Origin of the sequence: Imperialibacter sp. (assembly GCF_040222815.1) — a bacterium.
In the GTDB taxonomy this organism is placed as follows: Bacteria; Bacteroidota; Bacteroidia; order Cytophagales; family Cyclobacteriaceae; genus Imperialibacter.
This window is the reverse complement of sequence record NZ_JAVKCH010000057.1, coordinates 1-115,343: the sequence shown is the minus strand read 5'-3', so window position 1 is coordinate 115,343 and position 115,343 is coordinate 1. Positions and strand designations below refer to the sequence as shown.

The window sequence follows — 115,343 nt, the reverse complement described above, 5'->3', positions numbered from 1 at the left end:
GTTTCAAGGAGCTGGCGTCTGGACTGGAAGAGAGTAGAGAGGCAACCACAGAAACAAAGGATTTAACACTTCCGGCCGCAACTGACCAAATAGGAGGTATTCACCCTTTGACCGCCCTCAGAGCAAGAATCATAGAGATTTTCGAACGAATAGGGTTTTCGGTAGCCGATGGACCTGAGATAGAAACTGATTGGTATAACTTCACTGCACTTAACTTTCCTGAAAACCATCCTGCAAGGGAAATGCAGGATACGTTTTTCATAGAGAAAGATCCTGATGTATTGCTAAGGACTCATACTTCCTCTGTGCAGGTGCGCTTGATGGAGAGCGGCAAGCCACCTTTCAGGGCTATTATGCCGGGAAGAGTTTTTAGGAATGAAGCCATTACCGCACGAGCTCACTGCATTTTTCACCAGGTAGAAGGTCTTTACATTGATGAAGGAGTGAGCTTTGCGGACCTGAAAGACACGCTCTATCATTTCGCCAAGGAAATGTTCCATAAGGACGTCAAAATAAGGTTCCGGCCCTCCTATTTTCCCTTCACGGAGCCCAGTGCAGAGATTGACATCTCCTGTCTTATTTGCAATGGAGAAGGCTGTAACATATGCAAGTATACAGGATGGGTGGAGATAGCTGGCTCTGGAATGGTTGACCCAAATGTACTGGAGAACTGTGGCATTGACTCAGAGAAATATACGGGCTTTGCGTTTGGAATGGGGATAGAGAGAATGGCCTTGTTGAAATATCAGGTGAGAGACCTGCGCCTCTTTACTGAAAATGATGTTCGCTTCTTGAAACAATTTTCCTCCATTCTTTGAGCAGGCTGGCTAGTGTCTTTGGAGTTTTAGCAGTGGCGTTGATTTTTGCTCAATGCAGTGAATCGAACACTGGCCCTAATATCCCTCCAAAAATTGTTAACATCGAAATCAACCTGTCCAATATTCAATATCAATCACTTCGGCAGGTTGGAGGCTTTGTGTACTTATCGGGCGGAAACAAAGGTCTGATTGTTTACCGGCAATCTCAATCAGAGTATAGGGTATGGGATCGAATCTGTACCTACGGGCCAGATAAAGAATGTGAAGTGGTAAATATGAATAGCTCTGGTTTTTACTTGGAAGACCTTTGCTGCAAATCGACCTTCGACCTTGACGGCTATCCTACTGCTGGGCCAGCAAAATATCCCTTGGTGGAATACAGGGCTGTGTCGGATGGCACATTCCTCTACATTTCTAACTAGCTCTAAAGGAGCCGGGTGATAATCTGCTCTTCGGTTATTCCCTCCGATTCTGCTTTGAAGTTACGCACTATTCTGTGTCTGAGGATAGGCTCCGCCACGGATTGGACATCTTCGATGTCTGGAGAATACTTACCGTTCATAAGAGCATTGCATTTGGCGCCAAGCACAAGGAACTGCGATGCCCTGGGGCCTGCCCCCCACTCGAGGTACTGCTTGGCAAGTTCATCTCCACCGTCGTTCGGTCTGGTTTTATGAACCAGCTTCACTGCGTACTCGATCACATTATCTGCCACAGGAACTCTTCTCACTAGCTGCTGATAGTATTTGATCTCATCCGCAGTCATCACTTGATCTACAGACTGTACCCGCTCCGAAGTAGTGTTCTTCACAATCTCAATTTCGGAGGCCAGCGTGGGGTAGTCAAGGTTGATATTGAACATAAACCGATCCAGCTGCGCTTCAGGCAGTGGGTAGGTGCCTTCTTGTTCGATGGGGTTTTGCGTCGCCAAAACGAAGAAAGGCTTTTCAAGAGGGTGGTTTTTACCGCCAATGGTTACTGAGTATTCCTGCATCGCCTCTAACAACGCAGACTGAGTCTTTGGAGGGGTTCTGTTTATCTCGTCGGCCAGAATGATGTTAGCGAAAATGGGGCCGAATATGAATTTGAAGTTTCGTTCCTTATCAAGTGTTTCAGCTCCCAGAATGTCGGAGGGCATTAAGTCAGGAGTAAACTGTATCCTGTTAAACTTCAAATGCAGCGCCGACGCCATTGTGTGAATAAGCAGGGTTTTAGCCAGGCCAGGCACTCCTACCAGAAGAGAATGCCCTTGACAGAAAATAGACGAAATTAATAGCTTAACGACCTTGTCCTGACCAACTATTACTTTCGAAACTTCTTTTGTTAACTGTAGATATGACTGGTGAAAAGCATCAGCGGCCTCTTTGTCGTTTTTAAACTGAACCATTGTTTATCAGTAATTCTCTTTTAAAAGATTGCAGAAGTCGAATTCTGGATCAACGTCAATGTACACATCTCCCTGTGCTTTACGAAACCACTCAGATAGAATCTTATTTTTTTTGGCGCTTAGTGTAGCCTGATAAATCTTCTGGAAATCTTGCTCCAGGTTTGCCTGGTGGGGCGAAACCTTGTCTTTGTAGTAGATCAGTCTCAAAGCCTGAGTCCCGTCATCTAGCCTGTAGTCAATGGGTGCAGTAATGTTGCCAACCTTCATCGTGTCTAAAGTAAAGAAAAGCACTGGGTCGATTTCTTCAACGGAAACTCTCGGAGCTCCGGTACCATCAAGCAGAAAACCGCCGTCGGAAGCTGTCGCCTTGTCATCACTATATTCTTTCGCTGCCTTTTCAAACGTTATTGTCTTTGCCTCAATTTGCGTTTTTAGGCTGTCCAGGTAGTCCCGGGAGGCTTTAATGTCAGCAGGAGAGGGCACAGGAATCATCAGGATGTGCCGACTGTTGTAGGTGTTTCCCCTTCTTTCTACAAGTTGTATGATATGAAACCCAAAGTCGGTTTCAACTGGCATAGAAATCTCTCCCGGCTGCATGCTAAGCGCAGTGGCTTCAAACTCCGGTGCCAAGTCTCCCCGTCTGAAGAATCCGAGCTCACCATTGTTTCTCCTCACACTTGGATCCATAGAATACTGCTGGGCAAGTGTGGCCATGCTTTCGCCGGCAAGGATTTTATTTCTGATCGAAATTAATTGCGTGCGAATCTTTTCTTTTTCCACTTCCCCAGGCTCAGGAATTTTTACGATTTGCCCAATAGTTACTTCGGTTGAGAAGAAAGGCAACGAGTCGACCGGAATGGTTTTGAAGAACTTCTTCACTTCTGCTGGTGTCACGGTCAAATCTTTGGTGATGGTTCCCTGCATTTTTTCCACAACCATCTGCTCCTTTACGCTCTCACGAAGTTCGTCTTTGAACTGATCTATGGTTTTCCCGTAGAATTCTTCGAGCCTTTCCTCTGAGCCAACCTGATTGATGAAGAATTGCAGTCTGCGATCCAAATTACTTTCCACATCTCCATCTTCCACCATCACAGAGTCGATTTCTGCTTTGGCTACAAGCATTTTATTGATAACCAGTGTTTCCAAAGCGTCGCATCTGGTGATACCTGTTATATCGTTTCTCGATAGCATTTCCAGGTAGGATTTTTCCATGTCCGACCTTAATATGATATAGTTATCGACCTTAGCGATGATCTCATCCAATACCATGGTTTGTTGTCCCATTACTTTCAGGGATGCCACCGCAGTCAAAGCCAGTGAAAGTGCGAATATTCTAGTTCCTGTAAATTTCAAATTCATCGTTTTGTTGCGCCTCGTTTATGATCTCTTCTTCCAGTTTCTTAGCGAGCTCAATTTTACGCTTATTAAGAATAATATTAACTATGTCTTCTCTGATAAACTCCAACGGAGAAACCTGATCAGAGATTTTGTATTCAAGCAGTTTTATGAAGTAAATAAATTTGTCATCCGACGACTCGACGAAAGAATTATCCCGCAAAAACTGAACTTTGTTGGGAATGGTGGCAAGCGGCGTGCTTTTCACCACCTCATCAAAGTTGAGCCAGGCGTTGTCCTCAAGTGAGGAGGATATTGCAAACCTGAAGCAATATGACTTGATTTCTTCCATGTCGGAGTCGGGGTAACTTCTTAACAGACCCCGGATTCGTGAAATTCGTGGGGCCTCCTTGGGAATTTTGACAAAGAGGCACTTGATAATATTCTGCTTCAGCAGAAAGTTCTCAAACTTATCATCGTAATAGGTTTGTATTTCCTGCTCAGAAACCTCCTTGCTAAGGCGCCTGCTGATCTCATATTTTTCAAACTCATGCACCATGAGGGCATATTTATAGTCAAGCACTTTGCGTTCGATTTCTGCTTCGTTGAATTCTATCTTCGAAGACGCCTTGGCAATCATGAGTTGTTTTTTTATCCAACCATCAACGTACTTCTCAACAAGCTTGACACTGTCTTCAGGAGATAAATTTTCAGGAGCAATTCCCGTGAGGTCCGCTTTATAGAGGTAAGTGTCAAACACACGTGCTACCGGAATTTCCTGAACATTGGCTTCTTCTCCTGATTTTAGCTTTATGAACTCGCAGCTATGCAGTAGAGAAACGAAGAGAATAAAAGGAAGGTATTTACTTTTCATTAAGTTGTTTTACTACATTTTTCCAAGCCCTGGCGTTCACCTTTACCGGGTACTTTGCCTTCAGCTCATTTAGCCACGTGGTTTCCAGAAATTCCTGGTAATCTGAAACCACCTTGCCTTTGACCTCTACCAGATCTTTTCGGGTAGGCTGCTGTATATTCCTTATATACATTATCCTCGAGAAGGCGCCGTCGTTGACGAAATGAATCCCCGCCTTCCAGTATTCTTTGGGAACCAGATTGTTGTCTTTCTCAAGTAGAGTATTTGAAACCTTCAAAGATAGCGTATCCGGGCCATTGAAATATTTTTCTAACACACTTTTTGATTGGGTGAGCAATTCAATTTGCCAGGAGTTGATTTCATCTTCGATAAAGCCGACTCTTGACACCACATCTGGAAATGCTGTCTTTATTTCCTGAATGGTTTTTTCGTTTGTATAAATATATAGGCCTAGGGAGTCAATCGAATTGAATACCTCTGCAAGGCCTGTCTTTGTCGCTCCCCATTCTGTGGCGGTGCCAACCGTGTATTTTCTTAAAAGAAACAATGTATCGATGGAAGAGTCAATCAGGGTTTCCAGCGCTTTATTTTCACCTTCAATGGCTAACACCTCTGCCCGTTCATTCCATACATAGTCATCCCTGTGCTCTGAGAAAAAGTTGTTCAAGCCCACTGTATCGGTGTTAGCCATCTGCCACACCTTTTCATTCATGACCTCAAACAGCAGAGTGCCATCAAAGTACTCATTGTACAAAAACCTGTAAGCGGAGTTAGTGGCATATAGTTGCTGGAGCTCGATGCCTTCTAGTTTCTCGAGTAAGAAATCATCCCAAAGCTCAGCAGCATATTTTTGAGCCGTTAGGTGGCTGCTCTTCTTTTGGTTTATCTCCACATACCTAAAGAAATCTTCAGTTGTCAATTGGGTGTCGGCAGCGCTAAGCAAAACTTTTTTCAATTCAGAGCCTCCGGCATCGTAAGACCAATTGCCCTCAGTGAGCCTGCCATCCAGCAGTGAGAAGACGGCTTCTTTCGGCTCAACAAAAATCTTCACGTTTAGGCGACTGATCAAACTATCAACAGTTTGATCATTTCTGCTGGAGGCACGGTCGTCGCCCGAAATGCGTGATTCGATCATTGCCCTCACTTCTTCCAAGGGTGGTACTGGCTTTCTCTCCACCAGTTTGATAATATGCCACCCATTTTGTGCCTTGAGAGGCTCGGAAATGTCGCCGGGCTTGTTCAAACCACTTGCCGCCGTATAAAATGATGCTGGTAGCTGCCTGAAGGTTAGCCAGGGTAGTTCTCCACCTTTGCTTTTGTTGGAGGCTTCGTCGCTGTATTGTGCTACCAAGGTGTTCCAGTCTTCACCTTTGTCGAGTTTTGCTTTTACCTCCTTAGCCCTGGTGTACGCCAATGTTGAATCGGCATTTATTTTGAAGAATATATGGGCGAGTTTAATAGAACCCAGGGCTTTTCGCCTTGAATGGACATACACAACGTGGTAACCGAACGATGTTTTGAACGGGTCAGATACTTTTCCGGGTGCTGTTTTAAAGGCCGCATTTTCGAAGGGGTACACCATTTGGAAGGCTCCAAAATAACCCAAATAGCCATTGTTTTGCGTAGCCGACGGATCTTGCGAATATTGTTTGGCCAGGGTGGCAAATGATTCTCCGAGGCTCACCCTCTTTTTGATGTCAAGAAGGCGGTTATAGGCTTTGAGGGTATCTTCAGGTGAGGCATTCGCTGGAATTTCTATGAGGATATGGGAAGCCTCCACCTCCTCCAGGGTGCGGCTGTAAGCTTCTCTGACCAGCTCCTCGTTAATGAGGTTTTCGGTCAGGTAAGGTTTTGCCAATTGTTTTTTATAGCCAGCCATTTCCTGCAAGAAGGCGGGCTTTTGGTTATAGCCCAGTGCTTTAGCCTCCTTTACTTTGAGCCGGAAATTGACATAGAGCTTGAAGTAGTCGTTGAGTTCTTTCTCTGTGAAAGACCCGGAAGTAGCCTGCCGGTTTTTGTTGAAGGCATAAAGAAACTCGTCTGTCGAAAAGGTTTCGTCACCAATCTGAAATAGGTGATCATCTTTCTGGGAGAGTAACGGATTGGATAGACCAAATGAAAAAAGGAAAAAGGCAAAAAGGACTCCCTTGGGCTTCATTATTCTGTTCGAGGTGTTTTGACTATTTGTTAAAATCCTTCGTGAGTCTACAAACATTGTAACCATTGGACTGGTAGAATTCGATTTTATCCATGATCCGGTTAACGAGCATCAGGCCAATCCCTCCTTTTTTCTTGGTTCTGATAATATCTGACAGCGAGGGCTCTTTGTACTGAGCCATGTTGAATGCCTCACCGTGGTCTTTTATTTCGAATACTGTCGTTTTATCTGCTTTGAATTCGACCGAAATTTCAATCGACTCGTTGGCATCGCACCCATGGGAATGAATGATAAGGTTAGCGCACACCTCGTCCACAGCAAGCACAACCTTGTGACTTTCCACATCGGAAAGGCCATGCTGCCTCAGCAAATCGTCAACGAATTGACGAATCTCCTGAAGTTTATCAGTACTGCACGATGCCTTATAATTATATAACATTTAATAAACCCTTAGCGGACTTTTCGTCATCAACAATTTTTAAAAGCTGATCGAGACCCAAAATTTGAAAAACATGGAAAACCTTGTCCTGCAAGCCGAAAATAACCATGTTAATTTCCTTTATTTCCAGTTCTTGTATGTACGACATAAATACTCCCAGTCCTGCAGAAGAAATATAGTTAAGCCCAGAGCAGTCGATCATTATTTTTTTGAAGCCATCAGATACAGCGTTCTGGATGGTTGCATCGAGCTGAATAGATGAACTTGCATCCACTTCGCCTCCAACGCTAATGCACACATACTCTTTGTCTTCTGCTGTAGAGATTTCAATCATTTTTTAGTTTTTACGGATTCAACACTTTTAACGTTTTCATGCCCAGTGAACTTTACGATGAGCATGGTATAATCATCGTCCAACGATCGTTTTCCACAGAAATCGTATAAATCATCAATGATCCCGTCCTTTATTTTGTCGGGCGATAGGTTAGCATGCTTAAGTAGAGAGGTGCGGAGGCGATCGTAGCCAAATTCCTCCTGGTTCTGATTAGTGGCTTCCGTAATACCGTCGGTGTATAACACAAACACATCCTCCGGCTTATAGTAGAACTCATTAACCTGAACATAGTCTTCGAAGGAAGAGTTTCGTAATATCCCCAACCCCAGACCCTTATTCTTGAAGAAGCTGGTCTCCCTTGTACGGCCATCCAGATATAAAGTTGGGCAGTGCCCTGCTCTGGTGAACCTGACGATTTTACTTTTTGTATCAATAATGAAATAGGAAGCAGTAATAAACGAGGTTTTTTCAAGGCACCTGCTTAATGCACTGTTGGCTTGTACCATAAACTCCTTCGGCTCCAGGTCGAGCTGGGCAAGGCTGTGGAAAATCCCCTTCATCTGGCTCATATGGAAGGCGGCTGACGTGCCTTTGCCGGAAACGTCGGCTATGATAAGGGCTACTTTATTGTCGTTGATGCGAAAGGTGTCGTAATAATCGCCCCCTACTTCATCGGCAGCCATAGAAAATGCCGTGATGTTATAGTCGTGGTTTTTATCCAGCGTTTGAGGTAAAAGGCTTTTTTGAACCCGGGAGGCAATTTTCAGCTCTTCCTTGTACCGTTCGTTTTCCAGGGCCTCGTTTAACAGGCGAAAGTTTTCAATCGAAATGCTCGCCTGATTCACATAGGTGTTAATGATGTCGATCATTTCCTTGTTGAAGGAGTCATCGACCTCTTTTAGCAAGGCAAGTGTCCCTATTTGCTCGTTTTTAACAATGATCGGATAAACCAGTATTGACTTGAAGGGCACTTTTTTCAGCGTAGCAGTTAGCTTTTGACTGGTAGGGTTCCGTTCAAGTTCGGAATTGAGGATGCGTTTGAGCGTGCTGTTTTGAGCCGCCTCCTTTATTTTATCAATGAGGTCTGGGTTGAGGTTTCTTACCAGCAACTCCTGCTTGCCAGCTTTGGCATCAGTCACTTCTAGCCAGGCAGCGTCGGCAAACACAGCGCTTACAGCACTATCAAGCAGTATTTCGAAGACTTGCTCTTCCTTTTGTCCGGTTGGGATGGTCTGGCTCAGCCGCTGGAAATTTATCACCTCTTCAAGCTTGCTCTCAAAAACAGATGACGTGGGAAGGTTAAACAGGATGACAAGGACTGAAAAAACTGAATAAATGAAGATGAAGGCGAAGACAGCCAGTACAAAAACATTATTCAGCAGGTCGGTAATGAGCACGGACTCGTTGGAATATCCAACCAAGCTCATGAAGAAGTACCACAGATAAATGATGACCAGCAGCAGAAACAGGATGCTTTTCCACTTTTGCTTGAAATTGAGATAGGCGACCCATTTCAAATTGACAGACAAGATCAGCCCAATGCCAACTAGCAAGAGAATTACAGTGTTAAACGGAACGTCGAATAACTTGTATCCGGAAAACTCAAAGGCTAGACTTAGAAAAAGAAAATATTCAAAGAACTGCCAGGTGCGGAGTAGTTTTTTTGATTTTTGATAAAGGATCAGCCTTTTCCAAACGATAAAGGTGGAAATCAAAAACGCCAGGATTAGTCCCAGGTTGACCAGATAAAAGAAGTTTATCAGCAGGATATTCTTGGTGAGCATAGAGCCTCCAAAAACATAGAAAAAGAACTTGATCGACAGTGAAACGATGGTAGTAAGGAGCCCCGTTACAAATACCCGCCACAACAGATCGATGAAATTGATGCTCTCTGCCTTGCCAATGCTGTAGCGATAATAAACGCCAACAGACAAGATAAAAAGAATGAGAAAAGCGTGCGGTAAAAACTGGGGGATGCCCAATGAGGCGTTGTTCTTCTGATCGAAAAGGATCGACAGGTTGGTCAATAGCAGCAACGTCCAGAATATAATTCCGAAGGCTATGCTAAGTCTGACGATGCTTTTGTTCGACAACATCCAATAGTGTTACACCTGTTTGACAGGGCAATTTAAATAAATCACTAATTACTGTAAAAATATAAAAGCTGCCCAAAGACAGCTTTTATTATGCTATGGTGATAATTATTATCTCGACGAATAATTGGGAGCCTCTCTGGTGACGGCAATATCATGCGGATGACTTTCACGCACACCAGCGGCAGTAATTTTCACAAAATGGGCTTTCTGCAAGTCTTCGATGCCAGCAGCACCACAATAGCCCATGCCCGCTTTCAGGCCGCCAACGAGTTGGTATAGAACTTCCGACACCAGTCCCTTGAAAGGAACCCGGCCTACAATGCCTTCCGGCACCAGTTTCTTCACATCGTCCTCAGCATCCTGGAAGTAACGGTCTTTCGAACCACTTTCCATAGCTTCCACTGAGCCCATGCCCCGGTATGTCTTGAATTTTCTTCCTTCGTAAATAATGATCTCCCCGGGTGCCTCTTCTGTCCCAGCCAGTAGCGACCCGATCATGATGCTGCTGGCACCACCTGCAATGGCCTTCACCAGGTCACCAGAGAAGCGGACGCCACCGTCGGCAATGACTGGCACCCCGCTGCCCTTGATAGCCTCTGCGGACTCAACAACTGCTGATAGCTGAGGTACACCCACGCCAGCTATGATTCTGGTGGTGCAGATACTGCCCGGGCCAACGCCTACCTTCACAGCGTCGGCACCTGCATCAACAAGCGCTTTGGCCGCCTCGCCAGTAGCAATGTTTCCGACGATCATGTCGAGGTCGGGATAGGCCTTCTTCACCCTTTTGGCGGTGTCAATAACTCCTTTGGAGTGACCATGAGCGGTGTCAATACTGATCACGTCTACGCCAGCTTTTATCAGTAAATCGACCCTATCCAAAATGTCTTCGGTAACGCCTACCGCAGCACCCACTCTAAGTCTGCCAAACTCATCCTTACATGCATAAGGCCGATCCTTTTTCTTTAAAATGTCTTTATAGGTGATTAGGCCACTCAGCCTACCAGCTTTATCGACGATGGGAAGCTTCTCAATTTTAAACTCCTGTAAAATATCCTCAGCCTGCGCAAGGTCGATGCCCACATCTGCAGTTATTAACTTACCTGTGGTCATTACGTCCTTTACCGGCACGTTCATTTTTTTCTGGAAACGCAAATCCCGGTTGGTAATGATGCCGACCAGTTTTCGATCTCCGTCAATGACCGGAATACCTCCAATTTTAAACTCCCGCATGATGGCTACTGCGTCGCCTACTGTCGAGTTTACATCAAGTGTGATGGGGTCGAGGATCATACCGCTTTGAGAGCGCTTCACCTTTCGCACCTGCTCGGCCTGGGCCTCTATCGACATGTTTTTGTGAATGAAACCAAGGCCACCTTCTAAAGCCATAGCAATGGCAAGAGAATATTCGGTGACCGTGTCCATGGCAGCAGACACCAGAGGCACATTAAGTCTGATATTTCTGGTAAGTTGCGTCGAAGTATCTGTCTGGCGTGGAAGTACTTCAGAATACGCTGGGAGTAGCAGTACGTCGTCGTAAGTGAGTGCTTCGTACTTGAACTTGGAGTTATTGAGGGCCATTTGCAAATAATAATTTACGTGATATTATTTGCGGGGCAAAATTAAAGATATTAAAGATTATTCGGAACGGTTAGTTCGAAATTAATTTTAACGAAAGAATATTTGGGCATGGAATGGTTTCTGGAAGGATTGAAGAGTGGCGTGCAACAAATGACCTGGTTGGAAGCAATAGCTGTGTTCTTCGGGCTTTTGAGCGTGTGGTACTCCATGAAGAGAGACATTTTGGTTTTCCCTACAGGAATCGTAAGTACAATCATTTTTGTCTACATCTGTTTTCCAGCCAAGCTTTATGCCGACATGGCCATCAACGTTTATTATACCGCCATGAGTGTGTATGGGTGGATTCTCTGGAGCAAAAAGAACCCTGGGGAAGAAGCACTTCCGGTGAGCTACAACAGCCGAAACGAAAATGTAATCACTGCCTTTTTCCTGATTGGGTCATTTGTTTTCTGGTACTACATTCTTACCCAACATACCGATAGCGATGTACCACTTTGGGACTCACTGACCACGGCCATTTTCATTGTGGGCATGTGGCTCATGGCAAAAAAGAAAGTAGAGAACTGGATCGCCTGGATTCTCGGCGACCTAATTTCCGTGCCACTTTACTTCTACAAAGGGCTATTGCTGGCCAGCTTTCAGTTTTTCATTTTCACAATAATTGCCGTGGTGGGACTTGTCGCCTGGATAAATGATGTGAAGCAGCAAAAGAAGGAGGCTGTATGACCAAAAGGATCGCCATCATCGGCCCCGAATCGACTGGCAAGTCAACTTTGAGCCAGCAGCTGGCGACACATTTCCACACACAGTGGGTACCCGAGTTTGCCAGGCAATACCTTATCGACATTAATCGACCGTACGAGGAAAGTGATTTGCTGGCTATTGCAAAAGGTCAGAAAGAGAAAGAGGAGCAGTTGTTTCGAAGCGCCAACAGGTTTTTGTTTTGCGACACAACACTTATCGTTGTGAAAGTGTGGAGTGAACACAGTTATGGCCGATGTGACCCCTGGATTGAAGAGCAGGTTGATCAGATACAATACGATTATTTTCTGCTGACGGACATTGACATGCCCTGGGTGGAGGATCCGCAAAGGGAACATCCGCATATGCGTGAATATTTTTTTGACATTTACCAAACCTACCTCGAGAAAGAAGGACTGCCCTATACGTTAGTCAGTGGGAATGAGGAAGAAAGACTCCAATTAGCCATTGCAAAAGTAACCTCGCTGACAGCTTGAAATTGGCTCCTTTTCCAGGCTGCCGAATCCACCGATTTGATTCCTAACAAAATTCTTCCTTACCTTAGCAGCGTAATTTTACCAGGGGTGCCCTACCCGCCAGCTGGCGGGATAAGTTCGGGCTGAGATTATACCCTTTGAACCTGATCCGGGTAATGCCGGCGCAAGGGAAAGGAGGTGAAACGTTAAGGTGGCAGAAACCCCTTGATGCCACTGATGTTTAACCGAAAAATTTAAAGTACATGTTTAACAAAAAAATGTTGGGCGTCAGCTTATGGCTGGCACTAACGGCTGTGTTCGCCACGGCGAACGCAAGTGCGCAGTCGCTTTCAGGCAAAGTGACAGACGCAGAAACGAATGAGGCCCTGCCCGGGGCTAATGTGGTCATTGTGGGGAGTGGAAAAGGAGTTTCTACCAATAATTTGGGTAACTACTACCTGACAGGGCTGTCTAAAGGGCAGGTGACCATCAAAGTGTCTTTTGTAGGGTATGAAACGGTCGAGAAAGCAATTTCAGTTGGTACAGAGGAAGTCATGAACTTTGGCCTTTCCAAAGACTTGCTGCTTGATGAAGGCATCATTGTGTCCTCAACACGGGCCAATGAGAAAACGCCGATGACATTTTCCACCATTTCCAACAAGGAGATCAAGGCGCAAAACCTCGGACAGGACATGCCTATGTTGGTCAACTGGTCGCCATCGGTGGTGACAACGTCCGATGCAGGAGCTGGAGTTGGTTACACAGGCATTCGGATAAGAGGGAGCGACGCTACCCGGATCAATGTGACTATCAACGGGGTTCCGCTGAACGACTCGGAGTCGCATGGTACCTTCTGGGTCAATACGCCCGATCTGGCGTCATCTACCAACAATATTCAGATCCAGCGGGGCGTGGGTGCTTCCACCAATGGAGCAGGGGCGTTTGGTGCCACCATCAACCTCCAAACTTCCATGCCTTCTACCGAAGGTTTTGGTGAAATCAACAACTCATTTGGATCGTTCGGCACAAGAAAACACAACATTGTGTACAACACCGGCTTGATCAAGGATCACTGGTCGTTTGAAGGCAGGCTGTCAAAAATTGCTTCCGACGGTTATATCGACAGGGCGTCGTCAGATTTACAATCTTACTTTCTTTCCGGAGGGTATTACGGCAAGAAAACCATTGTGAAAGCGCTGGTTTTTGGAGGCAAAGAAGGAACCTACCAGTCGTGGTGGGGTACACCCGAAGCGAGACTCAACAACGACGAAGAAGGTATGCAGGAAGTGATCGCCAACAACGGGTATTCGCAGGCTCAGGCAGACAACTTGCTCAACTCAGGCCGCACTTTTAACTACTATCAGTACGACAATGAGGTTGATAACTACCAGCAAGACCACTACCAGCTTCATCTTACGCATCAGCTTAGTAAAGAGTGGTCGGTTAACGGTGCATTGCATTACACTTATGGCCGGGGCTACTATGAGCAGTACCGGGAGGGCGACGACTTTTCAGACTACGGGCTTAATCCGATTGTGATAGAAAACACCACTATTGAGAGCACAGATTTGATTCGTCGTCGCTGGCTCGACAATGATTTCTACGGCTTTACCTATAGCATCAACTACAGTGGCGAAAAATGGCAGACGACGCTGGGCGGCGGCCTCAACGTCTACGATGGAGATCACTTTGGCGAGATCATATGGGCCCGGTATGCAAGCAATTCCGAAATCAGAGACAGGTATTACGAAAGCAACGCACTGAAGAAAGACTTCAATAGCTACCTGAAAGCCAACTATCAACTTACCGACAGGCTTAATGCCTACGGTGATCTGCAAATCCGCACGATTGGCTACACTACTGAAGGGGTTGACAGCGACCAGGCGGCTATTGATGTGGACGAGAATTTTTTCTTTTTTAATCCAAAGGCGGGTCTTACTTATGCTCTTGAAGGGACTTCCCAGCTTTACGCCTCCTACAGTGTGGCGCACAGAGAGCCTATTCGAAGCGACTTCATCGATGCTCCTGGCGGAAACGTGCCGTCGCCTGAAATGCTGGGCAACTGGGAAGCCGGTTACAAAACGGCCGGTAAGCGCTACTCGGCAGGCGCTAACTTTTACCTGATGGACTATAAGAATCAACTAGTGCTGACTGGTGAAGTAAATGATGTTGGCTCGTCAGTGCGTACCAACGTGGCGGACAGCTACAGGGCAGGTATCGAACTACAGGGCTCTTTACAGCTAACCAACCAGCTAACCTGGAATGCCAATCTGACGCTAAGTAGAAACAAGATCAAGGAGTTCACAGAAGTGCTTTACGACTACGGGACCAACTTTGACGAATACAACGAGATCAGAAATGTTTATAAAGACACTGACATCTCTTTCTCTCCCAATGTCGTTGCCGGCTCTCAGCTTTTCTACCGTCCGATCACGGCGTTTGAAGCAGGGCTGCTTACCAAGTATGTTGGCCGCCAATACATGGACAACACACAGATGGAGTCCCGGTCTATCGATCCTTACTTTGTGAATGACCTTCGCTTTACCTATGAGTGGAAACCGGCCTGGGTAGACAGGATAGGCGTCAGCTTGCTGGTGAACAATGTATTCAGCACGCTGTACTCTTCCAATGGATATACCTTCGGGTACTTCGGGGGTTCTTATGAAGTGAGGGAAAATTACTATTACCCCCAGGCCACCCGGAACTTTCTGGCGGCTTTATCTGTGAGGTTTTAATGGAGTTCATTCCATTTGCTGGAGCCAAAAAACTTGACCATCAGCTGGTGATTGGAGTAGACTGCTTCCTTCCAAATAGGCTCAATTTGAGCCACTGGAGGGGAGCAGGCCCTCCTGCTGAACTGGCCGAGGACACCAGTGCTGCCATTGCTATCAATGCTGTGGTAAAAGGCGCCGTCCCAGTTGAAGCGAGGTTTGTCACCAATAACCACTTTGATGTCGATGGGTTTATTGGCATTTGGTCGCTGCTGAACCCGAAACTGGCGCTAATGCACCAGCAGTTGTTAAAGGCAATGGCTTTACTGGGTGATTTTAGGGAATTGCCCGAAAATGCGGAGCTTGCTGATCAGGCGCTGAAACTTGTGGCATGGCTGAATAGCGTAGAAAAGAGAAAGTTTTATGCCCCTTTCGGAAAAGCTTATCTGGAAGAGGAGGCATGTGTTGAAAAGTACATCTTCTTTTTGTCAGCGTTTGAAAAGGTTTTGAATGACCCGGAGGTGTTTCGAGCCGACTGGGAAGAGGAATATCAGCAGGCAAGCCAACACTTATCGCTATTGGCCAGCCAGGGCAGTGTGGAGTTCTATGAAGACATACGGCTTCTTGTAGTTCATGCTCCAAAGACCCTTCATTATTACGCTCTTTTTGGGCAGTCGGTGCAGGCAGATATGGTACTCACCATTTACCCGGGAAACCAGTATGAGTTGGAGTATAAATACACCACATGGGTAGACGCTTACCGCCGACACCCTTACCCCAGGATTAACTTTCAGCTGCTTATAGAAAAGCTGAATGGTTTGGAAACTTCCGGTGAAAAGTGGACAGGTGTGGATGTGACAGACACCGGGCCTATTCTTCGCCTTGGCTCTTCGATCAAAGACAAAGAAAGACGTTTTGATCACCCTTTTAACAGGCGGTTCTACTCATCATCCATTGCTCCGGAGTTGCTGGAAAACACTATCGTTTCTTTTTACCGCCACGCTTACCAGTCAACAGAGCCAAAGGAAATATGGGCCTGGCAGGAGGTACGACAAGTGAATGACAACCTTATGAAAACGTGGAAGAAATAGTCATCTTCGTGTTTTTGTAACTCACTGTTAATGTCTTCACACCATATCGTACGGGATGAACAAGAGCCGGCTTTGTTGACGCTGAATGCCGCATGGCTTCGTGACGAAACGCTGGCGAGTCTGCTGGAGTGGAGTCCCACGATTGTGGTAGCAGCTGGCGAGGTGGATGTGTTGGACTCTTTGGGAATCAAGCCCGATGTAGTGGTGGCGACCCATGAAGAGAAAACTCGACATAGCGCCGAATGGGAAGCTTTCGCCCCTCTGACCATTTTGGAAAGAACAAGCGAACAGAGTGCTGTGGTTGCGGCCCTTCATTACCTTCTGGCAAATAGATACAAGGCGGTCAATATTTTTGCCTCACCTTTCGACTTATTGCTTTCGGAGTTTGCGCTCTTTTTCGCCAATATGGACATTGTGTTCTATACAGAGACAAGCCGATGGTTGTGGCTGCGAAGTGGGCAATACAACAAGTGGTTGCCAGCAGGCACCAGGCTCACCGTTCAGTCACTCAATGAGCCGCAGGAGTTTACGTGGAGCGGGTTTATAGCAAAGCCACCTCAGAACCCATTAAACAAGGTGGCTCTTGACGTTAAAAAGGATGAAATGGTCTCTATTTCTTCGAATTTGCCCTTTCTCCTTGAGGAACAGCTTTAGCCGACCCGTCCTCTGATCATTCTGTCTTTGCCATTGATGTCCTGTCGCAGTTCGATATTTGAGTAGCTCAATGAATCAAGCAGGTCTTTCATTTCCTTTCCAAAGGCTTCATTGATTTCGAAATAAAGCCAGCCTCCGTTTTTCAGGCCAGTGCGTGCCAGCCCGGCAATTTTTCTGTAAAATATGAGCGGGTCGTCATCGCCGACAAACAGGGCCAGGCCGGGATCAAATGCCAACACGTTTTTGCTCATTAAAGGCTTTTCTGAATCTCTCACGTAAGGAGGGTTGCTGACGATGATATCAAAAGCCCCTTTATCGATCATTGCCTCTAGAACATTGACTTGTTTAAAATGTACCTCAGCTCCCAGCTTGGTAGCATTCTCGCTGGCGGTTTTCAAAGCGGCCTCCGAAATATCCCAGCCCTCGCATTGAATGTTGGGCGCCTCCAGGCTGATTGTAATAGGAATGCAGCCACTGCCAGTGCCTATGTCCAGAAGCTTTGCTCTGTCAGGTTTTTCATGAGAATTGACGATCCAGTGTACAAGTTCCTCTGTTTCAGGGCGGGGAATCAACACCTCTTTATTCACCTGAAATTTTCTGCCATAGAACCAGCCGTAACCTACCACATGTTGAACCGGCTCTTCATTTTTGAGCCTTTTAACTGCTTCTTCAAGCACGTCGAGATCGAAGTCCGACAACTCCAGTGGTTTCTTAGCCAGTCTTTCTTTGGCAGTAACTGCCAAAGTTCCTTCCAGCAGGTAATCCGTGATGCTTTGTGCTTCATTGGCGCCATAAATCAGGATCAATTGATTGGCCACTTCGGTGAATAGTTTGTCGGCAGAAGTAATAGCGGGGATAGGCAAGGCAATAAATTTTTTTGTCTCACAATTTATGGCAAATTTATGAGGCAAATGGCAAATGATTTGGAACAACACCAGGTATTCATGCGACGGGCCATTGAACTGGCGCAGTTAGGTTTGGGCAGTGCAAGTCCCAATCCATTGGTTGGCTGCGTGATAGTGAAAGACGGCCTTGTCATTGGAGAAGGTTGGCACCGAAAATATGGAGAGGCACATGCCGAAGTAAACGCTGTGAATGCGGTAAAAGACCCTGAGCAGCTTAAAGGCGCTATTGTGTATGTTACACTTGAGCCCTGCTCCCACTTCGGCAAAACACCCCCCTGCGCCGATCTGCTTATCAGCAAGCAGGTGGCGGAAGTGATTGTGGCCGTTGAGGATCCCAATCCACAAGTGGCCGGCAGAGGAATAGAGAAGCTAAAACAAGCAGGGATCACAGTGCAATTGGGGTTGCTGGCGGAGGAGGCTACGTGGGTGAACCGACGGTTTTTAACGGCCATGAAGGATCACAGGCCCTACATCATCTTGAAATGGGCGCAAACCATGGATGGTTTTGTTGCACGGGAAAACCATGACTCGAAATGGATCAGTAATGCCTATTCGAGAAAGCTGGTGCATAAATGGCGCACGGAGGAAGATGCCATTTTGGTGGGGAGCAATACTGTGGCATATGACAACCCTCAGCTGACGGCAAGGGATTGGCCAGGCAATAATCCTGTGCGGGTAGTGCTGGATCCTGGCGATGAGTTGGATGGTAACTACCATGTACTTGACGGAAGTGTTTCCACGATCATTTATACAACGATACAAGAATCGATAGACGCCAACCTTGAGCTTGTGAAGGTCGATGCACATCATTATTTACCCGAGGTGTTAGCCGATCTTCGAAGAAGAAACATCCGATCGGTGATTATTGAGGGAGGTGCCAAAACGCTCGAATCGTTCATAGAAATGAACCTTTGGGACGAGGCCAGGGTTTTTTATGCACCCACGACATTTACGACAGGTATAAAGGCTCCAGTTTGCGGAGGGACTATTTTAAGCAAAGAAGACATTTTAGGCGATACATTCATTACTTACACAAGAAACTAATGGCAGAAACGCTGTTTATTCCCAAAGAAGCTACCAAACAAGACAAATACGAAGCACTTGTACCGCAGATTGAAGCACTCATCGGGGGAGAGCCTGATCTCACGGCCAACCTGGCCAATATTTCCGCCGCATTAAAATATGGGATGGGTTTCTTTTGGGTTGGTTTCTATATGGTCAAAGAAGACCAGCTAGTACTAGGGCCGTTTCAGGGGCCAATCGCTTGTACCAGAATCAACCTGGGTAAAGGCGTTTGTGGCTCTTCGTGGAAAGAGGCCAGGACTTTTATTGTGCCGGATGTTGATCAGTTTCCCGGTCACATTGCCTGTAGCGGCGATTCAAAATCGGAAATTGTGCTGCCCATTGTCAGGGCGGATAAAGTGCTTGGCGTGCTCGATGTGGACAGCGACAAGCTCAATGAGTTTGACGAGGTAGACCAGCGCTACCTCGAACAAATCATTGATATGCTTCAAATTACTTCTTGACTACCAGCGTGCTGGCAATCATGTCGTGAAGCGCTTGTTTCTTTTCTGTGAAGCCCGCCATGATATAACCAATGCCGAGGATCATCGAAGAAACAATCTTACCAAGGTTCCGGAGCAGGGCTTTGCCAAAATCGAGTTTGTTACCGTCTGCATCCGTAACTTTCAGGCCGAGTGCGATTTTACCGACAGTGGCTTGGCTTTTGCTCGATTCCATCAAGGAGAAATAGAGCACTTGAATAACAAACGTGATGAAAATGGTGACGCTCATTACGCTAGCAAAAGCAGCTATCATACCCACGGCCTCTTCTGTGCTCATCGAGTCATCAAATAAGCCGGGTGTGGTGGCAAAGCCAAAGCCCAACGCTGCAAAAATTGGTAGTAAAACGAAAGATTGAGCTACATAAACAATTATATAGTCGATAATGTAGGCTACAAATCGCAGCCAAAATCCAGCATAATTAGTAGATGACATAGTGTGTAAGGGTTGGTTTTTATGAAAAGATATAAATTTCTTTTCACTAAACCACCTTTGTGGAAGCGAATGCTCTAGGCCAGCCTGGCAATCACCGTTTTGCCGCCAGTTGTTTTGTCGTTGATGTTGACTTCAATTTTGGCATCAAGCGGTAAAAAAACATCAACTCTCGAACCGAATTTAATAAAGCCAAATTCCTCCCCCTGGGCCAGTTCATCGCCTTCTTTTACATACCACTTGATGCGCCGGGCCACTGCGCCGGCTATCTGGCGGAAAAGCACTTTCACGCCTTTGTCGTTTTCCATCACCACCGTCGTTCTTTCGTTTTCGGTGCTTGACTTGGGGTGCCAGGCAACAAGGTATTTCCCCGGGTGGTATTTAAAAAAGCTTACTTTTCCTTTGATGGGTGCCCTATTGACATGTACGTTAAGAGGCGACATAAAAATAGAAATCTGTATGCGCTCGTCTTTCAGATACTCATCTTCGGTGGTTTTTTCAATCACCACCACTTTCCCTTCGGCTGGTGCGTAAACGGCTTTAGGGTCTTCTGGAGTCACGCATTTTGGAAGCCTGAAAAACTGAAGAAAAAGAAGATAGATCACTATGCTGGCAGCAAGCACCAGGCTCTGAACAAGCGACATTGACACATAGTTGAAAACTACGTAGTTCAAACCGATGAAAATAATCGCCATCACCAGCAAAAATGTTCTACCTTCTTTGTGTATGGTCATTTTACTAGAATCTACCTCTGAATTTATATGTTTTGGCTACTTTGTCAATGGCCACAATATAAGCGGCAATCCTTAAAGAAACATTATACTCCTGCGACGTTTTGAACACGTTGTTGAACGCATCCTTCATGATCCGGTCAGACCGGCGGCTTACCCTGTCCGCAGTCCACTTATAGCCGAGGCGGTTTTGCACCCACTCAAAGTACGACACAGTTACCCCACCAGCATTGGCCAGGATATCCGGCACAGCCATGATGCCCTTGTCATTCAACAACGCATCGGCTTTGGCTGAAGTTGGCCCATTGGCACCTTCCACAATCAGCTTTGCTTTTACCTGGTCTGCGTTGTGCACAGTAATTACGTCTTCTTTTGCTGCTGGTACCAGGACGTCCAGATCGAGGGTGAGCAGGTCATCGCCAGCTATTTTTTCAGCACCGTTAAAGCCCTCAAGTGAGCCGTTGTTTGCATTGCGATACTCTATGGCTTTGTTAATGTCAATTCCGCTGTCGTTGTAGTAGGCTCCTGAAATATCACTAACGGCAACCACTGAGGCACCTCGTTCTTCCAAAAGTGTGGCGGCCCATGATCCTACGTTGCCAAACCCCTGCACGGCTACTTTCGCATGGTAGGGATTGATTTTCAATTTCTCCATTGCTGCCAGCGCAGTAATCATTACCCCACGACCGGTAGCTTCAGTGCGGCCCAAAGAACCACCTAAGACGAGCGGCTTACCCGTAACAACCGCATTCACAGTCATACCCTGAGCACGGGAGTATTCGTCCATCAACCAGGCCATTTCACGAGGACCGGTACCCATGTCGGGGGCGGGAATGTCTCTGTCAGGCCCGAATATTTCGACAAGCGCACCCGTATAGGCCCTGGTCAACCTTTCGATTTCACCAGGAGACATATTGCGTGGATTGCAGATGATGCCACCTTTGGCACCACCATAGGGAATGTCCACCACGGCGCATTTCCACGTCATCCAGGCGGCCAATGCTTTTACTTCATCCAGGTGAACGTCCATGTCGTAGCGGATGCCACCTTTGGACGGGCCCAGAATGTTGGAGTGAATTACCCGATAGCCTTCAAACACTTGTACGCTGCCATCATCCATGGTAATAGGAAGGTTCACTATTACCTGCTTAACGGGTGACTTCAGCACGTTGTACACCTCATCATCCAGTCCAAGACATTTTGCTGCAATGTCAAACCTGGACATCATCGATTCGAAAGGATTTTCTTTATCCTTTATCGGTGCCGGTTCTATGTAAGCCATAAAAATATAATAGGGTTAATGTGTTGTATTCGGTGGCAAAGCTACTAAAAGCAATAGAAAGTTTGCTCAAAAAAGCTGAAATGTACATTTTTTAGCAAAGGCATCAACTATCTGTAGAATGCTGGCGTAGCACGCTGGTAAAATCAAAGAAGCCTTAGGAAAACGATAATAAAAGGGACAGAAAGCAGCAAACCATCAAATCGATCCAAAAACCCTCCATGACCTGGAATGCTTTTCCCCGAATCTTTGATTTCCATGCTTCTTTTGAAAAGAGACTCCACCAGGTCGCCATAGGTTCCGGCGACGATGATGATGACTGAAACGGACAGCCACTCCCAAAGCGGGAGTACGGTAAAGTACATGGAAAGCCCATAGGCCATTGCAAGGGAGGTCAGAGCACCTCCCACACTTCCTTCCCAGGACTTTTTTGGAGACACTCTTTCGAAGAGCTTGGTCTTGCCAAAGTTGACACCTGCAAAGTAGGCACCGGTGTCGCTTGCCCAAAGTATCAGTAGCAAGCCAACTATTATCTCCCAATGATACTCCCCTCTTGAGAAGGCAATAAAGTTGAGGAGAGCAAAAGGAACCGCCACGTAGATAATTCCGAGAAAGGTAAAACCAATATTAGTAAATGGGTTCTTTTCGTTCTTTTTATAGAGCTTGATAAAAAAGATGGTTGCCAGCAAAGGAAAAATAAGAAAGGCGTATTTACCGTCAATCTCTCCAGTTTCAACAAAGAAGGTGAGACAAAATATAATCGCTCCAATAAAGCACCCCAGGAAGCGCAACGGCAAAATGCCATGAAGCCGCACGAGGTTGTAAAACTCCATTTGGGTGAGAAGAGTCAGGATAAAAAAAATGGCAAAATAGGTGTAGGGACTGTAAATAATCAGGAAGAGCAAGATAGGGGCCCCTATGACTGCTGCGATAATTCTTTGGGTTAGGTTGTTGAACCTATTCAAAATGGATGTCATCGTTGATCATTTTCACAGCACTGAGGACATTCTCAGATGAAACATATACCTGATAATTGCCCAGCTGAAGGGTGTCTTTTTTATTAAGTACCACCGCAGGAATATCATTTTCTTCAAGCACAGCCTTCACAATTTCCGCCTTATGTTGTTGGGTATTTGTAAATACCTTTTGCCAGTTATCCATCAGCGTTTTCCAGTTTCCTGTGAAACTTAATAAAGAGGTAAGTGAGGGCAGCACCAATAATAAAGAAAAACCCTACTGTTTCCAAAGGCACCGTCTCCGTATCGTCGATGTTGAACCCGACCAGGTCATTTTTGTACAGGTAAAGCATCACCAGGCTGAACCCGTTGTTGAAGAAGTGTGCCAGCATGGCCAGCACCAGGCTGCCCGACCAGTAGAAAATGTAGCCAAAAAGCGCACCCAGGAGCATTCGGGGAACAAAGCCATAGAACTGAAAATGAAATGCACTAAAGAAAATAGCTGCTACCCAAATGGCGATATGCGGATTGCGTGTAAGCTGCTGAAGCCGGGTTTGGATAAGGCCTCTGAAGAGAAGCTCTTCACCAATGCCGGGTATAATGGCGACTACAAACAAAGCAACCAGTAGTTCGCCAAAGCCAGAGAAGTCGGTCAGGTATTCGGTAATCACTTTAAGTTGTTCCTCTTTTGCCTGCGCCCATTGCTCAAAGCCACTCATAAACTCCGGAAACTTCAGGTTGAGGTTCCATTCTATGAAAAGACTGTTGACAACCATGAAACAGAAAGTGATCAGGATGACATAAATCAATGGTTGCCAATAGCGGGTGTCAACGGAAAAATAGGTGCTTACTTTTGTGCCTTGATAGAGTTTGATGTAGAACAGGGGCACCAGAATAAATGCTCCGAGCGATCCCACAGCCTGGGTGGTGTACAGCGCCACTTTGGATCTTGGGTCACCCATGTCAGTCAGGAGCCTCATCGTTTCTTCAAACCCCGTATTAAAAAGCAGCATCAACGGCAGCACAGAAATTATCTGAAACACGATCATTCCACCAAAGCAAAATAAAACCAGCTGAAGCAGGCCAAGCCCCGGCCCCTTCAAATCTCTGATTTCAAGGAAACTATTGTACTTTTGCATCTTGTTAGATTAGCTGATGTAACACAACTGGTCACATTCGGCCCTAAAGGTAGACATACGGTGGTAAAAATAGGTAACATACAACTGGGAGAATTCCCGCTTTTGCTGGCACCCATGGAGGATGTAAGTGATCCTCCGTTCCGTGCAGTATGCAAGGACAATGGCGCCGACCTGATGTATACCGAGTTTATCAGTAGCGAGGGGCTCATCCGTGACGCCATAAAAAGCAGGAAGAAGCTCGACATTTTTCCTTACGAAAAACCTATTGGCATCCAGATTTTTGGTGGCGACGAGGAGGCCATGGCTATGTCGGCCCGAATAGTGGATGCCACTCAGCCCGATATTTTGGATATCAACTATGGCTGCCCGGTGAAAAAAGTGGTTTGCAAAGGGGCGGGTGCTGGGGTACTTCGGGATATCCCGTTAATGGTTCGGCTGACCCAGGCGGTGGTGAAATCTACAAGCCTGCCGGTAACAGTGAAAACCAGGCTTGGCTGGGATGACAGTAGTATCAACATAGAAGAGGTTGCCGAGCGGCTACAGGATGTTGGCATCAAAGCACTGAGTATTCATGGACGCACCAGGGCTCAGCTCTACAAGGGCGAGGCCGACTGGACGTTGATCAGAAAAGTGAAAGAGAATCCGAGGATACAGATACCGATTTTTGGCAATGGAGATATTGACACACCTGAAAAGGCACTTGAGTACAAGAATCGCTATGGGGTTGATGGTATTATGGTCGGCAGAGCAGCAATAGGCTATCCATGGATTTTTAATGAGATCAAACACTTCATGAAGACCGGAGAAAAGCTGACGGCACCGAGCATGAAGCAAAGAATAGAGGTGGCCAGAAAGCATCTTAAGTTCTCTGTTGAATGGAAAGGTGAGAAGACAGGCATCCTGGAAATGCGCAGGCATTACACTAGTTATTTTAGAAATATCCCCAACATAAAGCCCTACAGGCAACAACTGGTGGAGTTCGACACCTATGAACAGGTAGATCAACTGCTTTGTGAAATGGAGCAGGAATTCATGAACGCTTTCGTGGAGGCATAGACAATATGAGCAAACCAGCCAGCCAGATGAGTGACAAAGCGCTCGCATGGCTTTTATTGATCACACTTTCCTTCATTTGGGGCAGCAGCTTTATTCTTATCAAAAGAGGACTCATAATTTATTCTCCATTGGAACTTGGTGCGCTGAGAATAGTAACAGCAGGTTTGTTTCTTCTGCCCATTGCTGTCAGCCGTATTGGTAAACTTTCGAAGCGTAACTGGCAGATTCTTCTTCTTGCTGGTTTTGTAGGAAGCTTCGGACCGGCTTTTTTGTTTGCCCTTGCTCAAACACATCTCGATAGCGGGCTGGCAGGGTCGCTCAACGCACTTACGCCGCTTTTCACCATTTTGATAGGCAGCTGGTTTTTTAGTTCCACTTTCACTGCAAGGAATGCCGTTGGCATTGCCATTGGCTTTGTGGGTACGGTACTTTTGATATTTGCAGGAAGTGGCGGAGGCATTTCTGGTTTCAATTTTTATGCGCTGTTCGTAGTGCTTGCTACTATCTTGTACGCTACCAACCTGAATATCATCAAGGCCTATCTGGCAGACCTGAAGCCGTTGACAATTACCAGTGTTTCGTTGCTTATGGTACTACCTCTTGCCTTAGTTATTCTGGCCAGTGCCACCGACTTCAGCACGAAAATCATCTATACAAAGGGAGCCTGGGAGGCCCTTGGCTATATCAGCATTCTGGGTGTTGTCGGGACTGCTATTGCGTTGATCATATTCAATAAAACAGTGCAGATTTCAACACCCCTGTTCACCAGTTCTGTTACTTATATTATACCACTCATTGCCGTGATATGGGGTCTTCTGGACGGCGAAAAATTACTTGTCACCCACTATATAAGCATGGCGCTTATTCTTGTGGGTGTTTTTATTGCGAACAGAAGGTAGTCCGCCTAAAACGGGTTAACTGATAAGTCGATACCGAGCACCAGCTCCATCAAAAAATAAACTGAAAGCGTTATCAGCACCGTGCTGGCAAGGTTCAGCGCAAAGCCTTTGCGAATCATATCTTTCATTTCCACATGACCAAAACTAAATACGATGGCATTTGGCGGAGTGGCAATAGGTAGCATAAAGGCGCAGGAGGCAGCGAGCGTAGCGGCGATCATCAACCCAAAGGGATGCACTCCAATTGACTGCGAAAGAGCTGCTAAAATCGGCAGCATAATGGAAGCCGTGGCAACGTTGGACGTTACCTCAGTTAGGAAGTTGAGTAAAAGGGCGACTATAAAAATAAGAAGTAGAAGGTTAACGCCTTCGAGCAACGACATTTGCTGGCCGATCCATTCCGCCAGGCCAGACTCCTGAAAGCCAGCTGCCAAAGCCAGCCCACCACCGAACAGAACAATTATCCCCCAGGGGAGCTTCACCGCCGACTCCCAGTCCATGACCATTTTGTTGGCTTCGCTTTTAGCAGGAACCAGAAACAAAGCCAATGCGCCACTCATGGCAATGATCGTGTCGTCGATCCCAGGTAAGATTTCCTTGAGAAGGAATGAACTGGTCATCCAGGAAAATGCAGTCAGGATAAAAACGGCGAAAGCAGCTTTTTCTTCCCAGCTCATTTTGCCCAGTTCTTTCAGGTCGTCCTCAATTTGTTTCCGGCCTCCGGCCAGAGGCTTTTTTGGCAATGGGTAAGCCACCCTGACCATATACCACCAGAGGATTGCCAACAAAACAATGACAAGAGGCATAGCAAAAGCCATCCAGAGAGCAAAAGATATTTCGACATCGAAAAGCTGCTGAGCAATGGCAGAGAAAACGACATTGGTAGGTGTACCTATCAGTGTTCCCATGCCTCCGATAGAAGCCGCATAGGCAATGCTGAGCATCAGCGCCTTCCCCAAATTTGCCTTGAGCTTCACTTTGTCAGGCATGTCGCTCTTGTCGATAATGCCTCCAAGCTGACTGATCAACGCAATGCCAATAGTCACCATCATGAGCGAAGTGGCGGTGTTCGAAATCCACATGGAAAGGAACGCCGTAGCGATGATGAAGCCTAGCACAATGCCTCTGCTGTTAGTGCCTACCCATGAAATAATAGTGAGAGCGATCCTTTTGTGCAGGTTCCACTTCTCCATGGCAATGGCGATAATAAAGCCTCCCATGTAGAGGAATAAAATTTTATTGCCATAAGCAGCTGTTACTGTGTCAATTTTGGCGCCGCCAGTTAATGGCAGTATCACAATGGGCAATAATGAAGTAGCAGCCATAGGAATGGCTTCTGTTGTCCACCAGGTGGCTACCCAAAGGGTACAGGCTAAGACCGAGCGGCCGGATTCGCTCATCCCTTCGGGCTGCACGATAAACTGGAAGATGATGAAAAGGACTGGCCCCAGCACGAGTCCAATTTTAGAAGCCAGCGATTTGCTTTCCATTCAGTGGATATATTTAGGTAGGTGCCTGAAATTAGAAAATCGCACAGAAAAGCCCAATCCTTTGATCAAAAGTGTGAACAATCAATAGCGACTGGCAAACTTTTCCCCGGCCAATATTGCCACCTTCAACTTGTTTTGAGGTGGAGGAAGCGGGCAGGTGGCGAAGGGCGTATACACGCAGGGTGGATTGTATCCTTTGTTGAAGTCCATCACCACTTCCCCGCTGCTGTTTGGTTTAGTAGTATACATATAGCGGCCACCTCCGTACGTTTCTTCTCCCGTTGTTTCATCAGCATAAGTCACAAAAAACTCGTCACCTTCTTCTGTCACATCGAGCGCATACTCATCGCCATCTTTTTCAAACACAAGCCTTCCCGGGCTTGGCTGCTCATAAGTGATCCCAAGGATATTTTGGATTGTGAGCACTTTAGGTGGGTCGTATGGCTCAAACTCAGCGGTGACCACCCAATTTACATCCACAGGATAGGAATCGATCGATTGGAGTGAGTCTAATTTTGGGCTTTCAAAGTCCCGAAGGCGCACTGCCAGCTCATCACCTCTTTTAATGACAAACCAGGTAAGCGACTCATGGCTCATTTGCAGACTCATACGCATAGAGTCGTCATAAACCAACTGCAAGGCAGGGGCTTCCCAGGTGGAGTCTTTTCCTGCTTCCTTCATCATTACCACAGGCTCAGAGGGGGCCTCATACAGTACAGATTTGGTATTAGTTACTCGCAGCTTACCAAGAAAGGCGGGGGCTTTTTCAGGAAATACAATCTTATTAGACGAATCCGATCCGAAGGCAGAGAGGCCTTTGTTGAGGATGTAAAGGCCTGCAAGGTTGACATAGCCGTTGGGGGCCTTCAGTTTTTCGATTCGTTCCTGTTGCCATTTTTGATGAGCTACTTTGTAGGCTGCTACTTCTTCCGCCGACATTTTGTGGTCGCAAGAGGTCAAAAGAAATGAGCTGATAAGCGATAAAAAGCAAAGACGGATAATTATCGTTGAAACTTTCATGGCTGGATTGGTCGGTAGACTATGCTTTTCCTTTTTACGAGATAGTAATATCTGACGAATTATCGAAGCGAGATGCTGTGGGTGGTAGTCTTTGCTTGAAAGGTAACTGACGCTTCTTCGAAATCAGGAGGGCCAAATACCCCCATGGAATCATTTCCAAAACCATAAGGTTCTTTTGGTATGCCGAACAGGCCAGTGTCAAGCTTGCCGTTTTCATTCTCGTCGTGAAACACACTAATGGCATAAGAGCCAAAGGGAAGATTTGTGAATTGCACCCGGGTCGACTCTCCGCTTACCTTTTCTACCTTGCCTTTGTAAAGCCGATCCGTAAGAAAATTCTCTTTTAAATCGTAAAGGGCCACACGAATGTCGCCCTTTACATTTTTTATCCCTTTGATCTCCACAGTAAGTGTGCCTGATGAATCACTTTGGAGCCAATTCAAAAGAAGGCTTAGAACTGCGACTATCACTTTTCCACTACACGGTCAAAGTCAAACTCGTCCATGAATTTCTGTGCCTCTTTAAGGTTTTGGAACTCGAAGGATTTAGATTCACCGTCTTTGGCATGAATCTCCACCTTGATAAGAATTACCTTTTTACCACCCAAAGGATCATCAACAAACGTGGCGTTCTCCGGCACAATAAACTGGCCATCTTTTCTAACCAGCCCCAGTTTCTTGTCTTTGTGTTTAATGCGGTTGCAGTATGAGCATTTGAAATGCTGTACAATTTTACCTTCCGCTGTTTCCGTGGCCTCGCTGATAATTTCCTCGCTTTCGAGCTTCAGCGTTTGGAAGCCACACCTGTCGCACTCAATCGCAATGAGGTTGCCCGGATACTTTTCAATCTTAGTTTCGCCTGTTTCCTGATCTATCCAAACGTCGTAGTCAACACTGAAGATATTCTCTTCCGCCTGCATCCCCTCGTCAAGGTAAACATCCTCTTCTTCTTCACTAAGCAGCTTCATTTTGTTGCCAGTTTTAGGATTGACCCGGGGAGTATATCTGAACTTTTTCAGCCTTTTGGACTGGGCTGTAGGGTAATAGAATTTAAGGATAAGAAATGCAACATAACCGTACAAAGTACCTATGGCAATGGTGATAAACAGCCTGACGAAGAACCACACAAAGTTTAGCTCGACTGTCTCGTCTTTATAAGTGTTGGCATACGCTGTAATGGCCAGCGCAATGCACAAATGCATCACCCAAAGGAGCTTTGATTCATACTTACTAGTAAAATCATACTTCTGCTTGAGCTCTTTAAAACTGGAAATGCGAAGCTTAGTAATGATGTATATGACCACTGCGAGAGCAATCAATACATAGGCTCCATTTTCCATGAAGTTGTGCCAAGCAAGAAGAAATCCCGACGCCTGTTCTTCCATAATTTTCGTTTTAATTAAGGTTCTAATTCAATATTACATAAATTTCATTTACCAAGTAAAATCAAGTTACCAGAACTCTAATAACACATCAAAATAATTATACCCCATGGCCTGGAAAAATATGTCGACCATTGCCCCCAGATACGCTGAGGCCGATAATGTTGTGGCTGGTCTTAAGCCATCCCTTCCTTTATCGACCCGTATTACTGTGGCTGGTGCGGGTGCTTTTGGCGGGTGGACTGCACTGAATTTGCTTAGGCTTGGCTACAAAGTAACGCTGTTTGATCCATGGGGTGCGGGCAATTCCTTGTCAAGTTCCGGAGGCGAGACCAGATTAATGAGAAGCGTATATGGCAGCAACACCTTTTACACAAAGCTCGCCAATGAGTCGTACGATATGTGGAAGGAGGCAGAGGCTTGGGAAGGCAGCAAGCTGTTGCATACTACGGGCAATCTGTGGATGGTGGGTGAAAATGACAACGAGATGGAGAGCGCCGTCGTTCAGATGGATGGTTTGAAGCTTCCTTACCAGCTTTACAAAGCCACTGAAGTGCCGGATCGGTTTTCGTATGTGAATTGTTCCGATCTTTCATACCTGATTCTGGAAGAAAAGGCAGGCGTGCTTAAAGCCAGGGAAAGCTGTCAGGCTGTGCTGAAAAAATTTGTCTCTGAGGGAGGTCAATATGTTGCAGGGGCGCTGACGCCAGGTTCAGTTAGAAATGGTAAAATGGGTGGCTGTAAAACTTCATCAGGAGGCAGGCATGAAATGGACATCTACCTGTTCGCCGGTGGCCCGTGGCTCAAGTCGTTGTTTCCGGAGGTGCTCGGACAGCACCTGGCCGTAACCCGCCAGGAAGTGCATTACTTTGGTTTGCCTGCTGCAAAAGCTGGGTTTTTTGAAGCAAATTTGCCTAGCTGGATTGATATGGCCAATGATGGGGGCTTTTACGGCATTCCCGGGGGCTTTCAAAGGGGCTTTAAGGTAGCGTCCGACAAGCGGGGTCGTGAAATTGACCCAACAACGCAGAGCCGGATACCAGAAGAGTCGGAAGTGGAGAGAGCAAGAGATTATGCGCATCATCGGTTTCCGGGCCTAGGAAGTCTGCCACTGGTTGAGTCCAGGGTGTGTCAATACACAAATACGCCTGATGGGAGCTTTATTCTGGACACACATCCCGAAGCTTCGAACGTTTGGTTGCTGGGTGGAGGATCGGGACATGGTTTCAAGCATGGGCCGGGCCTGGGCAAGCTGGCAGCAAGTATTATCGCCGGTCAGCAGGGGCTCCCTACTTTGCTCTCACTCAGCAGGTTAAAAAGTAGTGGTTTGATAGTATAACTATTGTTATAAATTGGCGTTCAAATGAAAATATTGATGTATTTAGCTAAAGATTTGTCTAATACTATTCTAATAAAAGAGAATTAATGAATACCTATCGCTGGGGGATTGTTGGACTGGGGAGAATTGCCCACAAATTTGCGGAAGCGTTAAAAGTGATTCCCACTGCCCAGTTGGTAGCGGTGGCCTCAAGAGACAGAAAAAATGCAGAAGCTTTTGCTGAACGTTTTGAAGCGAAGACGTTTTACGACAATTACGAGGATCTCATCCTTGACAAAGAGGTCGACATAGTTTACATAGCTACGACACATCCGTCCCACGCATCGCTGGCAAAAGCCTGTCTGCGTTTTGGCAAGCCAGTTCTTTGCGAGAAGCCCTTCGCCATGAATTACCAGCAGGCCAAAGAGGTATATGAGGTGGCCCGTGAGTCAGGTGTGTTTATCATGGAGGCTTTGTGGACAAGGTTTCTTCCTTCTATGAAGCGAGTGATAGAGATTGTAAAGAAAGAGGAGATAGGCCATGTTGTTTCTATTCAGGCTGATTTTGGTTTCAAAGCTCCTTATGACCCGGGGGCTCGACTGTTTAACAAAGAATTGGGTGGCGGGGCATTGCTGGACGTGGGTATCTATCCGGTATTTCTCACTACTGCTCTTTTGGGCGAGCCTGCAAAAATACAGGCCAGCGGAGTGATTGGTCCAACTGGCGTAGACGAGCAGTGTGCCATGCTGCTGGAATACGACAATGGTGCCATTGCCAGCCTTTCGTGCTCGATTATTTCAAATAATACCCAGGTGGCCAGCATCAACGGATCGAAGAGTCGCATTCAAATTGACCAGCCTTTTTGGGGACAAACCAACATCAACATTTTTACTGACTGGAAACCCAGGGGCCTGGTCAAGTTTGACTACCCGAGCAATGGGCTTAACTATCAGGTGGCAGAAGTGCACAAATGTCTTGATGAAGGTAAGACGGAAAGTGATTTGTGGAGCTATGGCGATAGCCTTCTTGTATTAAAGACCCTCGATAGGATCAGAGAAAAGATTGGGTTGAAGTATGAGGCGGATGTTTAATCCTCTATGTCAATTTCGAAAGGTCCAGTTGGAAGCCAGGTAGCACGTTTTCGCCGTCCAGGAAAAAATCAAATGAGTCAACCTCTTTGACAGGCTGAGAAGGCTTGTAGATAAACGCTTTTTTCAGTTCTGGGTCGATCAGCCAGCCTAATCGCACTCCGTTGGCTATCCATTCTTCCATCTTTTTCTTTAATGTAGTAAAGGAATCAGAAGGAGACTTAAGTTCGATGATAAAATCGGGAGTAATTGGTGCAAACTTGTTTTTCTGTTCGTCGCTGATTTGACTCCATTTTTCTAACGACACCCAGGTTGCGTGAGCAGCTTTCATGGAGCCATCGGGCAAAATAAATCCGCCATTGGAAAAGGCTATTCCAAGGCTGAAATTTTTCTCTGCCCAGTTGCCCAGCTGTGCTAGAATTTTTAAGCCGAAGCGGCTTGTACGGCATCCCGCCAGGGAATCAATGATAAGATTCCCCTGCACGTCTCTTTCTATACGTAGTTCTTTGTTAGCCAAGCAGATTTCCAGCAATTCGTCATCCGAAAATCGGATTCTTTCAGGAAATTTTAAGAAAGTGGCTGCCATTCAGATAAACTGAAGTCTAATCAAACAAATCCTCTTCCCGCTCCAGCATCAAAATAGCCGACTGCGGCACAATGAAGTACTTTTCGCCTTTGTAGTGCACCTCAAAAGCTGCCTTTTGCAGGAAAATGGCCATGTCACCTTCTTTGGCTTGTAGGGGCACGTATTTTACCTTATCCTCCTCGGCTTTCCACGGCTCGTCATCATCGGCCTGCATAGGGATAGGGTAGCCAGGCCCCGCTTTCACGATGTATCCGCTTTGTATTTTTTCCTTCTCCTGCACTCCCGGAGGCAGGTAAAGCCCACTTTCAGTTTTCTCTGATTCCTTTTTTGGCTTGACCAATACCCTGTCGCCCACTATCACCAGCTTTTTCAGCTTGTTGTCTGCTGTCAATTCCATTCTTTTTCCCTTCATCAGGTTTCAAAGTTACTCTTAAACCAAAAAATGCACAAAACAGTTTAGTCCATTGATCTGTCGATGAGCCTCTGGTCAAGTTGCTTGGTGGTTTTTGCTCCCAGCTCTCTCAACCGCTCGGTTTTGCGCACAAGGTTGTCCTTGCCGTCTACCAGCTTGTTCATTGCCGCATCGTAATTTTCCTTGGTTTGCTTAAGGCTGTTGCCCACCTTCACCAAGTCGGCCACGAAACCGTCGAATTTGTCGTAAAGCGCACCTGCTTGCCTGGCAATCTCCTCAGCATTTTTATTCTGCATGTCCTGCTTCCATATGTACGAAATAGTGCGCAGGGTGGCAAGGAGCGTGGTGGTGGACACCAGTACGATATTTTTATCGAGCCCTTTTTCATAGAGCGCATGATCCTCTTTGTAAGCAACCGTCAGTGCGGGTTCGTTCGCAACAAACATCATGACGTAGTCGGGCTGGCTGATTTCGTACAGGTTTTGGTAGTTGCGCTCGCCGAGCAACTTGATATGACTGTAAATGCTATCAATATGCATCTTCAGGAATTTCGCTTGTTCCAGGTTGTTTTCAGCATTGAAAAAGTTAGTATAGGCAGTTAGCGATACTTTTGAATCAAGGACCAGATACTTTTCATCCGGAAGTTTGATGATGTAGTCGGGGCGCTGATTGGAGCCGTCCTCATTCTTGAAGTTCTTCTCTTTGAAGTAGTGGATGTCTTTTTGGAGCCCGGCTTTTTCGAGGATCGCCTCCAGCTGCATTTCACCCCAGCTTCCCTGTGATTTGCTGTCGCCTTTCAAGGCTCGGGTGAGGTTCTCCGCTTCTTTGGTAATCTGTTGATTCAGCTCACGGAGGTTTTTGATTTGCTCGCTCAGGCTGCTGTTCCACTTCAGGCTTTCTTTGTTCGTGTCTTCCACCTTTTTTTCAAACTCGGCTATTTTCTCCCGTAGCGGATTGAGCACCTCGGCTATATTCGTCTTATTCTGGTCAGTGAATTTTTTACTTTTTTCTTCAAAGATTTCCTGAGCAAGGTGCTTGAACTCTACGGTGAAACGTTGCTGGAGCTCAGCCACTTCCTTTTTGTGCTCGTCCAGCCTCTCCTGTAGATTTTTATAATTGGCCTCCAGCGTGGAATTTCTTGTGCTCAGTTGAATTACCTTTTCTCTTTCTGACTTTATCTCCTGCACATATCCGGCTGCCTCTTTCTCCACATCTTCCAGCTTGCCCTTCAGTAGGGCGTTTTGTGTATTCTGCTCATTGCTTTTTGCTTCGAACTCACGTTGCAAACTTTGTTTGGTGGTCGACTGCCTGGCTAGCAGGACAAGTGCTGTAGCCACCAAGCCAATGGCTAATCCGATAAGGAGTGAAATCAAATCCATGTTTAACGTGTAAGAATTTTAGCACCGAAAATAGTGCCGCTAAGTTAAGACCTTCGTTACCCTTTTATCCCTGATGTGCGACTAATTTTCATTTATTGCCAACTATCGTAGGTCGGTAAATGTATTGTCCTGGAAGATGTTGATGGTTTAAAGATATCTTGCTAAGAGAAGCCCACACAAAGTATAACAGGCCTTTCAAAACTGTTTTACCCTTGATGGCGCCCCGCTTCGGAGCAGTTGAACAGCCTTGAAGGTAAAACCCTGAGCCTGTGTTGAATGAAGTTTAACGTGGCCGGGAACTTCTTTGTCTTTCCCTTTGTCTCAAATGTTGTTATTTTGCAATATGCTGCTTCGGTTCAGGGTCATCGCATTCTTTCTTTTACTCATCATCGCCTTTCCCCCGGGACACGAGACTGTGCGCACGGTCTTCGACCACCACTACGACGAGCTGACCTCGCTGTTATCCGACCCGTCTGGAGAGTTTTTATTTCAAGCCCGGCTTAGCTCGACTCGTCAAAAAACAGAGCTACCTTACCTTGTTCTCTTTTCTGCCCGTCCTGCTGTGTTCTCTGCCGTGCATGTTAACCGCAATGAATTGGTGCAATCGGCGGGGAAGGCCTGCCCGTGGCTGCACCTTTTCCGATCAACACAACTATTCCCCTTTCATTTCTTCAGGTAACATCCTTTCTTTTTAGTCAGCCGGAAGGCGGGTGCTGCTGCAAGGTTTCCCGCCTCCGCAAAAGACTGATACCGAATATCAGGCGGATTGAATCTGCCTTTATACAGTTTTAACTAAAAAAGAAGCTTACATGGATGATCCAAAAAAACAACTCCTGCGAATTGCAGGGGGCTTTCTGCTTGGGTATATATTTCTCGTAGTCATTACCCTCTACCTGGCCCAGATGCAGGAAGATATTTCAATATTGAGTGAAAGCCACATCGAGGAAAACTATGTGGCTCCGCCAGACATCACATTGGCGAGGGGACAGAAAATGTACGTACCCGCTTATTCAAGCATCCCCCTGTCCGACAATTCCCGGCAGAATCTTTCTATCTTGTTGAGTATAAGGAACACCGACCCCACCACGTCAATTAACATCACCCGGGTTGACTACTACGACACCCGGGGCCAGCTGGTCAGGCAATTTACACCTAGAAGAGTAGAGGCGGGGCCAATGGAAACCATCGAATACTTTATTCCGCAGAATGACGAATCGGGTGGATCTGGAGCCAACTTTTTTGTAGAATGGAGTGCCGAAACGGCCGTTTTCCAGCCAGTGGTGGAGGCGCTGATGTATGGAAAAACGGCAGGAAGGGACCATGAGTTTAAAAGCAATGGGCTTGTTGTAAAAAAATAGACAGAAAGCAGATGGTCATAACCAGTCACAACATCCTTTTGGTGGGTTCAATCCTGCTGCTGCTGAGCATTTTTGCCGGCAAAACAACCTATAAGCTGGGCGTGCCTACTCTCATTCTTTTCCTTATCGTTGGCATGCTGGCAGGTTCGGATGGTATTGGTGGCATCTATTTCGATAATCCCGTATCGGCGCAGTTCATTGGCGTGGTTGCCTTGAACATCATCCTGTTTTCAGGCGGGCTCGACACCCGTTGGGACAGTGTGAAACCGGTGCTTGGCCAGGGCATCACTCTGGCCACGGTGGGGGTGTTTCTCACCGCAGGCAGCGTGGGGTTGTTTATTTACTGGATATCAGACTTTACACTTCTTGACGGGCTCCTGCTCGGTTCCATTGTATCTTCAACGGACGCAGCAGCTGTATTTTCTATTCTTCGGTCAAAAGGGATCAACCTGAAAGGAAATATAAGGCCCATTCTTGAGCTTGAAAGTGGGAGCAACGACCCCATGGCCTACTTTCTCACCATCACGCTTGTAGGAATTGAACAGGTGCACGAGCTAGATTTTGTTGCGGCGCTGGGGAGCCTCTTCTTTCAATTTGCTTTGGGAGGAGCCTCTGGCTTCCTCTTCGGAAAGCTAAGCAAGCTGGTGATCAATAAAATCAAGCTGGATTTCGAAGGGCTGTACCCTGTGCTTGCACTCACCTTGTGCTTTATTACGTTCTCCGTCACCGATTTTATTGGGGGCAACGGCTTTCTGGCAGTTTACATCTGTGCAGTGATGTTGGGCAACACCAATCTTATCCACAAAAGCTCTACTATCAAATTCTTTGATGGGGTGGCCTGGTTGATGCAGATCATATTGTTCCTTACGCTGGGGCTATTGGTGTTTCCATCACAAATCATTCCCATCATTTCAATTGGCCTTCCTATAGCCTTGTTTATGATCCTGGTTGCAAGACCTTTGAGTGTGTTTGTGAGTCTGGCGGCCTTCAGGCTTGGGTTTCGCACTAAACTTTTTATATCGTGGGTTGGTTTGCGGGGTGCTGTACCCATCGTTTTCGCCACCTATCCCATGGTGGCAGGTGTGGAAAATGCCGATGTAATTTTTAATATCGTTTTCTTCATCACTTTGCTGTCAGTGACCATTCAGGGGACCACCATTTCCTTTATGGCCAAATTATTGGGAGTGAAAGACGCCGACAAGGTACCTGAGGGGTTGAGCTCCGGTTTCATCGAAAATGTGAAGGGCACGTCTTCAGAAATACTAGTAAGGGCGGGCAGCAGTGTGGTAGGAAAGAAAATTTACCAACTGGGCATACCTCCGTCAGTATTGGTGGTAATGATCAAACGGGACAAAAAGTATTTTGTGCCCGGAGGAGCCACAGAGCTTGTGGAAGGCGACTTCCTGTATATCATTGGAGACGATATCAGCAGCATAGACTCCACCAGAGAACTATTCGCCTAGCGCAAGAGCCTCAGCGCAGGCACTTTTCCCTGACGATGCCTTTACCGCTCTATCGTTTCATATGTATTTACGCTAAGTTCAGCCATGGCAGCAATTGTTGCCGGCTGTGTCTTCATAACCTGCCAGCTAACCTCAAAAGCTATTTATCTCTTTCGCCGTCCGGTTGCCCGACTCAATTGCGCCCTGTATCCACCCATGGTAGGCCGAAGCATGCTCCCCGGCAAAGTGAATGCGGCCCTCGGCTGTGATCAGGTGGGGCAGGTGTAACGTTAAGTCATTGGGTGTGCCAATGGCGTGCGCATACCCGGCCCAGGGGTCTTCACCCCACACTTTAATAAACGCCCCTTCCAACTGCGGCTTGAGGCCGGGAAAAACCGAATCGACATGGTTGGCAGAAAAGGCAAGGCGTTCCTCAGCACTCATTGTCATAAACTTACCAGCGTCTCTGCCTTTCACATAGTGGGCGATAATACCCCTGGCCGCATCTGATTCGTAGTGTGGGTCCCAGATTTCGGAAGGTAGGTCAGTGGCTGCAAAGCCCGTCAGGCCGTCCTTTTTCCAGTAGCGGTCTCTTACCTGCATCGCCGTGCGGCCGAGGTTCCAGCCCCCCATATTGTTGATGGCAGTTTGTTTGGGGTTCGAAAGAGTCTTCACAAAATCCATTTTCTTCAGCACCGGCAAGGGCAAGGTACAAATCACCCTGTCGGCCCTGAGTGTGGAGCGTTCACCTCCTCTATCCACGGTTACGCTTACACCCGTCTCATCCTGATCGACGGCCAGCACTTTGGTGCCGTATTGTATCAATCGCCCAAGGTCTTTGGCCAACGCACGGGGCAGCAGGTCATTGCCTCCCACAATCTTGTTGCGGTTGGCGCCAAACGAGAGGCTTGTCTCCCGAACCATTTCAAGAATCGAGAAGTAAAGGCCTTTTTCTCCTGCTTCTTCCCAGCCCAGCATCAGTGCACCAGCGATATCCGGGCTGTAGCCCTCGCTCACAAGAAATTCCTTGAAGGTGAGCTTGTCGTAGCCTGCAATGGCGGCCGGTGGCCAGCTCAAATCCCTGGCATCTCCCACCTGAGTCATGATGGATTGAAACGGTTGTGTACTAATGCCCGCCCAGTCCATGGCGACTTCTTTGGGGGTGAGCGAAAACGGGTAATCTTTCAATGGAGCTGGTTGGTTGCTGGTGTAGCGGATCTTTTTTCCTTTTACCATGTGAAGCAAACCACCTTCAGCGGGGTTGAAAGGATATAACTCAAGCCCGTATTGCTTCACGTATTTCATGGTCCACTCATGGTCTTCAGGGATTCGGGCGGCGCCCATGTCGGCATAGAGTCCGTCAGCAAACATGTTCCGGGCAGTGAATACCCGACCTCCGGCCCGCATCTGCCCCTCAACGATCTGGACGTCATGACCAAGGTTGCGCAATTCCATACCAGCCGCTAAACCGGACATGCCTGCGCCGATAATGATGACTTTCTGCTTAGTGCCACGTCTCGTTTTCCAGGGGTCGTTGACGGACAGTGCCTGCACAGGTTGCGTGGCCAAAGCAGCTGCAAGAATTGAACTGAGTTTTACAAAGTCTCGGCGGGTAAAGGTAGGGTGCATGGTGTGGTTAGGTTAACGAGTAAAATTACTTGAAAGCAGATGGCATATCCTTCGTTGCTGGCCTTTCGAAGGAACTTCAAAAATGAAAGTACAGAATTTCTGAATAATGCGCTGGGCTTGAGACACGCCCTCCACAGACGAGCGGTTGACTAAATGAAATATTTTTGTTCTATTCTTAAAGTAATCCATGCTGCGTGTGCGTCTTTCTGAAAGGGCGTCCGTCTTAGGTAGAACTATTTGCCCCGATAAATCAGTTACTAATCCGTTAACTTACAACCTAGAAATCAACCATCCCTTTTTTCATGTCCAAACCGAAATCAAAAGTAACCATAGCCCAGGCGTTCAAAGACTTTATCTGGCCACGTCGCAAGATTGTGGCAGTTGGCCTGGTGCTCATCATCATTAGTCGCCTCGCCAGCCTGGTGCTTCCGGGTGCCACCAAATACCTGATCGACGATGTAATTGTCAATCACGATTTACACATGCTTAAGCTGTTGCTCATAGCGGTGGTGGCATCCATTACTTTGCAAGCCGTGACGTCGTTTTCTCTCACCCGCCTGCTTAGCGTAGAGGCCCAGCTACTCATCAGTAAGCTCCGGGCACAGGTACAGCGAAAGATTTTGTCGCTGCCTATTTCGTATTTTGATAACAACAAGTCAGGCGCCTTAGTCAGCCGTGTCATGAGCGATGTAGAAGGCGTGCGAAACCTGGTAGGTACCGGCCTGGTTCAATTGGTTGGGGGAAGTATCACTGCTGTTATTTCGCTGGTGCTGCTGATCCGCATCAGCCCTATGATGACGTTCTATGTGTTGGTGCCGGTAGGTATTTTCGCCTTTATCGCCATGAAGGCCTTTGGGAAAATTCGCCCCATTTTCAGAGAGCGTGGTGTGATTAACGCCGAAGTGACGGGCCGCCTCACGGAAACCCTGAATGGCGTTCGGGTGATCAAGGGCTTCAACGCCGAAGAGCAGGAAAACAATACTTTTGCAGCTGGCGTGGAGCGGCTTTTTCAAAATGTGAAAGCAAGCCTTACCGCCACCGCACTAGTGACCAGCTCCGCTACTTTTCTGCTTGGTTTGGCCTCCACAGGCATCATGGGTATTGGTGGCTACCAGATCATCACCAACGAGATGACCATGGGTGATTTCATCGCTTTCACCCTCTACCTGGGCTTCATGATTGCGCCCATCGTGCAAATGAGCAATATCGGCAGCCAGCTAACCGAAGCCTTTGCAGGACTTGACCGTACCGAGGAGATCATGAACATGGATCCTGAAGACATGCCGGAGGAAAGGCCAATACAGCTGAAAAAGCTGAAAGGAGATTATGCGTTTGAGAATGTCAGCTTCGCTTATGAAGAAGGCAAGGAAGTGATCCACGATATTACTTTCACCGCTCCCTCTGGTTCGGTGACAGCCCTGGTGGGCTCTTCAGGGTCGGGAAAAACAACCATAGCGGGTTTGGCGGCTACCTTCCTCACGCCAAAGGCCGGTCGCATTACCCTCGACGGGGAAGACCTGTCAAAGGTGGGGCTTAGGAGCTTCCGTCAGTACCTGGGCGTGGTGCTACAGGACGACTTTCTTTTTGAAGGGACGATAAGGGAAAACATCTTGTTTCCAAGGCCCAACGCCACCGAAGAGGAGCTGAAAAATGCCGTGACCGCTGCCTACGTGCACGAGTTTACAGACCGCTTCGACGACGGGTTGGATACGGTGATTGGCGAGCGGGGCGTCAAGCTTTCCGGCGGGCAGCGACAACGCATCGCCATTGCCAGGGCCATTCTCGCCAACCCCAAGGTAATCATCCTGGACGAAGCCACCTCCAATCTGGACACCGAAAGTGAGTCGATGATCCAAAAGAGTTTGGCAGAGCTGATGAAAGACCGCACCACGTTTGTCATTGCTCACCGTCTCAGCACCATCCGCCGGGCAGATCAGATCCTGGTGATTGAGCAAGGCAAAATTGCTGAAAGGGGCACGCACGAAGAGTTGATTGAGAAAAAAGGCCGGTACTTTGATTTGTATACTTATCAGGCGAGGATTTAAGGAAGAAGTTGGTGAGTGGTAAATGGTAAGAAGTGAGCAGTAGTGGGTTATATGCTCACTTCTTACAAAATAATGGTGCCTTATTAATCATTGAGTTTAACATTCTACTCAATGAGGTGTATTGGTCAAGCAAATTATCAGCTAATTTCTTATCAATGTATTCGCTGTCCTGGGCTGTTTCAATCCAATGTTGTGTTTCCTGCTGCTCACCGTCGGCGTCTGTCAGCTTACTAATGAAATGTTTCTCATATCTCCGTTTTGCCCATGCCTCAGCTATTTGGGCTCCGACTGACCTGGATGATCTCCTAACTTGATCAGTAAGGGAGTATATCTCTTCTCTTGGAAAGCTTTTTGTAAGCCTAAAAATCTGAAGAGAAAGGTTTCTTGATAGTTTGTATACTTCAAGGTCTCGGTATCCTTCTACAAAGCTCATAAACCATTAGCATTAGTTGAGAAATAATAACCAATCAAAATACTAAATCCCAACTGAAAATTGAACTCCGCCACTTACCTTTTACCACTTACCAGTCACACAAGTACGACATCTAGCCTTACATCGTGAAGTTCTTCAGGAATCGGGCGATCGACTAACGGCAAGAGAGATAAACCTACTTTCGTCACAGAGCGAGGCAGCGAAGAAAGAAATCCATCATAAAACCCTTTGCCATAGCCAATGCGGTTCCCGTGTTTGTCAGCTACCAGAAGCGGTACAAAAATCACGGAACAGAGCGAGGGATCAGCCGGTGTGGCATTTAAGGGCTCAGGAATCCCCCATTCGCTGGTGTTGAAACGAGTTTTGTCATCAAACCAAACGTGAGAAAGCGTGCCTTGCTCGGTGTCGGTGACAGAAGTCATCGTGCGAATCCCTTCATGCCACAACCAGCGAATGATGGGCCAGGTGTCTACTTCTTTGAACTTCTCTATAGGCAAAAAAATGTGAACTGGGCCACCTCCGATCAGCGCTGCAATGCCTTTCACCTGTTCAAACAGGCTGTCACAAGCCGCCTGCCATGCTTGCTGACTTAGCGCCTTTCTCTCCTCCAGGTATTGTTTTCGAAGTGCCTGTTTGTCCATCGTGGCTTATTCTTCCATAAAAATATGGAAGGAAAAGTCGAATGCATCAAATCCTTTGAGGAACTCTTCTAAAATGGCGGGATTGGTGAGGTAAAAGTTAAGGAAGTTGTCGTGACGCTCCTGCAATGAGCCTCCCGGGAAAAGCTTCTCTTTAATACTTTCAATCTGGTTGATCGCCACCGCCTGGTTATTCTCTTCGGCCTTTTGCAGCTTTTTCTCCATGCCTTCAAACTCCTGTAGCAGCCGGGTTTCCTGCTTGCCCATGTAGCCATCCAGCGTTTTATCAATGGCCACTGCTTTGGCCTTCACCTGCTCCATGAGCTTAGCGAAGGCCGCTTTTTCTTCGCCCAGCAGCAGGTCATTTTCGGAGTTTTCCCTCACATACTTTTTCCGGATCTCATGCCCTTCCATAAACAGATCAGCAAGCTTCAATCCCAGTTTCTCAATTTTGCTCGCCTGGCTTTTTTGCACTACCAGTCCAAAATTGCGGGGCATCAGCATGGGGAAAGGTAGCTGATAGTGATCGAAAACAGCTTTGAATTGCAGCCAGTAGGCTACCTCAGCCGGGCCACCTATATAGGCCAGGTTGGGGAGAATGGCCTCCTGGTACACAGGCCTCATGATGACGTTGGGGCTAAATTTCTCCGGGCTTTTTTCCAGCAGTTGCCAGAGCTCTTCCCTTGTGAACGACAGGTCAGTATTGTTGACTTTGTAGATACCATCTTCTTCTATAATCCTGTCCCGGTGGATGCTGTTCAGGTAAAAGAAGTTGATTTCCCGGGCATGTACTTGCGTCTTAAAGCCGGCATCATCAAGTTTTTTGGTCGTTTCTTCTACCAGCCTGTTCGATGCATGCTCTTCAATATCTTGTTTGATGATGGGAGCAAAAATCCTTTTTAAATCCGGATGATCTCCATCCACCATCACCAGGCCTTCGTGGCCAAATAGCTCATTCACATAGTATCGAACAGCGTCAGCCAGGTTGTTGTGATCGAGGTATGCTTTTTCAAAGACGGACGCTCTGTCGGGCATCTCATCGAGCACTTTGCTTAGTGAATGGGGCATAAAGCGGCCAACAGCGCCTTTCTGATCAGTTTCCCAGGTATATTTCTTGCCATACAAGTAGCAATAGCTAATCTCCTCAAAATCGTGGTCCTCGGAAGCAGCCCAGTATACCGGCACAAAGTGGTAGTCGGGGTACTTTGCCTTTAGCTGCTTGCAGGCATCTATTACCGTCACAATTTTGTAGATAAAGTACAGGGGCCCGGTGAAAATATTTAGCTGGTGCCCGGTGGTGACGGTGAATGTGTTTTCTTCGGAAAGTGCGTGAATATTCTCTCTCAGCTTGGGCGACATATCCAATGCACCATACTGCTCGTCGAGTACTGCCTCCAGCCTTAGCCTGTTCTTTTTGGGGAAAGCTTTTTTCAATGCCATCTGCTTCTCAGCATTTTCTACGGAGGGATAGTATTGATAAAAGTCTTTTAGTGACTCATTTTTTGCCAGGTACTCCAAAAAAATAGGAGAGAACTGTCCAGTCTCTCCCAGGGATATTTTTTCTACTCTCATTTCAGGTTACAACAATTCTCCAAACAAATCGAATTCGGCAGCATCATAAATCTTAACTGTGGCGAAGTCGCCAATACGTAAATAGTTTTCTTTTCCATCAATGATGACTTCGTTGTCAACTTCAGGTGAGTCATACTCTGTTCGACCGATGAAATTACCACCTTCTTTGCGATCCACCAACACTTTAAAGGTCTTGCCTATTTTCTGCTGGTTCAGCTCGTAGGAAATGGCTTCCTGAACCTCCATAACGGCATCGGCCCGTTCTTGTTTAACATTTTCAGGAATATTGTCTTCAAAGCTATATGAGTGGGTGTTTTCCTCATGTGAGTAGTTGAACACCCCGAGCCTGTCAAACTTCGACTTTTGTACAAAGTCCATCATCTCTTCGAAATCCTGCTCTGTTTCACCCGGATGGCCGGCAATCAGTGTGGTGCGGATAGCAATGCCAGGTACTTTAGAACGCATGGTGGCCAGCAGGTCTTCGGTTTTCTCCCGGGTGGTGCCCCGCCTCATCATCTTCAGCATGTTGTTGGAAGCATGCTGAAGGGGGATGTCAACGTAGTTACAAATGTTAGAGCGCTCTGCCATTACATCGAGCGCATCCATGGGGAACCCAGCTGGAAATGCGTAGTGCAGGCGGATCCAGTCGATACCGTTTACATCCGAAAGGCGCTGGAGCAACTCAGCAAGGTTTCTTTTCTTGTACAAATCCAGGCCATAATAGGTTGAGTCCTGCGCAATGAGCAAAAGCTCCTTGGTGCCGTTTTTGGCTAAATGAGCCGCTTCTTTCACCAACTCCTCAATAGGCCGGGAAATATGACCGCCACGCATCAGTGGAATTGCACAAAATGAGCACGGCCTGTCGCAACCCTCCGATATTTTCATGTAGGCGTAGTGAGCGGGGTTGGTGAGGATTCTCTCGCCTACCAGCTCGTGCTTATAGTCGGCTTTGAACTCCTTCAAAAGCCTCGACAAATCTCTCGTACCAAAATAGGCATCCACTTCCGGAATCTCCTTTTCCAAGTCGTCCTTATATCTTTGTGAGAGGCAGCCGGTTACATAGATTTTCTCAACCAGCCCTTCCTTTTTCGCATCTACATAACGCAGAATGGTGTCGATGGATTCTTGCTTGGCATTATCGATGAACCCGCAAGTGTTAATAACAACCACATTGGAATCGTCGTCTTCCGATTCGTGCACGGCATCGATTTCGTTGCCCCGCAGTTGGGTAAGCAAAACTTCCGAATCAACAGAGTTTTTGGAACATCCAAGGGTAACGATGTTCACCTTCGTATTTTTTAGTCCTTTAGTTTTCAAATGTCAGATTGGATTTGGCCACTGGTTTCCACGAAATTGTTCTCTATCTGCCAATGGGCTCGCAAGTTAACAATTTCCTGTGGTGTTAGTTCCATGTTGGCGAAACTGTTGTATTTGGTCTGAAGCCCCGACTCATATTTAGAATAAGGTTATGTATCCAACAATAAATTCTATTTTTGCCGTTGGGTTAGTTCATATGATCTTGAAGAAATTTTCCTGGCATCTTTGGTTATTAATTTTTGTGTTGGGCTGGTCTGCCTGTGCACCCGACCCCTCCTGCTCGGATATTTACCTGCCTTATGTAACGGCGAGCTTTTACACGGTTAGCGACGCTGGTGTTGAGACCGTTGAATCTGTTCAACTTGACTCGCTTTGGGCCGATGATGCGGACACTTTGCTTTATGCCGACACCACCCTTTCTATTTATGGATTATACGTCAATCCGGAAGCAGCGAGCACCACTTACCATTTTTGCCTCAATGATACGTGCAACTCAGTGACCTTTGCCTACGACAGAAAGGAATACCTGATTTCGCCAGATTGCGGCCCCCGGTTCAGGTTTCAGAACCTGACGACTGAATTCGAAGGGTTTTACGACTCTGTCATTGTAAACAAGCCAGAACTTACCCTACTTGGAGAAGTCAATGTTAAAATCTACCGCTAGCCAACTTTTATTTTCTCTGCTACTGCTGCCTGCAGTCAGCTGGGCCCAGGATGAAGACTGGCGTCCTTCAGCGGTTAGGGTGGGGGCAGACGCTTTCGGGTTTGCAAAAACAGCCCTGACTGATGGCTACAATCGGCAGGAGATTCAGGCAGACATTGATTTCAACAAATACTTTTTTGTGCTGGACCTGGGAAGAGAAGAGATCGACAATTCGGCAGAAGGGTTTACACACACCACCAATGGCACATTCTACCGGGCCGGGGTCGACGTTAACCTGACTCCTTACAACCCAAACAAAGACGTTGTTTTTTTCGGGCTAAGGTATGCGCACGCCACTTTCGACGAGTCGCTGGCATTCGATTATGCGGTGCCGTACTGGGGCCCTGCCAGTGTGGACGTGACGAATGCGGGGCTCAGTGCCTACTGGATAGAGGCTGTGTTCGGCATGAAAGTGAAGGTGTGGAAGCAATTTTACATGGGCTACACCCTGCGAGGCAAGTTTGGGCAAAAGACAAAGGGAGCAGAAACACTCATTCCGTATACTGTGCCCGGTTATGGGGTAGTGACCGATGGCGGAAATTTTGGTTTCGGCTACCACATCTACTACAAGCTGGCTTTCAGAGACAAAGCCGTTCCCTTGCGGCCGAAGGATTCCAAGAAAAAGCTGAAGTAGCGTCAGGAGGCCTAGTTGCGGGTAAAGAACGACTCCACAAAAGCCATTTTGTTGAAAACCTGCAGCTCCTCCATTTTCTCGCCAACACCAATATACTTCACCGGAATCTTGAACTGATCTGAAATACCAATAACGACACCACCCTTGGCCGTGCCATCCAGCTTAGTGATGGCCAGGGAGGTTACATCTGTCGCTTTTGTAAACTCCTGTGCCTGAATAAAAGCATTCTGGCCAGTGCTGCCATCCAGCACCAGCATTACCTCATGCGGGGCTTCGGGAATGAACTTCTGGATCACTTTCTTGATTTTGGAAAGCTCATTCATCAGGTTCACTTTCGTGTGAAGGCGGCCTGCCGTGTCGATAATGACAAGATCAGCTTTTTCGTCTACACCCTTTTTCACTGCATCAAAAGCCACTGAAGCCGGGTCGGTATTCATGCCATGCTCTACCACGGGCACACCAACACGCTCCCCCCAAAGCTTGATCTGGTCTACAGCTGCTGCCCTGAAAGTGTCGGCAGCGCCCAGTATCACTTTATATCCTTTTTGCTTGAACTGATGTGAAAGCTTGCCAATAGTGGTAGTCTTGCCCACGCCGTTGACACCCACCACCAGGATCACATATGGCTTTTTATCTTTTGGCAATTCAAAATCTTCAACATCCTCAGTGTTGTTTTCGGAAAGGAGCCCTGCAATCTCCTCCCTCAGAATAACGTTCAGCTCGGATGTGCCCAGGTACTTGTCTTTGGCGACTCTTGCCTCAACCCTGTCAATTATTCTAACTGTGGTTTCAATGCCAACATCTGACGATACCAGCACTTCCTCAAGCTCGTCGAGCACATCTATGTCTACCGTCGACTTTCCGGCTACCGCCTTGCCGAGCTTCGAGAAAAAATTCTCCTTCGTTTTTTCCAGTCCTTTGTCCAGCGACTCTTTTTTGTCCTTGGACATGAATCCAAATAAAGCCATATATAATAGGGTTGCTTATCGACTGCGGAGTTGCTCAATGACCATCTCCTTTAGCCAACGGAAAATACAAATTACAAACTTAAACCACCGGAAAATGATTCTGCGTTTGGTTATTATTGAAAAAATAATGACGGTGCCAGGAGCTGGCCTCCATCTCTTGATAACAAAAAAAGTCCCATGAAGGGACTTTCTTGTCAATAAGTACTGTTAACTAGCTTATTTCGCTAGTGTATCTTTTACGAGGTCAGCAGGAACCATTTCCTCACGGAAAGTATATGCACCAGTTTTTTCAGACCTTACAGCCTTGATCACTTTCGCATAGGTTTTGCCACCTTCTTTCTTCAGGGTTGCAACTACTTTCTTTGCCATGATTATTTAATTTCTTTGTGGACAGTATACTTACGAAGTATGGGGTTATACTTCTTCATCTCAAGTCTTTCAGGAGTATTTTTCCTGTTTTTTGTGGTAATGTGACGTGACGTGCCTGGAAGACCAGTCGTCTTGTGCTCTGTGCACTCTAGTATTACCTGAACTCTATTTTTGTTCTTAGCCATGACTATTCTATTCTTCTAGCTTAAAATACTACGTTGCCCTTAGCTCTCGCCTTTTTCAAAACAGCGCTGATACCATTCTTGTTGATGGTTCTTAAAGCAGTTGATGAAACCTTTAATGTAATCCAAAGATTTTCTTCAGGGATAAAAAAACGCTTTGTGTGCAGGTTTGGGTAAAACTTGCGCTTCGTTTTATTGTTTGCATGAGAAACATTGTTTCCCACACGTGTGCTTTTTCCGGTTATCTGACAAACTCTCGCCATTGTCTTATAAGTGTATTTTTGAAATGGGTCTGCAAATATCGGAAAAATTTGATTACCAACAAACGAGGGTGAATAATTATGCATCTTTTCTTTTGTAGTCGTAAGGGCAGTGCCTGCATCCGCTCTTACAACAATAGCCTCTTTTCAGATGGTATTCCTTTGTAAAGACAAGGAACCCCTCTTTGGTGTGGTAGTAGTCTTCGGTCTTTAACCCGTACTCAACCTTCTTTGCTGATTCTTTCTCCATCGCCTTTTTCGGTCTAGGGGCTTTTATTTACCTTTGAAACCCTGCCCAACAGGCAATTGTTCAATCCTAAAGTCAAAGATATGATCAAGACAATGAGTAGCAAAGAAGCGATGGAGCTGGAAAACAAGTATGGAGCTCATAACTACCACCCGTTGCCGGTCGTGCTTTCCAGGGGAGAAGGAGTCTTTGTGTGGGACATTGAAGGAAAGAAGTACTACGATTTTCTTTCAGCTTACTCAGCAGTTAATCAGGGGCACTGCCACCCAAAAATTATCGGCGCTTTAAAAGAACAGGCAGAGACTTTGACACTGACTTCAAGGGCCTTCTATAGCGATGCCCTTGGTGCCTTTCAAAAATATGCCACGGCGTATTTTGGCTTCGAAAAAGTGCTGCCTATGAACACTGGCGCTGAAGGCGTAGAAACTGCGCTTAAAATTTGTCGGAAGTGGGGTTATGAGAAGAAAGGTATTGCTGCCGATCAGGCTAAAATCATAGTTTGTGAACAGAATTTCCATGGCCGTACCACTACGATCGTGTCTTTTTCCAGCGATGAGGGGGCCAGAAGAAACTTTGGGCCGCTTACACCAGGGTTTGTAAAGATCCCTTACAATAATATAGATGCTTTAAAAGAAGCTTTGAAAGACCCCAATGTGGCTGGTTTTCTTGTGGAGCCTATTCAGGGCGAAGCAGGCGTTTACACACCAGCCGACAACTATATAAGAGAAGCCGCCGCTCTGTGCAAAGCCAGCAACGTCCTTTTCATAGCTGACGAAATTCAAACGGGCATCGCCCGGACGGGCAGTTTGCTGGCGGTTTGCGGCAACTGCTCATGTGAGGGCAATTGCGAGCGACAGCCTGCTACCTATACAAAGCCTGATATCCTCATTCTTGGCAAAGCCATGTCGGGTGGTGCCTATCCGGTGTCTGCCGTTCTTGCCGATGATCACATCATGGATGTGCTCACTCCCGGCACCCACGGGTCTACCTTTGGCGGCAACCCACTGGCATGCAAAGTGGCCATGGCGGCGCTCGACGTCGTAAAAGAGGAAAAACTGGCGCAGAATGCCCGCCAACTGGGGGTGATCTTTCGTGAAAGAATGAGCAAATTCATTGAGACAACAAAGCTTGTGAAAATGGTGCGGGGCAAGGGACTGCTCAACGCCATTCTCGTCAACGATACGGAAGACAGCAGCACAGCCTGGGACATTTGCGTGGCTCTTAAGGACAATGGCCTGCTGGCCAAGCCTACCCATGGGAATATCATCCGGTTTGCGCCGCCATTGGTAATGACCGAAGAACAACTCCATGAGTGCTGTGACATCATTGAGAAAACCATCCGGGAGTTCGAGCAAAAAAGCTAATCGGTAAGTAGCACTGCAATTCGTTTTTGCCTGCGAGCAACTGGGTTACCTTATACCCCATATGGGGCATTTGTAATTCCATGTTGCTCTTATACCTTTAGGGGTTTACAGCCAACAGTCAGTATGAGCCTAAGGGTATTATTATTTTTTGTTTTCTCGCTTTTGGGAGGGGCGGCCTTATTTGCGCAAAATGACGAGCTCGACAGTTTGGAGAAAGTCCTGCCACAACAAGCGGGCAGCGATAAAATATCTACCCTCAACGCCATTTCCTGGCATTACCGGCAAGCAAATACTACAAAAGCGATGGAGCTCGCCAAATCCGCCCTCAAATTGTCGACGGAAGTTAATTATCTGGAAGGAGAGGCGCTATCACTTCAGTCGGTCGGTGCCGTTTACGAAGCCACCAGCAACTTTGACAGTGCGCTGCATTTTTTCAACAAGTCCCTGGCCATCAAACAGGCGCTTGGCGACACTACAGACATCGCCGCATCACTCAACAACATTGCCATGGTATATGACCAGCTCGGCAAAGATGAAATGGCGCTGACCAACTACTTTCAGGCCCTAAGGATGTACGAAGCCGTCAATGACCTTTTCTCCGAAGCCATGGTACTTGGCAACATTGGCATCGTGTACAAAAAACAAAAGGACTATGCCAAAGTGCTCACTTACTACGAACGGGCACTCGAAATTTACGAAAACGAACAATCGGTTTTCGGCTCGTCGGTGGTGCAGGGAAACATAGCCTCCATTCTTATTATTCTCGGAAACTACAACCAAGCCATTGAGGTTGCCAAAAAATCGCTCCAGGGCTACGAAAGCCTCGGATACAGTAGGCTCATGGCCTATTCGCTAGGCAATCTGGCCATCGCTTATGACAGTCTGAAGGAGCTTTCGATCGCCCGTGATTATTACAAACGGGCATTAGCGTTGCACAAAAATAACAACAACACAACGGAAGTGGCCTTCACCCTAAAGAACCTCGCAGGCAACGAACTGGCGTCGGGAGAATACACCAGGGCATTGGCTCACGCCACCGAAGCATACCAGCTAGCCTCTGCCACCAAAGCCAACGACGTGCTGATGCAGGCCCTGGTAATTATCACCAGGTGTGAACAGCAGCTCGGCAATTATGAAAAAGCTTTTGGCTACCAGCAACAGTACATCGACTTGCGAGACAAGGCTTTTGAAGAGGAAAAAACCAAAGCTACGCTGGAGCTTGAAGCAAAATACGAAACCGAAAAAAAGGATCGGGAGCTTGAGCTGCAACGTCTTTCTCTTGTCGAAAAAGATCTTGAGATTCAAAAAAGCAGGGTCGCCCAGCTGGCACTTGGAGGCGCCTTACTTTTGCTTTTCGTGCTCGGCCTGCTTGTAAGAGCCAGAACCAGGCTTAGCTACCAGAGAAAGTTGGATGAGGAAAAACTGGCTAAGCAAGAGGAATTGCTAAGGGCCGTGATCAGCTCCGTGGAAGGGGAAAGAAAGCGCTTTTCCGAGGACTTGCACGACAGTTTTGGCCAGCTTATTTCGGTATTGAAAATGAATGTCGATTCACTGTCGGCAGCACCCCCTTCTGCTTCAGCCGACCGACAGCGAATGTTTAACCAATCGGTGTCGGTGCTCAACGACATGTACGGTGAGCTAAAAAACGTATGCTTTAACTTAATGCCAAAGGCGTTGATTCAACACGGATTGCCCGTTGGGGTCAATGAGCTGGTGGCACGAATCAATCACACAGGCAAGCTTAGGGCCGAAAGTCATTTCTTTGATTTGGACGAACGACTAGTCGATATTCAGGAGATATCCTTGTACCGAATCGTGCAAGAGTGGATCAACAACATCCTCAAATATTCCGATGCCAAAAACCTTTTTATTCAAATCACACGTGACGAGGCAGAGATAACGCTTACTATCGAAGACGACGGCATTGGCTTCGACGAAAAAATACTAAAAATGGGCCAGGGAAACGGGTGGAAAAACTTGCAGTCACGCACTAATCTTATGAAAGGCACAATTGATCTGGACACGGCCCCAGGCCGAAAAGGTACGATGCTAACGGTGAACGTTCCGGCTATTCTAAAGGGAGATCAATCGAAAACGGGCGCTAACAAAGTGGAAACATTGCTTACCTATGCGCTGTTTTAGTAAGGGCTGGTACGTAGTGCAAAATCACCTGCCGGGGGGATGTTGAAAAATTGATTGCCTGACTAATTTTCAGACATGAAGCCTTTCAGCAATATTTCCTCTAAATTCATCCAGAAGTTTAGCGGAACTAGAAAAATGAATAGAACAAAGGTGTACCTGGTCGATGACCATGCCATCCTCATGGATGGTGTCAAGTCGTTGCTCAACGCTACCGACGAGTATGAAGTCGCTGGCACTGCTTCTACCGCCGAGGATGCTTTGAAATACCTTCAGAACGAACCGGTTGACATTCTCATTTCGGACTACAGCTTACCTGGGATGGACGGCCTGGGGCTGGTAAAAGTGATGCAACGCATAAAACCAGAGGTGAAAATCCTCATTATGAGTATGCACGATGAAGGGCATCTGGTAAAGGAAATTCTGAAGGAGGGCATTAAGGGTTACTTGCTAAAAAAGGACTCACAGAAGGAGCTTATTGCGGCGCTTGACCAAATAATGGCTGGCAGAACTTATCTGAGTAGTGAGATTAATACGCTGCTAATACAAAGCTTGCAAAACCCCGATGAAGGAAAACTGCTCACCGAACGGGAAAGGGAAATACTGAAGCTGATAGCGAAAGAATATACGAATAAGGACATTGCTGAAGAACTGTTCATCAGTGAACGTACAGTGGAAACTCATCGCAAAAATATCTTTCGAAAAACAAAGACCAACTCTCTTGTTGGCCTGATCAAGTTTGCTTATGCAAACAATCTGGTGTAAAAAGGCCAAATCAAACTGTGACTTTTAGGCTTCTTCCTGATTATACAGGTAAAAAAGCCTAAACACATGAAAATCACCCGAAAACTAAACCAGGAGCCAGTCAATACAGGCTCAATGGCGGACATCGCTTTTCTGCTTCTCATATTTTTTCTTGTCTCCACCACTATCCTTCAGGAGAAGGGGCTCATGATTACGCTGCCGCCTGATAAGGAAAAGCAGGAGGTGATGCCGGTGAATGACAGGAACCTTTTCAAAATAAGCATCAACTCTAAAAATCAGTTTTTGATCCAGGACGAACCAAGAGAAGACCTTGCTGGGCTTAAGGCCGAGGTAAAGATGTTCATTTTGAACCCTGGCGCAGCCAGCGACCTGGCCGAGTCTCCTAAAAAGGCCATTGTATCGCTAAAGTCAAACCGTGGTACAGACTACGCAGCTTTTATTGCGGTGCTGGACGAATTGAAAGGTGCTTACTACGATATATATGGGGAAAGGGTAGGATTATCTGGTGACCAGTACCGACATCTCGACCTGGACAATCCCCGGCAGCTAGCCTTGTACGAAAAGGGAAAAGAAGGGATACCGATGAACATATCCATTGCAGAACCAAACAAGTAACGCCATGAACGCTTTTAGAAGAAAAACCATACTCAACGCCGAGATTTCAACGGCTTCACTTCCTGATATCGTCTTCTTACTGCTGTTCTTTTTTATGGTGACGGCTGTCATCAGAACAGACGAAAAGCTGGTAAAGTACGAAGTGCCCAAGGCGAAGCATATCAACAAGGCTGAAATGAAGACCCTTATCAGGGAGCTTCAGGTGGGCCTGCCAGCAAATGCCCGGCTAGGCACGGAGCCCTTGATTTCCGACGGGAGCCACTATTTGAAAGTCAGCGAATTGGTGCAATGGGTCAACCAGGAAAAAGCCACCCTACCGGAGGCTTACAAAGACCAGATCATCATTGTGCTGAAAGCAGATGAGGCAGTGAAAATGGGGCTGATCGCCGACATACAACAGGAACTGAGAAAGTCGAATGCAAGAAAGGTGTTGTACAGGTCGAAGGAAAATATTTAATATCCTCTGGCCCTCTTCAGCTTCACTATTCTGTCATAAGATTGCTTGATTCTGTCTTTTGAGATTTCGCCATTTTCTACCTTTCCCCGGATGATCTGATGGATTTGGTTCGCTGAATATCTTTCTGTTTGCCCCACATTGTTGCAAATCAGCAGCATATCTACACCTGCGTTGATGGCCAACTCAATCGCCTTGTCCATGCCATAGTGTTTGCTGATAGCATGCATTTGCATATCGTCGGAGAAAACAACCCCGTCGAAACCGATGAAGTCTCTGAGGATGTTTTGAACGATTTTCTTTGACAGCGTGGCCGGCAACGAATCAGGATCGAGGTGCGCATTCACAATATGCGCCGACATCACAGCGTCCAAGCGCCCTTCATCTATAAGAAGCTTAAAAGGTCTGATTTCGCCAAATTGCCAGCTATTGCTCACGTCGGCCATGCTGCTGTGTGTGTCTTTGCTGGAGCTGCCGTGGCCGGGAAAGTGCTTGATGGAAGTGACGATGCTTTCTTCCTGGTGGGCCTTGATGAACGCTGCCGCATGCAGGGCCACGGAGTCAGCGTTACTGCTAAAAGACCTGCCCAGTTTCACAATCACAGGGTTGTCGGGGCTCACTGCTACATCCACCGATGGAGCAAAGTTGAGGTTAAAACCCAATTCACGTAGCTGAACAGCCATACGCTTGGCCTGGGCATAAGTGCTGTCGGGAATGCCTTGCTTGCCCAGTTCCTGCGCCGACTTTGTTGTGACAAATCCGTACTTTGGCTTAAGCCGGTTGACTCTTCCACCCTCCTCATCAATGGCAATCCACAGAGGAATAGCCGACGCATATTTCAACGTGTTGTTGAGCTGCCGGAGATTCTCAGCGGTATTGGTTTTGGTCAGGTTTTTCTCAAAGTAGATCACCCCACCCACTTTGCCATCTTCAATGGCCTGCAGAAGCAAATCTCCCTTTTTAACAGATTGTCTTTCCTCCAGACCAATCATGATCATTTGGCCAATCATGATATCGAGGCTGTCCGGTGCCTGGCCGAAAGCGCTGGAATAGAACACGAAGACGTAGAAAAAGAGAAATGGTAATCTTTTCGTAGAGTGCGTGCCTTTTTGCATTAGCCGATTTTGTCAAGTAAAAGTAGTAGCTGATTCCTAAACATTGACAGGTCATTTTCAACAATATCCCATATGATTTCCAGATCTACTCCGAAGTATTCATGCACAATCTTGTTTCTAAGCCCTGAAATTTCTCTCCAGGGGATGGGCGAAGACTGTTTTAAGTCAGGATGGATACGCTTTGATGCTTCTCCAATTATCTCAAGATTTCTGACAACTGCATCAATTCTAAGCTCATCGTGAAGGAAATCTTCGAAGCTAAGGTTTAGTGTGTATCGCTCGATTTTGCCGATGGAAGAGAGGATGTCTTCTACCAAGAGTTTGGAATCTCTTTCAGACATAGATGAGATCCTTTTCTATAAGCTTCCAATATCGATCATCTATAGCCTTTCTCGAAACCAAATCAACTTTTTTACCTAACACATCTTCCAACTCATCCGCAATAGTTACGAATTTTAGGCCTATCCGTCCATTCAATTCTACCACGATATCCACGTCACTTTCCGCAACAGCTTCTCCACGAGCTGACGAGCCAAAAATAGCCATGCTTTTGATGGGATACTTACCGAACAAAGTACTCTTGGCGAAACTCAGCCTTTGTATGATCTCCTGGGTCGTCATTGAGCTAGTTTTATCGAATTTAAGAATTATTCAGTAGTCGTTTCCACGATAGCACCTATTATTTCCGAAAAGTAAGCGCCGTTATAAGGTCCAAACCAGTTCATAGTGCGGGTCTCGTACTTGTTCAGGTCATACCATTCGTCTTTGGTAATATAACCTATATAACCGCCGTTGAAACTGGTAACCATCAGGTTTTGTCCCTGAGCCCTGGCCAGGCTGTCAAGTGGTGCCATTAGCTCTCCCGAAAAGTCGCAAGGTGTGCCGACCAAAAGGTTGTCTCCAATCTTCAAATAGCTGATGCCCGAGTCATAGTCTCCAAACAACCAGTAAAATACCCATGGCCTGGCGGCAATACTCTCGGAAACCTTGAAACTTGGCTGCCTCAGCTCCAATGGCAAGTATCCACTCGAAATCGACGTAACGTATTCCGGCTGTATTAAAAAGCTAATTTGGGCAAACTGATCGGCAAGGTGCTCGGAAATGTATTCAGCTTTGTCCCATCCGTCAATTCCTTTTGGACTATTGGGCCCTTGACTGCCCACAGCACCAGCACCGTATATAACAAAGTCGGCCAGGGAGTCGGCGACAAAGGTTTTCCGCAATGCAGCCGGGTAGTCGGCCGACAAGGCCAGGAAGCTGGAAGGCAGTGTGGTGGCATGTGCCGCAAATGTGGTAAACAAGGCACTTTTGCCGGAGTCTTTCACCACCTTCATCACCCTGAACCAGGGGTCGACCGTGCCTTTTTCTTTTACAAGACGATTGTAAATAAGCTCCCCGGCATCGAACGTCGCAAAACCGATTTTGGCTTTTTCTCTGTTTCCTTCCGCATCCTTTATGCTTTGTATCACCGCTTCAGCAATAAAATCAGCTACTTCCGGTTGGTAAGTGCCTGCAAACAACGTTCCTGTCAATCCAGGACTCCAGGCCCCAATGCTACAGTGCGAATGTACTGCGGTGAAAAAAGTGTTTTGCATAGAGTAGCCCAATGACGGAAGCAGGTTTTTTAACCGGATAACCACCTCGGGAGGTGTTATAAGGAGATCGAAGCTTACGATTGCTGCCTTTGCTTCTCCGTTGGAAAACAGCATCGTCTTCACACCAACAGAATCATGAACGCCTTCAAAATGGGCTCCTTTTCTTTTTCCATATCCAGCCAATGGAATGGACTCAGGATAAACCAGGGAAGCTTCCGCCCAGCCAACTTGCAGCGTATCGCCAACTGAATTTTGGTAGGCGGCTGCCAGGGAGTCCATCCTGGCATGCATGGCCGCATAGTAGGACATTTCCTGATAGGGAGTCCTGTCAATCGTCGTTAGCAGGCTTAACGCCAGTACTAAAACAGCGCCTGCCACCCACGCCAATACTTTGAGGAGGCGCTTCATACTAGCTAGCCACTATTCTGCGGAAGTAATTGATCTGACCGTAATGGTAGTTAAGGTGACCACTAAGGTGTATGAGGAAGTTTTGCGTCGTCATTGGCTTGCCGAAAACCTCAATAGGGTAGTTGCTGTGCAGTTGCTCTGACGTCATTTTAGCCAGCGTTTCAAGCACAGCCTTTCTTGTCGCTTGTAGTTCACTTGCCAGTTCGCTTTTGGGGAGTCCCTTTTTACCAAACTCCCCCTCTCTGTCTCTTACGAAAGGTGTTTTGCCAATAACTGCGCCAATAAAGTGTTGCAGGTTGCCTGCCAGGTGGAGGAAAAGATTGCCAGGCGAATTATTGATTTGGCCTGCTGTTTTCCACAAAATAGCGTCGGGTGTCAATTCGAGTTCTTTCTGTAGCCTATCTATATCCCTTTCGAAAAGCTCCATCAAATCTTTAACAACAGTTTCCATCGCTTCTTATTTTTGTATTCAAAGACTAAAATTCCCGGCCAGTTCTATGAGTGGTGTTGGGCTTTAGGCTCGAAATTAAGACATTGGAAGAAAATACTACTTCAAAAGAGCGATTTACTTAGAGATATAACCAACCTGAACATGATGAAGAGAAATCTATTGATTCTTCTGGCACTAATTCCCACTATGCTTTTTGCCCAGAAAAAGGGAGCCAAAGAAAAAACGGAGCAAGTGGCGCTGGACGAGAAGCTTTACGCAGGACTTGAGTGGAGAAACATTGGGCCAACAAGAGGAGGCAGGTCCACAGCAGTGGCCGGTGTGCTGGGCGACGACCAAACGTACTATATGGGCACGGTTGGTGGTGGAGTATGGAAAACAACCGATGCCGGCATTACCTGGAAAAACATTACTGACGGGTTTTTCAATACCGGAACCATTGGGGCAATCTCTGTAGCTGCTTCTGACCCAAATGTCATTTACGTGGGTACTGGGGAAGCGCCCATTCGTGGGGTGATGACTTCCAGTGGCGATGGCCTTTACAAATCGACTGACGCCGGAAAAACCTGGAGCCACATCGGGTTGGAGAACTCCATGCACATTTCTAAAATTGCTATTCACCCCACCAATCCAGATTTAATCTACGTGGGTGTTCAGGGGAATCCGTATGGGCCAAGCGATAACAGGGGCGTTTACAAAAGTACCGACGGTGGCAAAAGCTTCAAGGTCGTACATTTTGTAAATCAGTTCACAGGAGTGAGTGACTTGAGCATGGATGAGTCGAACCCCAGAATTCTTTATGCAGCCATGTGGGACCATCAACGCCTGCCATGGTATTCCAGAAGTGGCGGCGCTGGAAGCGGCATATTCAAAAGCGTCAATGGTGGCGAGACCTGGGAAAGACTTTCCGATGGTTTGCCGAAAGTGATGATGGGCAAAATTGGCGTGTCAGTTTCGCCAGCCGACCCCGAAAGAGTGTATGCGATTATCGAATCGGACGAAGGAGGCTTGTACCGTTCGGATGATGCCGGCAAAACCTGGAAAAACATGAATAAAGAGCGGGTGCTGAGAGCTCGCTCGTGGTACTATATGCATATTCAAGCCGACCCGGCAAATGCAGATGTGGTTTACGTGATGAATGCCCCGCTGCTCAGAAGCATTGACGGTGGGAAGTCCTTTGCCAACCTTCCTGTACCCCATGGAGATACTCATTCTATCTGGATCAATCCTGCCAGGCCCGCCAACATGGTGTACGGCGGTGATGGCGGCGCTGCTATTTCCTTTAATACTGGCAAAACCTGGAGTACGATTGAGAACCAACCCACAGCACAGTTTTACAGGATTAATGCCGACAATCGCTTCCCCTACTGGGTGTACGGGGGCCAGCAGGACAACTCATCAGTAGCCATCCCCAGTAGCACCAACGGGCCTGTCATCGAATGGCAAGACTGGATTGCCGGTGTGGGCGGCTGCGAAAGCGCTTATGTGGCATTTGATCCTAACAACCCAATACTGATGTATGCAGGCTGCTATCAGGGGATTATCGATGAGTATAACCTGGCCAGCAAAAAAACGAAGGGAATAAAAGCCTACCCCGAAAGCGGGCTGGGCGAACCGTCCGACGAAGTCAAATACCGGTTCAACTGGAATGCACCGATCATTGTATCTCAGCACAACGCCAACACAATTTATCACGCAGGTAACAAAGTACTCCGGTCCACCAACAGGGGATTGACCTGGGAAGAAATGAGTGGCGACCTAACCAGAGACGACTCCACCAAGCTCGGGCTCATGGGCGGCCCAATTACCAACGAGGCCGCTGGTGGCGAAATCTATCATACTATTTACTACCTGGCCGAGTCACCGCATGATGCTAAAGTGCTTTGGGCAGGAGCAGATGACGGCTTATTGCATATTACCAGAGATGCCGGAAAGACGTGGACGAACATTAGCCCTAAAGAGGCAGGTGAGGGAATGATTAACTCTATCGAAGTATCTCCACACACCCCCGGCACAGCTTATGTAGCCTTTACGAAATATAAATTCGGGGATTTCACTCCCTATTTATACAAAACGACAGACTACGGTCAAAGCTGGCAAATGCTCACAAAAGGTATCGGCGCAAAGGCATTTGTGAGAGTCGTAAGAGAAGACCCGAACCGCAAGGGGTTGCTTTTTGCCGGCACCGAAAGAGGCATTTACATCAGCTTTGACGCCGGGCAACAGTGGAGCCAGTTCAAGCTTAATTTCCCGATGACGCCGGTAACTGACCTCAAGATTCACCATAACGACCTGCTGGCGGCTACTTCAGGAAGAGCATTCTGGATTCTTGATGACATCACTGCTTTGCAGGAACTGACCCCGCAGGTAGCAACTACGGACGCCTACTTGTATAAACCACGGGAAGTGGTAAAAAGTGGTAATGCTTTCGATTTACCTAATGTGACTGTTGGCAAAAGCGTTTATAAAGGAGCCCTTATCCGATATCACCTGAAGGAAATGGGAGAAAAAGACTCCACTTTGTTAAAAATTGAAATGGCTGATGCTGAAGGCAAGGTCTTAAGAACTTTCAATAGTACTTCCAAAAAGAAGGCTGAGCAACTTCCAAAAAAAGCGGGCATGAATGTGCTGAAGTGGGACTTGCGGGGCGAGAATATCGAAACAGCAGACGGCGTATTTGTGCCTAGCTTTGGTGGCGGGGGCATGTCGAGCTACATGGTAGGCCCAGGCACTTACACAATAACCCTGACCTTTGGCGACAAAACAATGCAGCAGGCACTCAACATACTTCCTGACCCTAGGGACGCTGCTACTCTGGCGCAGCATCGGGAAAAGCAGCAAGTGCTGGAAAGAATAGCGCTGGACATTGAGGACATATACCAATCGCTGAAAGACCTTCAGCAAGTGCGCAAGCAACTGAAAGCCATGGATGAAAGACTGGGCGATTCGGACGAATACAAATCGATCAATGACAAAAGCAAGGCCATTATAAAGAAAGTGGGAGCGACTGAAGAAAAACTGATCCAGCCGAAGCAGGAGACATTTCAGGACGTGGTCAACTTCCGCAGCATGCTCGATAGCCAGCTGTACGACCTTTTGCAAACCATTGACGGGAACTCACCCCCGCTTACGGATGGCGAGAAGGAACGCTATAGTGATTTGAAGGAAATCTGGAATACTAGAAAAACGGAGATCATGCAGATTTTGAATGATGATGTTCCGGCCTACAACAAAATGCTGGAAGAGAAAGGTGTGCCCTACGTGGCTCCAAACAACGACAAGAAGGAGGAAAAGCTGGGAAGCTAAATTGAAACCCCTTGCAGTTAACCAAAAAAGCCGGCTTTCACCGGCTTTTTTTAGGATGATATTGTCAGACTATTCCTTTGTCAGGTCAAGCGTATCTACCAGATACTTGCCATTGAACGACTTCAGCAGCATGTAAACCCTGTAGGTTCCGTTGGGGTGCGAAAGTTGACCAATGGTGTAGAGCAAACCTTCCTTCGAATTTCCCTGGTGTATATAGTCAAATGATGAAGGAGGGTTTTCTTTGAAGAAATCCTTCATAATTATTTCAGCCTGTGTTTTACTGTAATTTGACTTTTCGCCGTCTACATTTAGCGACACAGTTTCGTTGAAATAGCGAACAAGCTCTTTGGAAGAGCCCGCTTTAATAGCCGCTTTCACATTGCCTACCACTTCCGTTTGTGTTTGGCCAAAGGCCATGGTAGCAGTAAAAAGAAATAATATTGTAAACCGTTTCATGATTCTGAATTCAACAGTTGTTGATAACAAAAATTGCGCCACTATTGAGCAGTTTGAAAAATAGAAACTACAATTTAACAGAATGAAACTAACATAATCAGGCAGCAGTTACAAAAGAAAAAAGGACAACCGTATATTTGCCTCCATGAATAAGAAAGTAATTCTGATGATTTTAGATGGTTGGGGAATAGCTTCCAACCCGAAAGTGTCTGCTGTAGACGCTGCAAATACGCCATTCGTAGACTCACTCTATAAAAAATACCCGCACAGCAAGCTTCAGGCTTCGGGTCTGTTGGTTGGCTTGCCAGACGGGCAAATGGGCAACAGCGAAGTAGGCCATATGAACCTCGGAGCCGGAAGAGTAGTGTACCAGGATCTGGTAAAGCTCAACAAGGCAGTTGAAGAAAACACACTTGGTGATAACGAAGAGCTGATCAAGGCACTGGATTATGCGAAAAAGAACAATAAGAAGGTGCACTTCATTGGATTGGTTTCCGATGGCGGTGTTCATTCACATATTCTGCATTTAAAGGGGCTATGCTCTCTGGCCCATGAAAAGGGGCTTGAGAAAGTATTTGTGCACGCCTTCACTGACGGCCGTGACTGCGACCCTAAATCGGGGCTTGGCTTTCTGAAAGACCTTCAGTCGCATATGAGCAAAACGGCCGGAGCCATTGCAAGCATCACTGGCCGCTATTTTGCTATGGACAGAGACAAGCGTTGGGAGCGGGTGAAGCTGGCCTACGATGCTATGGTAAAAGGTGAGGGCAAAAAAACTGGCGATGTATTGAAAGAAATGCAGGCCTCATACGATGAAAATGTTACCGACGAATTCATCAAGCCTATCATCCATACGGACGCTGCCGGAAAACCATTGGCTGTGATAGAAGAAGGTGATGTTGTCTTGTGCTTCAATTTCCGTACCGACAGAGGAAGGGAGATTACAGAAGTGCTCACTCAAAAAGACTTTCCAGAGCACGGCATGAAGAAATTGCCACTCTACTATGTGACCATGACCAATTACGACGACACCTTCAAAGACGTGAAAGTGCTGTTCGATAAGGACAACCTTACCAACACAATAGGTGAAGTGCTTGCAGCCCATGGCAAAAAGCAGATCAGAATAGCAGAAACAGAGAAATATCCCCACGTTACTTTCTTTTTCTCAGGAGGAAGGGAGGAACCTTTCGATGGAGAAAAAAGGCTTCTTTGCCCATCGCCAAAGGTGGCCACCTACGATTTGAAGCCCGAAATGAGCGCTGAGGACATTCGTGATGCCATTATCCCGGAGTTAAAGAAGCAGGAGACCGACTTTGTTTGCCTCAACTTCGCCAACCCCGATATGGTGGGCCACACCGGTGTGTTTGAAGCAGCGGTGAAAGCGGTTGAAACGGTTGATCGTTGTGCTGAGGCTGTTGTCAATGTGGCCCTTGAAAATGGCTACAGCACCTTTATCATTGCTGACCACGGCAATTCCGACATGATGATCAATGAAGATGGATCACCCAATACAGCCCACACCACTAACCCTGTGCCATGTATTCTCGTAGACAACGACTATCGTGGCCCGATTAAGGACGGAAAACTCGGAGATTTGGCGCCAACGATTCTTAAGATGATTGGCATTCCAAAGCCAGCAGAAATGACTGGCGAAGAACTTATATGAGGAATATTGTTATTGGCTCATTAATATTGGGCCTGGCGCTGAGTGGCTGTGAAACCAGCTCCTCAGCGAAAAAAATTTCGGCTTACTTTGATGTGGCTGAGCTGTTTCTGTCGCAGGCTAAGCTTATTGAAAACGTTTCGTTTGAAAAATCTGCCTCTATTGATAGCCTCACTGAGACGAAGACGTTGAAGTTTGATAGCCTTGAATGGACTAAGGAATTGTCTATGTTCATTAATATGGACATTAACAAAGCTGTGCTGGTTGGGGCGTTCAGTGAGGAAAAGGCCAATTCATCTAATGGCAGCAGCGTTCTTTACAAAAAGAAGCCAGAGGTTGAATCTGGTGTGCAGTGGATGAAGCTTGAATATGATGATCAGGGGAATGTGGTCGCTTTTTCAGGTAGGTTCGAAGAGGAAAACGCATTGTACCAAAACAGTCGTGAGCTATTTGCCACCTTTGCTGCCCAAAACGGCGTGTCCACTTTGGAAGGCTACAGTATCAAGGGCTTTCAAAAAATATTGATGAAGGACACTGTAAACTATCAAATTGAGTCAAAAGCGCTCAATTAGAGGTTTTTGAAGGCTTGCATGAATCCCATGTTTGCCTTTTTGTCTTTCACTATCATATAGGGTATCTCTTTGTTGACACGCAAGAGCTCAACGGCGACACTTCCCATAAGCATGGCAGCGACCATGGTTCTCCCCTTCGAACCGAGGATGATCATGTCGGCGGCTTGCACTTTGGCCTCCGTAAAAATCACATCAGCCGGCTTGTCATCTTCATCAAGGTTGAAAACTTGTATTACATCCTCCTCGTTGATTTGATATGCACTTAAAAATGTCTTCATCTGCTTTTCGGCATTGTGCTTCATGATTATGGCAAAATCAACATACTGTTTGCCAGTGTAGTGATAACCAACGGGAACTTTGTAAACATTTTGAAGAAGGACTTCCACATTTCCCAATTTTTTTAAGGCCATGGCCTGATCAACTGCCATGGCAGAGTTTTTGGAAAAATCGACAGGTACCAGCACCCTGTCCAGTTTGAAAGAAGCGTTTTCAGGCACAAACAACACTGACGCATGACAGATGGCGGTAATTTTTGCTGCATTGGTGCCAGCACCCTTCAAAGATTTTTTTAGCCCCATCACAATCAGGTCTATTTCCTTAACCTGCGACCATTTCAAAATCTGTTCAGTCTCGTTGCCGTCTTTCACCACTGCCTCATAAGGCGTGTCACATTTATTCGCAAAATACTTGGAGGCCTCGTCATTGATTCCTTTTTCAAGCGCCTCATCTGCCGGCCCGGTGATGTTCGGGAACATTTTCTTAATCTCTTCAGGAATCTCGAGTTTTTTGGAGACGTGAATGAAATAGACTTTTGCTTCTGGAAGCGCTTTGCAAAGATGAGCCGTATACTCCATCAGAGTCTGATCGATGGGTGACAAGTCTAGGCAAACAAGAATTCGCTGAAGTGGGTACATGACGGATTGATTATATTGGCACTTTTTACTTAAAAGGATATTTGGCTCAACAATAGCTTGTCCCCTAAATGGGTAGACGAACTGAACAATATCCAGACATGAATATTTGTCATATTTCTGATAATTACAATGAATTTTATAAGAGTCATTGATGATTTCTGTCAAGCCGCAGAAATTGTCATCTGATTTCTCTCCCGATTCGGGGATTAGGTTCTTAACTTTGCACGGAACAAAACTTTTTGTCAGTACCCAATGTATTGCTTAAGGTTTTTGAATATTGTTTGATATAAGTAGCTGATGGCAAGAAGTAACTCACGGTTCTCCACACTTGAAAAAGAAGAGAAGCGTCCCCTCAATAAAGATAATTTCAAAAAGCTTTTAGGTGTTTTCAGATTTATTTTGCCCTATAAGGCTGGATTCATAGTCGGCTTGGTTCTATTGCTTTTTACAAGTGGCATACTGCTGTCCTTTCCTTATGTGGCCGGCAAACTTATCGATGTTGCCTCCGGCAAGGGATCCTGGTTGCTGAATGACATCACGTCGATAGCCCTGGCACTCATTGGGATTTTGCTGGTGCAAAGCATTGTCTCCTTTTTTCGGGTTTATTTCTTCGCAACCGTGTCTGAGCGCACAGTCGCAGATATAAGAACCCATCTTTATCAAAAGCTTATCAGGCTGCCCATTACCTTTTACGACAGCAAGAGAACAGGAGAGCTGATCAGCAGAATTACTTCGGATGTGACCATGATTCAGGACACGTTCACCGTAACGCTGGCCGAGCTGATTCGTCAAACATCAATCTTGATCATTGGCCTTGGGTTGATTTTTTACACGATGCCGTCGCTGAGTGTTTTTATGCTGGCCACTTTCCCTGTTTTAATTGTGGCAGCAATGTTCTTCGGAAGGTTTATTCGAAAAATGTCAAAGAAAACCCAGGACGCTCTGGCTAATGCCAGCGTAGTGGCTGAGGAGACGCTCCAGTCTGTCCACACGGTAAAGGCCTTTACAAATGAGCAGTATGAGATAAAACGTTACCGAGCCTCAATGTCGGCGGTAGTTAAAGTGGCTTTGAAAACCGCTACCTACCGTGCAGGCTTTATCTCTTTTGTGATTTTTGCCTTGTTCGGAGGCATAGTCGGTGTGATGTGGTATGGCGCCACGCTCGTGCAAAACGGAGAGCTGACGGTTGGCGACCTGCTGTCATTCGTGCTCTACACCACTTTCATTGGTGGGTCAATTGCCGGCCTCGGGGATTTGTTTGGTCAGATACAGAAGGCGATTGGCGCTTCGGAGCGGATTCTGGAAATTCTTGAGGAACCTGAGGAGGTCGAAAGCAAGGAGCAGGAATCGATCATTGTAGAAGGTGAGATTGCTTACGAAAATGTGACCTTTAGTTATCCTACCCGTAAAGAAATGCCAGTGCTCAAGAGCATAAGCTTCCACGTGCCTCATGGTAGTAAAGTGGCGCTGGTAGGTCAAAGTGGCGCTGGTAAGTCAACAATCATTCAGCTGCTGATGAGGTTTTATCAGCCAGATACAGGAAAAATATTGATTGATGGAAAGGACAACCAATCCTATTCTATTTCAGCTTTGCGGAAACACATCGGTGTTGTGCCTCAGGAAGTGATTCTATTCGGCGGAACTATTTTAGAAAATATTCGCTACGGTAAACCCGACGCTACAGAAGACGAAGTAGTGGAAGCGGCTCGTCAGGCCAACGCCCTGGACTTTATTTTGAGCTTTCCCGAGCAATTTGATACCATTGTCGGCGAACGGGGCATAAAGCTAAGCGGAGGGCAGCGGCAGCGGATTGCCATCGCCAGGGCCATATTGAAGAATCCTTCAATACTTATACTTGACGAGGCCACCAGCTCGCTGGATGCGGAGTCAGAACGACTGGTGCAGGATGCACTGGAGAAACTCATGAAAGATCGCACAACGATCATCATTGCCCACCGCCTGGCTACGATTAGAAAGGTAGACCGTATTTATGTGATAGGCGATGGGCAAATTACTGAGCAAGGGACTCACGACGAACTGACCACTGACGAGGAAGGTAAATACAGTCAGCTTGTTAAGCTGCAACTGGAAGTGTCCTAATGATAGTGAAAACCATTTTCAGTCTAGTCAGGAGCTTCGTATATTGTTTAAAAATTACTGTACAACATCCACCCGGTAGCTTACAGGAATGTCAGAAATAGTTTTAAAAGAAACACTAAAAGAACACCGGCTGCGAAACACGCAATGCAGAACGGATATACTTGCTATATTCTATGAGCACGATTTTGCCTTGTCCCACGCCGATATTGAGGACAGGGTAAGCGAACATTACGACCGGGTGACTGTGTACCGAACACTAAAGACCTTTGTGGACAAGGGCTTGATTCATAAAGTGCTTGATGATAATGGAGCTCAGAAATATGCTTTGTGCAATGCCGACTGCTCCGAAGACTTACATAAGCATGAGCATGTTCACTTTAAATGCATCCGGTGTGGGCTCACAACTTGCCTCGACGAATCAGACATTCCAGGAATAAAACTACCGGCAGGGTATGTTTTGATGGATGTAAGCATGCTGGTGACGGGCTACTGTAAGGACTGTCAGCAATAACTCAAACAGGCATTTCTTCCCGCTCTTCTTCGTCAATAAGTACAAGTCTTGGGTTGCCGTCTGGCAGGCAAACGCCAGGGGGAAGATCAATTTCCGGAGGCCCTTTGACAGTGATACCTCCGTCGTCGTCGTCGTCATGCCCGCCGACATCTTTATTTCTCTTCTTCATAAGAGTGACCATCAGATACACGAGTATCAGATAAGCAATCCCAACAAGGATAAGATCTAAAGTATAACCACCTAGCATACAACTCTTTTATACAATGATTTTACAAAAAAACCGTAGTATTATCAAATTAAATGAGTTAATTCAAACAATTTCGTTCGCCTCAAATAGGATTTCTGATAAGGTCAGCTATCCTACTGATATTTATACGTATTTTGTGGGGCCTTTAAATTGTACATTTCCAACACAATCCACTCTTGTGACTCCTGGCATCGTTTTTTATATTGCCTAATTCTTGTTTAATTTGCCGGTCGTTTGAAAAAAACCGCAGCTATTATTTTCTTTACAATGCCCTTTTTGACCTGTGTCCTAACGCCTCTTGTTTATGCTTGATCAACTGCTAGCCAACAGTGAAAACCTCTTGTACGGCATTTTCGGTATTGTAATCACTATTTTTTTAATTCTTGATCTAGGTGTTTTTCACAAAAAACCCGGAAAGATTAGCCAAAAGGATGCGCTTCAGCAATCGCTCTTTTGGGTTGTTGTTTCTATTATTTTCGGTGGGGTCATCTATTTCTACTATGAAAACCCTGTGCCTGGTGTTACGCCCTATGAAAGTATGCTGGAATTCTACTCGGCATATCTCACAGAGAAAGCGCTAAGTATTGACAACATATTTGTTATTCTTCTTATCCTTCGGTACTTCAAAGTGAAGGATGAATACTATCATGGTATTCTTTTTTGGGGGATATTGGGGGCCATCATTTTCCGGGCGATATTCATTTTCGTCGGAGCGCTTTTGATTAGTAAAGCACATTGGATTCTGTACGTCTTCGGGGTGTTTCTTGTCTATTCTGGGCTTAAAATATTCAAGGATGATGAGGATATGGAAATTGAACCGGAGAAGAATCCCCTCATTCAACTTGCCAGAAAGTTCTTTCCCATCTCAAAAGGAGACATGGGCGGCAGATTTGTGATCTTCAAACAAGGTAAACTTATATTTACACCGCTCTTTCTGGTTATCATTCTTATTGAATCTACCGACCTCATTTTTGCTGTCGACTCTATTCCCGCTGCGTTTGCGATCACTCAGAACCCGTTCATCATCTACACATCCAATATCTTTGCCGTGATGGGACTAAGGGCGATGTTCTTCTTGCTGTCTAACGTCCTTGATAAGTTTTATCTGCTTCAGAAGGGCTTGGCGATCATCCTCATATTCATTGGAGCGAAGATGCTGGTGGATATTTTCAGTATTCACGTCCCGGTTATATGGTCATTCAGTATGATTTTGGTGGTGTTGATAGGATCTATCATACTCTCACTTATCTTCCCGAAAAAACCTGAATTGGTAAACAACTAGCAGTTGTAGCTTAGCTATTTTTTGAAACCTATTTGTGCGGACTTCCACCCCTGATTTTCCAGCTTGGTGGCACTTTCTTCGACTGTAGATTTTAGTTTGTCTTTGTAGGCCTGCAAAGCGTCAGCAACCTTTTCATCAAACGTAGAGACAATTTCAGCTGCAAGAATGCCTGCGTTTTTGGCGCCGTCCAGTGCTACAGTAGCTACAGGAATACCACCGGGCATTTGCAGTATGGAAAGGATGGAGTCCCAACCGTCGATAGAGTTCCTGGATTTGACAGGTACTCCAATCACTGGCAGGGTGGTGATGGAAGCGACCATGCCTGGCAGGTGCGCTGCACCGCCCGCACCGGCTATAATTACTTTCAGGCCTCGTTTGCGGGCTTCTTCAGCGTAGGAAATCATTCTGTGTGGGGTGCGATGTGCTGAGACAATGGTTACTTCGCAGGGAACGCCAAGCTCTTCCAGTATTTCTGCAGCCTCCTGCATCACAGTGAGGTCCGACTGGCTACCCATGATCACACCCACTATTGGTTTTTTATCGTCAGCCATTTTATGCTTTTATTTTCAGTTTATCTTTTACCCAATAAGCCAGGGTTTTCAGGTCTTCAGCACTTTCGTTGACTATCGTCACGTGCCCCATTTTTCTAAAAGGCTTTGTTAGCCTTTTGCCATAAAGGTGAGGATGTACTCCCTCTTTTTGCAAAACTTCCTCCAAACCTTCATAAACCGCCTCTCCCTGAAAGCCTTCTTCTCCCAGCAAATTGACCATCGCTGCAGGAGTGTGGGCCCTGGTGCTCCCCAGGGGCCACCCTAAGATGGATCTCAGGTGTTGCTCATATTGTGAGGTAATGTTTGCCTCTATCGTCTGGTGTCCACTATTATGAGGCCGGGGGGCCACTTCATTAACGAGAATCTCGCCGTCTTTGGTAAGAAACATCTCCACGGCGAGCAGCCCAACCATCCCAAGTTTGGTGATCACTTTTTCAGCAAGAGCCCTGGCCTTCTGTTCCACTTCGCTTGAAATCTGGGCTGGAGAAAAAAGAAACTCAACGAGATTCGCCTCGGGATGATAAACCAATTCCACTACCGGGAAAGTTTTGATTTCACCCTGCTCATTTCGGGCAACTATTACAGAAAGCTCTTTTTCAAAATCTATCAGTTTTTCCAAAAGCCCCGGTTGGTCAAATGCTTTGGTCAGGTCTTTTTCCGACCTGATTACCTGCACACCACGCCCATCATAGCCTTCTCTTCCAAGCTTGTTTACTGCCGGCAGGAAATCAGCATGAGTGGCTACATCGGCCGCATTTTCAGTCAGCACAAATTCAGCGGTAGGAATGCCTTCTTTTTGATAGAACTGTTTTTGAAGTCGCTTGTCCTGGATCAGCTCAATAATATGGGGCTGTGGGAAAACCTTCTTACCCTCTTCTTCTAGCTTTCTGAGAGCCTGGGTGTTCACATGTTCAATCTCTATGGTAACAACATCACAGTCTTTACCAAATTTATAGACTGTGTCGAAGTCTTTGAGATTGCCGTTAACAAATCCGTCTACAAGGTCTTTGCAGGGAGCTGAAGGGTCAGGATCGATTACTTTGAAAGGGATGTTAAAATCGATGCCGGACTGTATGAGCATGCGCCCAAGCTGGCCACCACCTAGAATGCCAATTTTTCTGTTTACTGTTGCCATGGTTTGATGCAGCGAAATTAGGGAATTATTTCTATTCCTATATTCTTCATCAGTTGTGAGGCGTTGAAGCTTTTGCAGGGCCCCTCAGTCAGCTTGTAGTCGAACAGCAGCTCATCGCCTTTCACAAGGCTGTTAAAGCTGAAGTTGCTGACAAGAGGGTCGGTATTACCAAGCTCGCTTAAAGTGAGGTCATGAGTAGAAATAAAGCCAGCCGCCTTTTCTCTGAGCAGCTGCCTTACGAGTGCCTTCGTGCCAATATGCCTGTCCTCTGAGTTGGTGCCTTTCAATACTTCGTCCAGCATGTAAAGAACAGGAGCACCAGTTTCCAGTAGATCCAAAAGCTGCCTAAGCCTTTTTAGCTCTGCGTAAAAAGACGACACGCTTTCGGAAAGGTCATCGTGGGTGCGCATGCTGGTAAAGAGCTCCATATAGGAGATTGTCATGCTGCTGGCGCAAACCGGGGCTCCGGCCAAGGCCAGCACAGAGTTCACTCCCACTGTTCGAAGGAACGTGCTCTTTCCTGACATGTTAGACCCTGTAATCAGGATCAACCCCTTGCCATCAAGCACAAAATCATTTACAACTCGTTTCGCCGCTGGAATCAAAGGGTGGCCGAGCTGACTGGCCTTTAGATCAAAATCCCGTTCTGATGTTTCAGGGAAGACATGCGCCGGGTTCGCAAAAGCAAATCCAGCTAAGCTGCTAATGGCCTCCATTTTGCCAAGCGCTTCCATCCATCCACCGACGTGGTCAATATTTTCGTCAAACCATTTCTGCGCCAATGTAACAAGCCAAAAGTCGAGCAGAAGAAACGAGTTGAGTATTTGATAAACCATATTGATTCGGCTGTCGAACCGGTTTACCACGTCATGTAATTTCTTGAAGGCAACGGATGCCGAAGGCCCGGGGTTTATTAAAGCGGATCGATGCTCACCAAGCAAACTGTTCTCAAACTTGCCCGTTTCAATGCAGCTAAATAAATCTACATAGATGGATAGCTGTTTTGAAAGGCCCTGCATTTTTTGATACTCCTCGTTCATTGACTTCATCAGTGCAACAAGAAAGAAGCTATTGAAAATGGCCGCTAGAAACACCCACTGCCAAATCAACACCGAAGAAATGGCTAACCCGTAAATGATAAGGGAAATCGCCATTGAAACGGCCGCCCAGATTTTAAACCCTTGAGAGATGGGGGCGGGTTTTGACAAAAGCTGTTCTAATAGTACTACCGGCTTTGACTTATCCGGGAGGTTCATCCTCCCAAACGCTTCAAACGACTGCCTCCACTCGATTTGGCTTTCAAGCTCACGAACAGCCAGCTGCCTTGGGCTAACAACATCGGCCTTTGCCGGGAAGCTTAACCAGGATGCCAGTGTGGCAGTTCCCGATGGCGTAGACCCCCGGTTAACGAGCTGAAAAATGGAATGCCGCCCGAAAATATCCAGGTCGGCTACATACGGGTGATTTTCACTGAGAAATTCCTTGCCATCCGAAAGGTGCTTTATGTCGAGCTGTTGCCTTCTGACTTCATCTTGATTGACCGCCAGCATCGACTTAAGAAACGAAAGCTTCTTTTTCGTTTTATTATACAAATTTACCAGGGAGCCAAAAATCACAAAAAAGCCAGCCAACGTTAAAAAAATTGGCCATGCCATTCTCGCATTGGCGAAATAAACCACGGCAATTGTTGATACTATAAAAACCCCAATTCTATAGGCAGACCACTCTCTGAGCTTGTTAGCAACTTCTGATGTTTGGCGCTCAAATGTGGTAATACGAGCTTTAAAAAATGCTTCTTTTTCGTCCATTTCTGCGATTTGTTCCTACGACAACAAATTGTATACGGCCAAAGCGGACAAATAGGCCAACGCAGACATATAAATTAATTGAATGGCAGGCCATTTCCAGCCTTTGGTTTCCCTGTACACGATAGCAATGGTGCTCATGCATTGCATGGCGAACGCATAAAACACCAGTAGCGAGAAGGCAACAGCTGGGGTAAACATGGGCCCGCCGGTCTTTGGATTTTTTTCTTTTTCCAGTCTTTGCCTAATGGTTGTATTGTCTTCTCCTGCCGAGCCTACACTATATATGGTGGCAATTGTTCCTACGAACACTTCTCTGGCAGCAAACGAGGTAATAAGGGCAATGCCAATTTTCCAATCATAGCCCAGGGGAGCAATAACCGGTTCTGTTACCTTGCCCAGGTAGCCAGCATAGCTGTGCTCAAGCTTATAGGAGGCAACTCTGTCATTCATCTCCTCTTCCGAGAGATTCAGATGAGTGCTCTCTTTTTGTACGGTTTCTTCGGCATTAGTGAGAGCGTCGCCTGGTCCGTAGGAGGCAAGCACCCATAACACTATGGAAATTGCCAAAATCACTTTTCCCGCTTCGAAGACAAAAGTCTTTACTTTTTCAACGATGGTGATACCCACATTTTTCCATCTCGGCATTCTGTAAATCGGAAGCTCCATAAGAAAGAAGCTGCGTTCTTTCATTTTCATAATGAGCTTCATTACATAGGCGGAGAGCAAAGCAGCGATAAAGCCGAGCAAATACATTCCCATCAGGGCCACTCCCTGAAGACTGAAGAACCCGAGAACAGAGGTAGAAGGTACTACAAGGGCAATCAATATGGTGTAAACTGGCAGCCTTGCCGAGCAGCTCATCAGGGGCGTCACCATGATGGTCACGATCCTGTCTTTCCAGTTGTCGATGTTTCGGGTGGCCATCACTGCGGGAATAGCACAGGCAACTCCGGAAATCAAGGGAACCACACTTTTTCCATTCAGACCAAACTTTCTCATGATCTTATCCATGAGAAAAACTGCTCTCGCCATATAGCCTGATTCTTCAAGGATAGCGATGAAGGCAAACAGGAAGGCAATTTGGGGAATAAAGACAACTATGCCGCCAATGCCGGGTAAGATGCCTTCCGTGATTAGCCGATTGAGAATGCCGTCAGGCAGAACAGACCCTACAAAATCTGACAGCGCAGAAAAAGTCAAGTCTATAAAATCCATCATCGGTTCAGCCCAGGCAAAAATTGACTGAAACATAAGGAAAAGCACCAGAAAGAAGATAAGGTAGCCCCATACCTTGTGTGTCAAGACTCTGTCGAGCTTGTTCGAAAACTGGCGTTGTTCCTGGGTAGGCTTTCTGCTTAGCACCTTGGCAAGAATACCATCAATCATTGAGTAGCGCTCAAGCGTTTCATGAGCCTGAATAACTCTCACCTCAAGGTCGTGCTTCTGAATAATGTGCTTGGCAATCGATTCGCCGTCACCGTTGAGGCTCGGCAAAGTGGGGGAGTTGATCAGGTATTGGTATGCCTTGTAGTTGTGGTCCAGTCCCAGCTGTTTTTTTGTTTCCTCTATTGCTTCGGGGGCCAATGCCAGTACGTCGTAAAGCGGGGGTGTAACCGGGCCAAGAGGAATGGTTAGTGCATTTTTTAGTCTGTCGAGCCCGGCGCCCGTTCTGGCGTTGATTGAAACAACCGGAACCTCAAGCACCCTGCTTAGAGCAGTAGCGTTAATGTCCAGCCCTTTCTGGCTGGCCACGTCCATCATATTGAGGGCGAGAATGACCGGAATGCCGAGGTCGTGAACTTCAGTAAAAAGTAAAAGGTTTCTTTTCAGGTTGGAGGCATCGACAATGACTATGACGACATCAGGGTAGTCGGCCGCATTTTCATTAAGGAGCGTATCGACCACCACCTGCTCATCCATCGAACGAGGATAGATACTATAGGTGCCTGGCAAATCAAGCAAATCAATTACCTGGCCATTGGGCAATTGCGCCTGACCAGTCCTTTTATCTACAGTAACTCCCGGGAAATTGCCAATTTTTTGATTGAGGCCGGTGAGGTAGTTGAACAGAGAAGATTTACCCGCATTGGGATTTCCTACGAGCGCAACTTTAACTTTATGTGAATCGGGCATTCTTTAGAGGAGTGAAATCGTCGATGCCTCGTTCTTTCTCATGGATAGGTTATAGCCAGATACTTCTATGCAAACCGGATCACCAAAGGGGGCAATAATCTTCATAATAACTTCCGTACCAGGCAAAACACCCATCTCTAATAACTTTATGGAAAGCTCCTGATCAGAAAATCCTGTAACAGTTCCCCTTTCTCCCGGACGCATATCAGCTACTGTTCTCATCCTCTATTCTTATTTAGATTAGTTCAAAATTGCTAAATTTGTTTCGGTTTTCAAACCTGATTCTTGTCATTCATTCAAATTCTCATGAAAAAACGAAGAAAAGCGAAATCCGAAGGCCGAAATAAGGAAAATGACAGGCCAAAAGAGCTGACTTCTGTCAGGCCTGATAAAAATCAGGAAGCGGAGGAAGGGAATAAGTTTGGAGGCATTCCTGAACGGAATTTCAAGAAGAATTTTGGCTGTGGCTAGTTCTTAAAAGCTCAGATATTCCCTCTTTACCCGCTCAGACACGGAAGTAAGGATTTCATAGGGGATAGTCTGCGCCCATTCGGCTACCTCCTTTGTAGATGGATTTTCCCCAAATACAATTACCTCGTCGCCCTCCTGCACATCAACACCAGTAACATCCACCATGGTCATGTCCATGCAAACACTGCCAATAGTGGGCAGCAGTTGTCCGTTAATCAGCACCTTCCCCCTGCCATTTCCCAATGCCCTGGAATAACCGTCAGCGTAGCCAATAGCAATGGTAGCAACATCGGTTTCCTTATTGGTTTTGCCAGCCCTGCTGTAGCCAACAGTTTGTCCGGCTGTTAGCCGCCGTACCTGAGACACCACAGTCTTAAGAGTCGCCACCACGGTGAGCTTGCCTTGCTCTTCTTCCGTGGACTCGATGCCATGCAGGCCAATGCCTATTCTTACCATATCAAACTGATACGATTTGAATCGGCTGATACCTGCTGTGTTCACCAGATGGCGGATGGGTTTGTAGCCAAGGTGTTGGGACAACTGTTCGTAGCAATCAAGAAAGGTCCTGGCCTGAACATGAGTGAAGTCGTCAAAGGCGCTACTTTCGGAGCCAGCCAGATGAGAAAAAACAGAGGCTACTTTGATGTTTGGATATCGATTAAGCAGCTTCACAACAGCCTCTATTTCACTGGCAACGAAGCCGAGCCTGTGCATGCCAGTATCCACTTTAATATGAATAGGGGGAACGCTACTCTTGCCCTGTGACCACTCGCCATAGTTTTGCAATTGGGAGAGCGAAAAAATTTCCGGTTCCAGAGCATATGCAGGCAGTTTATCAAAGCTTTCTTCCGGCGCATTCATGACCATCACCGGAAGATGAACGCCCTGTTCACGTAGTAAAACACCTTCGTCGGGGTAAGCGACAGCCACATAGTCGGCCTTCAAGTATTGAAGTGTTCGTCCGATTTCACCGCTTCCGCTTCCGTAGGCGAATGCTTTCAGCATCACCATGGTTTTAACTCCCGGCTCAAGAATACTTTTGTAAAACTGAAAATTGTGCTGCAGCGCTTCCAGATTTACCTCCAGCACAGTTCTGTGGACTTTCGCTTGTAGCTTCTTTACAATCTCTTCAAACCGGAAACTACGTGCTCCTTTAATCAGTACTGTTTGCCCAGCGAATTGTTTTTCTTTTATCTGCTCCAGGAACACTTCTGTGGATACATAAGTCTCACAGGGCATCCTGAAAGCATCCCTATTGGCGGAGATAGTCGGGCCAATGGCAACTAATTTTGATACACCCTTGCTCATGAGCACATCGTTCACCTGCTGGTACAGCTCCTTTTCGTTTTCACCTGCCTGGAGTATATCGGAAAGAATAACAACAATCGGCTTGCCGTGGCTATGGGTAATAGCCAGGTCAAGAGCTGCTTCCAGTCCCTGAAAATCGTTGTTGTATGAGTCATCGACCAGCCGACTGCCAAAAACTCCTTCTTTCAGCGACAGCCGCATAGGGATGGCGGACAGCACTGATACCTGCCGGGCCAGGGGCTTCGGTTTGATTCCCATTTCGAGTGCAGCTACCACGGCATGACAAAGGTTTTCAACCGATTTGTCATCTGTAAAAGGCAGGTCAATCTCAACCTTGCCCATTTCCCACGCTAGCTTCAACTTGCTTCCAACTACACTGACGGTATACTTTGCACCCTTTCCCTGCCCCCAGCCTATTCGGGCTACTCCCGGCAATTCATTGCCCGACAGGAACCTGTCTATAGCGAAATGGTCTGTGCAATAGACTAACTTTTCGCATCCCTCAAACAGCTTCATTTTTTCAGCAAGCTTTTGCTCCCGGGATGTGAAAAGTGCGTCGTGAGCCGGTCCAATGTTGCTGATGATGCCAATGGTAGGCTGGATAATATTTTTAAGGCGAGCCATTTCACCTGGTTGTGAGATACCTGCCTCGAAAATTCCGGTTTCGTGGTGCTCGGCCAGCGGCCATACCGACAACGGCACTCCAACTTGCGAATTCCAGCTTTTTGGGCTTTTGACAACGGAAACACCGCTGGCCAATAGCTGATACAGGTATTCTTTCACAATGGTTTTTCCGTTGCTTCCGGTGATAGCTACTACAGGCAGGCTGAACTGACTTCTGTGGGCCGCCGCCAGCTCCTGCAATGTTTGCAGGGAGTCGCTTGTGAGAAAGAAAGAGGCGTTTTCAAAACGCTCAGTGTCCTTTGGCAGAGACTCCACCACAAACAGTCTCCAGCCTTTTTGATATGCCTCCCGGAGAAAAGAGTGACCGTCGTGGTTTGGCCCTTTAATAGCAAAATAAACGGCCCCCTCACCGGGAAATACTTTGCGTGAGTCGAGTGACAGCGACAGAATTGCTGAGGGGGTATCAGCACCGCTGATTTTGCCTTTACAAAGCTTTGGCAGGTCGGAAAATAGTATGTTTCTCCTCATAGCGTCAACTCCATTTCCCATTGATCTACCTGGTTTTCGAACCCCACGTTCAGCAAAAAACCTGCAATGTCTTTTGCTGCTTCAGGGATGTTAATCGCAGTCAGGTTCTTCTTTCCACTTTGAATATATGCTTCATAAACTAGTCGTGTGCCAATGCCCTTTCTTCTTAAGCTGGCATCAACAGCCATGCGTGTGATCCTTCCGGATTGAGCCTGAAAAATGATGTAACCAACCACCCTGCCGCCACTACGGCACTCCACGAAGGTCTCGGAGGCTGCATTGTATGCCAACTGATCGAACGTGTCGGAAAACGAAGTTTCCACGCTGTCCAGTTGCTGGTACAAATCTTTCCTGCTGAGGGAGCCACAGGCAATCAGAAACTCCTCTTGGTTTAGATTAGAAGGCTCAAGGATCTTGTTAAGCTTGTAGCAATTGTAAAAGCCCACTTTTCGGAAACCGATCTCTTCATAAACTTTGATAGCGACTTCATTGACAGTAATTACCTCGAGCACACATCTTTTTGCCTGCATGGCAGCTTTCTCCCGAAACGCCTGATACAATTGTCGGGTCAGGCGGTTGCCTCTGTGCCCGGGAATCACCCCTGTTCCGCCATTGTAGATACTGGTAATGCCTTTGTATTCGTTCAGGCTGTGAAATATAAAGCCGACCAGCTTCTCGCCTGAAAACGCCCCAAACGAGAGATCAAATCTAATATTGAGCTTGCCAAGCATCCTCTTTTTAAAAAGAGAATAGCTAAGCTGCATAGGGACGGGATATTCAGAGAACGCTTCCAAAAACGACCTGTGCATTTGTCTCAGGTCATTGTGCTGGAGCGGGCGAATTTCGTATTGACTCATTAATGCAACATTGCGCCATTGGGCACTTTTAGTTCGGGAGTGCAAAGTACAATATCACCTGATTCGTTAGCAAACCCGGTAACAAGTACTTCAGACATAAAATTCGCTATTTGCTTGGGAGGGAAGTTGGCAACACACACAATTTGTTTCCCAACCAAATCTTCCGGAGTATAAAGCGCTGTGATTTGAGCACTGGATTGTTTCACACCTAGCTCTGCGCCGAGGTCGATTTTAAGAATATAGGCGGGTTTTCGTGCCTTTGGAAATGGCAACACTTCCACAATGGTTCCAACTCTTATGTCTACCTTTTTAAAGTCACTCCAGTCAATCATGGTTTAGTAAATTATACGAAAGTCAAAAAAAATATGTTAAATCTAATATTAAGGGATGAAAGGTAAATGTTAGATGCACGCATTAGGAATCTTTAACAAAATTTTAGTATCTTGGTTTCCCTTTCAGGTCTAAAGCACATATGATTTATACCAAGAATATTTTCAGATCACTACTACTTGCAGGCTGTATATGCCTGCTTCCTTCTTTGGCGTCAGCATCTATAGAGGATGGGAGCGAAGACAAATCAAAAGACAATAAGGAGCAGTGCGATCAGGAAGATAAGGACAAGAAAGCTGCAGAGGCTGCTGTGGTAAAGGAAAAGCCCAAGGCTGTTAACTATACTGCTTCAAGCCAGAAGAGCCGTGAAATTGTGCCAGGTTTGAGTAACAAAGCTGATTCGTCTTCGGTGCTTTCTTATAACTTCATATTCTATCTGGTGTACAAGTTTAAGTACTCAGAATCGGAAGAAGAGTTTTCTCAGGAATCGAGAACTACAGACTAAAAATATAAAGGGCTTTTCAGCCCTTTTTTTTATCCCCGGAATCGCCTTATTGGATAGTGACATTGAAAGGAGGTGCTGTTTCAACGTCCGTTTCGCCTGCCGCATTGGTAGCATCGCCATCCCTTACACCCGCAGCAGTTTTGTTGGGCTCGTGTCTCAAAATCACAGTCAGCGTCCCTGAACCAGCCACTCCGGCAACAAAAGTATTTTGCAAACCAATAGGATAACCGTCAGCATCCTGATCATCGTATGTTGTTGTTAACGCAAGGCCATCGCCTGTGATAAAAAAGAACTGATGTTCGGTTCCTTCCTCACTCACCTCAGCTGAAATGTTGTCAGCGGGTGTGGTTGACTCATTGAGTAACTCTACCGACACAGCATAGGTTTTCCCAGCCTCCAGCGAGATGTCATCCACTGTTGGCAAGTTGGCTCCGTCTCCATCGGCGTCCTTCCATTCCGCCACGAAAGAGTTGGTGCCCTCAGTAAATGTGAGCCTGACGGTGGTGATAAGCTCTTCTTCATTTTCCTTAACTGGATCGGGGTCGTCGTTACAAGACCCAAAAAGCAACAATGTTGCAAAAAGAAAGCTGGAAGCAAATTGTGTTTTCATCATTGTTAAATTAAAATTTATAGTTAAACCTTATAGTGATCGTTCTTCCCAGTTCGTCGGCATAGTACCTGAACCGGTTTAGGTATTCTCTGTACGAAGTATTGAGTAGGTTAGTGCCCTCAAGATAAATTTCGTAGTCATTGCCAAACAGCTGTGATCCGTAGCCCACGTTGAGGCCAAATAGCTGATATCCCTTCGGCGGATCTACATAATCGACCCCGCTTGGGTAACGGTTTTGTCTGCGCACAAGGCTATGCGAGCCTGAAACAAAAAAAGTTTTCTTAGACTGGAACGGGTAGTTCCAGGTGACGCTGTTTTGGACACGGTCTCCGGGCATAAATATCAAAAAGTCGTCCTTCGAGACGTCCTTCGCACGGATAAGTGAACCCTTGAGGCTGTATTGCCACTGCTTGCTCAATTGAGCCGAAAGAGAAACATCTGTCCCTGCTATAAAGGCATCGGTTTGCACGTAAGAGTATACCGGAAAAGCTCCCCGGATAGTCAGCCGTGGTTCCGGCTGTGGCTGGAGATAGATGTAGTTGTCAATTTTCTGTGCATATATCGACACCTCGGCTGACCAAATGCCTTTGCGAATCAGCAGCTGGTTGACCCACTTCAGGGCCTGCTCAGTGTCAAGTTCCGTGTTGCCCTCCTCGATGGTGGCCGCACCGTGATGAAGCCCCTGGCTGTAGAGTTCGCTTACATTCGGTGGCCGCCAGGCTGTGCCAAGGTTGGAGGTAACCTTCCATCCATCTGCTGGCTTTAGCACCAAGCCTACTGATCCTGAGAAGTTGTTGAAATTGTATTTGGGTCGTATTACTTCGTTGTTCTCGTCAAAGGTAAATACCTGAAAGGCTCTATTGTCAAACCTTAGCCCGGCTTCTACCTCCCAGCGATTCTCCATCCACCTTTCGATTACAAACACGCCTGAGGTGGCACTGTTATAGTTGGGGATCAACGGCTCGATTCCTGTGCCAGGCACGTTCCTGTTTTCCTGGTAAATAAAGCTTCCGCCGATTTGCCCTCTAAGCTTCTGCCAGGCACGTTGTTCCCAAATAAGGTCGGTTGAGTGGGTGAGCAGATCCATGTGCAAGGCAGGCGTTTCTCCTCTTCCTCCACGCCTGATGTCAAATTCCTTGCGAATATTCCTTTGGTAGCCGTACACCAGTTTGATATCACCCAGGCGGCCTTTCTTCCCAAAAGTTGCCTTTGCCAAATCGTGACTTATCTCTTGCCTAGGGTTGTCGATTTTGTAGGAAAAGTCTTCTACAATAAGTGGCCTTTCGCTTTCAAAGGCAGCCTGGAGGTCGGTTAGGTTGCCAATGTGAGCGCTTCGTAAAATACCAAGCTCAGTGGTAAACTTGCTGTAATAGGCCTCCGCCAACCAGTCGTTCTTTTTGTATCCAATGGCTCCTGAAAAATCTGCCTCTTTTAAACCAGTATTGGTGAGCATGTAATCGGGTGCCCTGAAGTCGCCGGCACGACGCCCCGTCGCCTGTAGCCTCCATGCCACCGATTCAGCTTTGCCCAGCCCCCCCTGCAAGGTTGTCGATGCCGACCCCATTCTCCCGTTGTCGGCAGCCATCAGCCTAACGTTACCGTGGAGGTGCTTGTGCTCATAGGGCAAAGCCGGTGGTTCCACCACCACAATACCGCCAATAGCTTCCGGCCCGTAACGAACGGCGGCAGCACCTTTCACCACCGAAATTTGCGTGGCCATCATTGGGTCTATTTCGGGAGCGTGCTCAGTTCCCCATTGTTGACCTTCCTGCCGAAGGCCATTGTTAAGGATGAGGATTCTGTTGCTGTGAAGCCCGTTAATGATTGGCTTGGAAATGGTTGGGCCTGTTTTGAGACTTGAGACTCCGGGGAGCTCCTGCAAGCTTTCTCCAAGGGACTTTCCGCTGGCTCTGGCCAACTGGGTTTCGGATAAAGTTACTTCGGATTGCGTTTTGTCAGGCGAAATGGCTTCACCCTGCACAGTTACCTCGTCTATCAACACGTCATCTTCCTCCATCAACACGAAAAGTTCGTTTTGTAGCGGAAGCGTAATGGTCAGGTGTTTTTCCTTATAGCCCAGGTAATGAATGTCGGCGGTGAAGGTGCCTGCGCAGAGCCCTTTTATATTGAACCGTCCGTTTTCGTCAGTAGTAGTTCCTTTTTCGGGGCCTACTAACCAAATAGCAGCTATGGGCAGCGCCTCTTTAGTTGACATGTCGATGACCGTGCCCTGCAAAGTTAGGGCACAGGGCTGGGCCTGGGCTAAAGTGCCACTCGCCTTTGCCATAAACAACACACATGTAAACGCTAAGATTTTCTTGCTCAAGCCAGTTGAATCAACTTCTGTAAAGAACAAAAGTAGGGCTAGGGAATTCTAAATGCAACAGTGTTGCAAAAAAGAAATTCACTATTCTTTGAATGGTAAAGTTTGGTGATTTTTCAGACACTCTTTACCACCAGGCTTTCAATGTCTTTTAGTGTGATTTTGCCTTCATAGTAGGCTTTCCCGAATATGACACCATAAACACCGATGTCGGCCAGGCGCTTGATGTCATCAACATTGCGAACGCCGCCGCTGGCAAATATGTGGAGGTTGGGAAAGCGGGCTACCAGTTGTTCAAACAGTTCGAAAGACGGGCCCTCAAGCACCCCATCTCTTGAGATATCGGTAGTTTTAAGGTATTTGAGGCCGTTCTGGTAAAAGAAGTCAATATGCTCAAACAGGTCTATACTGGTATCTTTCAGCCAGCCACCTACCCGAATCTGCCCATTGAGCGAGTCGGCTCCAAGCGCAATCTTATTTCTGCCGTAGGACATCAGCCATGACGTGAAAAGCTCCGGCTTATAAACGGCCATGGTGGCTGAAGTAATACTGTCTGCACCGAACTCTATCAGCTTCAAAATATCACCATCGGTGTGAACACCACCTGCGTAATTGATTTTAAGCTTGGTGTGTCCGGCCATCGCCTCCAGCACATGGTAGTTAACGGGACTGCCCTTTTTTGACCCCTCAAGATCCACCAGGTACACCCTTTCGATGCCATGTTGTTCAAACTGCATTGCAACATCCAAAGGAGGCTCATCATAAATGGTCTCACTGGAAAAGTCTCCTTTGGTAAGGCGCACCGACTTTCCCTTCATCACTGTTATGGATGGTACAAGCTGTATCATATAAATAAATTGTTGAGCCCGTGAAAATAGTAAACTTTAGCCGTAGAGACCCTCGCCTGTGATTATATTTTCCAGAATTCGGTTAGGTACCAAAGCCCCGAGAAATGTTTGTCCAGCAAGGCCAAGCTTTAATCTGATAAGAAAATACAAAATCTATTTGAGCTCCACAAGTTTGAACCCCTGGCCGTGCACGGTGAGAATTCTGAGGCGTTCATCTTCTTTCAGGTATTTGCGGAGCTTGGCAATGTATACATCCATGCTTCTGGCGTTAAAGTAGCTGTCATCGTGCCAGATTTTCAAAAGCGCCTCTGCCCTGTCAACGGTTTTGTTGAGGTTTTGGCAGAACAAAAGAAGAAGGGCATTTTCTTTTGATGTGAGCTTTATTTCTTCAGTTGGACTTTTTAGCAAATTAAGGTGAGCATCAAAATAAAGGCTGCCGATTTCGAATTGAAGGGTCGCTTCCCCGCCACTGCCATTGGTTCTTCTAAATATCGCCTTCATTCTTAAAAGGAGCTCTTCCATTGAAAACGGCTTGGTTAAATAATCGTCGGCACCAATTTTCAAGCCTTCAATGGTATCATCTTTCATCGATTTGGCCGTGAGGAAGATGATGGGAATGGTTTTGCTTTTCTCTCGTATTTCTCTGGCAAGGGTGAAGCCATCCTTCTTAGGCATCATCACATCAAGAATGCACATATCGAAGCTATTGCGGGCAAAGGTGGTAAATCCAGCCTCTCCGTCAGTACAGAGAGTTGGTTCGTAGCCTTTTACTTCCAGATATTCCCGTAAGATCTGGCCCAAATTCGGATCATCTTCAACGATTAATAATTTAGGCTTCATTTCCATAGGGTAGATGTATTTCGAATGTACTTCCTTTTTTGAGTTCACTTTTTACTTCGATTGTGCCTCCATGCGCCTCTACCATGGTTTTTACGTAGGCAAGCCCGAGACCAAAGCCTTTAACATCGTGTAGGTTGCCTGTAGGCACCCGGTAAAACCGGTCAAATATCTTCTGAGCAGACTCCTTGCTCATCCCCAGCCCATGGTCTTCCACCGTGATGACAATCCCATTTTTGCTATTAGAAGTTTTAACCAGAATTTCTGGATCTTCGGGCGAATACTTATTGGCGTTGTCGAGCAGGTTGTGTATGATATTAGTTAAGTGCATTTGATCCCCGAGTATTTTGGCCGGATTGGCTCTCATCTCGGTGGTGATTGTTCCATTTCGTTTTTGCACCTGAAGCACCACATTGTCAATGGCCTTTTCGATCAGGTCATTGATGTCTACGCTCTCCAGTTTAAGCTTGAAATCTTTTCGGTCGAGTGCGGCCATTTGGAGCACTTTTTCCACCTGAAGGCCGAGGCGTTTGTTCTCCTCAGAAATAATTTTGAGATAGCGTTTTTGAAAGGTTGGCTGAACGGCCACCTGCTCATCCTGTAGCGCTTCGCAAGCCAGGGCGACCGTAGAGATCGGTGTTTTGAACTCATGGGTCATGTTGTTTATGAAGTCGTTTTTTATCTCCGATATTTTCTTTTGCTTGATGATGGTTTGCACGGCATAGCCAAAGCAAAAGATGATGGTGACCAAAAGCACGGCTGAGGAGGCCATGCTGGTCCAAATCTTCTGAAGCAAAAACGATTTTTGATTGGGGAAGCTTATCAAAAGAGTGCTGCCCTCACCCAGCAAGTCGTTGGGGAACAGACTGGCCCTGAATTCCGTGTGCCGCCTTGTTTTTGGTTGGTAGTTGGTGGAGGCCAAAACAATCTTGCCTGACTCCTCATCGACAATGCTGTAGTCGTACTCTGTGTTAATGCCCTTATTTTCAAGTTCCGATGCCAGCAGAGAATCAAGCTGGTGAGGGTCAATCCTGTTGGAGATGGTGGGCTTCTCAAAAAGCAGCTCGTGCAGCGCCACCTGGATCATTTCAGTTTTTTGTGCCGCCTTTTGTATTGTTTTCTTGTACTGCCCTACGGCAAAATGCGTTGAGTCGCCGATTTCTGAAGTAAATGTGAAACCACTGAATCCGTCGCCGGGTGATGATGGCACCACGAGAACTGACGTGTCCTGAACAACATAGATATTATCGCCTTCATTTGATTCGAATTGGTACTGCACACCATAAGGGAGTTTTTTTATCTTTTGAGAAGCTTCAACCGGTTCTTCTCCACTTTTCACTTCCCATTTTTTATAGGTGCTCTCAATATATCTGACATTGCCCGGGGCCATGGGCGTGACACTTCTGAACTTGATATTGGAATTGAAATTGTCGAAAGCCACGAGCATGGCCTCTTGCCTTTCCAGCTTATCCACGGCGTTGGTCAGGGCTGTTTGTACATCCTTTCGGAAGCGCTCCTGGTTCACCTCAATCACAGCATCAATCCAGTAAAGCTGGAAGGCTACCAGCCCCATAAGGGCTACGCTCATTAGCGCTATGATCCAACGAAGGGTGTTCTTACTCATGCTCCAAATTTACGCTCAAGATACCTAACTGGTTCGCTTTTAACCTTTTTTAACAACAATTAACCATGCTTTAACATCCCCGCTTTGCTCATCGGAGTACATTTGGTTAAACACTACGAACTATGAAAACTATGACATTAACAAAAAGAATAAGGCTTTTGCTCCCGGTCTTCGTATTGTTGGCTGGTGGCGCTTTGGCCCAAAAGCAAACCACTATTGAACGGTCAAAAGACAAAAGGATCCATGTGGAGTTGCGGACTGATGAAGACGGAAGCACCAAAACTTTCAAGAAGGAATATAAGACCAGAGAGGAGATGCTGGCTGACGACGAGCTCAAAGCTTTTCTGGATGAGAATGAGCTGGATGTGCAGTTTTACGGTAATGGAAAAGAGGAAGGCGGTTTGCATACCATCATTCTGGATCAGTCTCCGGGTGTAAAAGAGCGAATACACATTCTCTCGGACTCCGACTCATTAAAGTCTTTCTTTTTCGATGGCTCGGGAACGTTTCAGTTCAATGGGACGGATGGAGCGCAATCATATGTTTTTAGGGCCCCCAAAGACTCTGAAGATGCAGTTTGGATGTTTGGAGGGATGGATAGCCTCTTCAGTACGAAGTTAACCCCATTTGATATCGACTCGTTGAGGGAAGTTTTCGGACAGCGGCTCGAAATGGGTGGTAACAATGGTTACTTCTTCGAATGGAATAGTGAAGACGGCGACAAGCATGGGTCGACAATAGTGCTGCGGAAGAAAATAACGATTTCAAAAATAGAGGACAACGAAGCTTCGCTTGACCAGCTCTCGTCCAAAAAAATGGAGAAGCTCGAACCGCTGGACCTGAACTATTACCCTAATCCGAGTCATGGCCATTTCACATTAAAGATGTCGCTCAGGTCAACTGATCCGTTGCAGGTGTCTATTGTGGATCTAAGCGGGAAAACTATTTACGAAGAGGAAATCAAGACTTTCGATGGCAGGTACTCAAAGGAGTTTAACCTGACTGACCAGCCAGCGGGCATTTATCTGCTTCAGGTAGTGCAGGGAAAAAGCAGGCTTGTTAGAAAAATAATGATCAATTAATAATTGCACGTATGTTTCAGAGAAAGGCAACGGGGCATTGCTTCGGTGTTTTTTATTTGGCGAAGTCCATTTCACTTTACCTGATTTTTTGTGATATTCAGGCATCTGTAAATCGAATAACTGGTTTGAAAAGCTTCGATCAATTGTCACTCAATCAAAAAATCAACAAACTGTATGTTGAGGGAGAATTCCTGTTTGCGATCAGGTACTATGGACACAAAGTGAACCTTTATCAATTGGGTTCTCAGCTTTTCGAGGTTTTCTACAACCACAAGTATGACAGGATCGATAAGATTGAACCCTTTGACGACAAAAGCACCAGAATAAAGTTCTACGCTGACCAGATCAAGCTTCCTTTGCAGCTCTTTTAGCAGCAGTGGTCAGTAGCGTTTCGTGCAGTGCCACTACCTCAGGCACCAAAAGTTCCTGCTCGTTATTGTTGAGTATGTAGTCGGCCAGCTTTTTCTTCTCCTCGTCTTTGAGCTGATTCCCGATGATATCCCTCACCTGCTTTTGACTACGCTGGGGATCCCGTGCCAGTACCCGACTGACTCTGAGTTCTTCCGGTGCGGTGACAAGCACGACACTGTCCAGCGAGTTGTTTGAACCGGTTTCAAACAGCAATGCCGCTTCTTTGATGACGTATGGCTGACTACTTTGAACAGCCACCCAGGAAGCAAAATCCCGCCCGACAGCGGGATGCACCAGGCTATTGAGTGTTTCCAATTTGGAAGGATTTGAGAAGACTTCTTTTGCCAAAAAGTTCCTATTGAGGTTTTTATTGTCAAGGTAGGCCTCTTCTCCGAAAGCTGCCCTTATGCCCTCAACAAGCACGATGTCTTCCACCATCAAAGACTTTGCTCTGTCGTCGGAATTGTAAACGGGCACACCAAGCACTTCGAATATTTTGCAGACGGTGGACTTGCCGGAGCCAATGCCGCCGGTGACGCCAACAAGCATGGGTTTACTGGTTGGCATGGCCGACCTTAAGTTTTTCGGGGAGCAGCTGAAGTTCGAGCACTTCCGTCGGTCTGAACAGGACAACAGGGGTGATGGTGGAGTCTTCGCTGTTGTACATTTTGAAATCGGCAGCAATAGAGAATGCTGAGTCGCTAACCTGGCTGGCAAGATCGCCCTTGATGGTGTAGAAGACGTAGGTGACAGTGTCAGCCAGGTAAGGCACTTTGCCCCGGTATCTGTTTGGGAAGTTAACAGGCTGAATTTCTACCAGCAGGGAGTCTCTTATGAATTCTTCGGCTCTGAACTTAACAGTCACTGACTTGGGAGTCGAGCTCATCAGCCGATTGTCAGTCAGGGGCACGGCCAGCGAACGCTCAAAATCACCAGCGATGTCGCTGCGGTCAAACTCCAGCAGCCAGGTGGACGGAAAGCGGTTCATAAGGCTTGACGGGCCCTCTATCAGCACGCTGTCTGGTTCGTAAGTAATTGGGCTGGTAAGTCTGTAGTTTGTTGCGAGTGGAATGGTCAGGCTATCCACCACGGCCATTACCATTTTCTGAATTTTGGGCTCGACAGAAATAAAAAGTGTGTCTGTCACCACCCTGTTAAGGTCAATGTCAGTCAGCTGGTCTTTTATGATGTCGTAGAGGGAGTTTCTGGTGAGAAACTTTATCTCGGTGGGGTTGTCGAGTTGAATAACCAACGGGTCAACGTTGAACCAAAAAGTTTTACGCAAGAGGTTCCAGCCCCCACTGGCCACGTCAATACGCACTTCATCCGGAAGTGGCTTAACAATTACGACACTATCACGTGGAAAATCGAAGGCAATAGGGTAGCTAAGCCTGGCCTCGTAGTTTTTGTTGAGGGAGTTAAAAAACCAAAAGGTAGTAGCGGCTAAAACTGCCAATACTACTACCTTCCAATTTTCTCCAATCTTAAATGTAAAGACTTTTTTGTTTGCCATTCTAGCAGGCAATATTTGAGGTTTCCTTATGAGGCTGCCGCTGCCGGCGTCGCATATTTTTTGCTGGCATCCAGCGAAATAGCGGCCTTTTCGAATTTGATCTTCAGCCCCTTATCAACCTCAAGAACAATCGTGTCACCTTCAACTGCTGCTATTTTTCCGTGGATTCCCCCGGTGGTCACAACAGTATCACCTTTTTTAATTTCATCAATAAACTTGCGTTGCTCTTTCTGCTTTTTTTGTTGAGGCCTGATGAAAAAAAGCCAAAATATCAGGATCATGCCACCCAGCATAACAAACTGCATGTAGCCCCCACCTGAACTTGCCTGTGCTAAAATCAAATGCATTCTTATGTGATTGTTTAGGTATAATTATTTTTTAACAGGGCCATCTGCGGCGCCAGTTTTTGGAGCAACAACTGCCTTGATATTGAGACGAGACAGCTTAGGTGCGGTATTCGCAGTGATGCTAACAGTTTTGTTCTGCACACCCGGCTTGTTGCTACTGTTGAATTTGACCTGTATTTCGCCTGTTCCACCCACTGGAATAGGCTCTTTAGGCCAAACTGGCACGGTGCAGCCGCAAGAAGCTGAAGCATTTGATATAATCAAAGGTGCTTCACCAGTGTTAGTGAATTTGAACACGTGTTCGGCGATCTCACCTTCTGTGATCGTGCCAAAATCATGGGTCTCTTCGGCCCAGGTAAAAACCGGTGCCGGCCCTGATGGCACTTCTTCTTCAAGCGCAGTTTGCTGAATTGTAGGGCTGGCTGTAGCCGCCGTGGAGGCTGGTCCGCTTCTGGCTTTGCCGGCTTCCAATTCTGCAACACGACCTTCCAATCTGGCCAGACGGCCTTCCATTTCGGCATTTGAGCAGCTAAATCCTACTGCCACTAATGCTCCAAAAACTAATACGTTAACTACTGACTTCTTCATGACTATGGTATTTTGAAGGGTTAGTAAAATTCTGTTAGGAACTTCAAATTTAGTATAAACAATGAATAAAACGGAATGGGCAGGTTAAAGATTCCCTATTACACGAAAGGCGAAAAGCCCTTTGCAGAGGAGAATTTAACCAATCTTTTCCCGGGTCGTACTATTTCTTTCTGATCTGACCGATGAGCTCATCCACATCGTCAAGCAGTCTTTCTGCCTTTTCCTTGGCGTCGTTGATGATCCTTTCTCCTTCGGATTTCGCTTCGCTCTCCACCAGGCCTTTGCTCTCCATCAGCTCATCAATCAACTCCTGAAGTCTACCTTTGTATTTGTCGAGCTGGAAGGAAAGCTTGTCCCTCGTGTTAGTTCCCTTATCGGGAGCATATAAAATACCTAGCACCGCTCCTGTGGCGGCTCCAGCCAAAAATGCTATTAAGGTACCAGTAGTCCTGCTCATAGTATATCTCTATTTGTTATCAATTAATCCTCTTCCACTTTTCTTTATAACGCCTTTCGCTGCCAAATCGTTGGCCAATACATCTAATAATCCGTTGACGAACTGCTTGCTCTTTGGCGTGCTATAGTTTTTTGAAATCTCAATAAACTCATTTATCGTCACTTTTACCGGTATTGAAGGAAAATGAACCATTTCTGCGATGGCCATTTTCAAAATCACCTTATCAATAAGCGCAATTCTATCGATTTCCCAGTTTTTTGATTTTTCGGCAACAATGGCCTCATACTCTTCATTATTGGCAAATGTTATTTTAAACAGGTCACGGAAATAGTCAAGGTCGTCTTCCAGGTTGGCAGAAAGCTCCAGCAGTTGGAAGGGTTCGCCCTGACCCTGATACGCCTTGATCGTTTTCACCGCAAGGCTCTTTACAATGCCGCTGTTTTCTTCCCAGTACAAGTCTTTCTCGTCCATGAAGGTTTGAATGGTTGGATGCTTGAAAAACAGCCTTTTGACAATGTGCAAAACGACTTCTTTGTCTTGCTCCAGCGTTGGATTTGAAAGTAGCTGGTAGGCTTTGTAGGCCTCGTCCGCTTTCAGAATGTCCTTGTACCAGATACTTGTGTCGTCTCTGTAAGCTGACCAGCTAAGCGACCGTTGGCCAAGCTGCTGCTGCAACGGTTCGAAGTCAAGAAGGGCCTGCACAACCTTGTTGTCGGCCAGGTTGTAGTCATTGGCCACAACAATTTTTTCGGACGACAGATTGCCTAGCTGCTTTCTTTTCTCCTTCGATACATGGAGTGCAAACTCCACAGGCAACATCAATGCCAGGTAGTAAGAGTCGTGGATGCTATCCACGTCTTTCAGCATGCGGCTTTGGAAAGCCTCCTTGTCTTTTTTGACCTGATTCCTGAAGTAGGTGACGGCATCTGCCACAGATTTCCTCATCTCATCATCCGCTTCAGCAGGATATTGGATAACGTCATTCTTATGCTGCTCGGCGAAGCAAGTTTGCGCTATCTTTCCTTTCTTCCTGAGAAGTTTGGCGTCCTGAGGCTCCATACTATTCAAATCTGGCTGAAAGTAATCAGTGATTTGCTGATTGGCGATTTCAAAGTCTGAGATGATACTTTGCTCAAGAGCAAAATATGACTGCACGGCTTTGATCCGAAGGGTTCTTCTGTTTAGCATTTCCCAATAAAAAAAGAACGAAAAGTTTTATTTAAATTTCTATTAAACTAGTAAGATAACTTGATCTTACCAATATCATTGATCCTGTTAATGGCTATTTCCATGGCTGATTCCTGAGGCGTAATGCCTTTTTTCTCTGCCAGGTCAAATACCCTGAGAGTTGTTTCAAATATCCTCTCTGTTTGCTGATACACTACGTCCCTGTTATAGTTGCCTATCTGCTCGTAATAAACATTGGTAATGCCGCCGCCATTGATAAGAAAGTCTGGTGCGTACAGGATTCCTTTTTCAATCAGCTTTCTGCCATGCTTCAGCTCTTCTGCCAATTGATTATTGGCGCCACCAGCAATCATGGCACATTTCAACCGACCGATTGTGTCGTCATTTATCGTAGCGCCTAAGGCACAGGGCGAATAGATGTCAACGTCCAGATCGTAAATGTCGTCAACAGGCACCACTGTGGCTCCGAAATTGTCCACTGCATGCTTGAGCTTCTCTTCATGAAAGTCGCAAACAAATATTTTTGCCCCTTCTTTTGCGAGGCGTTCCATGAGGTAAGTAGCTACATGGCCCGCTCCCTGCACGGCCACTTTTTTTCCTTTCAGTGAATCGCTGCCATACACTTTTTTGGCTGTTGCTTTCATGCCCATGAACACACCAAAGGCCGTAACCGGAGAGGGGTCACCACCACCACCCATCGACTCCGGCACGCCGGTTACGTAGGGAGTTTCCATTCTGATATATTCCATGTCACGTGTAGACATGTTCACGTCTTCAGCTGTCCAGTAGCGGCCGCCCAGTCCATGCACAAACTTACCAAAGCGGCGCATCAGGACTTCGTTTTTGATTTTTTTGGCGTCGCCAATAATCACTGCTTTTCCGCCACCAATATTAAGCCCTGCAATAGCTGACTTAAATGTCATTCCCCTCGACAAACGCAGGGCGTCGTTAAGGGCATCCTCTTCAGAGGCGTAATTCCACATACGGGTACCGCCTACAGCAGGCCCCAAAACTGTGTTGTGAATGGCAACAATGGCCTTTAAACCTGTTGCCTTGTCGTGGCAAAATACCACCTGCTCATGCTCCAACTCCGACAGCTGGTTGAAAATACCCATGCCGGTGGTTTTCAATTCTGAAGTTTCGATCATCACGAAGATAAAATAAGGTCACATGTTGTTATTTGGGTTCAAAGCTTTCCCTACTTTTGACAAGAAATGTCGGAATTGCGTTTGTAGCCACAAAGCTACGTTTTTTTTAGGTTGCGAACCAAGGTATTCACCAGCCCAATGAACCATTTACCCAAAGTCTCGTTTTAAGATTCAGTGAAAGATCTAGCAGCAATAAATAAGTATCTCCTCAAATATAAGTACCACCTGATTCTGGGTACTTTGTTCATTATAATTTCCAATGTGTTTGCCATCATTCCGGCCTACCTGGTAAGGCAGGCTTTTGATATTGTGCAGCGGGGAATCAGCCTGCACAGCGCATTTCAGGGCCTTGAGTTACAGTCGGAAACCTACGATTTGTTTACGTCCAGCATCTTCATTTATGGATTTTTTATTCTGCTGATGGCGCTGCTTCGGGGCGTGTTTTTGTTTTTCATGAGGCAGACAATTATTGTGATGTCACGCCTGATAGAGTATGACATGAAGAACGAGATTTACGCTCACTATCAAACCCTTCCGCTGAGCTTTTATCGCCGAAACAATACGGGCGACCTGATGGCAAGAATCTCTGAGGATGTGAGCAAAGTGCGCATGTATATTGGCCCTGCCATCATGTATGGAATCACGCTCTTCACCCTGTTCGTTATGGTGATTCCATTCATGTTCAGCATCAACCCGAAGTTGACCCTTTATTCTCTGCTGCCTTTACCTGTGTTGTCGATCAGCATCTACTTCGTTAACAACATTATCAACAAGCGTTCGGAAGAAATTCAAAGGAGTCTTTCTAATCTTTCAACTTTTGTGCAGGAGGCTTTCTCTGGTATAAGAGTGATTAAGTCGTTTGTGAGGGAGCACGATTTTGATGATAAGTTCAACAAGGAGAGCAATGAGTACAAAGACAAATCGCTACAGCTCACCTTCGTGAATGCGCTGTTCTTTCCTCTGATCATGTTTTTGATCGGACTTAGCACCATCCTCACTGTATATATCGGATCAATTGAAGTGATGGCGGGAGCGATCACCACAGGTATCATCGCTGAGTTTATTATTTATGTAAACATGCTCACCTGGCCTGTGACTTCGCTGGGCTGGATTACCAGTATCATCCAGCGGGCAGCGGCGTCTCAAAAGCGGATCAACGAGTTTCTGGATACAAAGACAGAGATTGTTTCGACACTCAATGTGAAGCAAGAAATCAAGGGAGCAATTAAGTTCGAAGATGTGTCGTTTGTGTATCCCGATTCCGGCATCAAAGCGCTGAGTCACGTTTCATTTACAGTGGATCCCGGGGACTCATTGGCGGTGATTGGCACCACAGGGTCGGGCAAGTCGACCATTGCCAACCTCATTTGCCGCATGTACGATGTGAATCAGGGGCAACTAAAAGTGGATGGACACGACATAAGGGCCTACAATGTTCAGCATTTGCGTGGGCAGATAGGCTATGTGCCGCAGGACGTGTTCCTCTTTTCGGATACGTTGGCCAACAATATTGCTTTTGGTGGCAACGATCACAACCGGGATCAAATAGTAAAGGCTGCTGAAGATGCTGACCTTCTCGAAAACATAAAGGGATTCCCGGCCGGGTTTGAAACGAAGATAGGAGAAAGAGGCATTACGCTGTCAGGTGGGCAGAAGCAGCGGCTGTCTATTGCCCGGGCCATTGTTCGCAACCCGCAGATTCTTATTCTCGATGATTCGCTTTCGGCTGTGGATACAAAAACCGAGAACTCCATTCTTCAGGCGATGAAGCGCATCATGCAAAATCGCACCACCATCATTATTTCCCACAGGGTGTCGTCAGCAAAGCTAGCGAACAAGATCATCGTGCTGGACGACGGTGAGATCAAAGAGTATGGTGTTCACGAGTCACTACTGGCTCAGGGCGGCATTTACAAAGAGCTTTACGAGAAGCAGTTGCAGACGGAGGAGAGCGAGGGGTAGGGCATTTCGTCACCTTGGCTCGATCTATTTTGTCTGGAGTTTTGAGCAATCCCTGACCCAAGTCTTTCCCTGTAGAATATTGTGGTTGCCTTAAGGATTCTCCGGAGTCCTTTTTGCGCATTATTTGCTGACGAACAGCGTCTCAAATTGACAAGAACTTACTTTGAAATGCGTCCTGAAATGAACGGCTTATTCTTATTTCCTGATCGCCCAGCCATACACTATGATTTTCAAATGAGTCTACGTGGTGAATATTGACTAAGGCCGACCTGCTCACCCTAACGAAGTCCTGGCTATTGAGTTTAGTTTCGAAAGTATGTAGACTCATTGTCAATAGATGGATTTTCTCCACTGTAAATACCTTACAGTAACTTCTTTCAGCCTGCACATACAATATGTCCCGAAGAAGGATTTTGATATAATGTTTATTCACTTTGAGAAAAACCGCATCTAAAACCAAATGCTCTGTTGGTGAGGTAGTTATGGTGCTTGCCTGTGGTTGTTTCGAAAAGTTATCAATAGCCAGGTCGATGGCAAAGCCGAGGTCTTTTTCAACAAAAGGCTTCACTAGGTACGCAAACGGGTGTGTCTTTTTAGCCCTTTCAAAGGTAGTGTTGTCGGAGTACGCCGTTAGGTAAATAATGGGGACTAATTGTATTTTGCTAACTAACTCAGCCGCCTGTATGCCATCCATGGGGCCGTCGAGGTTGATGTCCATGATAATGAGATCCGGAGCCAGGTCGTGCACTGCTTCCAGTGCTGCCTTCCCGGTCTTTACCCACTTTACTACTTCATAACCCAGATCACCCAGGCTGAGTACAATGTCACTAGCAACAATGGAGCTGTTTTCGACTACAAGAATTTTCATGCCATGAACTTTTGCCAAAAATTGAAGACTAAAACGCCACAAGCCTAAATGAACTTGTGTTATGGCTCGCCGATTGAAGTAATGATAATTTACGAAAAAATATTGAATTCAGCTTATTCCAGGGAAGAGGGTTGGCTCGATTTTCTGGCAGAATGTAAACTATATTTAAGAATAAAGACCTTTACCGTTGTTCCACGAGCTCTTATAAATTCAACATTTCCATCCAGCTCCTCGACCAGAGATTGAATAAGTCCGATTCCAAAGGATTTAACCTTAGTCGGATGTAAGCCCTCATCGGGAATCCCGATGCCGTTGTCCTTAACCACCAAAAGAAGCTTCCTCCCTTTTTTCTCAAACTTAAGAGAAAGACAATTTTTTCTACTTTTCTTAAAAGCATGTTTAAAACAATTGCTTACCAATTCGTTGACAATCAGCCCTATAGGTAATGCGGTGTCTACGCTAAGGTGCAATTCTTGTAGATTGTAATTTAACTGAATTTCGCTATCGCTGTAGCCATGTGAAGAAATCAGGCCATCGATCAACTTTTTGATGTAACTGTCTATCTGTATGCTGGAAAAACGGTCGTGCTGGTAGAGGCATTGGTGGATTAGCGCCATGGCTTTCACCCTGTCACGCCCCTCAAGTACAGCATTCTGGGCCTTTTTGTCTGTTAGCTGACGTGATTGGAGCTTGAGTAGGCTGCTGATTACCTGGAGGTTATTTTTTACCCGATGGTGAATTTCGCCTAATAGCACGTCCTTTTCCTGGTTCTTAAGCGCCAACTCTATCCTTTGCTGATCGATAAAGTCTCTTTGAGAGCCGAGCTTTCTAACGTACTTCTGACGTTTGTAATAGGCGAAACCAAATAAGAGTACTGCTATAGATACCAGTCCTACCATAAGTTCCCGTTGGAAGAGCTTCGCTTTTTGGGCCGTATTTTGGGCGTTCAATAGTTCTATTTCCTTGTTCTTCTTTTCTGTGTCGTATTGAACCTGTAGTTGAGCTATCTGTAACGAGCTTTCGCCATTAAATAGTCTATCCTTTAAGGCCGTGTGTTCTTTCATATAGAACATTGCTTGCTCATGGTTCCCGATGGCGGAGTAGAGCTCCGAGAGTAGTTCAAAGCTATTGAGAATGGAGACCACGACTTGCTTTTTCTCCGATTCAGTCAGCGATTTATGGGCCAATACGAGGGCCTCGTCAGCTTGACCAAGCTTCATTAAATATCTTGCTTTTAGCGACCAAAGTTTGATACAAAAGGGATTGTAGGCCATCCCTTCTACCATTGCCAGGGATTGATCCAGGTAGGCCAAGCCTTCAGGGTATTTCCCCATAAGAAAATAGAGGCGGGCCAAATTTCCCCGAATAATTGAAACACTATGCCTCGTGCCTATGGAGTCCCAGATGGCCATCGCCTCAAGAAATACCCGCTCTGAGTCCAGGTAGTTGCCGCTTTCCCTTAATGCCTCACCCAGCTCGTGGAGATGCCCGGCGTACTGATTCATTGTACCCGATTTTAGCATTTCCTCTGCCCCTAGCCGCAGGAAGTACACTGCCGAATCGTACTTTTTGTTATTGTAGTAAACGCTCCCGATATTATTAAGGCTCGAACCCAGGTCTCCATTTTTCTTCTTTCTCTCTTCCGTCAATACCTTCTTGTGGTAGGCAAGGGCCTCTCGAAGCGCCCTGTCTCTAAAAATTTCGCCTCCGAAGTTGTAGAAGTTTGTTCTACTCGTAAAACCAGGAATCGTGTTGCGAATTTCGAGGGATTTGGTAGCGTACTTGATTAATTCGGGAAAGTTGGCGAGCTGATGGTGAACAAGGGCTATGTTGTCAATGTTGTGGGCCATCTTTCTTTTGTCGCCTAGTCTTTCATTGATCGCCAAAGCCTTTTGGTGGTAAAACAATGCCGAATCGTAGGCGGTGTGATAGTGGAAACACAACCCCAGATAGGAGAAGTTTTTGGCCAACATGGATGAATCGTTGAGCAATGCGAATAGCCTGATGGATTTGTGGTATTTGCTTTCGGCTTCTGCATAATACCCATTTAGCCAGCGTTCTACTCCGTATAAAAAATTGGCCCTGGCAACTCCCTTTTTGTAATCCAGGGCGCTTGAATATTTAAAAGCAGAATCCACATAAGCTGGCGTCATCCAAATATTCACGTCTTTGATTTCCTCTGCCAGGGTCAGGTACACTTCAGCTTTCTCCAGCCCGCTGATTGGCCTGTCCAACCTGCGCTTTAAACTGTCAAATTTACTTGTAGTCTGAGACCAGGCAGGCATCACAAAGGCCAGATGAAAAATGGTAGCGAACGACCATCTCACGAGGAATTTGTAAACATACCATCTAAAAAACCTCATTTGCAAAGTGATATTAGTTGCTCGGATTTCCACTCGGAAAAGAAAACACTCCACTCGGAAAAGCTTTCCCTCAGCTCGCAAAAATAGTTTGATTTCGATTTATATACGATGCTAATTCCCTTATAATCAACGAGTTTAATTTAGCGATGTTTCTGGTTTAAACCTTTGGGATATGATAAAAATTACGAAAGCTTCACGGCGCTCCATCCCGGTAATGGTAGTTGCAGCGCTGATTTTTTTTAGTGAATCGGCATATTCGCAGTGGGCGCAATCACCTGGGCCGGAGGGGGGTGATATTGTTGACATTAAACTAATTTCAACGGAAATCTGGATTTCCGCTACCCGATACGGCGGCGTTTATAAAACCTCCGACAGTGGCGACAACTGGACACTCGTAGGCGATGACATACTAGGAGTAGAAGCGACTGGCATAGCCACCCTGGGAACGAACATTGTAGTAGCTACAGAGAACGGAGTGTATAGATCGGCGGACACTGGTGATACCTGGGCGTACGCCAACACTGGCTTAACCGACACTGAATTGCTAAGCGTGGCAACAATTGGAAGTGAATTTTGGGTTGGTTATACCGGAGGTATCTCTACCTCAGCCGATGGATCATCATGGTCAGCTTTGGGGACTGGCATAGCCAGTAGTTCAGAGATTAATTCCTTTTCACGGGATGGATCAGACCCTGATCTACTCGCAGCCGCATCCGATGAAGGTCTGTATATGACCACAGATGGAGGTGCGACGTGGGGTACAGTCAATGTAACGGGTGCACCCTCTCAGGATTTTTCTTCTGTCTCCTTCGGCTTCCCTGATGAGCTGGTAGTTACCGACTTCCAGGGTGGCTCGTTTTTCAGCGACGACGCTGGCACCACCTGGAATGCTGTTGGTGGCTTGTCGCCGGAGGGTTTTTACCGTGTATTTCGGGGCCCCAATGGAGTTTATGCCGGAACAACCGACGGCCTCTTGCTTTTTGCCTTTGAGGGCTCCACCTGGGTACAAGCTTTTGAAGCCTTTCCCACCAATATAAATGTCACGAGTTTTTATGCTGCAGACGTGTCCATGATTGGTACCACTGGCGGTGTTTTTAGGAGCGTGGATTTTGGAGATAGTTGGGTGGAAATAAATTCTGGGATAAATGCTCATAAGGTTACTGATTTCAAAGTTTCAGGATCAGACTTATACGCATCTACTTATGGAGGTGGCGTTTTTGTAAGTAGCGATAATGGAACAACCTGGACAGCTAAGAACAATGGGTTGGCTGGACTTGGATTGGCGATTTTGACCTTGCACAGCGAAATCTCGCTTATTCTGGCGGGAACTGCCCATGGTGTTTATAAAAGCACGAATGATGGGGACTCCTGGACGGCGGCAAATACCGGTCTCAGTGGGCTGCCCATCTCAAAAATCATTGCTCACGGCGATGACCACTATGCACTTGAGCTTTTGGGGGGTGTCAAAAAATCGACAGATGATGGAGTAAGTTGGACTGGGGCAAGTGGGACGACGGGTAATGAGATCAGTGGCATACCAGTTACGTTGGCAGAAGATGGCGTCAATTTATATACTGGCAACTTCTTCGGTGACATCGTTTCCAAGTCTTCGGACAGTGGCGACACCTGGACAGCTGCCGATAACGGAATCACCAATACGAGCGGTTTCAATACAGCCACCTACATTTATGCCCTGGGTGGGAGCATATATACATCTACTGCTGAAGGTTTTTTTAAATCTGCCTCGCTCGGAGATTCCTGGAGTGCAGCGGGAACAGGTCTTCCAGGGGCGGTAGCAGGGCATGCTCTCTTAAGCCTGGAAGCGTTGTTTTTTTCTGTGGAAGGAAGCGGCGTATATATGTCAGATGATCTGGGCGACAATTTTACAGCCTACAATACAGGTCTCAATAATTTATCGACAGGCCCTCTGGTTGTAAAAGCATCAACCCTATTTGTGGGCACCAATGGTAGCGGTGTTTGGGGCGATGGGGTCACATTCACACCAAGCAGCGCCCCAGATGCGCCAGTGGCTCCCACATTCGGCACCATTACGAATAGCTCCATTGTAGTTAATTGGGCTGCACCCAACGACAACGGCAGCGCCATCACAAGTTATGTGCTTGAGCAGAAATTGGGAAGTGGCGGAGACTTTGCAGCAATATTTACCGGAGATGCGCTGACTTTTGCATCCACCGGCCTTGCTTCCAATCAGGAGTATTTTTACCGTGTCAAAGCCACAAATGCTATTGGCAGTTCGTCCTATTCTTCAGAAGCTAGTGCAACCACTTTGGCCGGGCCACCGAGCACACCGGCGGCTCCAACCTTTGGTGCCGTCACTTCCGCTTCGATCGTGGTCAACTGGGCGGCACCTGCTGATAATGGCAGTGCTATCACCAGCTATGTGCTTGAGCAAAAGCAAGGGGTTGGAGGAGCATTTTCGGAAGTATTTAATGGTAATGGTCTGACCCACACGGCTACGAGCCTCACCGACAATCAGGAATACTTTTACCGGGTAAAGGCAGTAAATTCCGTTGGATCATCCGATTTTTCAACTGAAGCAAGTCAGGTAACAACAAACAATGTTGCACCAACAGTTGTGTCATTTTCACCAGCCAACAACGCCGTAGCAGTAGAAGTTGAGTCAGCCCTGGTTTTAACATTTAATGAGAGCATTCAGAAGGGAACCGGTAATATCTATATCAAATCGGGAGTCGACGGGGCAGTGGTGGAAACGATTGATGTAACCTCAGACAAGGTCACCATTAGCGGTACTGCGGCGACATTGCAGCCCGGAGCTAACTTGCCTTTTAGTACTTTGCTTTATGTTTTAATCGACAATACTGCGTTTGAAGACCTTGAAGGTGCTCCCTATGCGGGCATCAGCAGCACCAGCGTTTGGCGTTTCACTACCAAGGACGAGTTCGGCCCACCAGGCAAACCGGCAAGCCCGACGTACGACAATATTACTTCTAAATCAGTGAGGGTAAATTTTGTGAAGCCGGAAGATAATTGTGGGGGTTGCGAAATGACTTACACCGTCTTTCGCAGCCTTGGGGGCGTAAATATTAAAAACGAAAACGGAGGAAACTTCAACGCCGACACAGGAACGCTTACTGTTGGTGGCCTTTCACCCGATACCGAATATGCTTTCGCCGTTACAGTGACAACAGAATACGGTTCAGCCTCCTCCGATCCAGCGTCAGTAACAACAAAAAGTAACGGAGTACCGGTTATTGAGGCTCAGTCTTTTACCATTGATGAAAACAGAAGCAACAGTGAGGTTATCGGGCTTATTGCAGCCTCCGATCCAGATGACGATATATTAACGTATTCAATTACTGCTGGAAATACGGGAGATGCCTTTACTCTGAATGGCGTCAATAGCCTTTATGCGCATAACTCAACAGCACTTGATTACGAAACTAATCCGGTGTTTAATTTGACCGTCGAGGTTAGCGATGGCAGGGGAGGAACATCAAGTGCCATCGTCACAGTTAATCTAAATGACCTGGGCCCTGCAATCGGCGATCAGACATTTACCATTGATGAAAATGCCCCAGAAGGGACGACTGTCGGAAACCTTGTTGCCACGACAGGTGATGGTGAATTGACTTTCGCCATTTTGGACGGCAATACCAATGATGCCTTTACGGTATCCAAGCTGGCGCCATTTATTTCTCGCTTAACCGTTAATAACACACTAGCACTTGACTTTGAAGTCACGCCATCATTTAGTCTGACAATGGAAGTCAGTGATGGACAAGGCGGTACGGCTACTGCCATCGTCACAGTCAATCTCAACGATGTGAATGAGGTTGTAGAGCCCGAAAACTCGCCTCCAGTGATTGCAAATCAAAGCTTTTCGGTACCGGAAAATTCGCCAGAAGGGATTGGTTTGGGAACTATTGCTGCTTCTGATCCAGATGATGACCCCCTCACTTACTCGATTAGCTCCGGAAATGTGGGCGATGCTTTTGAAATAAACTCAAGCCACGACCTCATTGTCAAGTCTTCAGCAGCACTTGACTTCGAAACTACCCCTGTTTTCGAGCTGGTGGTGGAGGTGAGTGATGGCGAATTGTCGGCGTCGGCTACCATTACAATAAACCTGATTGATGTCGAGGAGACCGAAACCGGAGTCGAAGATTTTTATGACGGCAGAATTAGTATCTACCCGAATCCAACCAAAGGTATAGTGACTATCACGTCGCAAGGGGTAAAGCTGAGTCACTTCAATTTTAAGGTTGTCAATGCAGCGGGGCAGGAATTCCCAACACTAGTAGAACACCACGAGGCAAAATCTGTGACAGTTAATTTACTTGATAGTCCGGCGGGCATCTATTTTTTAGTGACCGAAATAGAAGGTGCAATTGTGGTCAAGAGGCTATTCAAAAACTAAGACAGGATCTATTGTCGTTGTCCTAAGTCTTAATCCATCGCAACAACAAGCACGGGAACTTTGAGGAGGCCTTCCAAAACGGAAGGCTTCCTTTTTTGCCGTAGCATCATTCATGTCCGAAAAAGAATAGCGTCGTGCCTTGGTAAGAGCAAAGGAAATTTATATTTCAAGGGCACACCATGATGGGTCGGCGGATGCTCAGCTTACCTCCAGCTTATACCCCTTCCCATGCACATTCGTGATTTTCACGTTATGATCGGCTTGCAGTTTTTTGCGGAGCTTTGACACAAACATATCGAGGCTGCGGCCTACAATAACGCCTTCATCTTCCCACACTTCTTTCATGAGTTTGTCCCTCTCCAGCACCATGTTGGGCTGTTTGGCGAAGAGTGTCAGAATCTTTGCCTCTTTTGCCGTAAGGTCGATGATCTCGTCTTTGTGCATCAGCACGCCGTTGCGCAGATCAAAGGCAAACTGCCCAATCGAAAGTGTGGCTGGTTGCTTTTGCTCATTGTTTGCAGCGGGAGCTTTTCTTAGGTAAATGAACCCGGCCAGGACGAGGCATGTGAGGGCCAGGCCACCCAGCTTCCATTTCCCACCAGCAAGGAGAATGGATCGTTCAAAGGTAATTTTGATCGCATAGCAACCCACCGGTTGGTCTCTGCCTTTACAAGGCACCAGGGTATTCTCCTCCGTACCGGCCTTTTGGTAACTGTACACAACCAAATTACCAGTACACTCCATCACGTTCACCACATAGGCGCTGGGTATAATTTTGGCATTAATGCCGGGAGCAAGTGCCTCGTGAATGACCTTTACCAGTGTGTCGGTGGTGAATGTCAGAGGGTTTTCGAACCGGATCAAGTAGATGTTATTATCAACTTTTGTTACCGGAAGTACTCTTGATGATGAATCTCCCGCCGCCAATAGCACTCTATAGCCTACGTTGCGCATGGCTATTTCCGTCTTTTCGCCAGCCAAGGGTGGCGAATCACTGCCGGTAAGAAGGAGAACTGCAGCCAGGAGGCCAATTGCCAAACATGTCCCTGCCAAGATGGTCTTCATAACCTAAAGGTACGGCTTTGCAAGGAGCTATGTTTAGCTTTTACAACTGTTTACACTCTTTTTACATTTGTTTTACTATTGACGGACAGGGTGATGCCTAGGTTTGGGGTAAACAAACAGACAACAAGATGCTGAAATTACTTCTAAGTGTCCTTTTGATGATGCAGGTCGGAGCCGTGCAGGCGCAGGCGGTCAACCCACTATTCTTGCTATCGAAAGAACAGCTAAAAGAAAGGCGGGATCAGATCATACAGGACAATGAGTTTGTGCGCAATGAGGTGGGCAGGCATACCAATATCCATGTGGACTGCTTGCTGCTCAATGGTGTGCCGTTTGATGTGGCGTTGCTTGATACGAAAAGTTGGGGGCTAATGTCGCTTGTGAGGGGAAAGCCGGGGAGCCCCGAGCAGGAACACATTCCATTCAGGGCTTATCTGAGAAGAGAGGACATTATCATTTACAATGCGTTCTTTCAGAACCCCGTGTATGAGGTGTCCGTTTCTAAGGTGCTTTCAGGTGCCAAGCCCGGCGACGTAATAATTGTGGAGCCAGTGAGGGACGAGGACTACAAGGCTAAAAGGGTGCTGAAGCTGATCGATTGAGAGGCTGGGTGTGAAGACACACCCACAAACACTTTGCCGTTCCCGGTAATGTCTTCATGGCGGAAGGCGAGGTTGAAGACACTCCCAAGAACCAAAGGTTCACAAACACGTAGCTGTTACGGTTGTGTCTTCATGCCGGAGGGTGAGCCGTTTAAAACCTGGCACCCACTGCTACGGTGGTGCGCACCACATCCTGCTGGCCAGAGGAGTTGAAGTACTCAACCTGTATGATGTAAACACCCACTCTTACCATTTCACCCATGTCGGTGGAGCCATCCCAGCGGAAGAAGCTGCCATCCGCCACGGTCTGACCCTGTGTAAGCGTTTTGATTTTTCTGCCCGCCATGTCGTAAATATAGACGCCAATACGGGTGTTGGTCAGGGAACTGCCGAAGGTGATTTCGGTGAAACCATTCAGAGCGTCGCCAGGGATAAAGGCCTGCGGCTCGGCGGATACTTTTCCGGTAGCGGGTTGCCCGGCCCTTTGGTTGGCATTGTTGTACCCTGGTGTCGCAAAACCCGTCGTCGATACGCCTGACTCCCAGTTCTCCGGGTCATTTGTTTCGAGCTCCACGGAAACTCTCTCCAGAGCCACTCCTTTAACATCCTCAAGAAAAGGTGAGTGGAGATCTTCATCGTAATTGAACCAGTCGAGTACCTGGCCATCGACATTTCTGATGATCACTCCGCCTTCCGTGTTGGGATAAGTGGGTAAGTCGGCCTCGAAAAACGTTTCCTCTTTTCCCGATGGGTAATCTGCCTTCAGGATCGTGGGCGATTCAGTCAGCACCAGAAAATCACCAGGCGCCAGCAGGTGATTTGATGTGGCAATGGTATTGAAATCATTGGGTTCTCCCGTAGCCGTTGTGATGTTGCCAACCTCCCAGCCTTTGATGTCGAGGTATTTATCAGACCTGTTGTACAGTTCCACAAAATCGACTCCACCGCTTCTGGGGTTGAATAGCACTTCATTGATCACCACATCCAGGCTGTCGGAAGGTGAGGGAAGAATAAAACTAGCCGACAATTGCTCTGTTGTGCTGATGTTTCCCAGGCAGTCAACCAGGCCCGAAAGAGAGACAGTATAGAATGTGCCTGGGCGGATACTTTCCTGATGCTGAATAGTAAAACTGTTGGTAAGGAAGTCCGCCTGAACAGTGAGATTTCCGAGCGAAGGCGTAATGCTTATCTCTAATTTATCAGAATCGATGATCACTTGCTCGCTGAGCCGTGCCAGCAGTGTGGAGTCAGTAACTGGAATAGCCTCCAGCAAGCTGGGCGGCATGCCATCGCCCAGGGTATTGTTCACCGAATTGATTTGACCAGGCGTTCCTCCGCTTTGGTTGGCCGAAGCAATCCAGTTTTCTTCTCCGGCGCAGGGCAGATTTACATCGATGATCTCCAGCGACCAGCCGCCATCCTTTTTGCTGTTGTTGGCAAAAAGGCCATCGTCATAGTGCATGCGATGAAGCAGGTGATCTCCGATAAAAAGGGAAATCTTATCGCCATCGTTTTTCAGCGAGGGTATTGAAGTGATCACAAGTGTGGCGCCGAATTCCTTTAACCGGGGCTGACTTCCTGAGCTACAGAGGATTAGAAAAGAGTTGGGGGCAATAGCGCCTTTGGGAAAAGCAGCTTGCTTCTCTCCTACAATCAGTCTCACTCCGTTGTAGCTGACCCATTCGCTGGTAGGATTAAAGATCTCGATATATTCAGCTTCTGGCAAGCCTTGTGTTGGGTCGGGGTCTGGCATGACTTCCGAAATGATAAGCTCACCAAAAATAGGAGGCCTGCCAACCCCTACTGTCATCTCAGCTACTTCCATTTCGTTGCCACTACAGTCCACAACTCCGGCGACGGTGACCAAGTACTCGGCACCTAAAGTGAGCGGCTGTTTAAGTTCCGCCAAAACGCTGGTTTGATTTTCTTCCAGTACGAAAGAGGAAACTTCCGGCCCTCCTTTAATATCTACTTTTAGCGCTGCCAGGCCGACCTCGCTTATCCATTCTGAGAATCCCAGGCTGAGTCTCGTGGGCTCCACAACGGCAACATCGATGAAAGCAGGCGCAATAGAATCGATTTCAGAAAATGCCAGTGAATTGGCAGAGCCTGGCGTACCGCCCAACTCGCTTTGAGATGCCGCCCAGCGATAATCTTCGCCGCAGGCCGACTCGCCCAAAATCCTTTCAAGTGACCAGCCACCTTCATCCTTTTGGGAGTCTTTGTACCAGGAGGTGGTATAAACTGCCTGGTCGATGACGTCGCCATAGTAATTTATCAGGCTAAGGGAATCCTTAGAGTTGGACAGCGCCGACCAGCCCGTGAGCCCCGCCACAGCGCCGAAGTCAGCAAGCGAGGCGGTGTCATTTGGAGAACACAGCATCAAATAACTCCCTGCTGGCAGCAAGCCCTCTCCCAGCGCAAAAGCCTTGTCGCTGTTGACGAACCCAAATGCAGAGAGCTCGAAATCAATACCGGAGTTGTTGAATAGCTCTACATATTCCACCTCAGGCAATCCGACGGAAGGGCTTGGGTCTGCCATGATTTCGGTGATCAGGACTTCTCCCGTCTTTGGAATGTTTGGCCTGGCGTAGGTAAATGAAAGGGTGTCGGCTTGTATGACATTGCCAGAAATGTCTTCGACGTTTTTCACTACCAATTGATAGGCTGTCTTGTCGACAAACTCATTTTTGAAAGATAGCGAAACCGAAAGTTGATCAGCTCCTGTGAACACTACCTCATTCGGTTGCGCCAGTCCGATGATGGAATAGTGATTTGGGCTAAGGGCTGTTGAACTGGAAACTTTTTCTGAGAACTCAACTATGACTTCCGAGAACAGTCGGGAGAAGGTGTTTGCAACAGTCGGCGGCTGTGCATCGATGGCAAACGAGATGGACTGGTCGGGAATTCTCCTGCTCCAAACATCGTACAGCTCGGAAAAAGTGAGCGTCAGGGTTTCGTTGAACGGAAGGTTCTCGTCAAAATAGATATTCACTTTTTCAGGCTCGTCGGCATCTGGCAAAATGAGTGAGGGGATGATTGCTCCTGGTTCAACAATCATGTTGGTGGCAATCGACAAGCTATCCTTGTTCACAGGCACTGAAAGCAAAAGGTCGGCCAGGGCAGGATGCTTAGAAGTAAGCTGCAAAACGCCGGAATGGTAGGTGAAGCTGATGGATTTTGATAGGCCGAGCGCAATACCGTCTGCGGATGCCAGGCCATTGAATGCGAAGGTGTACAGAGAATCTTCTTCGAATTTACCGGACACTTCCAGTTCTAACAGGTGCGCCTCGTTTCCTTTTTGCAGGGCCGCAATGCCGCTGCCGGCAACATTCGATAAAGTGAGATCACTGCCCAGCGCTTTGTTGAAGGAGACCAGCGCTTTGCTCGCCGAAATGGCCATTGCTTTTCCGGCCTGCAGGTCCTCGTTGTTAACGATGGTACTGATTTTCGTAGCCGTGTTGCCGTAAAAATCCGAGATGCCATCGATAGCTAGTGGAATGCTATTGACATCAGGAAGGGCCTCAACAAAGGTGAGCATAACCACATTTGAGTCTGGAAGTGTTCTTTTAGCTACAGATGGCTGCTCGTTGCCCAGAAGGTAATGGACAAGGGCTGATGCCTCGGCGGTAACTGGTTCGGAAAAGGAAATCTCGAGTGTCTTTGGTGAGGTAACGGTAACTGCATTTACTCGGGGAGGGAGGGTGTCGTAAACAAACGGTTTGGTTATCGCCTTGGTTATTTGATTTCCATAGAGGTCTTTCAAGTTGACCACCGCAAGCTCCTGCTCCATTTCTTGCGGGAAAGGTTCTCCGAACGAAAGCAAGACAGACTTTTTATCCATTTGCAAGGCAACAGAATCAGGATGACCATGTCCCTTCCATTCATAGTTGCCTGTGGCTTCTGCGTAGGGAGCTTGCAGGCGCTCATTCAGGTAGGCCAACAAGTGCTTGGCGTCCACTGCCGCAACAGAGTCTATGGTCGGCGGCTTCGTGTCGTGTCGAAAAGTATAGTCAGGAGTAATAAGTGTTTCTGCCTCCGAAGTCACCATCTTGGAGATTGACAGCACCAAATCTTTGTTCTCGGAAAAGTTGTCTTTGAAGATCAGTCGGGCAATGTTTTTGGCCACTGGAAGTACTTTCAACGGCTTTGCTTCTCCATTTACAGAGTAATTGTCGGCCGATGTCATTGACGTCTTGTCAGGCTCCATATTGAAACTGACGGACAGAAAGTTGGCCCCCTCCACCCATACCGAATCGATATTCTGCTGCACGGAAAAGACCAGGGTAACGGAAGATGTCATCTCATTCTCCAGTGTGTCTTTCAGGTTGCTCACCTCAATTTCATACGAGGCACCGAGAGCAAAAGGCTCTTCAAACTCTAGAAGGACTGACTGAGCGGACTCTGTCAGGAGATTGGCTTTCGTAGGAGCAATATTCAGGTCGACTATTTTGTAGTTCTCCTCTTTCTCAGCGTCTGTTTCTTTCAAAGGCTCATCGAACTGAAGCAGCAGACTACTGAACGAACGAAGCACCACCTGCTCCGGAACCGGTGGCTTCGTGTCGTAATAAAAGCCAATCGAACTACTGGCCATCGGGTTGCCTGCACAGTCGCTTAATCCGGCTAACTCAAGCGCATATTGGGCTTCCGAAACCAAAGGCGTGGTCAGTGTAATAGACAGGGTTTGGTCGTTAAAAAATGAAATGCCAGCGATCTCCTCTCCATCAAGGCTCGCAGTAATACCGGTGAGGTCGGTGTCCATTTTCTCATTGAAATGAATGGCGATGGTTTCTTCGTCTGCAATTTCGACCTCAGCAACAGTGGGCAGTGTGGTGTCAGGAGCATCGTCGAAGACCGAATTTTGTGTCCCTGGCGTGGCTCCTTTTTCGTCAATGGACGTGCGCCAGTTGGCGCTGCTTTCACAGGCTGGCTCGGGATTGATTTTTTCCAGCGACCAGCCGCCGTCCTTTTCGCTGTCGTCGTTCCAGCTGCTGCTAAAAGTCACTTCGTCAATCGTATTTGCAAGCTGGTCTTTCAGCGTAATAACCTCGCCGGTGTTAGTGAGGCTGTTCCAGCTAGTGATTGTTGTAGCATTACCCAAAGCCTCATAGCTGGTTAAATAAGTCGCCGGCACCAGCGCTACGTACGATCCCCCTGAGAGCAAATAGCTGCCGATTGTGCCGCCTGTCAGGTTGAAGCTATTTAGGTTGATAGAGTGGGGACTCGGATTGTAAATTTCCACAAACTCAGCGCCTGAGGCGGTGGGCAGCACTGGCGATTCCGGACTGATGCCTTTGGGGTTCGGGTCGGCGAAAATTTCAGTGATAATGAGTGCGCCAGCAGGAGTAGGTTTCGACACTGGTACCGCTTCGGCCAGGTTTTCGGCCAGGGCATTCGCAGACTGATTAGAGACCCCGTTGATGGTGATCTCATAAGTAAAATTAAAGAAGTCTTCAGAGAAGATGAGCTCAACAACTTTATCGTCTGCCTCAGAAACACTGGCTGTTTGCGGATTGCCAAAACCGTCATTCAGCGAGTAGTTGGAGGCGAGCCCGGCTGTGCCCGGATCAACTGCCTGATTGAAGGTCAGCTGCAAGGTATTTTCGCCAGTTACGCTCACCGCCGTAATCGTCAAAGGCAGGTAAGAAAAGGCAAGCACGCTAGGCTCTGGCGAAAGCCCTGTTGAGGCCAGATCTGTTAGGTTGCTGATGGAGATTTCGTAGCTATCATTGAGAAGACCTGTACCCAGCGTGAGTATCACTTCATTCGGCCCGGTGCCGATAGCTGCCGAGGAGGGCGCCCCGATGCTGTTGTTGATGCTGTAATTTTCAGGTGTTTCAGCAGGCCCAACTGCCACGGCTTTATTGAAGCGGATGATCAATTGGTTTTTTGACGCCACTTCCACCGATTCAGCAATGAGGGGAACGACAAAATCAAATTCGTAGGCTGCTCCCGGATCGATCTGGCTGTTGCCAGAAGCGTTGGGCAGGCCATTGGGCAAGGTCAGCTCGTAAGCTTGCTCGCCTAATTCAGTGCTAAGTGTGAGCAAAACTTCTTTTGTATTCGAAGGATTCAAAACAGCGCCGGTAGGTGTGCCGATGCCTCCGTTAATAGTGTAGTTCGACACGTTTTCGGCGGCCTCTTCATCGAGCTCGTCGTTGAAGATAAGCTTTAGTTCGGTGGAGGAGGGAGTGATGATGTCGGAGAGGGCGAGTTGGGTGTAGGAGAAGGCAATGGGTTCAACGGTTTCTTGAAGGGTTCCAGTTTGTTCTTTTATCAGATTTGACACGGTCAGCAAGTAATCGTCAGTTGTTAGGTCACTGACCGTTAGTTCGACCACAGAACTGTTGCCACCTGAGCGGGTTGCTGAATTTACTGTAACGCCGTTGTCGATTGTGTAGTTAGATGTTTCGCTACCTGTGGCTTCAGTCACTGCTTGATTGAAATGCACCTTGACGGTGTTTTTAGAAATAACTTCGACACTTTCTACGATTAGGTTAGCTGTGACGCTCAGAGAGCCGAAATAGTAGTTATTTTTGTTAGACGAAGTTTGATTTACCACAATTCCAAATTTTGATGCCGACGTAAATGTGTCGTCGAACACTGATGCTTCATCTTGGATAAAATTATTTTCCCCAGTAAGGTCGGCGGCTAATGTCCAGTTTCCAACGTCATCTCTCGTTACACGTATTCTGGCGTTTCCCCCGCTGGCCATTGCCCCATCAAAGGAGTGCATGATTCTAGATGTATTTGTGCCATTTTGCCTGTAAAGATCCACTCCGTCATTTGAACCACTTTCACCAATTCTTATGAAATAGCCATTTAAACCAGTTGTAAGATTCTCCTGATCGGCCACCAAGTAAATCCTCATGTTGTTGGTATTGCTTGGCGACACGGAAAGTTTTACGCTGAACTCCCAGGTTGTCCATTTGATAAACTGATTGGGTGTGCTGATGAAATAAGAGGTTTCAATGTCGGGCCCTTGACTTCGCAGTTTACTTTCACCAGCATTGAAAGTAAAATATTCAGTATTTCCCGACCAGGTTGGATTTGTAGTCAAATCCCCATCCGAAAAGTCATCGATTACCTGACAAAGAGAGGAAAATGAAATACAGGATGTAAGAAGAATGGAGCAACAGATAGCTCTGGTAATCATAATTGAAAAAAGGTAGGTTGGTTATTTAATATAAACAATCTATCATATTTCAATTAAAAATTAGCTGCCAGGGGCTATTTTTTTGATTGTCATTTTGTGTAGTAATGGACTTACTTTGACGGCTATCCCCTAAAGGGTGCAGTTGGACTAGCATTTTTTGAGTAAGCGTGGAAGCAATAGGAGATTTTTTTCTGTCGCTTGAAGCCAGGAAACTATTGGCGTGTTATAGACCAGGGGTAGGTTACGTGTGAAGACGCACAGACAAACAATTCATTTATTCGGTATGCGTTTTAGATGTCTGTACTCCGCCGGGCTCAAGCAAATACCTTTTCGATTAAGGTTTGCGTGAGGGATAGCAGCGGAAAGCCCGCAACCGCCTCTTTGCGGTGAGGACTTGCAGCGAATAGCCCGACCCCCGCCAAACCTTCCATGTTGCGTTCAGACGGGATATTGCTGGCGGGGGGCACGCCCAAACTGTCTCCCCGGTAATCCAGCTTTGCCATCAGCTAATCTATCGATCCATGTCGTTTATCGAAAACGGGGGCTGCCTTCGACCTGGAACCACTAGTTTTGTGGCAGGTTTAATGGTTTTTATTGTTTTCCGAAATGCTTATGAGAAATTTTGTCGTTGTATCCTTTGTTCTTTTGTTTACCATTTTCACCGGTTGCGATCAGGCTACTGACGATCAGGCAACGCCGGCCAGGGATGTGACGGTAGTAAATGACGAGCCGTCGCTGAACAGCAGGATGGTGAACCATCAGGATACCGTGTATACTACGCCGGAAAATGATGGTGGGCGAACGATTAGGCATTTCAGGCTTATTCTAAAGTCTACCCTTACGCCGCCAGTGGTTGACGAAAATACGCTTCAGGCATCGTCGCTTCAGAACCATCAGGGAGGTTATTTGGTGAGCTACAACTATCAGGGCGAAGAATATTATGGAGGCGTCGACTTTGTGGATGCCAACCTTAGGGTGACCAGCGAAATTTTGTACAACGATGCTGACATACATTCCCTTACCTCGCACGACAGGTATGTGTACCTGACGGGAGCTAAAAAAGGCGAAGAGCAGCCGGCTTACATAGAACGTGTGTTGCTTGATGGCGGCAAGTTTTCGATGGAGGACAACACTGTGGTGAGCCTTGGCAGCTATGCGGCCACGAGCGCCGTTCAGCACCAGGGCGATATATTCGTGACTACTGGCAGCGACGAGAGCAACGGAGGCGGGGTGTATAAGCTCGACCGTAATTTGACAATTGAAAGCTATACAGCTTTACATGATGCCCGCTGGATTTTCGGATCGGGCAACGAGGTGTACGTTGCCCAGGGAACGCCCGGAAATGTAACCGTATTTGATTCGAAGTCGATGGGTACAAACAGCAGTTTTTCGTTTGACGGAGCGAATGTGCCGGAGGCTAAAACAACGCTTGAGGTCGACAGCAAAAGGATATTTGTGGCGGCTGGTACTGAGGGGGTAAAGATTTTGGACATAAAGTCGGGTGAATTGCTTCACACGATCACTTTTGATGAAGGCGTTGTCACCAACGCTGTGTCGGCCGAGCATGGCTTTCTGTTTATTTCCAATGGCGAGGATGGGGCCTATGTAGCGGTATATGAAGAAGGTAATAACAAAGATGCACCCGAGGTGCTTGGCAAAATAGACCTTGGAGAAAATCAGTCGGTGAACCATGTACTGTTCCGAAACTACAGGCTTTGGATAGCAGCAGGCCTTGAAGGCGTTCACCAGGTAGACATTGAGATTTGGTAAGCCAACAGTTTTTTGTCTGACGAACCATTTTAGTGCCCACTCGGGCGACCCAGCTAAGAAGTCTCAATTTAAAGCCCCCTAGTGGGGCTTTTTTTGTGTATACCGCAGCCAATGGGGGTGCCGGGAGCAAATGTGCTGATACGAGCCGGGGATAAGATGCCTGTTGAGTGTGAAGACATACTCAGACATATTTGTTCGGCGTCAATTTGGAAATATAGCAGGGGCGATAAGCTACTCATAAGTAGCATATTTGACGAAGTTTGCCGCAGAGGAAATCCTCCTATGCCAAAGGCTTCGGCGGACAAAGACCTCATGCGCCAGAGGTTTCGGCGGGGCAACGGATGAACACAGGGCAAGAGTCCCGTAGGGACGGAACAGCGGTAAACCCTAAGAACCCAGGCCAAACTCCTGCGAGTGCCGTAGGTACGACATATACAATCCGAGCAGATCAGTGGCCGACCCTCAAGGCCTATTAAAGAGGTTACTCTGTCCTGAAGCACAGAGTAACCTCTTTAATCTCCGCAGGGTCAAGGTTCACGCCAATTATTCGCAATATGCAACCAACGTTTCGTTTATTTCGTTTATGTTTACAGCACTGAACCAACTAGCAATATGTCTGACACGCAACTAAATAGTCCCCCTACTCACCAGGAAAGGCAAATAGCGAATGAAGGATTTCAAAAGTTAATTGCGGCCATTGATGAAATCGATCATCCTGAGAATACGCCGGAGATTTCCATTCTGGAAACAGAAGAGCCGATTAAGATCCCATTGAAAGTGCTGAAGATGTTGGCTGAGATTCTAAGGAATTACCGGGATGGGAATGCAGTGTCCATTGTTCCCATGGGGGCTGCCTTTACGACGCAGAAAGCTGCCGAGTTTCTCAACTGCTCAAGGCCCCATGTAACTAAACTAATAGACCAGGGCAAACTGAAGGCAGAAATGGTTGGCCGCCACAGAAGAGTGCAATTTGAAGACCTTATCAAGTTCAAGAAGAATATGATTAAAGAGAGTAAGGAGGCTTTAATCGAGTTGATGAGAGATTCAGAGGAGTTGGGTTTGTATGAAGCTGATTAACAGTGCGCACTTTACGGCTGTGCTCGATGCCAATGTACTGTTTCCAGTAGTTATCCGTGACTATCTGATTTGGCTGTCCCTCTACGACTTATACACGCCAAAATGGAGTGGAAAGCTACTGGAAGAGTTTACTGACATTTTTCAAAAGAGAAATTTGAATTTATCGCCGGAGCAAATTAGTCGGCAGGTCAAACTGATTAATAAAGCCTGCCCTCATGCGCTTGTAGAAAAATACGAAGCCATTATCCCCTCGATAAAACTTCCTGATGAAAACGACCGTCACGTGGTAGCAGCAGCTATCAAATGCAATGCTAATGTGATTGTCACGTACAACGTGAAGGACTTCCCTAACGAATATTTGGAATCGGTGGGACTAGCTGCCGTTGATCCGGATACTTTCATTGCCGATATGATAGACCTATCTCCGGCGAGGTGCTATGAGGCTTTTCGGGAGATGGTGCTTACGAAGAATAAGCCTCCGTACGAGGAGCAGCAATACCTGGATATTTTGCGGCGGAATAGGCTGGTTCAGACAGCAGATGAGTTGGAAAAGCACCTCGCATAAGCTGGCAGAGAATTAGTTCGGTAACTCCTGATAGCCATGTTTCCACGAGTGGCAGAGATTACCGCAGAGAAATCCTCTTCCGCTAAAGGCTTCGGCGGACAAAGACCACCTGCGCCAAAGGCTTCGGCGGACAAAGGAGGGACACAGAGCAAGAGTCCCGTAGGGACGGAACAGCGGTAAGCCCTAAGAACCCAGGCCAAACTCCTGCGAGTGCCGTAGGTACGACATATAAAATCCGGGAAAGCGGGCCTGCCATCCGAAATGCAATTGCGAGCGTGGCCCTTAGTGATGTGCAGCCTGCCGATTGAGACGATTGGTTACCTCCACCCTCACCACACCAACGTCATCCCGGTTGCGATCCCGATAGCTATCGGGAGAGCGAGCCGACGTGGAACCCGACGCCGGAACGGGATCCCCCAGATGGTGGCAGGAAGAATGATAAGCTCGGCTGTAGGTCATGGGGATTTCTCACTTCGCCCCGATAGTCATCGGTGGCTACGTTTCGAAATGACGGCTGTTATGGAGGCTTCAGCAGTTCGGTAGCTTTGCTTAAACAACAATCCGATCACATCCGCCCTCACGACACCAACGTCATCCCGATTGCGAGGGACGAGCGAGGGATCCCCTTGCAGATGGCAGAAGATTTGATAAGCTCGACTGTCGAACGCTGGAAGTAAAGTGCCAGTGGAGAATGGCCCTACGGAACAACTATCAAAAAGCACGGCTAATAATACAAACAAAAGGCTTGTTTTCGCTGGTCTTTTGTGGGTTGCGCAATACCCACCCCCTCGGTTGCGCAACCTCGCCTACCTGGGTTGGGCAACCTGCACTGCCTGTATTGCGCAACCCTGACCCCCGAGGTTGGGCAACCTCACCCCCTGGTATTGCGCAACCCCGGCGCCGCACTTGCGCAATGGTGGCACCGCCCTTGGGCGACCGGCACCCTGAAGTTGCTCAGTACTGGTAGTTGGTATTGGGCGAGAGGGGTGGTGTAGGTTGGGCTGGGTGAACGCTTTTTAATCATTATAGGAGTTGGCTAGCACCAACAGAGGAGTTAAAACGATCCTATTTAATCAGTTCCCAAATCTTTTTTGCAAATTGAATTAAACTGTCCGACTCTCTTCTCTTGAACGCATTAATAAGATTTGATACATTAAATGCTTCCCCGAAGGTTCCTAATCTATGCACTTTGTTAGAATGGTAAACTCCAATCGCAAGATTCGGGAGGTCTATTTCCACAAAAGAAGCGATTATACGACCTTCAGAATCGGCTTTTAATTTAAGCCCTTTTATATCGATAATTGGTGCTGACCCAAGTTGGTTTGCTATTGAAACAATATCGACGACTTTCCGATCAAGTATTCTTGCAAGATTGAAATAAAGTGAGAGATATCTGATAATTCTTCTGAGTTGCATCTCGTCGGGGTCAGACTCTACAATATCGAAAGCCCACATCGTATTTACTGCGCTAAGGTGTAAAGCTTCAAAAAACTTCTGGGGGCTTTTTTCGGATGTCAAATTGTAATGAGAGGAAAAAGCGTATTCCCAAAACATTGCCCAAACATCAGCTTCATAGTCAGCACGCTCCAACACTTTTGGGAATCGGCCTATTCCTTCTGCAGTGTTTTCAGTAAGCTTTTGGAACGAGAAATGAAGAGCTTCATGAAATATAAACATGCGAAGAGCTCGCATTATTTGGTCTGTATCATCACCAAATTTTTTAATCATGGCCCCCAAAAAATAATCAGAAACTATCCATTTTCCATCCTTGTAAAACTGCGTTGAAAGTGCATCATCTTGATCTATAACATCACTTAGTAAGTATGTGCCGGATAAGTTCGGTAAATTTCTCCATGAAGATTCCGAGAAAACTGACTGCTTGAGTTTTGAATCTATCGTCTCATACCACAATAGGTTTTTATTGGCCAAGCTTTTTAGAAATGGTTTTACCTGTTGTTCGAAACACTTATTGAGTTCTATCCTAAGAGTTTTGGCCATTTGCTTCTCTTCGTCTGAAAGAACTAAATTTTCTCTCTTAAGGGATTGAACCACAAAACAAGGTTCATAACTGGATATTCCAGTTCGAAATAGGCCACCCATATCAGTTTATCTATGCCAATCATAACGGTTCAAAACGTGCCATTGGTTCGTTTCTGATTTCGTTTCGATTTAGGCCATTTCACTAGATTTGATCGTTACATATTTCGGTT

General features: G+C 46.8%; 106 protein-coding genes and 1 riboswitch (1 of these 107 running past the window's edge). Of the genes, 40 read left to right on the top strand and 66 right to left on the bottom strand.

Annotated features, from left to right (window positions below; genetic code table 11):
* Positions 1-818, top strand: partial view of a phenylalanine--tRNA ligase subunit alpha gene (gene pheS, locus RIF36_RS26615; protein WP_350127912.1) — the 3' portion only. It extends 205 nt beyond the left edge of the window; the window shows 818 of its 1,023 coding nt (coding positions 206-1,023); its start codon lies off the left edge, out of view; the stop codon is at positions 816-818.
* A complete protein-coding gene (locus tag RIF36_RS26610; protein ID WP_350127909.1) occupies positions 815-1,240 on the top strand; it encodes a hypothetical protein in 426 nt (141 codons plus the stop codon). Before pheS ends, RIF36_RS26610 begins: the two co-directional genes overlap by 4 nt.
* 2 nt (positions 1,241-1,242) lie before the next feature.
* On the opposite strand, the gene RIF36_RS26605 is transcribed toward RIF36_RS26610, so the two are convergent.
* From RIF36_RS26605 to guaB, 8 genes are all read right to left on the bottom strand, one after another.
* The gene (locus RIF36_RS26605; protein WP_350096614.1) at positions 1,243-2,205 is read right to left on the bottom strand and encodes an AAA family ATPase; all 963 of its coding nucleotides are present in this window, start codon (positions 2,203-2,205) and stop codon (positions 1,243-1,245) included.
* Between the two features lie 6 nt (positions 2,206-2,211).
* On the bottom strand, positions 2,212-3,564 hold the full coding sequence (locus RIF36_RS26600) for a peptidylprolyl isomerase (RefSeq protein WP_350072958.1): 1,353 nt from the start codon (positions 3,562-3,564) through the stop codon (positions 2,212-2,214).
* The gene (locus RIF36_RS26595; RefSeq protein ID WP_226940407.1) at positions 3,539-4,414 is read right to left on the bottom strand and encodes a peptidyl-prolyl cis-trans isomerase; all 876 of its coding nucleotides are present in this window, start codon (positions 4,412-4,414) and stop codon (positions 3,539-3,541) included. Before RIF36_RS26595 ends, RIF36_RS26600 begins: the two co-directional genes overlap by 26 nt.
* Positions 4,404-6,572, bottom strand: a complete 2,169-nt coding sequence (locus RIF36_RS26590) for a peptidylprolyl isomerase (RefSeq protein WP_350072960.1) — start codon at positions 6,570-6,572, stop codon at positions 4,404-4,406. Before RIF36_RS26590 ends, RIF36_RS26595 begins: the two co-directional genes overlap by 11 nt.
* Positions 6,573-6,594: 22 nt before the next feature.
* On the bottom strand, positions 6,595-7,011 hold the full coding sequence (locus tag RIF36_RS26585) for an ATP-binding protein (protein WP_151997748.1): 417 nt from the start codon (positions 7,009-7,011) through the stop codon (positions 6,595-6,597).
* A complete protein-coding gene (locus tag RIF36_RS26580; RefSeq protein ID WP_151997747.1) occupies positions 7,001-7,345 on the bottom strand; it encodes an STAS domain-containing protein in 345 nt (114 codons plus the stop codon). The genes RIF36_RS26585 and RIF36_RS26580 overlap by 11 nt, the downstream gene beginning before the upstream one ends.
* Complete coding sequence (locus RIF36_RS26575) at positions 7,342-9,441, bottom strand: GAF domain-containing SpoIIE family protein phosphatase (RefSeq protein WP_350072963.1); 2,100 nt, start codon at positions 9,439-9,441, stop codon at positions 7,342-7,344. The genes RIF36_RS26580 and RIF36_RS26575 overlap by 4 nt, the downstream gene beginning before the upstream one ends.
* Positions 9,442-9,549: 108 nt before the next feature.
* Positions 9,550-11,022, bottom strand: a complete 1,473-nt coding sequence (gene guaB, locus RIF36_RS26570; RefSeq protein ID WP_350072965.1) for an IMP dehydrogenase — start codon at positions 11,020-11,022, stop codon at positions 9,550-9,552.
* A 108-nt stretch (positions 11,023-11,130) separates the two neighbouring features.
* Here guaB and pnuC point away from each other — a divergent pair, with 108 nt between their 5' ends.
* The 5 genes from pnuC to RIF36_RS26545 all read left to right on the top strand — a co-directional run bounded on the left by pnuC (position 11,131) and on the right by RIF36_RS26545 (position 16,695).
* Positions 11,131-11,748 (top strand): nicotinamide riboside transporter PnuC, encoded by a 618-nt coding sequence (gene pnuC, locus RIF36_RS26565; protein WP_350072966.1) that lies wholly within the window; start codon positions 11,131-11,133, stop codon positions 11,746-11,748.
* Complete coding sequence (locus RIF36_RS26560; protein ID WP_350072968.1) at positions 11,745-12,260, top strand: AAA family ATPase; 516 nt, start codon at positions 11,745-11,747, stop codon at positions 12,258-12,260. Before pnuC ends, RIF36_RS26560 begins: the two co-directional genes overlap by 4 nt.
* Before the next feature lie 73 nt (positions 12,261-12,333).
* A riboswitch (TPP riboswitch) is annotated at positions 12,334-12,449 on the top strand.
* Positions 12,450-12,502: 53 nt separating this feature from the next.
* Positions 12,503-14,974, top strand: a complete 2,472-nt coding sequence (locus RIF36_RS26555) for a TonB-dependent receptor (RefSeq protein ID WP_350072969.1) — start codon at positions 12,503-12,505, stop codon at positions 14,972-14,974.
* Entirely contained in the window at positions 14,974-16,041 is a 1,068-nt protein-coding gene (locus RIF36_RS26550; RefSeq protein WP_350127906.1) for a DUF6687 family protein, read from the top strand. The genes RIF36_RS26555 and RIF36_RS26550 overlap by 1 nt, the downstream gene beginning before the upstream one ends.
* Before the next feature lie 30 nt (positions 16,042-16,071).
* The gene (locus RIF36_RS26545) at positions 16,072-16,695 is read left to right on the top strand and encodes a hypothetical protein (RefSeq protein WP_350127903.1); all 624 of its coding nucleotides are present in this window, start codon (positions 16,072-16,074) and stop codon (positions 16,693-16,695) included.
* Here RIF36_RS26545 and prmC read toward each other — a convergent pair.
* A complete protein-coding gene (prmC, locus tag RIF36_RS26540; RefSeq protein ID WP_350127900.1) occupies positions 16,692-17,558 on the bottom strand; it encodes a peptide chain release factor N(5)-glutamine methyltransferase in 867 nt (288 codons plus the stop codon). The genes RIF36_RS26545 and prmC overlap by 4 nt on opposite strands.
* 48 nt (positions 17,559-17,606) lie before the next feature.
* Between prmC and ribD the strand changes: the two genes are divergently transcribed.
* Both ribD and msrC read left to right on the top strand, forming a co-directional pair.
* Positions 17,607-18,644, top strand: a complete 1,038-nt coding sequence (gene ribD / locus RIF36_RS26535) for a bifunctional diaminohydroxyphosphoribosylaminopyrimidine deaminase/5-amino-6-(5-phosphoribosylamino)uracil reductase RibD (RefSeq protein ID WP_350127897.1) — start codon at positions 17,607-17,609, stop codon at positions 18,642-18,644.
* Complete coding sequence (msrC, locus tag RIF36_RS26530) at positions 18,644-19,126, top strand: free L-methionine (R)-S-oxide reductase MsrC (RefSeq protein WP_350127894.1); 483 nt, start codon at positions 18,644-18,646, stop codon at positions 19,124-19,126. Before ribD ends, msrC begins: the two co-directional genes overlap by 1 nt.
* Here msrC and RIF36_RS26525 read toward each other — a convergent pair.
* From RIF36_RS26525 to RIF36_RS26500, 6 genes are all read right to left on the bottom strand, one after another.
* Positions 19,116-19,598 (bottom strand): RDD family protein, encoded by a 483-nt coding sequence (locus RIF36_RS26525; protein ID WP_350072981.1) that lies wholly within the window; start codon positions 19,596-19,598, stop codon positions 19,116-19,118. The two genes, msrC and RIF36_RS26525, sit on opposite strands and share 11 nt — an antisense overlap.
* Before the next feature lie 74 nt (positions 19,599-19,672).
* Positions 19,673-20,329, bottom strand: a complete 657-nt coding sequence (locus tag RIF36_RS26520; protein ID WP_350127891.1) for a phosphatidylserine decarboxylase family protein — start codon at positions 20,327-20,329, stop codon at positions 19,673-19,675.
* 4 nt (positions 20,330-20,333) lie between these two features.
* Positions 20,334-21,608, bottom strand: coding sequence for a Glu/Leu/Phe/Val family dehydrogenase (locus RIF36_RS26515; RefSeq protein ID WP_350072985.1), 1,275 nt, complete (start codon positions 21,606-21,608; stop codon positions 20,334-20,336).
* 143 nt (positions 21,609-21,751) lie between these two features.
* Positions 21,752-22,582: a phosphatidate cytidylyltransferase gene (locus RIF36_RS26510; protein WP_317489210.1), complete on the bottom strand. Its 831-nt coding sequence runs from the start codon at positions 22,580-22,582 to the stop codon at positions 21,752-21,754.
* Positions 22,563-22,766, bottom strand: a complete 204-nt coding sequence (locus RIF36_RS26505) for a putative signal transducing protein (RefSeq protein WP_350127888.1) — start codon at positions 22,764-22,766, stop codon at positions 22,563-22,565. Before RIF36_RS26505 ends, RIF36_RS26510 begins: the two co-directional genes overlap by 20 nt.
* Complete coding sequence (locus RIF36_RS26500) at positions 22,759-23,700, bottom strand: CPBP family intramembrane glutamic endopeptidase (RefSeq protein ID WP_350127885.1); 942 nt, start codon at positions 23,698-23,700, stop codon at positions 22,759-22,761. The genes RIF36_RS26505 and RIF36_RS26500 overlap by 8 nt, the downstream gene beginning before the upstream one ends.
* Before the next feature lie 60 nt (positions 23,701-23,760).
* Between RIF36_RS26500 and dusB the strand changes: the two genes are divergently transcribed.
* On the top strand, positions 23,761-24,756 hold the full coding sequence (gene dusB / locus RIF36_RS26495) for a tRNA dihydrouridine synthase DusB (protein ID WP_350073786.1): 996 nt from the start codon (positions 23,761-23,763) through the stop codon (positions 24,754-24,756).
* 26 nt (positions 24,757-24,782) lie between these two features.
* Positions 24,783-25,655 (top strand): DMT family transporter, encoded by an 873-nt coding sequence (locus RIF36_RS26490; protein ID WP_350127882.1) that lies wholly within the window; start codon positions 24,783-24,785, stop codon positions 25,653-25,655.
* 5 nt (positions 25,656-25,660) lie between these two features.
* Here RIF36_RS26490 and RIF36_RS26485 read toward each other — a convergent pair whose 3' ends face one another.
* The 4 genes from RIF36_RS26485 to RIF36_RS26470 all read right to left on the bottom strand — a co-directional run bounded on the left by RIF36_RS26485 (position 25,661) and on the right by RIF36_RS26470 (position 29,549).
* Positions 25,661-27,145, bottom strand: a complete 1,485-nt coding sequence (locus RIF36_RS26485; RefSeq protein ID WP_350127879.1) for an SLC13 family permease — start codon at positions 27,143-27,145, stop codon at positions 25,661-25,663.
* Between the two features lie 81 nt (positions 27,146-27,226).
* Complete coding sequence (locus tag RIF36_RS26480; protein ID WP_350127876.1) at positions 27,227-28,165, bottom strand: DUF1684 domain-containing protein; 939 nt, start codon at positions 28,163-28,165, stop codon at positions 27,227-27,229.
* A gap of 59 nt (positions 28,166-28,224) precedes the next feature.
* On the bottom strand, positions 28,225-28,608 hold the full coding sequence (locus RIF36_RS26475; RefSeq protein ID WP_350127873.1) for a DUF2141 domain-containing protein: 384 nt from the start codon (positions 28,606-28,608) through the stop codon (positions 28,225-28,227).
* Positions 28,609-28,631: 23 nt separating this feature from the next.
* Positions 28,632-29,549, bottom strand: a complete 918-nt coding sequence (locus tag RIF36_RS26470) for a hypothetical protein (protein ID WP_350092632.1) — start codon at positions 29,547-29,549, stop codon at positions 28,632-28,634.
* A 106-nt stretch (positions 29,550-29,655) separates the two neighbouring features.
* Here RIF36_RS26470 and RIF36_RS26465 point away from each other — a divergent pair, with 106 nt between their 5' ends.
* Both RIF36_RS26465 and RIF36_RS26460 read left to right on the top strand, forming a co-directional pair.
* Positions 29,656-30,885: an FAD-dependent oxidoreductase gene (locus tag RIF36_RS26465; RefSeq protein ID WP_350127870.1), complete on the top strand. Its 1,230-nt coding sequence runs from the start codon at positions 29,656-29,658 to the stop codon at positions 30,883-30,885.
* An 86-nt stretch (positions 30,886-30,971) separates the two neighbouring features.
* The gene (locus RIF36_RS26460; protein WP_350073005.1) at positions 30,972-31,955 is read left to right on the top strand and encodes a Gfo/Idh/MocA family protein; all 984 of its coding nucleotides are present in this window, start codon (positions 30,972-30,974) and stop codon (positions 31,953-31,955) included.
* 4 nt (positions 31,956-31,959) lie between these two features.
* Here the strand turns inward: RIF36_RS26460 and RIF36_RS26455 are convergent, their stop codons facing one another.
* From RIF36_RS26455 to RIF36_RS26445, 3 genes are read right to left on the bottom strand one after another with little or no spacing between them, the layout of a single operon-like run.
* A complete protein-coding gene (locus RIF36_RS26455) occupies positions 31,960-32,538 on the bottom strand; it encodes a Uma2 family endonuclease (protein WP_350073007.1) in 579 nt (192 codons plus the stop codon).
* 16 nt (positions 32,539-32,554) lie between these two features.
* The gene (locus tag RIF36_RS26450) at positions 32,555-32,935 is read right to left on the bottom strand and encodes a co-chaperone GroES (protein WP_151997806.1); all 381 of its coding nucleotides are present in this window, start codon (positions 32,933-32,935) and stop codon (positions 32,555-32,557) included.
* 59 nt (positions 32,936-32,994) lie between these two features.
* Positions 32,995-34,329, bottom strand: a complete 1,335-nt coding sequence (locus RIF36_RS26445) for a DNA recombination protein RmuC (protein WP_350127867.1) — start codon at positions 34,327-34,329, stop codon at positions 32,995-32,997.
* A 325-nt stretch (positions 34,330-34,654) separates the two neighbouring features.
* Between RIF36_RS26445 and RIF36_RS26440 the strand changes: the two genes are divergently transcribed.
* The 3 genes from RIF36_RS26440 to RIF36_RS26430 all read left to right on the top strand — a co-directional run bounded on the left by RIF36_RS26440 (position 34,655) and on the right by RIF36_RS26430 (position 37,150).
* Positions 34,655-35,008 carry a hypothetical protein gene (locus RIF36_RS26440; RefSeq protein WP_350127864.1) on the top strand — a complete coding sequence of 118 codons (354 nt, stop codon included), beginning with the start codon at positions 34,655-34,657 and terminating at the stop codon, positions 35,006-35,008.
* Between the two features lie 130 nt (positions 35,009-35,138).
* Positions 35,139-35,687, top strand: a complete 549-nt coding sequence (locus RIF36_RS26435) for a DUF3124 domain-containing protein (RefSeq protein ID WP_350127861.1) — start codon at positions 35,139-35,141, stop codon at positions 35,685-35,687.
* An 11-nt stretch (positions 35,688-35,698) separates the two neighbouring features.
* Positions 35,699-37,150: a potassium/proton antiporter gene (locus RIF36_RS26430; RefSeq protein WP_350127858.1), complete on the top strand. Its 1,452-nt coding sequence runs from the start codon at positions 35,699-35,701 to the stop codon at positions 37,148-37,150.
* Positions 37,151-37,282: 132 nt separating this feature from the next.
* Here RIF36_RS26430 and RIF36_RS26425 read toward each other — a convergent pair whose 3' ends face one another.
* The gene (locus RIF36_RS26425; protein ID WP_350127855.1) at positions 37,283-38,758 is read right to left on the bottom strand and encodes a flavin monoamine oxidase family protein; all 1,476 of its coding nucleotides are present in this window, start codon (positions 38,756-38,758) and stop codon (positions 37,283-37,285) included.
* Between the two features lie 302 nt (positions 38,759-39,060).
* Here RIF36_RS26425 and RIF36_RS26420 point away from each other — a divergent pair, with 302 nt between their 5' ends.
* A complete protein-coding gene (locus RIF36_RS26420) occupies positions 39,061-40,803 on the top strand; it encodes an ABC transporter ATP-binding protein (RefSeq protein WP_350127852.1) in 1,743 nt (580 codons plus the stop codon).
* Between the two features lie 55 nt (positions 40,804-40,858).
* Here RIF36_RS26420 and RIF36_RS26415 read toward each other — a convergent pair whose 3' ends face one another.
* From RIF36_RS26415 to rimO, 4 genes are all read right to left on the bottom strand, one after another.
* Complete coding sequence (locus tag RIF36_RS26415) at positions 40,859-41,236, bottom strand: four helix bundle protein (protein WP_350127849.1); 378 nt, start codon at positions 41,234-41,236, stop codon at positions 40,859-40,861.
* Positions 41,237-41,331: 95 nt separating this feature from the next.
* A complete protein-coding gene (locus RIF36_RS26410; RefSeq protein ID WP_350127846.1) occupies positions 41,332-41,877 on the bottom strand; it encodes a 5-formyltetrahydrofolate cyclo-ligase in 546 nt (181 codons plus the stop codon).
* 6 nt (positions 41,878-41,883) lie between these two features.
* Positions 41,884-43,446, bottom strand: a complete 1,563-nt coding sequence (bshC, locus tag RIF36_RS26405; RefSeq protein ID WP_350127843.1) for a bacillithiol biosynthesis cysteine-adding enzyme BshC — start codon at positions 43,444-43,446, stop codon at positions 41,884-41,886.
* Positions 43,447-43,452: 6 nt separating this feature from the next.
* Positions 43,453-44,763 (bottom strand): 30S ribosomal protein S12 methylthiotransferase RimO, encoded by a 1,311-nt coding sequence (gene rimO / locus RIF36_RS26400; RefSeq protein ID WP_350127840.1) that lies wholly within the window; start codon positions 44,761-44,763, stop codon positions 43,453-43,455.
* Positions 44,764-44,965: 202 nt separating this feature from the next.
* Between rimO and RIF36_RS26395 the strand changes: the two genes are divergently transcribed.
* Both RIF36_RS26395 and RIF36_RS26390 read left to right on the top strand, forming a co-directional pair.
* Positions 44,966-45,427, top strand: a complete 462-nt coding sequence (locus tag RIF36_RS26395; RefSeq protein ID WP_350127837.1) for a DUF6452 family protein — start codon at positions 44,966-44,968, stop codon at positions 45,425-45,427.
* Complete coding sequence (locus tag RIF36_RS26390; protein WP_350073025.1) at positions 45,408-46,100, top strand: DUF6048 family protein; 693 nt, start codon at positions 45,408-45,410, stop codon at positions 46,098-46,100. Before RIF36_RS26395 ends, RIF36_RS26390 begins: the two co-directional genes overlap by 20 nt.
* A gap of 11 nt (positions 46,101-46,111) precedes the next feature.
* On the opposite strand, the gene ftsY is transcribed toward RIF36_RS26390, so the two are convergent.
* The 5 genes from ftsY to RIF36_RS26365 all read right to left on the bottom strand — a co-directional run bounded on the left by ftsY (position 46,112) and on the right by RIF36_RS26365 (position 48,129).
* Positions 46,112-47,068, bottom strand: coding sequence for a signal recognition particle-docking protein FtsY (gene ftsY / locus RIF36_RS26385; RefSeq protein ID WP_350127834.1), 957 nt, complete (start codon positions 47,066-47,068; stop codon positions 46,112-46,114).
* A gap of 216 nt (positions 47,069-47,284) precedes the next feature.
* Positions 47,285-47,437 (bottom strand): DUF4295 domain-containing protein, encoded by a 153-nt coding sequence (locus RIF36_RS26380; protein WP_151997712.1) that lies wholly within the window; start codon positions 47,435-47,437, stop codon positions 47,285-47,287.
* Between the two features lie 2 nt (positions 47,438-47,439).
* The gene (gene rpmG / locus RIF36_RS26375; protein ID WP_151997711.1) at positions 47,440-47,622 is read right to left on the bottom strand and encodes a 50S ribosomal protein L33; all 183 of its coding nucleotides are present in this window, start codon (positions 47,620-47,622) and stop codon (positions 47,440-47,442) included.
* 20 nt (positions 47,623-47,642) lie between these two features.
* A complete protein-coding gene (gene rpmB, locus RIF36_RS26370; RefSeq protein ID WP_151997710.1) occupies positions 47,643-47,882 on the bottom strand; it encodes a 50S ribosomal protein L28 in 240 nt (79 codons plus the stop codon).
* Positions 47,883-47,958: 76 nt separating this feature from the next.
* Entirely contained in the window at positions 47,959-48,129 is a 171-nt protein-coding gene (locus RIF36_RS26365) for a C1orf53 family protein (RefSeq protein WP_350073028.1), read from the bottom strand.
* Positions 48,130-48,209: 80 nt separating this feature from the next.
* Between RIF36_RS26365 and rocD the strand changes: the two genes are divergently transcribed.
* The 5 genes from rocD to RIF36_RS26340 all read left to right on the top strand — a co-directional run bounded on the left by rocD (position 48,210) and on the right by RIF36_RS26340 (position 53,466).
* Complete coding sequence (gene rocD, locus RIF36_RS26360; RefSeq protein ID WP_350073030.1) at positions 48,210-49,490, top strand: ornithine--oxo-acid transaminase; 1,281 nt, start codon at positions 48,210-48,212, stop codon at positions 49,488-49,490.
* Positions 49,491-49,613: 123 nt separating this feature from the next.
* Positions 49,614-51,632, top strand: a complete 2,019-nt coding sequence (locus RIF36_RS26355; protein ID WP_350127831.1) for an ATP-binding protein — start codon at positions 49,614-49,616, stop codon at positions 51,630-51,632.
* Between the two features lie 135 nt (positions 51,633-51,767).
* Complete coding sequence (locus RIF36_RS26350; RefSeq protein ID WP_350127828.1) at positions 51,768-52,394, top strand: response regulator; 627 nt, start codon at positions 51,768-51,770, stop codon at positions 52,392-52,394.
* Between the two features lie 66 nt (positions 52,395-52,460).
* Positions 52,461-53,009: an ExbD/TolR family protein gene (locus RIF36_RS26345; RefSeq protein ID WP_350127825.1), complete on the top strand. Its 549-nt coding sequence runs from the start codon at positions 52,461-52,463 to the stop codon at positions 53,007-53,009.
* A gap of 4 nt (positions 53,010-53,013) precedes the next feature.
* Positions 53,014-53,466 carry an ExbD/TolR family protein gene (locus RIF36_RS26340; RefSeq protein WP_350127822.1) on the top strand — a complete coding sequence of 151 codons (453 nt, stop codon included), beginning with the start codon at positions 53,014-53,016 and terminating at the stop codon, positions 53,464-53,466.
* Here RIF36_RS26340 and RIF36_RS26335 read toward each other — a convergent pair.
* From RIF36_RS26335 to RIF36_RS26315, 5 genes are read right to left on the bottom strand one after another with little or no spacing between them, the layout of a single operon-like run.
* A complete protein-coding gene (locus tag RIF36_RS26335; RefSeq protein ID WP_350127819.1) occupies positions 53,463-54,578 on the bottom strand; it encodes a glycoside hydrolase family 3 protein in 1,116 nt (371 codons plus the stop codon). The two genes, RIF36_RS26340 and RIF36_RS26335, sit on opposite strands and share 4 nt — an antisense overlap.
* Complete coding sequence (locus RIF36_RS26330) at positions 54,578-54,919, bottom strand: HepT-like ribonuclease domain-containing protein (protein WP_350073042.1); 342 nt, start codon at positions 54,917-54,919, stop codon at positions 54,578-54,580. The genes RIF36_RS26335 and RIF36_RS26330 overlap by 1 nt, the downstream gene beginning before the upstream one ends.
* Positions 54,912-55,199, bottom strand: a complete 288-nt coding sequence (locus RIF36_RS26325) for a nucleotidyltransferase family protein (protein WP_350073044.1) — start codon at positions 55,197-55,199, stop codon at positions 54,912-54,914. Before RIF36_RS26325 ends, RIF36_RS26330 begins: the two co-directional genes overlap by 8 nt.
* 26 nt (positions 55,200-55,225) lie before the next feature.
* Entirely contained in the window at positions 55,226-56,581 is a 1,356-nt protein-coding gene (locus tag RIF36_RS26320; RefSeq protein ID WP_350127816.1) for a neutral/alkaline non-lysosomal ceramidase N-terminal domain-containing protein, read from the bottom strand.
* A gap of 1 nt (position 56,582) precedes the next feature.
* Positions 56,583-57,032 (bottom strand): DinB family protein, encoded by a 450-nt coding sequence (locus tag RIF36_RS26315; protein WP_350073048.1) that lies wholly within the window; start codon positions 57,030-57,032, stop codon positions 56,583-56,585.
* A gap of 141 nt (positions 57,033-57,173) precedes the next feature.
* Between RIF36_RS26315 and RIF36_RS26310 the strand changes: the two genes are divergently transcribed.
* Positions 57,174-60,335, top strand: a complete 3,162-nt coding sequence (locus RIF36_RS26310; protein WP_350127813.1) for a VPS10 domain-containing protein — start codon at positions 57,174-57,176, stop codon at positions 60,333-60,335.
* 69 nt (positions 60,336-60,404) lie between these two features.
* On the opposite strand, the gene RIF36_RS26305 is transcribed toward RIF36_RS26310, so the two are convergent.
* Positions 60,405-60,791 carry a DUF4783 domain-containing protein gene (locus RIF36_RS26305; RefSeq protein WP_151997700.1) on the bottom strand — a complete coding sequence of 129 codons (387 nt, stop codon included), beginning with the start codon at positions 60,789-60,791 and terminating at the stop codon, positions 60,405-60,407.
* Between the two features lie 145 nt (positions 60,792-60,936).
* Here RIF36_RS26305 and gpmI point away from each other — a divergent pair, with 145 nt between their 5' ends.
* Complete coding sequence (gpmI, locus tag RIF36_RS26300) at positions 60,937-62,457, top strand: 2,3-bisphosphoglycerate-independent phosphoglycerate mutase (protein WP_350127810.1); 1,521 nt, start codon at positions 60,937-60,939, stop codon at positions 62,455-62,457.
* A complete protein-coding gene (locus RIF36_RS26295; RefSeq protein WP_350127807.1) occupies positions 62,454-63,026 on the top strand; it encodes a hypothetical protein in 573 nt (190 codons plus the stop codon). The genes gpmI and RIF36_RS26295 overlap by 4 nt, the downstream gene beginning before the upstream one ends.
* On the opposite strand, the gene RIF36_RS26290 is transcribed toward RIF36_RS26295, so the two are convergent.
* Positions 63,023-63,940 carry a universal stress protein gene (locus tag RIF36_RS26290; RefSeq protein WP_350127804.1) on the bottom strand — a complete coding sequence of 306 codons (918 nt, stop codon included), beginning with the start codon at positions 63,938-63,940 and terminating at the stop codon, positions 63,023-63,025. The genes RIF36_RS26295 and RIF36_RS26290 overlap by 4 nt on opposite strands.
* Before the next feature lie 297 nt (positions 63,941-64,237).
* Here RIF36_RS26290 and RIF36_RS26285 point away from each other — a divergent pair, with 297 nt between their 5' ends.
* Both RIF36_RS26285 and RIF36_RS26280 read left to right on the top strand, forming a co-directional pair.
* Positions 64,238-66,040: an ABC transporter ATP-binding protein gene (locus RIF36_RS26285; RefSeq protein WP_350127801.1), complete on the top strand. Its 1,803-nt coding sequence runs from the start codon at positions 64,238-64,240 to the stop codon at positions 66,038-66,040.
* Positions 66,041-66,128: 88 nt separating this feature from the next.
* Entirely contained in the window at positions 66,129-66,551 is a 423-nt protein-coding gene (locus tag RIF36_RS26280; RefSeq protein ID WP_151997694.1) for a Fur family transcriptional regulator, read from the top strand.
* Position 66,552: 1 nt separating this feature from the next.
* Here RIF36_RS26280 and RIF36_RS26275 read toward each other — a convergent pair whose 3' ends face one another.
* Positions 66,553-66,720 (bottom strand): hypothetical protein, encoded by a 168-nt coding sequence (locus RIF36_RS26275; RefSeq protein ID WP_226940402.1) that lies wholly within the window; start codon positions 66,718-66,720, stop codon positions 66,553-66,555.
* A 382-nt stretch (positions 66,721-67,102) separates the two neighbouring features.
* On the opposite strand from RIF36_RS26275, the gene RIF36_RS26270 reads away from it, so the two are divergent.
* Positions 67,103-68,080 carry a TerC family protein gene (locus RIF36_RS26270; protein ID WP_151997692.1) on the top strand — a complete coding sequence of 326 codons (978 nt, stop codon included), beginning with the start codon at positions 67,103-67,105 and terminating at the stop codon, positions 68,078-68,080.
* Positions 68,081-68,094: 14 nt separating this feature from the next.
* On the opposite strand, the gene purE is transcribed toward RIF36_RS26270, so the two are convergent.
* The 5 genes from purE to RIF36_RS26245 are packed head-to-tail and all read right to left on the bottom strand — an operon-like array spanning position 68,095 to position 73,929.
* The gene (gene purE / locus RIF36_RS26265) at positions 68,095-68,631 is read right to left on the bottom strand and encodes a 5-(carboxyamino)imidazole ribonucleotide mutase (RefSeq protein ID WP_350092193.1); all 537 of its coding nucleotides are present in this window, start codon (positions 68,629-68,631) and stop codon (positions 68,095-68,097) included.
* Position 68,632: 1 nt separating this feature from the next.
* Positions 68,633-69,766, bottom strand: coding sequence for a 5-(carboxyamino)imidazole ribonucleotide synthase (locus RIF36_RS26260; RefSeq protein ID WP_350149707.1), 1,134 nt, complete (start codon positions 69,764-69,766; stop codon positions 68,633-68,635).
* Between the two features lie 17 nt (positions 69,767-69,783).
* Complete coding sequence (locus tag RIF36_RS26255) at positions 69,784-71,574, bottom strand: MutS-related protein (RefSeq protein WP_350073070.1); 1,791 nt, start codon at positions 71,572-71,574, stop codon at positions 69,784-69,786.
* Between the two features lie 15 nt (positions 71,575-71,589).
* Positions 71,590-73,707, bottom strand: a complete 2,118-nt coding sequence (feoB, locus tag RIF36_RS26250) for a ferrous iron transport protein B (protein WP_350127798.1) — start codon at positions 73,705-73,707, stop codon at positions 71,590-71,592.
* 3 nt (positions 73,708-73,710) lie between these two features.
* Entirely contained in the window at positions 73,711-73,929 is a 219-nt protein-coding gene (locus RIF36_RS26245) for a FeoA family protein (RefSeq protein ID WP_151997687.1), read from the bottom strand.
* A gap of 84 nt (positions 73,930-74,013) precedes the next feature.
* Between RIF36_RS26245 and RIF36_RS26240 the strand changes: the two genes are divergently transcribed.
* Positions 74,014-74,178: a hypothetical protein gene (locus tag RIF36_RS26240; protein WP_350127795.1), complete on the top strand. Its 165-nt coding sequence runs from the start codon at positions 74,014-74,016 to the stop codon at positions 74,176-74,178.
* Positions 74,179-74,181: 3 nt separating this feature from the next.
* Here the strand turns inward: RIF36_RS26240 and RIF36_RS26235 are convergent, their stop codons facing one another.
* From RIF36_RS26235 to RIF36_RS26225, 3 genes are read right to left on the bottom strand one after another with little or no spacing between them, the layout of a single operon-like run.
* On the bottom strand, positions 74,182-76,659 hold the full coding sequence (locus tag RIF36_RS26235) for a bifunctional UDP-N-acetylmuramoyl-tripeptide:D-alanyl-D-alanine ligase/alanine racemase (protein ID WP_350127792.1): 2,478 nt from the start codon (positions 76,657-76,659) through the stop codon (positions 74,182-74,184).
* Positions 76,635-77,495, bottom strand: coding sequence for a GNAT family N-acetyltransferase (locus tag RIF36_RS26230; RefSeq protein WP_350127789.1), 861 nt, complete (start codon positions 77,493-77,495; stop codon positions 76,635-76,637). The genes RIF36_RS26235 and RIF36_RS26230 overlap by 25 nt, the downstream gene beginning before the upstream one ends.
* Entirely contained in the window at positions 77,495-77,827 is a 333-nt protein-coding gene (locus tag RIF36_RS26225; RefSeq protein WP_350127786.1) for a tRNA-binding protein, read from the bottom strand. The genes RIF36_RS26230 and RIF36_RS26225 overlap by 1 nt, the downstream gene beginning before the upstream one ends.
* A gap of 140 nt (positions 77,828-77,967) precedes the next feature.
* Between RIF36_RS26225 and RIF36_RS26220 the strand changes: the two genes are divergently transcribed.
* A complete protein-coding gene (locus RIF36_RS26220) occupies positions 77,968-78,330 on the top strand; it encodes a hypothetical protein (RefSeq protein WP_350127783.1) in 363 nt (120 codons plus the stop codon).
* A gap of 46 nt (positions 78,331-78,376) precedes the next feature.
* Here RIF36_RS26220 and RIF36_RS26215 read toward each other — a convergent pair whose 3' ends face one another.
* From RIF36_RS26215 to RIF36_RS26195, 5 genes are all read right to left on the bottom strand, one after another.
* Positions 78,377-78,943 (bottom strand): hypothetical protein, encoded by a 567-nt coding sequence (locus RIF36_RS26215; protein WP_350127780.1) that lies wholly within the window; start codon positions 78,941-78,943, stop codon positions 78,377-78,379.
* A 7-nt stretch (positions 78,944-78,950) separates the two neighbouring features.
* Positions 78,951-81,227: a TonB-dependent receptor gene (locus RIF36_RS26210; protein ID WP_350127777.1), complete on the bottom strand. Its 2,277-nt coding sequence runs from the start codon at positions 81,225-81,227 to the stop codon at positions 78,951-78,953.
* A 152-nt stretch (positions 81,228-81,379) separates the two neighbouring features.
* Entirely contained in the window at positions 81,380-82,111 is a 732-nt protein-coding gene (locus tag RIF36_RS26205) for a 1-(5-phosphoribosyl)-5-[(5-phosphoribosylamino)methylideneamino]imidazole-4-carboxamide isomerase (RefSeq protein WP_151997681.1), read from the bottom strand.
* A gap of 153 nt (positions 82,112-82,264) precedes the next feature.
* Positions 82,265-82,957, bottom strand: a complete 693-nt coding sequence (locus RIF36_RS26200) for a response regulator transcription factor (RefSeq protein WP_350073084.1) — start codon at positions 82,955-82,957, stop codon at positions 82,265-82,267.
* On the bottom strand, positions 82,941-84,572 hold the full coding sequence (locus RIF36_RS26195; protein WP_350073086.1) for a sensor histidine kinase: 1,632 nt from the start codon (positions 84,570-84,572) through the stop codon (positions 82,941-82,943). Before RIF36_RS26195 ends, RIF36_RS26200 begins: the two co-directional genes overlap by 17 nt.
* 122 nt (positions 84,573-84,694) lie before the next feature.
* Between RIF36_RS26195 and RIF36_RS26190 the strand changes: the two genes are divergently transcribed.
* Complete coding sequence (locus RIF36_RS26190) at positions 84,695-85,654, top strand: T9SS type A sorting domain-containing protein (RefSeq protein ID WP_350127774.1); 960 nt, start codon at positions 84,695-84,697, stop codon at positions 85,652-85,654.
* An 11-nt stretch (positions 85,655-85,665) separates the two neighbouring features.
* The gene (locus RIF36_RS26185; RefSeq protein ID WP_350127771.1) at positions 85,666-86,025 is read left to right on the top strand and encodes a hypothetical protein; all 360 of its coding nucleotides are present in this window, start codon (positions 85,666-85,668) and stop codon (positions 86,023-86,025) included.
* Here RIF36_RS26185 and coaE read toward each other — a convergent pair.
* The 7 genes from coaE to RIF36_RS26150 form a co-directional block, all read right to left on the bottom strand.
* Entirely contained in the window at positions 86,000-86,632 is a 633-nt protein-coding gene (gene coaE, locus RIF36_RS26180; protein ID WP_350127768.1) for a dephospho-CoA kinase, read from the bottom strand. The genes RIF36_RS26185 and coaE overlap by 26 nt on opposite strands.
* Positions 86,619-87,578, bottom strand: coding sequence for a YbbR-like domain-containing protein (locus RIF36_RS26175; RefSeq protein WP_350073094.1), 960 nt, complete (start codon positions 87,576-87,578; stop codon positions 86,619-86,621). The genes coaE and RIF36_RS26175 overlap by 14 nt, the downstream gene beginning before the upstream one ends.
* Before the next feature lie 26 nt (positions 87,579-87,604).
* Positions 87,605-87,925, bottom strand: a complete 321-nt coding sequence (gene yajC, locus RIF36_RS26170) for a preprotein translocase subunit YajC (protein WP_151997675.1) — start codon at positions 87,923-87,925, stop codon at positions 87,605-87,607.
* Positions 87,926-87,949: 24 nt separating this feature from the next.
* Positions 87,950-88,513 (bottom strand): DUF1573 domain-containing protein, encoded by a 564-nt coding sequence (locus tag RIF36_RS26165; protein ID WP_350127765.1) that lies wholly within the window; start codon positions 88,511-88,513, stop codon positions 87,950-87,952.
* A 160-nt stretch (positions 88,514-88,673) separates the two neighbouring features.
* Positions 88,674-88,970, bottom strand: coding sequence for a YtxH domain-containing protein (locus tag RIF36_RS26160; RefSeq protein WP_151997673.1), 297 nt, complete (start codon positions 88,968-88,970; stop codon positions 88,674-88,676).
* Positions 88,971-88,979: 9 nt separating this feature from the next.
* Positions 88,980-90,158 carry a transcription antitermination factor NusB gene (gene nusB / locus RIF36_RS26155; RefSeq protein WP_350127762.1) on the bottom strand — a complete coding sequence of 393 codons (1,179 nt, stop codon included), beginning with the start codon at positions 90,156-90,158 and terminating at the stop codon, positions 88,980-88,982.
* A gap of 47 nt (positions 90,159-90,205) precedes the next feature.
* Complete coding sequence (locus tag RIF36_RS26150; RefSeq protein ID WP_350127759.1) at positions 90,206-91,306, bottom strand: Glu/Leu/Phe/Val dehydrogenase dimerization domain-containing protein; 1,101 nt, start codon at positions 91,304-91,306, stop codon at positions 90,206-90,208.
* Positions 91,307-91,480: 174 nt separating this feature from the next.
* Here RIF36_RS26150 and RIF36_RS26145 point away from each other — a divergent pair, with 174 nt between their 5' ends.
* The gene (locus RIF36_RS26145) at positions 91,481-93,268 is read left to right on the top strand and encodes an ABC transporter ATP-binding protein (RefSeq protein ID WP_350127756.1); all 1,788 of its coding nucleotides are present in this window, start codon (positions 91,481-91,483) and stop codon (positions 93,266-93,268) included.
* A 142-nt stretch (positions 93,269-93,410) separates the two neighbouring features.
* On the opposite strand, the gene RIF36_RS26140 is transcribed toward RIF36_RS26145, so the two are convergent.
* Positions 93,411-94,136, bottom strand: coding sequence for a response regulator (locus RIF36_RS26140; RefSeq protein WP_350127753.1), 726 nt, complete (start codon positions 94,134-94,136; stop codon positions 93,411-93,413).
* Positions 94,137-94,249: 113 nt separating this feature from the next.
* Entirely contained in the window at positions 94,250-96,499 is a 2,250-nt protein-coding gene (locus RIF36_RS26135) for a tetratricopeptide repeat-containing sensor histidine kinase (protein WP_350127749.1), read from the bottom strand.
* Positions 96,500-96,671: 172 nt separating this feature from the next.
* On the opposite strand from RIF36_RS26135, the gene RIF36_RS26130 reads away from it, so the two are divergent.
* Complete coding sequence (locus RIF36_RS26130) at positions 96,672-100,898, top strand: cadherin domain-containing protein (protein WP_350127746.1); 4,227 nt, start codon at positions 96,672-96,674, stop codon at positions 100,896-100,898.
* Positions 100,899-101,096: 198 nt separating this feature from the next.
* Here RIF36_RS26130 and RIF36_RS26125 read toward each other — a convergent pair whose 3' ends face one another.
* Positions 101,097-101,963: a helix-turn-helix domain-containing protein gene (locus tag RIF36_RS26125; protein WP_350073112.1), complete on the bottom strand. Its 867-nt coding sequence runs from the start codon at positions 101,961-101,963 to the stop codon at positions 101,097-101,099.
* A 128-nt stretch (positions 101,964-102,091) separates the two neighbouring features.
* Here RIF36_RS26125 and RIF36_RS26120 point away from each other — a divergent pair, with 128 nt between their 5' ends.
* On the top strand, positions 102,092-102,565 hold the full coding sequence (locus RIF36_RS26120) for a hypothetical protein (protein ID WP_350127743.1): 474 nt from the start codon (positions 102,092-102,094) through the stop codon (positions 102,563-102,565).
* Between the two features lie 151 nt (positions 102,566-102,716).
* On the opposite strand, the gene RIF36_RS26115 is transcribed toward RIF36_RS26120, so the two are convergent.
* Entirely contained in the window at positions 102,717-109,721 is a 7,005-nt protein-coding gene (locus RIF36_RS26115) for a lamin tail domain-containing protein (protein ID WP_350127740.1), read from the bottom strand.
* A gap of 612 nt (positions 109,722-110,333) precedes the next feature.
* Here RIF36_RS26115 and RIF36_RS26110 point away from each other — a divergent pair.
* The 3 genes from RIF36_RS26110 (at position 110,334) to RIF36_RS26100 (ending at position 113,133) form a co-directional block, all read left to right on the top strand.
* Complete coding sequence (locus tag RIF36_RS26110; RefSeq protein ID WP_350127737.1) at positions 110,334-111,491, top strand: YncE family protein; 1,158 nt, start codon at positions 110,334-110,336, stop codon at positions 111,489-111,491.
* A 612-nt stretch (positions 111,492-112,103) separates the two neighbouring features.
* On the top strand, positions 112,104-112,568 hold the full coding sequence (locus tag RIF36_RS26105; protein WP_350127734.1) for a helix-turn-helix domain-containing protein: 465 nt from the start codon (positions 112,104-112,106) through the stop codon (positions 112,566-112,568).
* The gene (locus tag RIF36_RS26100; RefSeq protein WP_350127731.1) at positions 112,555-113,133 is read left to right on the top strand and encodes a VapC50 family PIN domain-containing toxin; all 579 of its coding nucleotides are present in this window, start codon (positions 112,555-112,557) and stop codon (positions 113,131-113,133) included. Before RIF36_RS26105 ends, RIF36_RS26100 begins: the two co-directional genes overlap by 14 nt.
* 282 nt (positions 113,134-113,415) lie before the next feature.
* Here RIF36_RS26100 and RIF36_RS26095 read toward each other — a convergent pair whose 3' ends face one another.
* Both RIF36_RS26095 and RIF36_RS26090 read right to left on the bottom strand, forming a co-directional pair.
* Positions 113,416-113,592 (bottom strand): hypothetical protein, encoded by a 177-nt coding sequence (locus RIF36_RS26095; protein WP_350127728.1) that lies wholly within the window; start codon positions 113,590-113,592, stop codon positions 113,416-113,418.
* Positions 113,593-114,198: 606 nt separating this feature from the next.
* Positions 114,199-115,233: a hypothetical protein gene (locus RIF36_RS26090; RefSeq protein WP_350127725.1), complete on the bottom strand. Its 1,035-nt coding sequence runs from the start codon at positions 115,231-115,233 to the stop codon at positions 114,199-114,201.
* Positions 115,234-115,343: the final 110 nt, after the last annotated feature.

Coding starts and splice junctions, on each gene's coding strand:
- RIF36_RS26605 (WP_350096614.1), bottom strand. CDS start 2,205: ATGGTTCAGTTTAAAAACGACAAAGAGGCCGCTGATGCTTTTCACCAG.
- RIF36_RS26600 (WP_350072958.1), bottom strand. CDS start 3,564: ATGAATTTGAAATTTACAGGAACTAGAATATTCGCACTTTCACTGGCT.
- RIF36_RS26595 (WP_226940407.1), bottom strand. CDS start 4,414: ATGAAAAGTAAATACCTTCCTTTTATTCTCTTCGTTTCTCTACTGCAT.
- RIF36_RS26590 (WP_350072960.1), bottom strand. CDS start 6,572: ATGAAGCCCAAGGGAGTCCTTTTTGCCTTTTTCCTTTTTTCATTTGGT.
- RIF36_RS26585 (WP_151997748.1), bottom strand. CDS start 7,011: ATGTTATATAATTATAAGGCATCGTGCAGTACTGATAAACTTCAGGAG.
- RIF36_RS26580 (WP_151997747.1), bottom strand. CDS start 7,345: ATGATTGAAATCTCTACAGCAGAAGACAAAGAGTATGTGTGCATTAGC.
- RIF36_RS26575 (WP_350072963.1), bottom strand. CDS start 9,441: ATGTTGTCGAACAAAAGCATCGTCAGACTTAGCATAGCCTTCGGAATT.
- guaB (WP_350072965.1), bottom strand. CDS start 11,022: ATGGCCCTCAATAACTCCAAGTTCAAGTACGAAGCACTCACTTACGAC.
- pnuC (WP_350072966.1), top strand. CDS start 11,131: ATGGAATGGTTTCTGGAAGGATTGAAGAGTGGCGTGCAACAAATGACC.
- RIF36_RS26560 (WP_350072968.1), top strand. CDS start 11,745: ATGACCAAAAGGATCGCCATCATCGGCCCCGAATCGACTGGCAAGTCA.
- RIF36_RS26555 (WP_350072969.1), top strand. CDS start 12,503: ATGTTTAACAAAAAAATGTTGGGCGTCAGCTTATGGCTGGCACTAACG.
- RIF36_RS26550 (WP_350127906.1), top strand. CDS start 14,974: ATGGAGTTCATTCCATTTGCTGGAGCCAAAAAACTTGACCATCAGCTG.
- RIF36_RS26545 (WP_350127903.1), top strand. CDS start 16,072: ATGTCTTCACACCATATCGTACGGGATGAACAAGAGCCGGCTTTGTTG.
- ribD (WP_350127897.1), top strand. CDS start 17,607: ATGGCAAATGATTTGGAACAACACCAGGTATTCATGCGACGGGCCATT.
- msrC (WP_350127894.1), top strand. CDS start 18,644: ATGGCAGAAACGCTGTTTATTCCCAAAGAAGCTACCAAACAAGACAAA.
- RIF36_RS26525 (WP_350072981.1), bottom strand. CDS start 19,598: ATGTCATCTACTAATTATGCTGGATTTTGGCTGCGATTTGTAGCCTAC.
- RIF36_RS26520 (WP_350127891.1), bottom strand. CDS start 20,329: ATGACCATACACAAAGAAGGTAGAACATTTTTGCTGGTGATGGCGATT.
- RIF36_RS26515 (WP_350072985.1), bottom strand. CDS start 21,608: ATGGCTTACATAGAACCGGCACCGATAAAGGATAAAGAAAATCCTTTC.
- RIF36_RS26510 (WP_317489210.1), bottom strand. CDS start 22,582: ATGACATCCATTTTGAATAGGTTCAACAACCTAACCCAAAGAATTATC.
- RIF36_RS26505 (WP_350127888.1), bottom strand. CDS start 22,766: ATGGATAACTGGCAAAAGGTATTTACAAATACCCAACAACATAAGGCG.
- RIF36_RS26500 (WP_350127885.1), bottom strand. CDS start 23,700: ATGCAAAAGTACAATAGTTTCCTTGAAATCAGAGATTTGAAGGGGCCG.
- RIF36_RS26490 (WP_350127882.1), top strand. CDS start 24,783: ATGAGTGACAAAGCGCTCGCATGGCTTTTATTGATCACACTTTCCTTC.
- RIF36_RS26485 (WP_350127879.1), bottom strand. CDS start 27,145: ATGGAAAGCAAATCGCTGGCTTCTAAAATTGGACTCGTGCTGGGGCCA.
- RIF36_RS26480 (WP_350127876.1), bottom strand. CDS start 28,165: ATGAAAGTTTCAACGATAATTATCCGTCTTTGCTTTTTATCGCTTATC.
- RIF36_RS26470 (WP_350092632.1), bottom strand. CDS start 29,549: ATGGAAGAACAGGCGTCGGGATTTCTTCTTGCTTGGCACAACTTCATG.
- RIF36_RS26465 (WP_350127870.1), top strand. CDS start 29,656: ATGGCCTGGAAAAATATGTCGACCATTGCCCCCAGATACGCTGAGGCC.
- RIF36_RS26460 (WP_350073005.1), top strand. CDS start 30,972: ATGAATACCTATCGCTGGGGGATTGTTGGACTGGGGAGAATTGCCCAC.
- RIF36_RS26455 (WP_350073007.1), bottom strand. CDS start 32,538: ATGGCAGCCACTTTCTTAAAATTTCCTGAAAGAATCCGATTTTCGGAT.
- RIF36_RS26450 (WP_151997806.1), bottom strand. CDS start 32,935: ATGGAATTGACAGCAGACAACAAGCTGAAAAAGCTGGTGATAGTGGGC.
- RIF36_RS26445 (WP_350127867.1), bottom strand. CDS start 34,329: ATGGATTTGATTTCACTCCTTATCGGATTAGCCATTGGCTTGGTGGCT.
- RIF36_RS26440 (WP_350127864.1), top strand. CDS start 34,655: ATGTTGTTATTTTGCAATATGCTGCTTCGGTTCAGGGTCATCGCATTC.
- RIF36_RS26435 (WP_350127861.1), top strand. CDS start 35,139: ATGGATGATCCAAAAAAACAACTCCTGCGAATTGCAGGGGGCTTTCTG.
- RIF36_RS26430 (WP_350127858.1), top strand. CDS start 35,699: ATGGTCATAACCAGTCACAACATCCTTTTGGTGGGTTCAATCCTGCTG.
- RIF36_RS26425 (WP_350127855.1), bottom strand. CDS start 38,758: ATGCACCCTACCTTTACCCGCCGAGACTTTGTAAAACTCAGTTCAATT.
- RIF36_RS26420 (WP_350127852.1), top strand. CDS start 39,061: ATGTCCAAACCGAAATCAAAAGTAACCATAGCCCAGGCGTTCAAAGAC.
- RIF36_RS26415 (WP_350127849.1), bottom strand. CDS start 41,236: ATGAGCTTTGTAGAAGGATACCGAGACCTTGAAGTATACAAACTATCA.
- RIF36_RS26410 (WP_350127846.1), bottom strand. CDS start 41,877: ATGGACAAACAGGCACTTCGAAAACAATACCTGGAGGAGAGAAAGGCG.
- bshC (WP_350127843.1), bottom strand. CDS start 43,446: ATGAGAGTAGAAAAAATATCCCTGGGAGAGACTGGACAGTTCTCTCCT.
- RIF36_RS26390 (WP_350073025.1), top strand. CDS start 45,408: ATGTTAAAATCTACCGCTAGCCAACTTTTATTTTCTCTGCTACTGCTG.
- ftsY (WP_350127834.1), bottom strand. CDS start 47,068: ATGGCTTTATTTGGATTCATGTCCAAGGACAAAAAAGAGTCGCTGGAC.
- RIF36_RS26380 (WP_151997712.1), bottom strand. CDS start 47,437: ATGGCAAAGAAAGTAGTTGCAACCCTGAAGAAAGAAGGTGGCAAAACC.
- rpmG (WP_151997711.1), bottom strand. CDS start 47,622: ATGGCTAAGAACAAAAATAGAGTTCAGGTAATACTAGAGTGCACAGAG.
- rpmB (WP_151997710.1), bottom strand. CDS start 47,882: ATGGCGAGAGTTTGTCAGATAACCGGAAAAAGCACACGTGTGGGAAAC.
- RIF36_RS26365 (WP_350073028.1), bottom strand. CDS start 48,129: ATGGAGAAAGAATCAGCAAAGAAGGTTGAGTACGGGTTAAAGACCGAA.
- rocD (WP_350073030.1), top strand. CDS start 48,210: ATGATCAAGACAATGAGTAGCAAAGAAGCGATGGAGCTGGAAAACAAG.
- RIF36_RS26355 (WP_350127831.1), top strand. CDS start 49,614: ATGAGCCTAAGGGTATTATTATTTTTTGTTTTCTCGCTTTTGGGAGGG.
- RIF36_RS26350 (WP_350127828.1), top strand. CDS start 51,768: ATGAATAGAACAAAGGTGTACCTGGTCGATGACCATGCCATCCTCATG.
- RIF36_RS26345 (WP_350127825.1), top strand. CDS start 52,461: ATGAAAATCACCCGAAAACTAAACCAGGAGCCAGTCAATACAGGCTCA.
- RIF36_RS26340 (WP_350127822.1), top strand. CDS start 53,014: ATGAACGCTTTTAGAAGAAAAACCATACTCAACGCCGAGATTTCAACG.
- RIF36_RS26335 (WP_350127819.1), bottom strand. CDS start 54,578: ATGCAAAAAGGCACGCACTCTACGAAAAGATTACCATTTCTCTTTTTC.
- RIF36_RS26330 (WP_350073042.1), bottom strand. CDS start 54,919: ATGTCTGAAAGAGATTCCAAACTCTTGGTAGAAGACATCCTCTCTTCC.
- RIF36_RS26325 (WP_350073044.1), bottom strand. CDS start 55,199: ATGACGACCCAGGAGATCATACAAAGGCTGAGTTTCGCCAAGAGTACT.
- RIF36_RS26320 (WP_350127816.1), bottom strand. CDS start 56,581: ATGAAGCGCCTCCTCAAAGTATTGGCGTGGGTGGCAGGCGCTGTTTTA.
- RIF36_RS26315 (WP_350073048.1), bottom strand. CDS start 57,032: ATGGAAACTGTTGTTAAAGATTTGATGGAGCTTTTCGAAAGGGATATA.
- RIF36_RS26310 (WP_350127813.1), top strand. CDS start 57,174: ATGATGAAGAGAAATCTATTGATTCTTCTGGCACTAATTCCCACTATG.
- RIF36_RS26305 (WP_151997700.1), bottom strand. CDS start 60,791: ATGAAACGGTTTACAATATTATTTCTTTTTACTGCTACCATGGCCTTT.
- gpmI (WP_350127810.1), top strand. CDS start 60,937: ATGAATAAGAAAGTAATTCTGATGATTTTAGATGGTTGGGGAATAGCT.
- RIF36_RS26295 (WP_350127807.1), top strand. CDS start 62,454: ATGAGGAATATTGTTATTGGCTCATTAATATTGGGCCTGGCGCTGAGT.
- RIF36_RS26290 (WP_350127804.1), bottom strand. CDS start 63,940: ATGTACCCACTTCAGCGAATTCTTGTTTGCCTAGACTTGTCACCCATC.
- RIF36_RS26285 (WP_350127801.1), top strand. CDS start 64,238: ATGGCAAGAAGTAACTCACGGTTCTCCACACTTGAAAAAGAAGAGAAG.
- RIF36_RS26280 (WP_151997694.1), top strand. CDS start 66,129: ATGTCAGAAATAGTTTTAAAAGAAACACTAAAAGAACACCGGCTGCGA.
- RIF36_RS26275 (WP_226940402.1), bottom strand. CDS start 66,720: ATGAAGAAGAGAAATAAAGATGTCGGCGGGCATGACGACGACGACGAC.
- RIF36_RS26270 (WP_151997692.1), top strand. CDS start 67,103: ATGCTTGATCAACTGCTAGCCAACAGTGAAAACCTCTTGTACGGCATT.
- purE (WP_350092193.1), bottom strand. CDS start 68,631: ATGGCTGACGATAAAAAACCAATAGTGGGTGTGATCATGGGTAGCCAG.
- RIF36_RS26260 (WP_350149707.1), bottom strand. CDS start 69,766: ATGGCAACAGTAAACAGAAAAATTGGCATTCTAGGTGGTGGCCAGCTT.
- RIF36_RS26255 (WP_350073070.1), bottom strand. CDS start 71,574: ATGGACGAAAAAGAAGCATTTTTTAAAGCTCGTATTACCACATTTGAG.
- feoB (WP_350127798.1), bottom strand. CDS start 73,707: ATGCCCGATTCACATAAAGTTAAAGTTGCGCTCGTAGGAAATCCCAAT.
- RIF36_RS26245 (WP_151997687.1), bottom strand. CDS start 73,929: ATGAGAACAGTAGCTGATATGCGTCCGGGAGAAAGGGGAACTGTTACA.
- RIF36_RS26240 (WP_350127795.1), top strand. CDS start 74,014: ATGAAAAAACGAAGAAAAGCGAAATCCGAAGGCCGAAATAAGGAAAAT.
- RIF36_RS26235 (WP_350127792.1), bottom strand. CDS start 76,659: ATGGGAAATGGAGTTGACGCTATGAGGAGAAACATACTATTTTCCGAC.
- RIF36_RS26230 (WP_350127789.1), bottom strand. CDS start 77,495: ATGAGTCAATACGAAATTCGCCCGCTCCAGCACAATGACCTGAGACAA.
- RIF36_RS26225 (WP_350127786.1), bottom strand. CDS start 77,827: ATGATTGACTGGAGTGACTTTAAAAAGGTAGACATAAGAGTTGGAACC.
- RIF36_RS26220 (WP_350127783.1), top strand. CDS start 77,968: ATGATTTATACCAAGAATATTTTCAGATCACTACTACTTGCAGGCTGT.
- RIF36_RS26215 (WP_350127780.1), bottom strand. CDS start 78,943: ATGATGAAAACACAATTTGCTTCCAGCTTTCTTTTTGCAACATTGTTG.
- RIF36_RS26210 (WP_350127777.1), bottom strand. CDS start 81,227: ATGGCAAAGGCGAGTGGCACTTTAGCCCAGGCCCAGCCCTGTGCCCTA.
- RIF36_RS26205 (WP_151997681.1), bottom strand. CDS start 82,111: ATGATACAGCTTGTACCATCCATAACAGTGATGAAGGGAAAGTCGGTG.
- RIF36_RS26200 (WP_350073084.1), bottom strand. CDS start 82,957: ATGGAAATGAAGCCTAAATTATTAATCGTTGAAGATGATCCGAATTTG.
- RIF36_RS26195 (WP_350073086.1), bottom strand. CDS start 84,572: ATGAGTAAGAACACCCTTCGTTGGATCATAGCGCTAATGAGCGTAGCC.
- RIF36_RS26190 (WP_350127774.1), top strand. CDS start 84,695: ATGAAAACTATGACATTAACAAAAAGAATAAGGCTTTTGCTCCCGGTC.
- RIF36_RS26185 (WP_350127771.1), top strand. CDS start 85,666: ATGTTTCAGAGAAAGGCAACGGGGCATTGCTTCGGTGTTTTTTATTTG.
- coaE (WP_350127768.1), bottom strand. CDS start 86,632: ATGCCAACCAGTAAACCCATGCTTGTTGGCGTCACCGGCGGCATTGGC.
- RIF36_RS26175 (WP_350073094.1), bottom strand. CDS start 87,578: ATGGCAAACAAAAAAGTCTTTACATTTAAGATTGGAGAAAATTGGAAG.
- yajC (WP_151997675.1), bottom strand. CDS start 87,925: ATGCATTTGATTTTAGCACAGGCAAGTTCAGGTGGGGGCTACATGCAG.
- RIF36_RS26165 (WP_350127765.1), bottom strand. CDS start 88,513: ATGAAGAAGTCAGTAGTTAACGTATTAGTTTTTGGAGCATTAGTGGCA.
- RIF36_RS26160 (WP_151997673.1), bottom strand. CDS start 88,970: ATGAGCAGGACTACTGGTACCTTAATAGCATTTTTGGCTGGAGCCGCC.
- nusB (WP_350127762.1), bottom strand. CDS start 90,158: ATGCTAAACAGAAGAACCCTTCGGATCAAAGCCGTGCAGTCATATTTT.
- RIF36_RS26150 (WP_350127759.1), bottom strand. CDS start 91,306: ATGATCGAAACTTCAGAATTGAAAACCACCGGCATGGGTATTTTCAAC.
- RIF36_RS26140 (WP_350127753.1), bottom strand. CDS start 94,136: ATGAAAATTCTTGTAGTCGAAAACAGCTCCATTGTTGCTAGTGACATT.
- RIF36_RS26135 (WP_350127749.1), bottom strand. CDS start 96,499: ATGAGGTTTTTTAGATGGTATGTTTACAAATTCCTCGTGAGATGGTCG.
- RIF36_RS26130 (WP_350127746.1), top strand. CDS start 96,672: ATGATAAAAATTACGAAAGCTTCACGGCGCTCCATCCCGGTAATGGTA.
- RIF36_RS26125 (WP_350073112.1), bottom strand. CDS start 101,963: ATGAAGACCATCTTGGCAGGGACATGTTTGGCAATTGGCCTCCTGGCT.
- RIF36_RS26120 (WP_350127743.1), top strand. CDS start 102,092: ATGCTGAAATTACTTCTAAGTGTCCTTTTGATGATGCAGGTCGGAGCC.
- RIF36_RS26115 (WP_350127740.1), bottom strand. CDS start 109,721: ATGATTACCAGAGCTATCTGTTGCTCCATTCTTCTTACATCCTGTATT.
- RIF36_RS26110 (WP_350127737.1), top strand. CDS start 110,334: ATGAGAAATTTTGTCGTTGTATCCTTTGTTCTTTTGTTTACCATTTTC.
- RIF36_RS26105 (WP_350127734.1), top strand. CDS start 112,104: ATGTCTGACACGCAACTAAATAGTCCCCCTACTCACCAGGAAAGGCAA.
- RIF36_RS26100 (WP_350127731.1), top strand. CDS start 112,555: ATGAAGCTGATTAACAGTGCGCACTTTACGGCTGTGCTCGATGCCAAT.
- RIF36_RS26095 (WP_350127728.1), bottom strand. CDS start 113,592: ATGACCTACAGCCGAGCTTATCATTCTTCCTGCCACCATCTGGGGGAT.
- RIF36_RS26090 (WP_350127725.1), bottom strand. CDS start 115,233: ATGGGTGGCCTATTTCGAACTGGAATATCCAGTTATGAACCTTGTTTT.